Source organism: Streptomyces sp. DF42 (genome assembly GCF_058267695.1).
This window is the reverse complement of record NZ_CM177859.1, coordinates 5,359,191-5,474,533: the sequence shown is the minus strand read 5'-3', so window position 1 is coordinate 5,474,533 and position 115,343 is coordinate 5,359,191. Positions and strand designations below refer to the sequence as shown.

Sequence of the window (115,343 nt, the reverse complement as noted above, 5' to 3'; positions counted from 1 at the left end):
CGACGTGCTGCGGCCGACGATCTTCTTCCTGACCGACGGCGGTCCTACCGACCCGCAGTGGCGGAACTCCTTCCGCGCGCTGGTGGACAGGGACTGGCCACGCCACCCCCACGTGATCGCCTACGGCTTCGGCGGCGCGAAGCGCGACGTGCTCGAACAGGTGGCGACCAAGGCGCTGTTCATCGCCGACGGTTCGGACACCGAGTCGGCGTTGAGCGCGGCGATCACTGGTCTGCTCAACTCCCTGATCGCCTCATCGAAGACCGGTCAGATGCAGATCGCCACCGACGTCAAGGGCTTCGAGTACGTCCAGGTCGCCCAGGAATACGTGGACTGACGATGGAATTCGACCCACGTTCCACGGCATCCCGCGCACTACGCGCCTCCGTCGGACTGACCGCGCTGGCCGCAGCGCTGCTCGTCTGCGGCGCCGCGGTCGAGGTGACGGGCAATCTCGTCGGCTCCTCGGCGAATGGGAGCGGAAGCGGCTCGCACCCGGCGACGACTGTGCGGCCGACCCACACCCGCTCCAGCGTCTCCGAGGCGCCGTCGCCAGACCACTCGCCCCCGACATCACCAGCCCACCTGCCCAGACCCACGACCACTGCCACCGGTAGTTCGCTCAACGGGCGGTAGAGGTCAAAGCCGCGTCCAGTGGTGACCGCGTCGAGCAGGGCATGGAGCTCGGAGGCCGGGTCCTTGTCCGTACAGGCTCGCCCGGTTGTACACCTGGGGAGGGAAGGACGACAGCCATCAACGCGACGTCAGTCCTGTGACCGTCGGCCCGACGCCTCCTGGGAGCTGACCGTCGCCGATCACGTATCTACCTGTGAACTGATCATTTCCGCCCTGTCGGCCGGAGCCATAGCACGCAGGGCCCTCCTGATTGAGCTACTGCTCATTCCGGGAGAGCGGCCGACGAGTTCGAGCCTCTGAGCAGGATCGCTGATCCGGCGGCGGCACCGAACCCGGCCCGCGCCCTTGCATGCCGTGCCATCGAGCGCGCGGCACGAGCAGTTGACGTTTGCAGAGCACACACACTGCCCGGCATTTATGTCATGCAACCATCCAAATAGGGAATTCCGTCACCAATCACACGCGCTCGTACGGCAATTGGGACGGCAAACGGGCCCACGGCGGCCCAGAGCGGGAGGCGCACGTGGGAATACTGCACGCGATCCGGATGCAGAAGCTCGTCGCGGACGCCAGGCGCGCGCACGCGCAAGGGGACGACACCTTCGAAGCGTCCATCGACATCGACCCCCGGGGCATGGCCCGGGTCAGGAACCCCATGAAGAAGATTCGCAAGGAGATCGACCTGGTCGTGCGATCCGTCGAAGCCGTCGGCTGGGAGTGCGTGGGGGTCGGCCAGTTCATGTACTCGGTCAATATGGAGTTCGTCCGAGCGCACTGAAAAGGGTTCCCGAAACCGAGTGTGGGGCTGGGGGTTCCGTATGGGTGTGCTGTTCAGATGATTGCGGCCCTGCCGGGGCACGAGGGCCGGGCCTCCCAGTAGCACAGAGGGTGTCTACCCCACCGCTTACTCGGAGGCCCTGTTTGCCGCAGTTGTATCGGCCTGCTGGGGAACAGTCCATTTCGGACATGTGGGAGTGTGGCTGCTTCACCCGCACGTACGGCAACCCCGCGGGCAACCCGAGCGGCGGGCACTGGTATCCGACCGACATGACGGACGCGGAGTGGGCCACGGTCCGCGAAAGCGACAGGTCGTCCTCACCGAACGGCACACGCTCCTCCAGCTGTTGACCACCGGCAGCCGGTCGCCGACCGACAGGGCCTCGTCCCGCACTTCCTACCCCGGCGTCAGCGTGTCGCTCGCGGCCGGATCGAGCCGATCTCGGAGAGGCGCCCTTCGAGTCCCTCCGCAGGCAGGCCGCGGAACCGACGTGCCGCACCGTTGATTGCGGTGACGCGACCCTGCGCGCCGCAGCCGACCGCATCCTCCCGGAGGCCGTATCGCGCAGCCTCCGGGTTCTGCAACATACCTGCGATCTCCTACAGTTCAGGGCCGAGGGTGCCGCGCTTGAGCCTGCGGGCGAACAGGAAGGCGGCGTCGACTCCGATGCCGCCGTAGGTGCCGAACGCGGTCACCTCCTGCCCGAACTGGGCGGCGGCCCAGGTCTCGGCGATGCTCGCGGAGACCTCGCCGACCAGTCGGCGACCCGGTCAGTGCGCGTAGATCGGCACCCGCCCCGCACTCGGCGCGCCAGCCGCCGTCCATAATCCGGGGCGGGTGCGGAATTGCTCGCGTGCTCACACCCGTGATCAACGTCAGGACCGAGCCCGGAGTGACAGCAGTCAGGACCAGACATTCCCGCCGCTACCGAGCTTCGATGCACGTGCCACAAGCGCCCGATTTACAGCGGTTCCAAGGTCAAAGAAACAAGAGAACCCCAGGTCAGAGATTCGACCTGGGGTTGACATTGGAGCCGCCTTCGGGATTCGAACCCGAGACCTACGCATTACGAGGGCCTGCATGATCGTGACGGGTGGTGATTCGTGATCATGTCTGATCCAGTTTTGCCAGGTCAGAGACTTGCCGAGCTCGGCGACGTGATGCCCGGTCCAACGAGTGCTGGACCGTCCGCTCACGCAACGCTCACGCAGATCAGTCCCTAGTCCACCGCTGCAGCCATGAGATTGCCCGACGGTCACTCAACGTCGTCAGCCTCATCTTCAAGATCTTCCACCGCCGCAGCGACGCTCGACATGAAGATGTGATGCTTGTCGTCGTTCGCCAGATAGGTCACCAGGTTCTCGCGCAGCCGCTGCGTCCCCAGGTAGTAGTCCCGAAACGCCTTCGAGACCTCGTCTGCCGCTTCGCGGCTCGGAGGGACAGGGATACGAATTTCCCTATACCGTCGGCCGACATCTTCACGGTTGGTCTGCATGAAGACGACGCGATCCCACTGCCGGCGCACCGCCTTCAGCGTCATTGCCCACAAGAGATAGAAGTTATCGAAGGAGGCGGACTCTGAGGCCCGCAGCACCAATACCTCCTTGGTCAGCACGACCCTCTCTTGCCCCGGCATGATTACCGCAAAATCGCCGATATTCTTGCTGGTGCGAATCGGGGTGATCAGGTCATATTCTTCGAGCCCGGATTCACTCCCCTTCCAGAAACGCTCGGCAACCACATCCGGCACACGATTCGTCGGATTAATATTCACCTGCCCGGCGCGAATATCGGAGACTTTGATGTAAGGGACGTGCCCGGTTCGAAAGTCTGCTGACGGGCTTCCATGCCCATGCATCGAGACCAGCAGCCCCTCGTCAACCAATTCTCCGATAGAAGCGCTCGTGAAAGCTCCCATTTCTGGCGCATCCATAAGCGCGAAGAAGTCACGCACTGAACGTTCATCGAAATAGTTTGGAACGGCAATCAGCTGCTCAGTGAGCTCGCTCTTATCTACCCAACGACTCGTTTCCGTCGTACCGAACTCGTCCACCAGGGCAGTGACATCTGCGGCGATCTGGTCGTCGATTACGTCTGTTCGAGTTCCAGTATCAGCAGCAACGACGAATAGATCCTCGCCGTCCTTGTTGATACCTACAGTCGGGGCGTAAGAGACAAATACCTGACCTTCACGAAACCAAGCTGGCCTATGCACCATGGAAATCACTTCTTCTCAAAGACGTAGAAGTTGGTCTTTGCTCGACAGAACCCTTGAAACGCTTCCATGGGGATGTTGAGGACGCCCCGAAGAGTGAACCGATCACTCAGCCATTCTGGTAGCCATTTATATGTGGGCGAAAAGAAGTACGTTTCCGGCAGGATAATCCCGAGCCTGCCCCCCTTCATCAGGAGTCTGTGCGCGCGCTCAAGAAAGACGAGGCCAATTTCGAGATCCGCATACTCACCCGGCTTCCGATTGGCTGCGGCCGCGATACTGTAATTGTTGCGGCGCGCATCAACCTTGCTGACCTTCAGGTTCTTACCGAAAGGCGGGTTTGTGATCACCACAGTGAACGACCCGTCGCTGAGAGGCCGCTCAAGCTGAGGGTAGTCCTTTGCCCACCTGTCCTCCCTTATCGAATCGCCAATGTGCACATTGACAGATCCGTCGCCAAGACCCACCATAATCGCCCGGGTAAGCTTGACGTTAATGGAGTCTTTGTCAACTCCATAGACGTTCCGGTGCGCCCAAGTTCTCGCTGCAGCAGCAGAGTCGCCAGCGGGGATGCGATCGACCAACGAAAGGAACGCTTCGGTGAGAAACCCGCCCGTTCCACATGCTGGGTCGATGATCCTGTCTTCCAGGCGAATATCCATCATTTTGACGGCGGCAGCGATTACACGCTGAGGGGTGAAGTACTGCCCTTCCCCCGCCTTCAGGTTCGCCCGGCGAAACACCTGAAAAGCGGAAGAAATCGCTTCAGGACCCACATCATTCAGGTTCAAATTGGAAAGCTCATACACCGCTTCCTGAATGGTGTGATCATCCAGCTCGAGGGCGCCTTCCCGATGGTCAGCAAAAACTTCTGGTCGGAAATTCTTAAGAGCATCGAACTGTGCCCTCATCGCCTTACCTGTCGCAACTTCCCCTCCCTGAGAGAGCTGGAAAGCGACCGGCTTGCTGGGGTCATACGACGCGTTTGAATCTGACTCCAGCTTAAGTAGCAGGAGGTTGCAAAGTTCGTTGAGTTGCGCTTCTGAACGAGTTGATCGACTATCTCTCGCAACCACGACATCCAACAGCCGACTAAAGATTGACCGCAGCTGACCGTTCTTTGGCGTAACCAAGTCGCTGAACGTCAACGGCTTCTCGGAGGGGCGCGTAAACTCTTCTCCGGGCTGTGGCAGGCCACGGTTTCGGACACGCTGAAACCTGCCGTCGGCCAACTTATAGACCCTGACGTTATCGGAACCATTGGTCCAATAACCCATGCGCGCACGTGGCTCACGGCTGAGATAGATCTCGAGCTGCGAAATGCCAGCATCGATCGTAGGCTGCTTGAATTCACAGATGACCAGGAGGTGTTCCCAATCACCTGCATTCCGCACATCATCAAAAATGGCCAGATCGACAGGCCAACCAGCGAAGGACTTTCCGTCCTCTCGCTTCGCAGCGTCGTGGGGTGACTGCGGTACGCGCCATTCAGGCTTCCACTGCAGCTGGCCCGAATCCCAACCTGCCTCCATGAGGCTCTTGAGCACCGGCACCCGCACCTGCTGGTGCTCGGGGCCACTGGGAGTACGCGTAGAGTCATCCGTCACGGCACAACCTTAGCCGCTCGTCGCAAATCGCCGCCGCCCGCCGCGAGTACACCCCGGGGTGCGCAGGGCGCCGAGCAAGATCGTGTCAGGAGCTAGGGAACCTCGCGAGTGGTCGCTGCGAGCGCACGTGTGTCATTGGGTAGACACCACCCGACCCATCGAATGAAATAACAGACGGCCGAACCCCTAACTAGCAAGTTCGGCCGTCCAGAATGTCCTGAGACATCCCTCTCGTAGCGGGGACAGGATTTGAACCTGCGACCTCTGGGTTATGAGCCCAGCGAGCTACCGAGCTGCTCCACCCCGCGTCGGTGCCCCAACCATACGCCATGCTGGCACCGCCGTTGGTCCCCCTCTCGCGGGGGTCAGGTTCGTGCCAACCACAGCCCTGTTCAATCTTGGGGATGTAGCGCCGTCTCCTTGTGACCGTAGTGCCTGGCAGCGGCCCCGAGCACAGAGCTGACCGTCGCGCGTAGGGTGCAAGATGTGCAGCGCCTCCTGGTTCTCTTTGACCTCGACAACACACTCGTGGACCGGCGGGGAACGCTCGTCGACTGGGTCGCCGGCTTCACCACCCGCCATGGTCTGGAGGCCGAGGAACAGACGTACATTCTGAGCATCGTGGCTGAGCGAGCGTATCCGTCCACTTTTGACGCGATCCGCACCCGGTACCGACTGCCCATGTCAACTGCGGAGTTGTGGCACACGTACTGCACCGACTTTGCGGCATTGGTGTCGTGCCAGGCCGGAGTCCTCGACGGCTTGGACGAGCTGCGTACGGCCGGCTGGCGAGTGGGGGTGGCGACCAACGGTGCGGCGGATATCCAACGCGCCAAGCTGCGGGCCACCGGTATCTCCGAGCGCGTGGACGGCGTCTTCGTCTCCGAGGAGGCTGACGCGCGCAAGCCGCAGACCCGGCACTTCGCCCTGGCGGCGACCCGCTGCGGCACCGTGCTGGGCGACGGTGGCTGGATGGTCGGGGACAACCCGGTCAACGACATCGGCGGTGGACGCTCCGCAGGGCTGCGCACCATCTGGGTCGACAACGGCCGTTCCTGGCCGCCGGACGATCCTGGGCCGGACCATGTGGTGCCGCATGCACGCGCCGCCATCGACCTGCTGCTTTTGCACTCCGCCGACCGCACAAGGACCACGGCATGACGAGCACCGTTGGGCTGTTGCACCCCGGCAGCATGGGATCCGCCTTCGGCGCCCAGCTGCGCGCGAGCGGCCACATCGTGCTGTGGTGCCCCGACGGACGCAGCGACGCAACCCACCGCCGGGCCGAGCGCGTGGGCCTCGAAGCCGCGGCGCTGCCCGAGCTCGTCTCCCGCTCCGATGTGCTGCTCTCTCTATGCCCTCCCGCCGCAGCGGAGGAGACCGCCGGCCAGGTAGCCGAGCTCGGCATGTCCGAAGCGGGCACGATCTATGTCGACGCGAACGCCGTCTCGCCGTCGCGCGTGGTGAATATCGCAGACCGCCTGGCCCCGATGCGGGTCATCGATGCCGCGGTGGTCGGATCGCCTCCGATGGGCGGCAAGTCCCCGACGCTCTACCTTTCCGGCGCCGTCGAGCAGGCCGACCGGATCGCCGAACTTTTCGCCGGCACCGATGTGCGGACCCACATCCTGGGCGACAGCATCGGCAAAGCCTCCGCACTCAAGCTCGCGTACTCCAGCTACCAGAAGGTGTCCCGGGTGCTGGCTGCCGTGGCCTACGGGGCGGCGGACACGTACGGGGTCGCGGACGAACTGCTGGTGATCGCAGCCAAGCGCACCCGCAGCTACCTCGTGGAGACCGACTACATCCCCAAGACCGCTGCCCGCGCCTGGCGTTGGGGCCCAGAGCTTGAGGACGCGGCGGCCCTTCTCGCCGACGCCGGGCTGCCGGACTCCCTTATGCACGCGGCTGCCGCGACGCTTGCCCGGTGGGACGGGAACAGAGACGATCAGCTCGATATCGCTGAGGCCCTGGAAGCTCTGCGCCTTGAGCGGGACCCGGACAACCCGAGTTGAGCAGGTCGCATCCGCTGAGGCGCTGACGTCCTGGCGTCATGAGCGAGGTGGCGTGGTGCGGACGATGTCGTCGATCCTCTGTGCGGTTTCATGGGGTGCCGTGGCGTCCGTGTCCACGCGCAGTTCCCACTGGGCCCGTGGGTGAGCCGCAAGATCGGCCTGAGTGGCATCCCACGCGGCCAGCCGCGCGGCCGTGTCGGTGTCGCCCCGCTGGGGTGATCGTCGAGCGGTGGTCTCCTTGGAGCACCACAGCAGAACGCGTACCCAGCGCGCCGGGTACAGGGCGGTCACCCTCTCCATCCCCGCCATCTGGCCGAGGTGGACGACGGGGGTCTTGCCGCCCTCCATGGCCTGGTCGAGGCCGGGGCGGTCAACGACGTAGATGTTGCCGTACCGGTCGTTGCGGTAGATGACATCGCCGCGTGCCTCCAGGGCGCCCAGCTGCTCCGGTGCGCCCATCCGGTAGCCCTGGGTCTTCCCTGTCCCGATCTTCAGCCGGGTGAACGGTACGTACCGCGCGTCGAGTTTGGTGAGCGCCGCCGTGATCGTGTCCTTGCCCGCCGCCGGCGGCCCGTACAGCAGGATGCCCTGCCTCACTGGAACACCGTCCCGAAGACCTGGCGCACCTGGTCCGTGAGCGATATCGCGGAGCCGAGCCGGTTGTCGACAACCAAATGCGGCACGACGGGCCGCAGCTCAAGATCGATCCCGGCGGCGTACGTGTCCCAGTTCTGGAGTTTCCAGCTGTCCCGGGCAGCGGACCGGAAACTGATGTACTCGTGCATCGTGTCGAGGTCGCACTGAATCCAGACGACTGCGACGGTGACGCCACGGGCTTCGCAGCGGTTGATCAGGCGCCGCATCCACCGAGGGTCTGTGGTCTCGGCGATGAAGGGTGCGGAGAGGACGGTGCTGATCGCGCAGTCGACGTTCGCGTACGCGGTCTCCAACAGGCACTGGTACTCCAGCGGGCGGACCTTCTCCCGGTAGAGGTCGGTGTGCCGGTCGTTGGGCTCGCTGCCCATTTCAACAAGGAGGCGCTCGACGAGCGGGCGCGTGATCGGGTCCTTGTCGAGGACGGGCCATCCAGTGAGTTGCGAAACGAAGCGGGCGAACTCCGACTTCCCGCTGCCCGCATAGCCGCCGACCATCATCAGGGTCGGCCGGTTCGGATCACCGCCGGTGTGACGCCGCTTCCAGGCATCGAGGATTCGCTGCTGGACGCCCAGACCGTCGGCGTCCTCCGCGCTCGGCGCCAGCTGGTGCAACGCCCGTTCCACGGCCAGGACGTGGGCGCCGTTCTGCGGTTCGCTCGACGCGGTGAACTTGAGCTTCGTGGCCTCGTCGGGCAGAGCGTTACGGAAGCCGAGCTCGGGCTCGGTCGCGCGGTACAGAAGGCAGTACGCGCGACGATAGTGCGGTCCGGGGTAGACCTCTCCCTGCTCGTGCTGCCACAGCGTCTGAAAGTTGGCGGCTGGCACCGTGAGCCCCGCGGCCCGGGCCACCTCGCGCACCTGCTCGCCCGCGCCTTCGAGCGTCAGGCCGTGAGCTTCGCGTTGCTGTCTCAACTTGTCCGGACGCCACCCCGGGCGACTCTTACCCACCGCGCCTACCGCCTGCCCATCCCTGGTCATGATCCGGAGCCTAAGTCTGCCTGTCATGAACCCGTGTGTAAGCGGATGTTGAAAAGTCAGGTCGCCCGGCCATGAGCTGCTGATGAGCAGCTTCAGGAACGGCTTGTGATACTCCGCACAGCTCCGAGCCGCTGTCATGGTCACACCGACGCGGCGGTCGCTTACCCGCCTCGGTCTCCAGTATCCGTACGAGATCGGAGGGGCTTCACCATGCGCTATCGGCCGACGTGCACCGCCTTGCCGACGAGTCCGTCCGCGATCGCCTCGCACCCAGTGGGCGACGTACTCCTTGGCACGTCACTCCAGCGGAGTTCTGCTGCTCCGGCTCCACGCCCGACCGCAGTGATACTCGATCTATTCGGCACGCTCGTCGCAGCCCCGAGTGTGGTCGAGCGGAGGGCTGCCGCTGCCCAGTTCGCCGCGATACTGCGCGTATCCCCGGCGGTCGCCGAGTCGGTGCTGTCCGACAGTTGGCAGGCGAGGCACGACGGGCAGATGGCGTCCACCACCGAGGTGGCGGTTCACCTCGTCGCCCGCTGCGACGCCTCCGCGGCCTGTGTGAATGAGCTGGAAGTGCTCCTGACCCGGCTCGCCCATGTCCGTCTCCAGGCCGATGCCTCTCTCCTGCCGGCGCTGGAGCAGCTTCGGCGCGGTGGCACCAGGCTGGCCGTCCTCAGCGACGCGTCCCCGGACATCGCCGAAGCGTGGAGCGCAAGCGACCTCGCGCCACACTTCGACGCTGTCGTGTTCAGCTGCCGGGCGGGTGCGGTGAAGCCCGACCGTCTGCTCTTCCGCTCGGTCCTCCGAGCCCTCGGTGTCGCCCCGCAGCAGGCCCTCTACTGCGGCGACGGCGGCGGTGACGAGCTTGCCGGCTCAGAGCGGGCCGGCATGCGTGCTGTGCGCGTGGAACGTCGGGGCGGGCCGAGTGGCCTCGTGTTCGGCGAGACCGCTTGGTCCGGCAGGGCGATACCCGACGTGGAAACTCTCCCCACCTTGCTGGACAGATGGGGGCAGCGATGACCGGCCCGTACGCGTGGGCAGTTGAGAACGGAGTCCTCAGCCGACTCCCCGCTCCGGTCGCCATGTCCTCGGCACCCAACACGACGCTCATCGAGACACGCTTCACGGGATTGTGCGGAAGCGACGTCGCGAAGCTCAATCACCCTTGGCAAGGACAGTTGCCGGAACCGTGGTACCCCGGGCACGAGATCGTCGGTGTAGACACGGAGACGGGTGACTGGGTCGCAATCGACCCGCTGGTCTCCTGCCGCTCGTGCCACTACTGCGACCGCGGCCATGTCCACCTCTGCCCACGACTCCAGCGCATCGGGTGGGATCTTCCCGGAGGTCTCGCCGGTTGCGTACGGGCGCCCCGCGACAGCATCGTCCCGCTTCGCCACCTGCACGATCCCGCGCACGGAGTCCTCGCCGATCCGATGGCGGCGGCCCTGCACGGAGTCCGCTGCGGGCTACGTGTGCCCATGGGGCGGCTCGGCATCATCGGGGGCGGCGTCCTTGCGGTGTGTACGGCCATCTGCGCGGCGGAGGCGGGGTGGGACGTGCACATGCTGGTCAGGGAACCCTCGCGATCGCATCAACTGCGCTACGTCCTCGACCGGCACATCACTCTCCACTCCGCCGAGCTGCCGGCGTGCGACGCCGTCGTGGACGCCGCGTCTGGTCACAGCGACGCCCCCATACGCCAGGCGCTGAAGGCTGTTCGTGACGGGGGAACGGTTCTCGTCCAGAACGCCTACGCGCCCCGCGTCGTTCTCTCGGTCCCCCTGCGGGATGTCTTCCGTCGCTCGATCACCCTGCGCGGCTCCTTCTCGTACTGCCGCGCGGACGGCCATGACGACTTCCGAGACGCCATCGACGTCATCGCCAAGGGCGGCGACTGGGCCGCCCTCATGACCCGAGACCGATTTCCCCTCGGCGAACTGCCGCAGGGACTGGCGGCCCTGAACAACGAAGCCCGCCATCGCCCCTTCAAGGTCCTGCTCACATCCGACACGTGACGGAAGGAGCCCACGCCATGGCGGTCACAACGCCATTGCTGGCCCACAAGATCAACTCACCTGCCGACATTCCACCCCAGGACGTCCACGACGGGATCACGCGCATCCTCGCCTTACCGGAGGGCCACACGCGCGACGTGATGCTGGGAAGCGTCCTGACGGGACTGCTCCTGCGGGGGCCACGGTTGGAGGAGGTCGAGGCCGCTGTCCAGGCCGCGACATCCCTGGACCGAAGCAACTGGGACTTCCACCAGCCGCCGGAGGGCATGCGGTTCGTCGGCTACACGGGCAGCGGGAAGAAGACCTTCAAGACGATCAACCTCAGTACCGCCGCCGCGCTGGTGGCGGCCACCGGGGGAGCACACGTCGCCAAGCTCGGATCGCGCAGTGCGTCGTCGAAGACCGGGTCCCGCGACTTCATCGACCTCGTGGGCGCGACGAGCGACATGGTGCCGCACCAGGAGATGGTCGACATCACGGCGGAGACCGGCTTCGGGTTCTTCTCCATCGAGAACCGCGTGCCCGAGTTCGACCGTCGCTACGGCGGCAGGTTCCAGGCCGTGCACGCCCTCAGCCTGGCGTTCCCCGCCCTCCTCAGCCCGGTCACCTGTTCCGCCTACGTGTACGGCCTTTCGCACCCTGCGGTCGGCGCTTCCGCCCGGCTGCTCTCCAGACTCGGCCTGCCCGACGTGACGGTCATCAACTCCAGCCTTGGCAAGGCGGTCCAGGTCGACGAACTGATCCCCGGAAGCACCGTGCGAGCCTGCCGCATCAACGCCGGCGACGAGGACCTGACCTTCAACGACGAAGTACGCAAGGGCGCGTCCTCGATGCCGCAGGACCTGATGTCCGTCACCCAACACGAGGACCCTCGGGAGAACGTCGCCGCCGCGATACGCGTACTGGCAGGCCATGACCCCAGTCAGGCGCGGAACGCGGTCGCCCTCAACGCGGCTTTGCTCATGGTGATGTCCGAGGCGGTGCCCACCGTCCAATCCGGCATCGACACGGCACTCACGATCATCGACGCCGGCGCGGGTCTGGACACGCTGCAGCAGTTCGTACGCCTCACCGGCGGTGCCCCGGACAAGCTCCGCTCGCTCCTTCGGCACGTCACCCCGACAGCCCTCCTGGTCAGCCCTGGCAACAAGGAGAAGGCCCCATGCTGACGCACGACGAACTCGCGATCGTTCACCTGGTCCTCAACACCGACTGCAACGCCTGGGACCTGGCACCGACCAGCGCCTCACCGGGTGTGTGCCGGTTCTGCTACCGGGAGCGCAACCGGGTCAAGACGGACCCGGACACCGTCCGGAGGGTCATCGACCAGGTCCGCACCGAGTCCGAAGCCCACCGGGTCGTGTTCACCGGCGGCGACCCCGTGATGCCCTACGACAACCACCTGGAGGTCGCCCTCCGGCACGCACGGGAAGCCGGATTCGAAACCAATCTCCACACCAACGGGCTGCTCCTGAGCGACCGTTACGCGGGGGTGCGCGACCACGTGACCCTCTACTCCCTGGCCATCGACGGTCCGGAGGCGGACTCGGCCGACTGGTTCCGCGGGCAGGGCTACTTCGAACGGTTCCGGTCCAACGTCGAGTTCCTCGTCGCCGACCGGCGCCGACTCGCCTTCAACACGTTCACCACGGCCGCGTCCGTGCGGGAGCTGCCGCGGCTCGCGGAGTTCGTCACCGGCATCGCTGACCGCACGGAGGTCGAGTACTGGCTGATCTCCCAGTACAGGCCCATCGGCCGTGCCAGCGCGGGCAAGGCGGAGCTCTACGGCTTCGAGCGTGATGACTTCGTCCGGGCCGTGGACGGGGTGCGCGACGCCGTCGCCCCAGTGGAGATCTTCGCCCAGCCCACACGGGCGCCCGAGGACCCGTACCCGTTCCGCGTCTGGGTCCTGGCCGACGGAACGGTCACCGCGGACCTCGGCAGCGTCGCCGCACCTCGCAACGCCGTGATCGGGGACCTGCTGGCCGACGGCTTCGAGCCGCTGGTCCGCCGGGCCTTCGCCCTACGAGAGCAGCCTCAGTTGGAGGGGATCGCATGAAGTTCGACACCGCGTACTACGAGAGCGTCATCGACCAGCACCAGTACGAGCACCTTGGCCTCGGCACCATCGACTTCGCCCTCGCGGGGATGAGCCCCGGCGACCTGCACACGAAGTGGGTGTGCCACACCGGTGCGCGGGAGTTCGCGGACGCCGTCTCTGGGGGTCAGCCGGCGATCGTCACCACTGGCGTCGGACTCGGCGGCCCGCCGCACGCCGGCACCCTCTTCCAACTACTGCGCGCGGTCAAGCTCCAGCAGTGCGGACTCGACGTGCAGATCGTGCTCGGCGACCTCGACTCCTACAACGCGCGTCGCACGCCGCTGGACGCGGTGCGCCGCCTGGCCGACCAGTACGAGGAGTTCGCGCTTGGGCTCGGCTTCGACCCGGGGCGCGGTGTACTGCGTCGGCAGGAGGGCGAGACCGATGTCATGGCCACCGCGTTCCTGCTCTCGCGCCATCTGGACGACGACGACTTCCAGTGGGCTGAGGAGGACCTCGCCGGGCTCTACCGCAACCACGGCGTCTTCGACCACCTCAACTACGGCATGAAGCAGGCCACGTTGCTGATGGCCGCTGACTTCGTGCACTTGCTGCGCGAAGGACGGCACGTGCTGGTGTCCCTGGGCGTCGACGAGCACAAGTACGTCGCCCTCGCCCGGCGCGGCGCGGAACGCTGGGGTCTGCCCGCAGATCGGCTGGCCGGCATCTACACCAAGATGATCCCGGGCCTCGGGGGCCTGCCGAAGATGAGTAAGAGCATCCCCGGCTCCGGAATCGACGGCTCCATGCCCGCCGAGGACATCAGGGCCCTGCTGGCGGCGGACACCGACTCGGCACCCTCCGACGACGGGTCGGCCCTGCTCCAGATGTACGCGTGTCTACCCGAAGTCGGCCAGGCGGAGTACGACCGCGCCTCCGCCGCGCGACGCGCCGGAGACCGGGAGTGGCGTGTGATCCGCGAGGAGCTCGTCGAGCGGCTGATCACGCTGTTCTCCCGCTGGCCGAAGTAGCCGGCCCTCTCCGAGGGAGCGCCGAACCCGCGGCCGAAGCAGGCCGTGTGCCCTCTGGCGCACCACACACCCGAGCAAGCAAGGAGTCTGACTGTGCACGCGGACACCCCGACCACATCACAGCCCCTGACCGGCCCCGATGCCCCGCAGCCCCCGGCCCTCTCCGAGTCCTCGCAGCCGATAGGCGGCCCCGAGACCTTCTTCATTCGCCGCGCCTATCGCAGCCGGAGCGAGGTCGAGTACTTCCTTGACGAGGCGGACGACACCGTCACCTGGCAGCCCGACGTGTACCCCTACGCCGCCGAACGGGCCAAGGAGCTCGGCCGTGACGTCGTGATCGACATCGGCTGCGGACAGGCGGGCAAGCTGGCCTCGCTCGCCGCCGAGCACCCCGACTGGACCTTCGTCGGCGTGGACTTCGGGGACAACCTGCGCTGGTGCCACGACAACCACCCCTTCGGACACTGGGTGGAGGCGGACCTCGAATCGGCAGAACGGCTGCCGCTCGACCCGAACCTCGTTCGCCGGTCCGTGGTGATCTGCTCCGACGTGATCGAGCACCTGGTGGACCCGGCCCCGGCCCTGTCCCTCATCCTGGCCCTGCTGCGGGAGGGCAGCGCCGCTGCCGTCCTGTCCACACCGGCCCGTGAGTGCCGCAGCGGCTACGACACCCCTGGACCGCCGCGCAACCCCAGCCATGTGCGGGAGTGGGCAAGCGACGAATTCCAGGCGCTGCTGCGGGCCTCCGGATTCGAGATCCACTACGCGGGCCTCACCCGAAGCGACGACGCCTCCAACGGTCTGTCCGCCCAGCTCCTCCTCGTCGGCGTGGGAGGGACGGAGGTGGGAGAACAGTGACGGCGGTTCCCAGGTCCAGGGGCCTGCGTGTCGTTCACCTGCCGGCTCGTACCCCGTACGCGTGGAAGCTCCAGAGCCGTGACTTCTACATCCTGAACGGGACAGAGATTCCCACGGGCGAGACTGTGCCAGAGGCGGTCAGCGCCGCATGGCTCCTCGAACACGGCCCTCTCACGTGGCTCGACGTCCTGCACCTGCACCACATCGACTTCGAGGACATCGCCACCCTGGAGCGCCTGCTCGACGCGTGCCTGGGCTACGGGGTCAACGTGGTCTTCACCGCCCACGACACCCGGCCCATGGTCGGCAACGCCGAAGGCTTCATAGCGCGGCTGCGGCTGCTCCGGTCTGCCGAGGTCAGCTGGGTCTGTCTCACTGAGGGATCCGTCACGAAGCTGACGGAGGTCCTCGGCGAGCGGGTCCCTGCAACGGTCATCCCCCACGGATACGTCGCTGCCCCGGAGTCGCTGGCTGACCTGGAGCGCGAGGCGAGGGGCCCGGGGGCCAGGTACCTCATGTTCGGTGCCTCCCGGGCCAGCCGGGACCAGTTGTCCACCATGGCCAACTGGAGCCTGGGGATCACGGATCCCCACAGCACGCTTCACGTCCTCCTGCGCGCGTTCAGCCCTGCGGACTTCGCTGACGCCGGCCGCGCCCCGCTGCTCCTGGAGACGGCCCGGCACGATCCCCGTATCCGCCTCACCATGCGCCCGTATCCCACGGACGACGAAGTGGTCAGAGCCGGGCTGGCTTCGGACACCCTGCTGCTGCCGTACCTCTGGGGGAGTCACTCCGGGCAGCTGGAACTGGCCTTCGACCTGAACCTGCTTCCGGTCTGCTCCCTCACAGGGCACTTGCCCGAGCAGTACGAGCGGCACAAGGGATTCGTCGACGAGCCCGAATGGTTCGATTGGTCGCAGGGGCATCCCAACCTCTTCGGAGAGAAGTTCCTGACCGCGCTGGAGAAAGCGGCAGCACGGCTCGGTTCCAGGCCACGCTGCCTCGACCGCGAGTTCCTCGACTACAGGACCCAGGAACACAGGACGATCCTGGACGACTACGCCCGCGTGTACGGGGGTGACCGGTGAACGCCGCTCCGCGTATTTCGTGCGTGATTCTGTGCCACAACTACGGCCGATATCTCGACCAGGCCATAACAAGCTGCCTGAAACAGGAGCCCGGAAACTTCGTCCTTCACGAAATCATCGTCATCGACGACGGATCCAACGACGAAACTGAGGAGGTATGCCGTCGTCACGAAAAGAACGTCAAGGTCATCCGGAGGAGCCAGCAGGGTTTCGGCCAAACCCTAACCGACGCCTTTCTCCTCAGCACAGGCGACTGGGTGGCTCCGCTCGACGCCGATGACTGGTTCCACCCATCGAAGCTACGTACATGCGCCGAGGCGATGACGGGTGAAACGCTGTTCATCGAGCACTGGGAGAACGTCGTCGACTCCAACGGAAACCCCAAGCTGAAAGACCCGCACCCGGGCGGAAACACAAGCACGTTGGTGGTCCATCGCGAGGCTGCTCTCAGCCTCCTTCCGGTGAGCAACGAGATCTTCTTCCACGCGCTGCGGGAGGCTGGCCGCGGTGCCGTCCTCCAGGACCCGTTGACCTTCTATCGGGTCCACTCGCACAGCATGACCGACCGAAGTACGCCCGGCCTGTCGCAGGATTATCGAGCCGAGGTGTGTCTGGGACTCTCGGATCGGCTCCGCATGATGGATGGGAACCCTCCCACCTGGGCGACGACTCGCCAGCTCAGGAGAATCTCCCAGCATTTCCGCGTACTCGCTTCCGGGCACAGAGTGGAATCCGCCCTGCAGCGAAAGAAGCACCTCCGCGCCATGATCTTCCTTCCGGGGATGCTCATCGCCACGCTCCGAGCCCGAGACCCAATAGCCCCGTGGCTCCGCTCCCTCTCCAGTGCGATCGTGGGCCGGCCGCTGGTACAGCTCTCGACGGCCCAGGGAGAGCGGGCTGAACCGTGATCATTTCGGTGATGCGACGGGGATGGCGATGATAAAATCGCCGCTTCCAATCCCTACTGGTCAGGCCAGTTGTCCGACCCAGGAGCGTATAAGCGCCATGAGCCGTTTGAGCGAGTCTGTCACCCGTGTCATGCACATCCTCGATGGAGCGGACCTGGGCGCGGACTATACGGCCGCGCAGCTGCTCAGCGAGACAACGGCACGGCGCTCCCTGGACCTCTCCGACCTCTCCCCCGAGGAGCAGGCCGCACTGGTCGAGGGGCGTGCGAACCACCTGATCCCCTCGGCCGCGGTACTCGCCGGGAAGATCGAAGCCGCGCAGGCCGCCGGACGCCCGTTCGTCGTCAAGTACGGCATCGACCCGACCTCGCCCGACGTCCACCTGGGCCACGCGGTACCGATCATCATCGCCAGCCGATTCCAGCGGATGGGCCACCACGTCGTCTTCATCATCGGTGACGTGACGGCCAAGATCGGTGACCCGTCGGGACGGTCCTCGGATCGACCGCCCCTCACCGACGAGGACATCGCCCGCAACCTGAGCGGCTACCAGCAGCAGGTCACGCCGTTCATCGACTTCGAGCGTGCCGACCTGCGCTTCAACGGAGAGTGGCTGAACATGGTCACCCTGCCGGAGCTCGTCGGGGTTCTTGCCCGGGTACCGGTCTCCATGTCTCTCCAGCGCGAGGACTTCCGCACCCGGCTAGCCGATGGCCATGGGCTGTCCGTCGCCGAGTTCGTGTACTCCGTCGTCATGGCCTGGGACTCCGTGGCCATCGACGCCGATGTCGAACTCGGCGGTGTGGACCAGCTGCTGAACCTCCAGATGTGCCGCAAGGTCATGGAGATCTCGGAGCAGGACCCCGAGGTCGTCATCACCACCCCGCTCATCGAAGGCACCGACGGCACGGGCACCAAGATGAGCAAGAGCAAGGGCAACTACGTGGGCCTGACGGCGTCGCCTGATGACGTCTACGGCCGGCTGATGTCCATCCCCGACCACCTGACCGAGCCGTACCTCCAGTTGCTCACCGAGTGGACGGACGACGAGATCCGCGTGGTCACCAAGCGCCTGGAGGAGGGGACCGCGCACCCGATGGCGATCAAGCGCATCCTCGCCGGCGAGGTGGTGGCCGCCCTCCACGGCCTGGACGCTGCTGCCGCCGCTCGCGCGGAGTTTACGGCGCGCTTCTCCAAGCGCTCTTTCGCGGACACCCAGAACCTCCCCGTCATCTCCCTTAAGGACCACGGCGAGGACACACTCGGGGCGCTGATCAACCGCACGCTGGACTTTGCTCCCAGCATCTCCGCGGTGCGCCGCGTGGCTCAGCAGAAGGGCCTCCGTCTGATCCTTGAGGCGGACGGAGAGCAGGCACCTACGCCGCTCACCGAGGCGTCCGTGCAGCAGACGCTCGGTGAGGTCGTGAGCGAGGTTGGGGCACTCGAAGGTGCCGAGCTGTACCTCAAGGTCGGCCGTAAGGTCGCGCGCATCGACGTCTGAGATCAGGCGCGGCGCCGACTCACCAACGTGAGTCGGCGCCGTTCTGTTTGCGCTCGGTGCGACCCGCCAGCCGCGCGATCAGGCCACGGGGCAGGGGTTCTGACTCACTGCTGGGAACGCCGCACCGAACTCCACGACGCCTTCGATTCCCTGGCCTGCAGCCTCATCTGCTGGCGACGCCTCAGGAAAACCTGCTCGTGATCGTGTTACGAGCTCGTAGGGTGGGTTCATGCCGAAGCACGAACCGTTCATCATCGACGGAGTCACTTACGAGCGCGATTCAGCTCCGGGAGAGGGCGGATCAGCCGTGGTGTGGAAGGTCCGCCGTAAGCCCGACGGTCAGGTGCTCGCAGTCAAACGGATTAGGAAGGACCGCGACGCGGACTCCGCTCGCAACAAGCGTTTCAAGCAGGAGATCGAATACGGGCAGACATCGAGCCACCCGAATGTCGTGAGTATCCACGCGCGCTCAGAGGACGCGAACTCCTTCTACTACGTCATGGACTTCTACCCTATGACGCTGCGGAACGTGATCAACGACGAAACCGATGCTGACGTGCTTCTCGATTACGCACGTCAGCTCTGCGATGCGCTCGCGTACGTGCACGGCGACGGCATAGTGCATCGCGACATCAAACCTGAGAATGTCCTCGTCGACCCTGATGCGCGCCGGCTCGTCCTGGCCGACTTCGGCATCGCGCATTTCAAGGACTCCTCGCTCACGAATCGCGGGGACCTCTTAGTGAACCGGAACTACCTCGCTCCCGAGCAGATGGTGAGGAACAACGCCCTCGGTATCGGCAAGCCGGCGGACATCTTTGCGCTCGGCCTCGTCATAACCGAGATGTTCACGAAGCAGAACGCCCGAGGGCGACGACACGCGCTTGTGCGCGACCGCTACCCCTTCCTGGCCGACCTCGACCTGATCATTGAACAGATGCTGCTCCAAGATGAGGCGCAGCGGCTCCGCATCGACACCGTACGCGGCATGCTTCGGGTAACCCTTCAGCGGCTCGACTCGGCAATCGAAGAGATCTCCGATGATCTGCGCCCCAACGAAGCGTCCGCCGACAGCTCGTCCGTCGAGGTCGAGCGGATCCTCGGCCGTGCCGCCAGAGACGTGCTGTCGGCGAAGCATGTCTTCGAGCGGGTCGCCGACGGAGAGCTCGACCGATTCAACCTCAACTATCACTGCGAGGTTGCGTATCGGGTGAGCACGGAGCTGTTCAATACATGTGCTCAAGCCGTTGTATATGCCTCATGCAAGGCGAAGTTCGACTATGAGGGCGCCGGGCGGTGGGACGAGAACGACGACGCTCTCGTGTCGTCGGCCGCCAAGCCGGGACTCCAACGCGAGCTGGAGACGATTCTGGCTGATTTCCCCCTCCCTCAGTCTTCGCACTGGGACGGTCTGCCACGGCGGTCGGCTCATTTGTTCCGGTTCTGCAAGGACTACCACTGCGAAGAGCTGCTGACGAGCATCCGCGAATCTGTCTACGGTGATGGCAATGGCTCGTTGCGGGCGAATCTGATCAGCGCCCCGATCCTCTGGATTACCCGCTGGATGCGTACGAATCTGGACACCGACTACCTGGAGTTCGACAAAACAGTTCGCGAGGACATCGGTTTCGAGCGACACCTCTCGGTGCTCTGGGACGAGACGCTTCCGTTGGATTCGGCCCGAGAAGCGGTGGGAGTGGATCTGTTGACCGAGCCGCTCAACGCCGACGACGTCGCCGGCACACTGCAGGCGCTTGAAGCGAAGTGGGATGTCTCCGTGGGAGAGCTCGTAGACGGTGGGTACTCGGTCATGTTCCGGTCACGCAACACGTACCGCTGCTTCCACGACGAGGCGCTCGACCTCGCAGAACCGGGCTCAGTATTCGAAGCCGACGTCCTCAATCTGCTCCGCCCTGAGGTGGAGTTCGACGACCTCGTCGCACTCACATGGGATCGGGACTTCGACGTGGCCATCACGCTCGGGAAGGTCCTCGGCACCCGCACGCGCTAGTGTCCTGCGCCTGAAATGGCAGGTCTACGAGCTCGTAACACGATCATGAGCAGGTTCTCCTGAGGCGTCGCCAGCAGATGAGGCCGCAGGCCAGGGAGACGAAGGCGTCGTGGAGTTCGGTGCGGCGTTCCCAGCAGACGGCGAGGCGCTTGAAGTGGTGGAGCAGGACGAAGGTCTGCTCCACGACGTAGCGGAGCTTGCCCATGCCCTGAATGTTCGGGGCGCCCTTGCGGGAGATGACGGGCAGGATCCGGCGCTTGCGGAGCTGGTCGCGATTGGGATTGGAGTCGTAGCCCTTGTCGCCGAGCAGTGCCTCGGGACGCTTTCGAGGACGCCCGGGGCGGCCGGCGACGGGCGGGATACCGTCGACCAGGGCGAGGGTCTGGGTGACGTCGTTGACGTTGGCCGCGAGTGGCACAGGTAGAGAAAGTTCGCCGGGGGCAGACAGGAAAGATCCCGCAAGCATTGGTGTGCTGCTGCAAACCATGTCAACGTACAACGCCCCGACGAAATCCTTCCCCCCCGATCCCACGGAGGCGCCCCTGCACCCGCACCACCCCACCGATCCCTCCCGTCCCGACTCGCCGGACCCGGTGTACTGGGTCACCCCGCGCCATCTGGCGGGTGATGACGGGGCCCTCGCCGAACGGATCGGGGACACCATGGCTGGCCTCGGCTGGCGCATGTGGCCTACCTCCCGTCACACCCTGCTGTACGTCAGCCCAGATCAGCTGCGCGGCGCCGAATGGATCCTCGCGGCCTACCCGTTCGAACTGGGCGGTCTCCCGGTTGCCTGGCAGTTGAGCGCCCGCCCGGATGCCACCTCCGTGGTGCCGGCGTGGAACGCGTACTTCACGGCCGGCGTCCCGTACGAGGCGATCACCGATCTCCTTGTGGCGATCGACGCCCGCGAGGCGCCCGACCTCGGCTCCGAGGGGTCGGAGACGGTCCTCAACACCCTGAGTGCCCGAGGCTGGATCCGCGATGTGGACCGCCCCCGCACCACCGCCACGGACCCCGGCTTCTCCTGCAACGTCTCCTTGGAGATGCTGCCGCCGCTCATCCAGGACGCCGACCCGCGCCCCGACCTGGTGGGTTGGCAGGCATGGGCGGAACCCATCGTCAGCGCCCCCTATTTGTGGTGTGCCAGCTTCAGCACCAGCGTCCCCCATGAGCTGGTGGCGGCGTTCGTCGCCTCGCTCGCCTCACCGGTCCCCGTGCCCCGCCGGACCGTCCCTGCGAGCGCCGAAAGGCGGCTCACCGTGGTCCGCCGCAGCTAACGGCGCCCGCCCAGAGAAGCCGCTGTCGTAAGCGGCTCGTCGCCGATCTCCCGAGTGGTAGCAGGTCAGGCGAGGCGCGCCCCCGCGCCTGCCAGATGACAGAGAAGGAGAGAGCCTTGTTCTTGTTCCGACGCGCTCGCGAGGACCGCGCGTTCCGTGAAGCCCAGCGTGCGGGCCACGCGCTGCTCCTGCGGATGCAGGCCACGCAGCCGTGGCCCAACTTCCCCGAGCCGACCTCACAAGCCCCCACCGCAGGAGAAGGGGTTGTGCCCGACTTCCTGCCGCCGGAGCTGCGGGTGCCGTCGCGCCAGGAGGTGGCCGGGGTGATGATGCGCTGGCTGCAGCCGCTCGTCGTCGACGGCGAGGTCCGTACGTGCCCCGGGTGCGGCGCGTACCAGGACTGGATCGTCTTCTGCATGCGGGACGACCGATATGGCTGCGCTGCCGGGCGGGCCACGAGACGAAGGAGCCCGGCCTGGATGCGGTCTGGTTCAACCGCCACTCCGGTCCCGTCGACCAGTTCCACCCCACTCTCGAAGAGGGCCTGCGCCACCTCGGCCATTGACCTCCCGAAACCCCCACTCCCCTTCGCACCGCCGGCGCCCGGAGGGCCGGCCTGGTCAGACCGTCCGCTACGCAGGCCACAACAGGCCAAAAAGGGGTTTCCGATGCGCCTTCACGCCACGACCGTCCTCAGCCTCAGCGCCCTCGCTATCTTGGCCCTGGCGGGCTGTTCCGATGGCAGCGCCGCCGCTTCCGGTCCGATGTCCTCCCCGACCGTCCCGGTGCACCCGGACGGCGAGAGTGCCCCGGCGCTCGCCTCGCTGTCCTCGACCGCGCTGGCCAAACTCCTCTTGGACGAGAGCGACCTCGGCGGGGGCTACACCCGCACGCCACAGCGCCCCGCGGCGCACGACGATGTGGCTGTGGTGGGCTGCCCGGCCATGGAGAAACTCGGCGGCGAAACCGCGACCGGTACAAGCCTCGCCTTCCCCCGCAAGGCGAAGGCGTCCTTCACCTACGCCGGCGGCAGCAACTCCGAGCTGGCCGAGGAGCTGTACAGCGACACCGCGGCGAAGCTGTCCAAGGGCATTGTATTGGTAAGCCCGGCTATCGGAAGGTGCGGAATGGCTCGGTCCGGCGGGTCAGGTGCCGTGCGCTGCGGGCGGGGCGATCTGCGAGGTCAGGCGCTGGTCAGCGCTGCCGGCGCGTCGTCCGTCTCCCTGAGGGAGGCCGACAGGGCGCGGGCCTCGTGTTCGGTCATCCGGGGAGTCTCGTACGGCACGGCGTTGACCCAACGCTGAGTCAGCCGGGCGATCCGCTCGCCGTACCGCTCCGCGGTGATCAGGTCGCCGCGCGATCCGGCCTGCTCCGGCCCCACGTCGGCGTGGCTCTGGCTCATCAGGCCCAGCCATGAGCCCAGCCGGTTCACATCGTCGCGGGTGCCACCGCTCCAGTTGTTGCCCGGCATGTCGCCCACGCCGATCCACTGCATGCCCATCTGCGCGCCGAAGACCGCCAACTGCTCCAGGACCGCCAGTTTGTCGCCGCTCTGCGAGGCGGACATGGTGAACGCTCCGGCGAGCTTGTCCTTCCACGCCTGCGTGATGAACGGCGTGAACGCCGCCTCCATGAACGCCTTGAACACGGCAGACACACTGCCCATCAGCGTCGGGCTGCCGAAGACGATCGCATCGGAGCGCTCCAGCAGCGCCAGCACCTCCGCATCGTGCCAACGGCCCGCAGTGACGTCCTCGGGCCGGATCTCGACGAGATGCACTTGGGCACCCGGCACCAGCCGCGCCCCGTCCGCGAGGTGCTCGGCCAGCACCCGGGTGTGCCCGTGCACCGAGTGGTAGACCACCGTCACCGTGGCCATCAGCGCATCGTGCTCACGGACAACGTCATTGACTGCCATCTGCTCTTCACTACTTCCGGTCGTGGGGAAATCCCTGCTTGCCCACCCATCACACTCGGCGGACGGCACAGCATCAACGCCGAACTTCGGCACGCAGCGATCGGTCACACCGATCGATCGCGTTAGCCTGGTCCCGTGGACAGGATGGAACTGGAAGCATTTGTCGCGGTCGCCGAAGAGCTGCACTTCGGCCGTGCTGCCGTGCGCCTACACAGGGGGCAGCCCACCGTCAGCGACGCCGTCAGGCGCCTTGAGAGCGCCCTGGGCGGGCGGCTGTTCCACCGCACCAGCCGCCGGGTGTCACTGACTGATCTTGGCGTAGCGCTGCTGCCCGACGCCCACGCCACCCTGGCCCAGCTGCGCGGCTTCCAGCAGCGCGGACGCTCCCTGGCCGCCGGCGAGGGAACCCGCACCACTCTCGTCGTCGCTCACGCCGAATACACCGGCCACCAGCTGCTGTTGCGCTGCCTGCCGCAACTGCGGAGCCGTTTCCCCGACGTGACGATCGTGCCGGAGGCCATGCCGACCACAGCCCAGCTCACCGCCCTGCGGGCGGAGACGATCGGCCTTGGCATCGGCTGGGCGACCGGCGACGTCACCGGCGTACGCGCGAGGGTGCTGTCCACCGAGAGGTTCATGGCGCTCGTACCCGCGGCCCACCCCCTCGCCGGGCACGCCGAGTTGACCGCTTCCGAACTGTCAACCACCGACCTGCTCACCTGGCCCCACCAGATCAACAGCGGTCTCTGCGACCGCCTCCTGGACGCCTTCCACATCGGCGGAGCCGACCTGCGCATCATCAGAACCGCCGACAGCGTGCACGCCATCGCCGCTCATGTCGCCGCGGGAACGGGCATCGGTATCACCCTCGAGTCCGCACTCGACCACCAGCCACCCGGCCTGCGCATCATCCCCCTCACCGGCCCTTCGACCACCGCCGACCAGGTCGTCCTCACCTCCACCGAGCCGTCTGACACCGCCACGGCGCTGCGCGACCTGCTGCTGCACGCCTCGGCAGAGCCCTCCACCGATTACTGAGCGGCGTGGGTCAGCGGTGGGCGAGTTCCGCCGCGTAGGCGGCTCCGTAGCCCTGGTTGTCTCTTTGCCACTGGTCTGCGGTGGTCTGGTGGAAGCCGAGCAGGCGGCTGATGACGTAGGCGGGCAATTCCGCGGCGAGCTCCATCAGGGTGGAGCGACGGGCCACTCGGCAGCGGATCCCAAGGGCATTCAGGCGTGCGGCCAGGGAGTAGGGGGTCAGGGGCTGGCCGGGGTAGGCGCCGGGGAAGAGCCACGGGGCTTCGTCGAGTGGGACGGTGACCGCACGGCCTTGGCGGCGGCGAACGAGCCGACGGACGAAGTCGTCGAGGGGCGGCGGCAGGACGACCGGCTCGCTGCCGAGCAGGAGGGTCACCGTGTTGTCCCGGTCGGTGACCTGGTGGGTGGTGAGCTGGGTGATGCGGCTGGTGGGCTGGGCGAACAGCAGCAGGAGGAGGCCGGCGGCGCGGTCGACGAGGTCCAGAGTGTCGTCGTGGATGAGGCGGCGGACCAAGTGCCAGCGGTGATCCTGCGCGAGGATGTCCTGTCCGAAGTCGGAGGTGTAGGCGGGCGCTTCCAGCGGGCGGGTGTGTCCGCGTCGGCTGGTCCAGAGCAGGAAGCTGCGGATAAGCGTCCTGTTGTGAGCGCCCTCGGCCAGCCAGGCATCGAGATGGCCCTGGGTGCACTTGCCCAGCGTGCTGTCCTGTTGGTGCAGCCACTGCACAAAGCGCACCGCATTCTTGATCTCGTGCCGGACTCCGATCGCCTGGCCGTAGGTGACCGGCTTGCTGGCAGATCGTCGGCGCAGACGACGCAACGGTCCCCAAGTGACGTATGTCCGCAGGACCTTCCGCTCGTCGGGAGCCTCGACGCCGAGGAGGATCTTCGACAGCCACTGCTCGAGTTGGGCGAGCTGTTCGTCCCGGGGTGACAGAGCGCCGCCGGCTACCAGGGCGGCGCGCAGGTGCTGCACGGTCACGGTGGACTGGAGGGCATCCAAGGTGTCGTGGGTGATCGGTCCGCTTTGCTCGGCCAAGGTCGTGAGGATTGTGTGGCGGGCAGAGGCGGGACGCATCCACCGCAGCAGGGCGCGGGGCTGAGTTCGCAGCAGCGCGGTGAAGACCGGCTCGATCTCCGGCCGCATCCTGGGGCGGGATCCGGTCAGGACACTGCGCAGGTGCTCGCGGGCCACGCAGGCGATGCACCGGCCGCGCTCGTATGGCTGGTCCACGGTGCCGCACTCGGTGCAGGGCCTGCGGGCTGCGAGGTGTCTGCTCCAGCAGTGGCGGCACAGTGGTTCACCGTCCGACCTGCGGGTGGCGACGCGGCGTGGCTTGCCGCAGCGTGAGCACGGCACCGGCTTCTGTCCGCAGTGTCCGCACAGCGGACGGCCGTCTGGTGTACGGGAGTTGACGCGACGCGCGGCGCCACAGCCGACGCACATCTCGCGCGGCTTCGCCTTCTCCCAACAAGGCTCGCACAGGGGCGCCGGGCTTTTCGCGAAACGGCAGGGTGCCGTGCGGCCGCAGCCCGAGCAGACGGCTGGTGGCAGCTGGCGGCATCTGCCGCATAGGGCCCCGCGCTCCGTTCGTTCCACCATGATCCGCACGGCGCCGCATCGGGCGCACGCTCTGTGGTTGAAAGGGTCGGTGTGGCGGCAGCTCCGGCACAGAGGCGTGCCGTCGTGGGTTCGGCCGCCCACCGGCCGGGATTTGCCACACCGGGCACACGTCTGGGGGCGGGATGCGTGCCAGCATTCGATGCAGCAGCGCATCCCTTCACCGGGCACCTCGAGCCGCACGGTCCGGTGGCAGATCGGGCAGGCGGGGACGGTGACGTCGACGGCTCCGCGATCGACGAGTGCCTGGGCGAGGGCTGCCGTCTTGGGCGGGCCCAGGGCGCCCTTTCCCATCAGCAGGTCGGGCATGTCTTCCAAGGCCCACAGCAGACGGCGCTGGCCACTGCGACGGCGCTCGGCCGAGAGGACCGCGTCACGGATCGCCGAGCGGTCGAGCCCGACGGGCAGGGCCTCGATCAGCGTGACGAGCACCTCCAGCGGGTCCCGCCCGCCGTCGGGTGGATGGTAGCCGCAGCGCGGCCGGCCCTCGCGGTCGCGGCTGGCGAAGTCCTTGATGCCGCAGATGGCACAGGGGTTGGCGTGGTTGTGTCGGCGGCGCTGACAGCGGGTGCAGATCCGCAGCCCATCGCCCAGACAGGTCAAAGGGCGGTCCTTGTGGCAGTCCCCGCATCGCGGTAACTCCAGTCGTTCGGAGCCGTGTTCGCGTAAGGCGCGGATCAGCCGCTCGACGGTCCGGGGCCCTTCGGGCCGGCCGGAGGTCAGTAGAGCGGGATCGGCTTGCAGCACCCGTGCCAGGTCACGGCGTTGTGGCCGTTTGCCGATCGCCGCCACCAGCGCCGCCTCCACCTCGCCCGCGTCGAGTCCGGGCTCGACGCGCCGCACGGTCTCGACGATGACCGCTTCGGGCTCGGTGGCGTACCGCGGAAGTTCCCGACCGTCCATGGCAGTTTTCTACGCGCGTACGATCCGGGCCCGGCGCGGGCGGAAGTCGCCGACCCCGGGATCATCACCGGAAGGCCGACCGTCTCCCCCAGCTGCCGTTTTGCGGCGCCGCCCGGCGACGGGTGCGGGTTCGATCAGTTCGTCCATCGCGCAGCCCAGAATGTCCAGGAGCGCCATCAGCGTCTTCAGGCTGAGGCGTTCGGGTCGTTCCACCACCAGGCGGTAGGTCTGGCTGGGCGACAGGTCGATGCCCCGCTCGGCCAGCAGGGGACGCAGATCGGTGGTGGAGAACATTCCACGGGTGGCCATCACCTCCCGCAGATGCCAGCGGTAATCCAGCTTCGCCGTCACGTCATCTCCCTACTGGCCGCCCGCAAGGGCCCGGTCCAAGACTGTGCGCATCATCGTGTTCATGAAGTCCCCGCTGACCCCCGTGTAGATCGCGGTCGTAGAGGCATGGCGATGGCCCACCTGGCGTTGAACGAATGTCTCGTCCGCGCCGTCCTCAATCTGATGGGTTACATGGCTGTGCCGCAGACAGTGCGGCACCAGGACCTGATCCAGCCCCAGCGCATCACGGTAGTTGGCGAACCGCTCCTCGATCTCCCGGGCCTGCAGCCGGCCTCCCCGCTCGGTCAACCACAGCGCCTGACTCTCCCGCGAAGCCGCATACCGTGGACGCACGTTGGTCACGTAGTCCTCGACCGCCTCGACGGCCCAGGGCATGACGCTCAACACCATGCGCCGACGCGGTGGCGAGCCCTTGGTGCGCTTGCCGTAGCGGACCTGCAGCGAGCCGAACCGGCCCAGTTCCGGCGCCTTCGGACTGCGATAGAAATCGGTGACGTCCAGACGGGAGGTCTCCGTGCACCGCAGCCCCCACCCGTAGATCGCCTTGAACACCGTCGCGTCGCGATACGCCGCCAAGGCCCCCTTGCGGCCCAGCCGGATCGCCCGCTCCACCTGGTCGTCGGCGTGGTCGAGGAAGAGCTGGATCTCCTCACGCGTCATCGGGCGCCGGTTCGCGTCGGCCTCGTAATCGACCAGGTGCGCGGCGGTGGTGAGGTCGGCCCAGGGCGCGGTGTCGGTGTTGCCACCGGCCCGTTTCCCTGGGCCGCCTTCCCGCACCCGACGTGCATGTCTCCATGCATCGGGCGCTCCACATGCCTTGCCCACTGGTCAGCCCGCTGTGGCGAGGGCTGCCGGTCTCAGAGGCCACGGGGCGGGAATCGTGTTGCCGCGATAGCGGTAACGGACCACCGAGACGCTGGATGCGCCGGTGAACACCACCCCGTTGTGGGCGAATCGCCAGCCGCGATCGCAGAAGCGACGGCGCAGCTCGTTCATTCCCAGTCCACGGCGTCCTTGCCTGTACTTATGGCGGATCCATCTCATGATCCGTCCCCAGGCCAGGGAGTCGATCGTGTTGAACGCGCTCTTCGACGCCGCGTGCCGGAAATAGTTCGCCCACCCGCGCAGCAGTCGACCGAGACTGCCGAGCAGCTCGTCCAACTCCATGTGACGGGTCGACCTGAATGTCTTCGCCTTCACCTTGTCCTTGACCGATTGCACGGCCTTCCTGGACGGCATGGTGTAGACGAAGTGCTTCTGCGTTCCCCGCTTCCGCTTCCTACGGATGTGAAAACCGAGAAAATCGAAGCCCTCGTCGATATGGACCACACGGGTCTTCTCCGGCGACAGCCGCAGCCCCATCGGGGCCAGGACAGCCGCCACCTCCTCCCGCAGAGCCTCGGCATGGTGGTGTTCACCAGCCACCATGAGCACGAAGTCGTCCGCGAACCGGACGAGCTTCCACAGCCCCTGGCCGTTGCGTCTGCGCTTGGTGCGCTGCCACTGGCTTCCCATCTCCTGCTGCCACTGCCGGTCGAAATGTTCGTCCAGCACCGACAGAGCGATGTTCGCCAGCAATGGCGAGAGAATCCCGCCTTGAGGGGTGCCCGTCAGCGTCTCCTCCCGATCGCCCGAAGTCGTCATGACCCCGGACTTCAGGAACGCCTTCACCAGAGCACACACCCGCTTGTCGTTGATCCTCACTCGGAGCCGGTCCATCAAGCCCGTATGCGAGATTTCATCGAAACAGGCTTCGATGTCGGCCTCCAGCGTCCATTGGTAGTTCCTCGGTTTGGACGCCCAGTAATGGATCTCGGCAATAGCGTCGTGCGCACGCCGGTTCGGGCGGAACCCATACGAGCACGGCTTGAAATCCGTCTCGAAGATGGGTTCGAGCACCGCTTTCAGGGTCGCCTGGACCACTCGGTCCGCGACGGTGGGGATGCCCAACTTTCTGAGCTTCCCACTGGTCCCCTTCGGGATCATCACCTGCCGCACCTCAACCGGCCGGAACTGGCCCGCCTTCAGTGCCTCGCGGATATGGCCCAGGAAGTCCTCCACCCCGACCCAGGTCTCAATCCGGGCCACGGTGGCCCGGTCGATCCCTGGGGTCCGCGCCCCGGCGTTGGAGGCGACGCGTTCCCACGCGTGGACCAGGAACGCCGGGTCGTAGACGAGGTTGTACAGGTCACTGAAACGGCGGGAGGCATCAGCCCCCGCCCAGTGGTGCAGTTTGGTCTGCATCCTCCGTACCGCGAGTGCCGCCGAATCAGGATCCGGCCACACCACGGCGCCGGTGTTCACCAGCGCTTCTTCGGACATTGCTTTCCCTCCCTGGCTGACTTGCTGCCGCCCTTCCCCAAGTGGCCGGCTTTCCCGGCCTCGGAGTACTACGGCGGCTCCGCCCCGTCCGCGCCTTCGATCGGCATCGCACCTATCCCCACACCCGCCCCTCTGGCTGAGAGGGGTCCGGGGAACGTACGCGGACGGTTCCCACGTTCACTGCTGTCCGGTCGACGAGTTAGGCACCCGGCTCTGCCCCTGCGGTATCGCCGCGACTACGCCGTAGTCCTTCACCGCGGCCTCCTGCCCCAGACTGAAAAGACCCAGGCAAAGAGTTCCTCGCTCGCCTTAGGGAGCGAGTGCGCACCGCCACCCAGCCCATATCCGCCGGATTTGAGCTGGTTCCACGTCAAGAGGCGTAACAACACCGGTTCCTCGCGTATACCTTCTCGTCTCGCTCACCGCGCCCGGCCCATCCGGCAGTGCCGGGCCGACGCGACTTTGTCGAGGCTGCTCCCACCCTCACCGGCGATCCCCGGCTCAGGCTGCCTCCAGCTTCAGCCCGCCGCTACGACGGCGAACCGATGGGGCCTTCCACCTCCATCCGGACAAACAGCGCCTCGTGGCGCACTTCCACTCGTGACAGACCTGCACAGGATGAGTACCGAAACGGTCTTCGCACTCCTGCGGCCACTGGTAGTGCGGCGAGGTGATGTAGTCGCAGAACAGGCGCACCGCCGTCTGATAGCTGCGGATCGTGGACTCGGCTCTCTTCAACTCCGCGATCAGGTACGTCGTCCACTCATCGACATCCCCCGCCGACCAGCACCACGGATAGGCATCGGCGAACGCACCGAAGGCCCGGACCACACGCTGCCGGTCGGAGATCGTCCTGGATTGGAGCCGACGCCCGCCACGCTGCTGGCGCCCCCAGCCCTCCAACATCGCCTCAAACACGGCGTCTTCGGGGTGCAGCAACGCGACGCCGTGAAGCAGAACCAGCCGAGCCGAAGCATCACTCATTCCAGTCCGCACCATGTGCACCCCCGCTATCGAGTGCTCGAATCATGCATCAAATGCAAGTTGTCTCGCAAAGGGACAGGTCAAGGTCTCTTGGGAGCCAGCGAGTTGGAGGGCGCGACGCTGCACGTCACCAGGTCGCGACTCCGGAGATCATGCAGCAAATGCAATTGCCCGGGGTTGGGAGATCTTCGATGCGATGGTCTCCTGCCCCACGTACCAGGTGGTGTCGGGCAACACCGTCGTCACGGTGGGCACGCAGGTGACGCCCGCCCCCGATCTGGGCAACGAGCAGTGGAGCCAGCTGCTCACCTACTCGACCGGTGGGCAGCGCAGCGTCGTCAAGCAGACGGCGATCCGAATCGGCAACGTCCTTGTGCTCGTCTCGGGCGCGCCGGGACTTGTGGACGCCAACCTGGAGAAGGCGCTCGACAAGGCGCAGGCAGCCTTGTGACCTCCCTGTCGGCGTCGTTCGGCGTCGGCGCGCATGACTTTGTCGCCGTGTTCGCCGATTCCCTCAGTTCCAGTGCATCAGTGCTGCGCCTGGTGCTGTCGGAGGGCACATTCGACCGGCTCCTGGACGCTCCAGCAACTCCAGGGCCTCCCACGCAGTGAAGCCGGGCCTCCCAGTTGGGGGAGCCCGGCTTCGTGCTGCGGTGCCTTGTTCTGGCGTCTCCCAACGCGTCACCGCACGCAGCTGAGATCGAGATCAGCGCCGTCGTGCCTGTGACGGCTGCGGGGTTGGAGCGGCTGCTGCCGTGGGCTCTGGAGCGTCTGGGCGCTGTGCTGCGCTGTGGGCCCAGGCTGGGCTGTGGGCTTGTGCTGCGCGGGCTTGTGCGTTGGGTGCCGGCCTTTCGCTGAGGCGCTGTATGCGCCAGGTCAGGACTCGTGCGGGGCGGCGGGCGTCGTTCAGAGCGCGCTGGTCGGCGACCTGCTGGAGGAGCCGTTCCGGGTCGTGTCCGGCTGCTTCTGCCTCGGCGAGAGCGGTGGTGAGAGCCGCGAAAGCGGGGTCTTCGATGATCTGCTCCGCGTGCTCGGGCACGGCCTGGCGTAGGCGGCGGATCTGCCGTTCCACGGCCTGCTGGGGTGGCTGGCGCTGCGCGAGGGCGGCCAGGGGTGCGGCTGCGGTCTGGTCGTGAGCGGCCTGGAGGTGGAGCAGTGTCTGCTGGGCGGCGGCGACCTGCTGGTCGTGGTGGCGGAGCTGGTGCCAGCGGGCAGCGGCAAGGACCACGAGGATCGCCGCGTCCAGGAACATCGCCAGGACGGCGCCGTCCTTGGGGGCGGGCTCGCGGACCATCGCCCGTACAGCGCCGCGCAGGGCGCGGGCGTGGTGGTGTTCGGCCCGGATGCGGGAGCGGGTGGCACGCTCGAACGCGGTCGCCGCATCTCGGAGTTGGGGGCGCAGGGTCTGGGGTGCGAGGAGGGGGAGGGTGTCGAGGGCTTCGCCGAAGGCGGCGAGGTGGGCCTGGGAGGCTTCGTCGTCCGTCTGGTCGAGGTGGTGGGGGATGCGTTCGGCGGCGGCGGTGGCCTGGTGCCAGGGGTTGGGCCTGCGCCGGCCTGGCTTGTCAGCGGACTGTGGGTCGATGCTCTCCAGGCGCTTTTGGATCTTGGGGAAGGAGAGGTCCGGGGCGAGTTCGGAGCCGGAGAACCAGACGGGCTCGTGGTCGGCGGTGGTGGTGTCTTCGCTGGCGACCTTGTAGCCGCGTACGTCCCCCGAAGGAAAGTAGACGACCTCGACGAGCACGCCGTCGATGTGGCTGAGCAGGTGGACGAACTCCCCCACGCTGGAAGCGGCGGCCACGGCGGTGCGCACGGTGGCGCGCAGCCGTTCGCGGGCGGGCTTCTCCTGGCCGGCGCGGCGGGCCTTCTCCTGCTCGGCACGGGTGGTCCGCTTCGCAGCGGTGCGGTCACCGCGGACCACTTGGACCAGGCCGTATTCCTTCTCGATGGCGGCGAGTTCACGGTCGGCGGTGAGGTAGTCGTTCCAGTGCCGTGCGGTGCGCAGGTCCGCGCGGACCTTGGTGGCGGCGATGTGGATGTGGTCGGGAGCGTGGCGGACGGCGACCCAGCGGCAGCCGTCCGAATCGCCTTGCGGTGCTATACCGGTGGCCGCCACAACGCGGCGGGCGATGTCGGCCCACTCCTCGTCGCTGAGGATGCGGTCACTCTCGGCGGCGCGGATCGAGCAGTGCCACACGTGCTGTTCGGGAGCGCGGCCCAGCCGTCGGGCCTGCTTGACGTGCAGGTCCAGGTCGGCCACTAGGAGCTTCCTGGTGGCGTCGAAGTCGTCGGCTCGGCCGGGGTCGGGGGCGAAGCCGTCCCAGGAGGCGACCAGATGGGGGTCGATGTGGTCCTTGGCCTTCTTCGTGTCGAACAGGTAGCGGATCAATCCGGCGGTTTCCTTGCCGCTGCGGATCTTCGCGATCACCGGGCCGCCTTCTTGGCGACGGCCTGGTTCGCGGCTGTGGCGATGTGGCGGACGGTGGCGCCGACCGCGGTCAGGGTGCGTTCGCCCTGGGTCAGGACGGCGGTATCCCCAGGCTGTGGATGGCCGCCGGAGTTGAGCTTCTTGGCGATCTGGTTGATGTTGTGGCCGATCCTCGCGACCTCGCGGCGCAGGGCGGTCAGTTCGTCGATGTAGTCGTCGAGCGGGGTGCGCTGGCCGGGCAGGGCGAGGTCGCCCTGGACGTGGGCCATGACGACGGCGCCGACGTAGTGGGCGCCGGCGATGTTCAGCGACCGCGCCATGGCGAGGATCTCGGTCTTCTCTTCGACGCTGTAGCGGGCGTCGACACGCTCCTTGCGCTGGCCGTTCGGGTCAGGCTTTCGACGTCGGGCGACACGGTGCAGCGCGGCGGCTTCGGCGGCGCGCGGCAGCTGGGCGGCGACGGTGTCGGCGATCTGTTCCTCCTCGGGTGCCCCCTGGCGCCCGAGGTCCTCCGCCACCCCAGGGGCGGAGACTTCCCCGTTGCGGCCGTCCTTGGACGGTCCAGCGGGATACCTTGCTGGCGCACTGGTGGCTGTGGTGGTCGTCATCTCCTGCTGGTGCGACGGGGGTTCGTGGTGCCGGTTGTGCATGAGGTGTTTCTCCATGGGGTGTTGATGGCCAGTCAGTGACCGGTCGACCTCGTCCCATACCTGTCAGGGCGAGGGCGGGTGGAGCGGCGGTGTCGGGTTGACTCGTTGCGGTGCGGTCGCTCGTCCCCGCGGATTTGCGCGGGGACGAGCGATGCGAGTTGCGCCGGAGCGATGGGAGCGCGGGGGCTCAGGGAGCGCCAGCGGGAATCATGTCGAGGTCGTCCTGCCGCTGAGAGGTGGCCTCATCGAGTTCGGCTTGCAGGACGTCCTTGAGCTTTTCCGCGTCGGCCCTGCTGATCGGGAGGCCCTTGCCGCGGATCGTCGCTTCGATGTGGCGGCGCGAGGCACGGTCACCGCGTCCCAGTGGCGCGGTACGGGCAATCGCGAGGTACTCGTCGGACACAGCGCTGGGCTTCTGGTCTTCCGGCTCGGCGGAAGACGGCGGGGTTTCCGCCATAGTGGCGGCGCCCTGCGCCACCTCGGCAGAACCCCGAGCCACGTCGGCCTGACCGTCCGCCACGTCGAGACCGGCTGGCTCCGGGAGACCGTTGTGGCGTTCGGTGGCGTCGGGTGGGTCGGCGACGAGCTGGTGGATCTGCCGCATCAGGACGCCGAAGGCCAGCAGCGCGGCTGTCGGGGGAACCGCAGCGACCACGTAGTCGAGGAGAGGCACGGCGCCGGCGTTGCCCGTGCCGTTGACCCCGGCCACGTTGAGGGCGATGGAACCGATCGATCCGGTGGCGGTGAGGGCGATGGCCCAGCCGTCGGCGACCCGGCGCAGACCCGCGCGGAGCATGAGGAGTTCACCCGCGACGATGAAGGCGTCCAGGGTCGCGGGCCAGGCCCACTGACGGACCGGGGAGTTCTTGAGGCCGTGTTGTCCGGCGACCTCTGCGAGGTGCGCGTACGACAGCCAGAACCCGCCGGCGGTGAGCGCCACGATGACAACGCCCGCTGCGACGAGCGCGTACCGCTCAGCAGCCTGCTTACTCGTCATCGGCCGTCCTTCGCCAGGGCGATGGTCCCGGTGGGTGGGTGTGGAGAGGGTGGTCAAGCGAGGTTCTCCTGGGGTGGTGGCGTGGTCCGTCTTTGCCGTCCCGGCCGTTGCAAGCGCAGGTCAGGGCCGGTACGGCAGGAGGGTCGGTGTTCCGTCCTGACGGCGCCGGCACGTCCTGGGGCACGCACGGGCGGGCGGGTACTGCGGTTCGGTGGCCACGGACGGATCGCATCCGTCTTGCCGTCCCGGCCGCATGCGCGGTGACCTGCGGTGATACGGCGGTGACGTCCGGGACGGCACAAGACGGATGTGGGCAGCGTCCCGGCGGGCAACAACCTCGGTCATGATCGTGTTGCCGTCCTGGCCCCGGTTGCTGTCCTGCCTGCATGCCGTTTGACCTGCGGGATTACGGCAGGGACGGCAAGGACGGCAACCGGGGACTGGGCGGGTCTCAGCCCTCGCTGCGCGCGGGGCCGGTGTCGACCGGGTGGACGGTCGGGCAGTAGCGCCGCCACGCGTCGAGGAACTTGTTGCGCGTGTAGCCCTTGCGCTGGGTGCCGTCGGCGAGGCGGACGTTGCCGGGCCTGATGTCGAAGGCGCGCAGCAGCGAGCCGAGCTCACGCGGGCCCAGCCCCTTGCGACCCCACTCCGCCCACGGGCCTTCCAGGTCCTGGCGCAGGTAGTGCAGGAGTTCGTCCGTGGAGAGGCTGTCGACCTCCCGCTGGGCTACGAAGACCCGACGGATGTCGGCCAGGATCCGCGCAGAGCTGGGGTGGTCCTCCTCGGCCTCCGCTTCGGCCATCACCATCTGCGCGCACGCCGCGCGGGCGAGGCGTGGCCAGGGCCCGGCGGCCAGGTCGGCGACGATCACCAGGGGCTCCCAGGTATCGGCGGCGCGGTCCTCCACCGGCATTACCGGTTCCATGTCAGCGGCCTCGTCCAGCAGCGGCCGCGTCCATGCGGCGATGCGGTCGCGCAGGTCGTGCAGGGCCGGGGTGTCACGGCGGGAGCGGAAGGGCTTGACGCTCTCGCCCTCCGCCCGGCGGCGCATCCGGATCACCACCGACCGGTCCATGATCGTGTCGGGCAGGTCGCCGATCCCGGCCAGGGCGGCCATGGCGAAGGTGGCGAACCGGTGCGGGGTGTGGTCGTTGCCGACAACGCGGGTGACGTACCGGTTGCGCTGGTGGCCTGCGTTGAGCAGACCACGCATCTCCTCGTTCTTCTCCGCCTGCTTCGGCGTGCCGAAAATGGTGTCGGCCTCGTCCACCAGCAGGGTGGGCGGTTCGTCGGTGATGGAGCGGAAGACGGCCGCGGGCGTGGTGTTGATGGTGAGCATCGGCTCGTGGACCGTCTCGGTGAGCACGTCCAGGAGCCGTGACTTGCCGCACCGCTTCGCCGGCCCGACCACCGCCAGGCGCGGGGCGTGCTGCCACGCGGGCTGCAGGTGCGTCGCCGCCACCCACAGCGTGACCGCGTCCAGCGCCCGCTGGGACGGCAGGATCACGAACTGGGCTACCTGGGAACGCAGTTCGTCCAGCAGCTCGGAGCCGTACGTCGGCTCCGCGTCCGGCACCGCCTCCTCGGCGGGCTGATTTACCGCAACCGTATCCGGCGCCCCGCCGTCGGCCATACCGCTTTGCCGGGTGCGGAATAGGGCTCGGGTGTCGTAGGTTGCACAGGGCAGCTCCTTATCCGGTGAGTCGGGCATGCAGGCCCGACTCACGCAGGTCGTTCGTTGGAATGCGGGCAGTGGAGTGTGCGGAGCCTCCGGCGTTGGCGCGCCGGGGGCTTTCTCGCTCCCTGGGCCGGGGCGAGGGAACACGGACAGTACGTCCACGCCCCGACACAGTCCAGCGTTTCTGTGTCAGCTCAGCGCAGAAGCGTCTGCTATGGGCTCGGGTCGTCATGCGGCCAGGCCGAGCAGGTTCAACAGGTCGGCGGTCACAACGCGGTACGCCTTGCCCAGCCGCAGGACCTTGCACGGGTACTGGCCCCGCTTGGCCAGCTCGTAACCCTTGCTCCGACCCAACCCCAACGCCCGGTTGCCGGTGTCCAGGTCAACAGCAGCGGGAAGCTCCAGCAGCTCCTCTCGGCTCATACCCTTCGCCCGGCCAGCGGGTTCGTTCTCACGCATACGCGCTCCATCCATGACTGAGCCCTCGGCGAACACGACGATCGCGCTCGTCTCCAGGTCACGGAATCAACGCTAGGCAAGTTAATGTGTCTTCATGACACAACGCCGTTCCGACCATGGATACGAGGAAGACACCGAGGCCAACGACCTCGAATGGGAGGACCACGTCATGGCCACCGTGGCCGGCGAGGTCCGCAGACGACGGAGGGAACTGCGGTGGAGCGCACAGGATCTCGCCGACAGGTGCGAGGAGATCGGCTACCCGATCCCGCGCAACGTGATCGCCAACATGGAGTCCGGCCGCCGCGCTGTCCTCCCCCTGGTCGAGGTCATGGTCCTCGCGAAGGCCCTGCGCATGTCCCCGATCAGCCTGATCTACCCCGTCGGCTACGTCGACGACATCCGCCAACTCCCCTACCAGGACCCGCAACCGGCCTGGGACGCCCTGCAGTGGTTCACCGGCAACTCTCCGGCTGAAGACGCCACCGATCACATGCTCGACCACTTCCTCGCCCACGACCTCGAACTCCGCTCGGCCCTGGCCGCCGTGGAGAGCGAGGACTACGAACGCTGGAAGGTAAAGACCGCCCCCAACCGCGTCCAACGGGAAGCAGCCGAGCGCGCCTTGGCCCGCTACGCCGACCAGGCCGCCAACGCCAAGCACGAACTACGCCGCCACCGCGACGCCATCCGCGAAGCCAGCGGCACCCCACCCCACCTGCCCTCGCCGCTCGCCGACGTCGACCCGCCACCCGATACCGACCCCACCGAGGAGAACGACCTTTGAAGGGTTCCACCCACCGCCGCTGCTACTGCCGCGACCCCCACACCGGTAAGCCGCTCGGTAAGCAGTGCCCGAAGCTCTCCAGCCGCAAGCACGGCTCGTACTCCATACGCCAGGAGCTCCCGCCCCGCGAAGACGGCACCCGCCGCTCCTTCAGCCGCGCCGGCTACGACTCCCTCAAGGCCGCCCAGGCCGACCTCGACCACATACGCGCCCTGCTCGGCCTCGCCGACACCGACGATCCCGAGGGCATGGCGCTGATCGCCGCCATGCTGGAGGAGGTCGGCGACGAGAAGTCGCCGCTGCCGGATGTCGAGGAGACCCGCCGGCGCCTGAAGTCCGGTCAGGACCTGATCGGTCGCCTGACCGTCGGCGAGTGGCTCGACCGTTGGCTCGACGGCAAGCGCATCCGCAAGTCGGGACTCAGCCGCTACGAGACCGATATCCGGTTCCACTTGAAGCCTCGGATCGGCCACCACCGTCTCGATCGGCTGCGCGTGAGCCATCTCAGCGACATGTTCACGGCCATCTCCGACGCCAATGCCGAGATCCTGGAGCAGAACGCCCAGCGCCGTGCCGCGGTCGAGGAGTTGGCCACCGTGCCGTGGAAGGGCCTGGACAACCGCGCCCGCCGCAAGGTGATGAAGACGGCGATCGATGCCATGCCGCCGTTCCGGCGTGTGACCGGTCCGGCTACCCGGCTGCATATCAAGGCCACGCTGCGGTCTGCGTTGAACGACGCGATCGGCCAGCAGATCCTCACCTTCAACCCGGCCGCCCACGTCGAGCTCGACCCCGTGCGCAAGCCGAAGGCTCTGGTGTGGACGGACGCGCGGGTCGCCAGGTGGGAGCAGAGGGGTGAGAAGCCCTCCCCTGTGATGGTCTGGACGCCCGAACAGACCGGCGCGTTCCTCGACTTCCTCGCGGAGGACCGGCTGTACGCGATGTGGCACCTGATCGCCTTCCGCGGTCTGCGGCGGGGCGAGGCATGCGCGCAGCCCTGGTCGGAAACCAACCTCGATGACCACTCCCTGACCGTCTCCGCCCAACTCGTCCAGGACGGGTGGGAGGTCGAGACCTCCGAGCCCAAGACGGACAGTGGCTTCCGCGTGGTCGCCCTCGACGACGACACCGTCAACGTCCTGAAGCGGCACCGCGAACAACAGGACGCGGACCGCGAGGAGTGGGGAACGGCCTGGGTCGAGACCGGCATGGTCTTCACCCAGGAAGACGGCTCCTGGCTCCACCCCGGGAAGGTGACCGACCTCTTCGAGCGGCTCGTCGCCGCCTCCGGACTCCCGCCGATCCGGCTGCACGACCTCCGGCACGGGGCGGCCACGCTCATGCTCGCCGCCGGCATCGACGTGAAGATCGTGTCGGACACCCTCGGGCACAGCGACACCCGCATTACGCGGGACATCTACCAGAGCGTCCTGCCGCAGGTCGGCAAGAACGCGGCCGAGGCCACCGCCAAGCTGGTCCCGCTTCAGCGGAAGACCGAGGCGGAGGAGGCCGCCCGCAAGGCCGCCAAGAAGGCCAAGGACAAGGCGAAAGCCGAGGCCAGTGCCAAGAAGAAGAGCAAGCGGAAGAAGCCCAGGAAGTAGGGCCCGGACCGCTCCGCTCACGCATCGCTCACGCAAGCCATCTCGCGGTACCCCGGCCGTGTGACGCGTCATGCCCCGAGCAGCAGAAAACCCCAGGTCAGCGGCTATCTGTCCTGGGGTTTTTCGGAGCCGCCTTCGGGATTCGAACCCGAGACCTACGCATTACGAGTGCGTTGCTCTGGCCATCTGAGCTAAGGCGGCGAGCCGTCCGCACTATGGTGCGATCAGCGACGTCGGTAAGTCTACACAGTTTCGAGGGGTGCTTCGTACCGGCCCCGGAGCGGGGTGCTCCGAGACCGGACGGGACCCCCCGCACCCCCTATGAGCAGCGCTTTCCCTTGGTCGGAGGCGTCCCGCGGAGCAGGTACGCGTCGATCGTGGAGTCGATGCAGGTGCTGCCGCGGCCGTAGGCGGTGTGGCCGTCGCCCTCGTAGGTGAGGAGGCGGGCGGAGGAGAGCTGACGGGACAGGGACTGGGCCCAGCGGTACGGGGTCGCCGGGTCGCGGGTGGTGCCGACCACGACGATGGGCGCGGCGCCCTCCGCCTCGATGCGGTGCGGTGCGCCCGTGGGCTTCACCGGCCAGTACGCGCAGTTCAGGGAGGCCCACGCGAGGCCCTCACCGAAGACCGGGGATGCCTCCTCGAAGGACGGGAGCGCCTTCTCCACCTGGCCGGGGCCGGAGAAGGCGCCCGGGAGGTCGAGGCAGTTGACGGCGGCGTTGGCGGACATCAGGTTCGAGTAGCGGCCGTCGGCGTCGCGCTCGTAGTAGCTGTCGGAGAGGACGAGCAGGCCGGCGCCGTCGTTCTCCTTCATCGCCGACGTCAGCGCCTCGCGCAGCTGCGCCCACGCGCCCTCGTCGTACATCGCCGCGATCACGCCGGTGGTGGCGAGGGCCTCGCCGAGCTTGCGGCCGTCGGCGTCACCGGTGGGCACGGGGTGCGCGTCCAGCTTCTTGAAGAAGGCGCTGAGGTTTTCGCCGACCTGGGCCGGCGTGGTGCCCTTGCGGCCGAGCGGGCAGTCCGTCTGCTGCACGCAGTCCTTGGCGAAGGACTGGAACGCCGTCTCGAATCCCGCCGTCTGGTCCAGGTTCATGCGGCGCGCGGTCAGCGAGGGGTCCATCGCGCCGTCCAGCACCAGCCGGCCCACCCGGTGGGGGAACAGTCCGGCGTACGTCGCCCCGAGGAACGTCCCGTACGACGCCCCCACATACGTCAGTTTCGAGTCCCCGAGCGCCGCTCGCAGGATGTCCATGTCGCGAGCCGCCTCGACGGTGGAGACATGCCGCAGCAGCTTCGCCGAGTGCTTCCCGCAGCTCTCCGCGAACTTCTCGTACGCGCCGACGAGTTGGCCCGCCTCCTTTCGGTTGTCGGGCGTGGCGTCCGTCTGTGTGTACGTGTCCATCTGCCGGCCGTTGAGACATTCCACGGGCTCGCTGCGGGCGACGCCGCGCGGATCGATCGCGACCATGTCGTAACGGGCGCGGACCTTCGCCGGGTAGCTGACAGCGGCGTACTGCTGCAGGTACCCGATCGCCGAGCCTCCCGGCCCGCCCGGGTTCACCAGCAGCGAACCGAGCGGCTTGCCCTTGCCCGTCGCCTTCTTGCGGGCGACGGCGAGCCGCATGTCCCCGTCGCCCGGCCTGCCGTAGTCGAGCGGCGCCTTCATCGTGGCGCACTGGAAACCGGGGACTCCGCAGGTGCGCCAGCTCAGCTTCTGCCCGTAGTACGACGAGAGGGTGGACGGCGTCGACTGCGGCAGGGCGGCCAGGGCGGCGTCCGCCGCGTTGCCGCTGGTGCTCGCCGTGCCTCCGGAGGAACAGGCGGAGACGAGCAGCGCGGCCGCGGCGAGGAGGGTGGCGGCGGTTCGGGGCCGGCAGGGACGGGAGCTGCGCCAGATGTACATCTCGCGAGCGTAACTCTCCGCAGTCATGTGAATGCCTTCCGTGCCCACCGTGGCCCGTACGAATGACACCGTCAACTTCCCGTTGATCACTGGACAGAGCTGGACGGAGCGGGGCCCCGTGCGCCCGTCAGCCCGCTCTCAGGGCCATGGCCATCGCCTCCACCGCGAGCAGCGGGGAGACATTGCGGTCGAGGGCGTCGCTGCAGGCGGCGATCGCCTCGATGCGGCGGAGGGTGGACTCGGGAGAGGTCTCGCGGGCGAGGCGCTCCAGGGCGTCCTCGGCGTCCACGTTGGCGATCGCTACCCGGGAGCCGAGCTGGAGGGCGAGGATGTCACGGTAGAAACCGGTGAGGTCGGTCAGGGCGAGATCGAGGCTGTCGCGCTGCGTACGCGTTCTGCGGCGCTTCTGCTTGTCCTCCAGGTCCTTCATCACGCCCGCCGTACCGCGCGGCATCCGGCCGCCCTGGGACGCACCCATGGCCGCCTTCAGCTCCTCGGTCTCCTTGCCGTCCCGTTCCTCGGCGAGTTGCTTGGCGTCCTCGGCGGCCGCGTCGACGAGTTCCTGGGCGGCCCTGAGCGCGCCGCCGATCTCCGCGACCCGCAGCGGCAGCTTCAGCACGGCGGCGCGGCGCTCGCGGGCGGCCGGGTCGGTGGCCAGGCGGCGGGCCCGGTCTACGTGCCCCTGCGTGGCGCGCGCAGCCATGGCGGCGACGGGCGGTTCGATGCCCTCCCGCCGTACGAGCATGTCGGCGACGGCATCCACCGAGGGCGTCAGCAGGCTGAGGTGGCGGCAGCGGGAGCGGATGGTGGGCAGCACGTCCTCGACGGAGGGCGCGCAGAGCATCCAGACCGTGCGCGGCGCGGGCTCCTCGACTGCCTTCAGCACGGCGTTGGCCGATTTCTCGTTCAGCCGCTCGGCGTCCTCGACGAGGATGACCTGCCAGCGGCCGTTCGCCGGTGACGTGAACGACTTGCGGACGGTGTCACGCATGTCGTCGGCGAGGATCTGTGCGCCGACGGCGGCGACGGTGGTGACGTCCGCGTGCGTGCCCACGAGGGCGGTGTGGCAGCCGTCGCAGAACCCGCAGCCGGGGGTCCCGCCGAGCGCGCGGTCGGGGCTGACGCACTGCAGCGCGGCGGCGAACGCCCGCGCCGTCCGGGTCCGCCCGGCGCCCGGCGGCCCCGTGAACAACCACGCGTGCGTCATTTTCGACGCCTCGGGCGGCGGCGCGCCGGTGGCGGCCGCGGTGACCAGCGCGTCGGCGTCCCGGGCAGCGGCGTTGAGCTGCTCGGCCACCTTCTCCTGGCCGACGAGGTCGTCCCAGACGGTCATGAACTCACCCCGCCCCTTCGTCATGTCTCACGTTGCGGGATCCATTGTGCGGGGTGGCACTGACAACGACGGTCGGGCGACCGGCCTCGGCCTCGGCGCCCTGAGCCCCGGTGCTCTCTGCCCCGAGGCCCTCGGCCCTGGTGGCCTCAGCCGCGACGCCCGCGGCCCCGGCGCCCCCGGCCCGCATCGTCGTCGTCCTCGCGCGGGCCGAGCAGTTCGTCCGCCAGCGTCGGCAGATCGTCCAGCGGAGTTTCCTCGGCCCAGTCGGAGCGCGCCCGTCGCCGGGGCTCTCCCTCGGCACTGACCTGCGGCATCTCGCGCGTACGGTCCTCGCCCCCGTCCGGCCGTGCCGCCTGCTGCTCGTCCCGGAAGAACCCCGGCGGAACCCGATGCGCGGGATCGTCGCCGCGCACGGGAGGCAGCACGGCGGTCTCGTCCGCGGACGCGGAAGGCACCGGTGGCAGCACGGCCGTCTCGTCGGCCGCACCCGGCACGACCGGCGGCAGTACCGCTGTCTCGTCCGCCGCACCCGGCCTCACCGGGGGCAGCACAGCCGTCTCGTCCGCGGCCCCCGCGGGTGCCGGCGGCTGCGGCAGCTGCGCCGTCACCTCGGACTCGGACTCGCCGACCGGACGGTCGCTTCGCGCTCCGCGCTGCCGCTCATCCCGCACCGGGCGCAGTACCGCGGTCTCCTCCACCGGCCCGCCCGAGGCGTTGGTCGGCGTCACCACAGGCGTCGGCACGGTGGACGCCTCCGGCGGAGCCGCGGGCGCCGTCGGCTGCCTGGGCCCCGCGTCCGCGGCGGCCGCGGCCTGCTCGGCGAGCCGCCTGGCCTCCTCGGCCCGCAGCAGCGCCTCCTCGGCCTTGCGCTGCTTCTCCAGGCGCAGTGCCTCGGCCTCGGCATGCAGCCGGGCCTCCTCCTCGGCCTGCTTGCGCCGCCGCTCCTCCTCGACCTTGCGTCGGGCTTCCTCCTCGGCGCGTGCCTTCTCCTCCGCGAGGAGTCGTGCCTGCTCCTCCTCGGCACGGCGGCGCGCTTCCTCGGCCCGCAGCCGGGCCTCCTCCGCCTGCCGCTCGGCCTCGCGCCGCTGCGCTTCCTCCAGCTCGCGCCGCTTGCGCTCCTCCTCCTCGGCGCGCAGCCGCTCGAGCTGTTCCTGGCGCTCGCGCTCCAGACGCTCTTCCTCGGCCTTCCGCGCGGCCTCTTCCTCTGCCTTGCGCCGGGCCTCCTCCTCGGCCTTCTTCCGCGCCTCCTCCTGGGCCTTCACCTCGGCCTCGGACAGCGGCAGCATCTGGTCGAGCCGGTGCCGTACGACGGTGGTGACGGCCTCGGCCTCCTGGCCGGCGTCCACGACGAGGTACCGCCCGGGGTCGGCCGCGGCCAGCGTGAGGAAACCGGACCGCACGCGCGCGTGGAACTCGGCCGGCTCCGACTCCAGCCGGTCCGGCGCCTCCGTGAACCGCTCGCGCGCGATCTCCGGCGACACGTCGAGCAGCACGGTCAGATGTGGTACGAGGCCGTTCGTCGCCCAACGGTTGATGCGGGCGATCTCGGTCGGGGACAGATCGCGGCCCGCCCCCTGGTAAGCCACCGAGGAGTCGATGTAACGGTCGGAGACGACCACGGCGCCCCGCTCCAGTGCGGGCCTGACCACCGTGTCGACGTGTTCCGCGCGGTCCGCCGCGTACAGCAGCGCCTCCGCGCGGTGGGACAGCCCCGCGCTCGACACGTCCAGCAGGATCGACCGCAGCCGCTTGCCCACCGGCGTCGCGCCCGGCTCGCGCGTCAGCACGACCTCGTGGCCCTTGGCCCGGATCCACTCGGCGAGCGCCTCGGCCTGCGTGGACTTGCCGGCCCCGTCGCCGCCCTCCAGGGCGATGAAGAAACCGGCGGTCGTGGGCGTCTCGACCGGGTCGTCGCCGCCCAGCAGCGCGTCCCGCAGATCGTGCCGCAGCGGCACTCCCGAGCGGTCGTCGACCTTGGCCAGGACCAGCGCGGCCACGGGCAGCAGCAGCGCGCCGACCAGCATCAGCGTGAACGCGGCGCCGCCGTGCGTGAACACGAACTTGCCGTTCTCCAGCCGGTGCGGGCCGATCCCCGCCGCCACCACGGGCGCGATCACCGCGCCGAGCGCGACACAGACCCGTACGACCGCGTGCAGGTGCTCCGTGGTGCGCGCCCGGCGGTAGTCCTCGGCCTCCTGGTCCAGCAGTGTGTGCCCGGTGTTGGCGGCCACGCCCGCACCGATGCCGGCCAGCGCGACGATCAGCAGGACCGTGGTGACGTCCGGGACGAGGCCGGCCGCCAGCAGCGCGACGCCGGTGAAGGCGATCGCCAGCGCGAGCAGCCTGCGGCGCGAGAGGGCGGGCAGCACGGAGGGTGCCGTACGGATGCCGACGACGACTCCGCCCGTCAGCGCGAGGACCAGCAGCCCGAACATCACAGGGCCGCCGCCCAGGTCCTTGGCGTGCAGCACGCAGACGGCGACGGCCGCGGAGATCGCACCCGCGACGGCGGCGCAGGCGAGCACCAGCAGCGGAATGGCCCCCGTACGGCCCTTGTCCACGCCCGTGCCCGTCTTGGGGCGGCGCAGCCCCTCCAGCGGCGAACGCGCGCGCGGGGTGCGCGTGTCGGGCAGCTCCAGGAACGTCACCACGGACAGGGACGCGGCGAACAGTCCGGCCGCCACGTACGAGGCGAGCGCCGCCTGGTGCTGCCCGAACCAGTCGATCCCGGCGCCCAACAGGTTGTTGAGCAGCCCCGCGACGACAAGGGTGGCCGCCGCGAGAGGGACCGCCACGAAGGACGTGCGCAGCGACAGGCGGCGCAGGGCGTCCATGTGGTCCGGCAGCGGCCGCACCGTCGCGCCCTCCAGGGGCGGCGCGGGCAGCAGCGCGGGCGCCGCGCTCTCGCGGCACACCGTCCAGAAGCGCTCGGCGACTCCGGTCACGAAGGCGGTCACCAGGAGGACGGCCAGCGCGTCGTCGGGCGTCCAGTCGATCCACAGGGGGGCGACGATCAGCGCGAGGACCCTCACGGCGTCGGCGCCGACCATGGTCCAGCGGCGGTCGAGCGGCCCCTCCTGCGAGGTGAGCGAGGTCAGGGGGCCGAGCAGGACGGCTCCGAAGAGCAGCGTCGCCAGGATGCGTACCCCGAAAACGGTCGCCACTGCGAACGCCACGCCGCGGTAGCCACCGCCGAACGAGCCCTCGCCGATCGCCGCTTGAAGGGCGAGAAGCACCAGCACAAGAAGGGCGAGGGTGTCGCCGACCGATCCCACGAGCTGTGCGCTCCACAACCGCCTCAGCTGCGGCCGGCGCAGCAGGGCGCGGACTGCCCGCTCGCGGGAGTCAGCGACAAGGGCGTCGTCGGGGGCCGGGTGGTGGGCCGTTGGTTGCTCGGCTCGCGTCATGCTTTCAGCCTATCGGGACCGACTGACAGCCTGCGGCGCGCGTCCGAACGTGCGCGCGCCCCGACACCAAAGCGATATCGGGGCGTTCGTTTTGCGAAGTCTCCGTGACGGAAGACGCCGCCTCGGCTCAGTGGCCTCGGCCCGGTCGTCCGCCCCGGTTCACTTGTCCGTCTCGGCTCACTCGTCCGACGCCGTCTTCGAAGCAGTCGCCTTCTTCGCGGCGGTCTTCTTGGCGGTCGTCTTCTTCGCGGCCGTCGTGGTCTTCTTCGCCGCCGTCTTCTTGGCGGCCGTCGCCTTCTTGGCCGGAGCCTTCTTCGCGGGGGCCTTCTTCGCCGTCTTCTTGGCGGGCGCCTTCGCGCGCTTCTCCGCGAGCAGCTCGAAGCCGCGCTCCGGGGTGATCTCCTCGACGCTGTCGCCGGAGCGCAGGGTCGCGTTGGTCTCCCCGTCGGTGACGTACGGCCCGAAGCGACCGTCCTTGACGACGACCGGCTTCTCGCTGACCGGGTCCACGCCCAGCTCCTTCAGCGGCGGCTTGGCGGCCGCGCGGCCGCGCTGCTTGGGCTGGGAGTAGATCTCCAGGGCCTCTTCGAGGGTGATCGTGAAGAGCTGGTCCTCGGTCTGCAGCGAGCGCGAGTCCGTGCCCTTCTTCAGGTACGGGCCGTAGCGGCCGTTCTGCGCGGTGATCTCCTGGCCCTCGGCGTCTGCGCCGACGACCCGCGGCAGCGACATCAGCTTGAGCGCGTCCTGAAGCGTCACCGTGTCCAGGGACATCGACTTGAACAGCGAAGCCGTACGCGGCTTGACGGCGTTCTTGCCGGTCTTCGGGGTGCCCTCGGGGAGCACCTCGGTGACGTACGGGCCGTAGCGGCCGTCCCGGGCGATGATCTGGTGCCCCGACACCGGGTCGGCACCGAGCTCGAAGTCGCCGCTCGGCTTGGCGAGCAGTTCCTCGGCGAGTTCGACGGTCAGCTCGTCCGGGGCCAGGTCCTCGGGCACGTCCGCCCGCTGGTGGTTCTCGGAGTCCTTCTCGCCGCGCTCGATGTACGGGCCGTAGCGCCCGACCCTGAGCACGATGCCGCTGCCCACCGGGAACGACGACACCTCACGGGCGTCGATCGCGCCCAGGTCGGTCACCAGCTCCTTGAGGCCACCGAGGTGGTCCCCGTCGCCGTTGCCCGCCTCGGCCGCGTTGCCGTTGTTGGTGCCCTCGCCGAAGTAGAACCGCTTCAGCCACGGCACTGCCTGTGCCTCGCCGCGTGCGATGCGGTCGAGGTCGTCCTCCATCTTGGCGGTGAAGTCGTAGTCGACGAGCCGCCCGAAGTGCTTCTCCAGGAGGTTGACCACGGCGAAGGACAGGAAGGACGGGACGAGTGCCGTGCCCTTCTTGAAGACATAGCCGCGGTCGAGGATGGTGCCGATGATCGAGGCGTACGTCGACGGGCGGCCGATCTCGCGCTCTTCGAGCTCCTTGACCAGGCTGGCCTCGGTGTAGCGGGCCGGAGGCTTGGTGGCGTGCCCGTCGACCGTGATCTCCTCGGCCGACAGCGAATCGCCCTCGCCCACCTGGGGCAGCCGGCGCTCGCGGTCGTCCAGCTCGGCGTTCGGGTCGTCGGCACCCTCGACGTACGCCTTCAGGAAGCCGTGGAAGGTAATCGTCTTGCCGGAGGCGCTGAACTCGACGTCGCGGCCGTCGGCGGCTGTGCCACCGATCTTCACCGTGACCGAGTTTCCGGTCGCGTCCTTCATCTGGGAGGCGACGGTCCGCTTCCAGATCAGCTCGTACAGCCTGAACTGGTCGCCGGTCAGACCGGTCTCGGCGGGCGTGCGGAAACGATCACCCGAGGGGCGGATCGCCTCGTGCGCCTCCTGCGCGTTCTTGACCTTCCCGGCGTACGTGCGCGGCTGGGGCGGCAGGTAGTCGGCCCCGTACAGCTGCGTCACCTGGGCGCGGGCGGCGGTCACGGCGGTGTCGCTCAGCGTCGTGGAGTCCGTACGCATGTAGGTGATGTAGCCGTTCTCGTACAGCTTCTGCGCGACCTGCATGGTGGCCTTCGCGCCGAAGCCGAGCTTGCGGCTGGCCTCCTGCTGCAGCGTCGTCGTACGGAACGGGGCGTACGGCGAGCGGCGGTACGGCTTCGACTCGACGGAGCGGACGGAGAACCGCGTCTGCTCCAGGGCGGCGGCCAGTGCGCGGGCGTTCGCCTCGTCGACGTGGAGGGTGTTCGCGCTCTTCAGCTGTCCCAGGGAGTCGAAGTCGCGGCCCTGGGCGACGCGCCTGCCGTCGACGGTCTGCAGGCGGGCGACCAGCGACGACGGGTCCGACGCATCTCCCGCGCGGCCGGTCGCGAAGGTGCCCGTCAGGTCCCAGTACTCGGCGGAACGGAACGCGATGCGCTCGCGCTCCCGCTCGACCACGAGCCGGGTGGCGACGGACTGGACACGGCCGGCCGACAGGCGCGGCATGACCTTCTTCCACAGGACCGGCGAGACCTCGTAGCCGTAGAGGCGGTCGAGGATGCGGCGGGTCTCCTGGGCGTCGACCATGCGCTTGTTGAGGTCGCGCGGGTTGGCGACGGCCTCCCGGATCGCGTCCTTGGTGATCTCGTGGAACACCATGCGCTTGACCGGGACCTTGGGCTTGAGCACCTCCAGGAGGTGCCATGCGATGGCTTCGCCCTCGCGGTCCTCATCGGTGGCGAGGAAGAGCTCGTCGGAGTCCTTCAGCAGATCCTTGAGCTTCTTGACCTGGGCCCGCTTGTCGGCGTTGACCACGTAGATGGGCTGGAAGTCGTGCTCGACGTCCACGCCGAGGCGGCGGACCTCGCCGGTGTACTTCTCGGGCACCTCCGCGGCGCCGTTGGGAAGGTCTCGGATGTGCCCGACGCTCGCCTCGACGATGTATCCGGGGCCGAGGTAGCCCTTGATCGTCTTCGCCTTGGCGGGCGACTCGACGATGACGAGTCGGCGGCCGCCGTGTGCGGTCTCGCTGGTCGGGGACAACTTCGCTCTTCTCTCCGGTCGAGGCTGGGGCCTCCCCAGGATCTTCGTCCCGGGGTCGGGTCATGGTGACGCTGCGGAGTGTGACGGTACATCCCGCCCCCGTGTCAAACGGGAAAAGCCCGCAACGGCCACTCGAACGGTAACCCGACTACCGCCATTCCTGCCGCCCGGAGTGCCCACCGGCCTTTTCGAACCTGTCCGGAGGATCACCTCTCAATTAACCGAGCCGCAGCTCCGGGGCCGCTTTCAGACCCTTGTGAAGCACCAGGTTCCGAGGCCGAGCGCGATCACCGAGGCAAGGCTCGCGAGGGTCGCCGATGCGACGGGGTTCACACCGAGGGCGACGGGCCGGCCGTGCCGTACCCGGGCCACGATCCACACCAGCAGCGCCCCTCCGAACAGGCCGAACACCCCTCCGGCGAAGATCGCCGATCCGCTCTCCATGGCTTGCCGTGCCCCTTTTCTCCCCTTCGCGGGTGCCCAGTCCAGGGAGACTGACACGCGCGGACGGCGCACAGGCGAACCCGGGGTGAACGCGGAGCCGCCAGGCCCGTGGAGTCACCCGTCCCCGGCCCTCACCGCGGCCCGGCTCAGACCGAACCGGGCACGGGTATCTTTCCGGTCGTCTTCTTGTTGTCCGTCCGGCTCACCGTGCACACCGCCTTGCTGAAACCGTGGTCCCAGTCGCTCCGGTCGGCCACCCAGCCGTACACGACGCGCTCGGGCCCCGGCGCCCAGGTCGACTCGAATTTGTTGCCGCACAGCTTGTTCGCGTTGTCGATGCCCTTCTTGTAGCTCATTTTGTCGGGGGCCTGAACGGCCCCTATGACCTGCTCGGTGTGGGGCTTGGCACAGTCGGTGAGCGGCGCCTTGTAACCGTCGTCGACTTCCTTGTAGTCCCAGCAGTCACCGACACTCATCTGACCGACCCACAAATTCGAGCCCTCGTCCCGGAATCGGCCCACCTCGCCGCCTATCGCGGCATGCCGTCCGAGTACGAGACATGCCGTACCGCTGTCGGCCGCGGCGAACCCGTCCTCGGTCGGCAGGACGGCGTAGCCCTCCGCGTCCGGCAGCGCGTCGACGACCGTCTTGGTCTGGTCTCCGCAGCGCTTCGCACCCTGGGCACGCGCGTCGGCGTAGTCGGTGGCCGTGTCGACCGACACGACCTGGCCGTCGGGCCAGTCGTCCGCGCAGTCCACCACGCCCAGATTCGGCGCCGACCTGAACGGCGTCCCCGACCAGACCGCCTTCACACAGTCCCCGGTCTCCAGCGGCCGGCTGAGTCCGACCACGCCGCCGTAGGGCAACGCGGGCCCTGTCGGTGACGGCGGCCGCCGTGACGCGCTCGCCGAGGGCGACTTCCTGGTGGCCGCGCTGTTCTTGCCCCCCTCGTGGCCCCGACCGGTCAGCGAGACGACCCCCCAGGTGCCACCGGCGATGACGAGGAGGGCGCCCACGACCAGCGCGACGATCGCCAGCCGCTTCTTCCCGGCGGACCCCGCCCGCGGCGGAGGAGGCAGCGCCGGACCGCCCGTACCGGGCGCGGTCGGAGCGCTCCAGTAGCCGCCCGGGGTACCGGTGGCGTACATGGGTCCCGCGGCCGGGGGTGCCGCGCCGCCACCCGCATACGGCGGCGGGGTGCCCGGTTCGCCGTACGACGGTGTACCGCCGCCTCCCGCGTACGGGGACTGCGCGCCACCGCCCGCACAGGGCGAGCCCGGTCCTTGCGCGTACGGGTTGGCCGGGTCGGCAGGATGCTGCGGGGTGGGCTGCCGCCACACGTCGTACGGCGGCGCGCCGGGCGCCCCTCCCGGCGTGGCCGGACCGGCGGCGCGGGCTCCCGGGATCTCGGGGCCGCCCGCCGGGGTGTGCGGTGTCTGCCGGGTGTGGGGAGCCGGTGGCGCGCCGGGTGTCTGCGGGGTGCCCGACGCCTGACCGCCGCTCCAGCCGGCGTACGGTGCGCCCGCGACGTATCCGGGAGGGGGTCCACCGACGTACCCGGGAGGCACACCGCCGTCCAACGCGGGCGGCGCGCTCCCGACGTGCCCGGGAGGCGGGCCCTCCGCCACTCGACCACGGGAGACCCCCGCACCACCGGGCGCCAGGCCTGCTCCTCCCGGCGTGCCACCGGCGCCCGCGCCCTCCGGCTGCCCGCCGCGCCCCTCGGCGGACGCCGCCACCGCGCCGAACCCCTCGGGCGGCCCGAAGCCTCCCGGTGGCGAGCCGAAACTCCCCGCCACCGCTCCCCCGCCCCACCCGGCCGGCGAGGCAGCCTGCATCACCCGCTCCAGCCCGCGCACGACCGTCTCCGGTGAGGACCTGCGCACCGGGTCCTTGACCAGCAACCCCTGCAGTACGGGAGCCAGTTCGCCCGCGCGGGCCGCCGGTGCCGGCTCCTCGCCGAGGAGCGCGGTCAAGGTGGCGTAGTCGCCGTGCCGGTCGAAGGGGCCGCGGCCCTCGACGGCGGCGTACAGCGTGGCGCCCAGGGAGAACAGGTCCGCGGCGGGCGTGGGCGGTTCGCCACGGGCGCGCTCGGGGGCGAGATAGCCGGGCGTGCCGAGGATGCCGGCGGTGGCGGTGAGCCGCGGCTCGCGCGACTCCGGCATGAGCGCGATGCCGTAGTCGGTGAGCAGCACGCGCGCGTAGGGGTCGCCCGAAGCATCCGACGCCAGAAGGATGTTGGCCGGTTTCACATCCCTGTGCAGGATGCCGATGCGGTGTCCGGCGGTGAGCGCGTCGAGGACACCGAGCCCGATGCGGGCCACCTGGGCGGGCGGCAGCGGACCCGAACGCCGCACGACCGCCTGGAGGTCGACCGCGTCCGGCACGTACTCGATGACGATCCAGGGCAACCCCTCGTGCACCACCACGTCGTGCACCGTCGCCACATGCGGATGTCCGCGCAGGCGGGCCGCGTGCCGGGCCTCGCTGCGGGCGCGCGCGATGCGCTGGGCGGGCTCACTCGCGTCCATCGGCACGTCCGGAAGCGCGATCTCCTTCATCGCGACCTCGCAGGCCAACTCCTCGTCGTACGCGAGCCATACGCGGCCCATGCCGCCCGCGCCGAGCGTCCGCAGCAGCCGGTACCGCCCGTTGATGACCCTGCCTTCGCCGTGGTCCGGCGTCTCCCCCGTCATCGTGCCTCCCCCGAGACAGCGCGCCTCCCCCGAGGACGCGTGGAACCTGTCTCTCGAAGGTAGCTTCGCACCTGCCACCGACAGGAGCCCTTTTCGGGATCAATTACGCCAGATCAGGCACAGGGGCATCAGGGGCGCGTGCCCCAGCCGTGACGCGCGCCGCCGGGAGCGGACGGGCCCCATCGGAGGTGGACGGGCGCCCACCGGAAGCAGACAGACGCCTACCGGAGGCGGACGCGAGGACGGCGCTCTCGTGCCGCCCGCGTCGGGGCTCTCAGGCCGGCTCGATGAACCCCTGCTCCACCAGCAGCCTGATCTGCGCCGGTGTGCGGTCGCGCAGCAACACCGGGTCTTCGCCCACCAGTTGGGCGATCGCGTCCAGGATGCGGCCCGCGCTCAGCGAACCGTCGCAGACGCCGGCGAAACCCGCGCCGACCGTGTCCACCTTGGTGGCCCGCCGCATGCCGCGGTGCTGGCGCAGCACGACGTGCTCCGGGTCCTCGGCGCCGGGCAGCCCGACCTGCTCCTGGACGACCTCGTCGGCGAGCCTGAAGTGCGCCTCCAGCAGCGCCGCGTCGTCGTGCGTCCGCAGGTAGTCGAGACGGCCGAAGTGCGCCCGCACAGTGTCGCCCAGCGGCTGCTCGACCGGGTGCGGCCACTCCTCCACGGTGATCGAGGGCACCGCGGCACCCGTCCTGCGCAGGGTGATCCAGCCGAACCCGACGGCCCTCACCTTGCGTGCCTCGAACTCGTCCAGCCACGCGTCGTACCGCGCCTGGTACTCGGCCGGGTCCCCGCGGTGGTCGCCGGCGTCCCTGAGCCACAGCTCGGCGTACTGCGTGACGTCCTGCACCTCGCGCTGCACGATCCAGGCGTCGCACCCGCGCGGCACCCACGACCGGAGCCTGTCCTGCCAGTCCTCCCCCTCCACGTGCTGCCAGTTCGCGAGGAACTGCGCGAACCCGCCCTCGTTCAGCAGCTCCCCCGCCCCTTGAACGATCGAGCGGCACAGATCGTCCCCGCCCATCCCGCCGTCGCGGTACGTCAGTCGCGCGCCCGGCGAGATCACGAAGGGCGGGTTCGACACGATCAGGTCGTACTTCTCGTCCTCGCGCACCGGCTCGAAGAGGGAGCCCTCGCGAAGGTCGGCCGCCGGGGCGCCGGACAGGGCCAGCGTCAGCCCGGTGATGTGCAACGCGCGCGGGTTGAGATCCGTCGCCGTCACGCGCGTGGCGTGCTGCGCGGCGTGCAGTGCCTGGATGCCGGAGCCGGTGCCGAGGTCGAGGGCGGCGGAGACGGGCCCGCGGACGGTGATGCCCGCGAGGGTCGTGGACGCGCCACCGACGCCGAGGACCACGCCCTCCTCACGGCTGCCGATCCCGCCGGCCCCGCCGACCGCGCACCCCAGGTCGGACACGATGAACCAGTCCTCGCCGCCGGGCCCGCCGTAGGGCCGTACATCCACGGTCGCGGCGACGTCGCCCTCGGAGGCCCCGCCGGCCCGCACCAGCCAGCCGCTCTCCAGACACGCGTCGACCGGCAGGACGCCCGCCACGCGCGCGTGCGGCACCGGCTGCTGCAACAGGAACAGCCGTACGAGCACCTCCAGCGGCGTGTCTCCGCGGGTCGCCCTGAGCGCGGGCACGGTCTCGCTGCGGGCCAGTGCCGCGTACGCGGGGGCGCCGAGCAGTTCGAGCAGCCCGTCGGCGGTGAAGGACGCCCCGAGCAGGGCGTCCCGCAGCCGGGCGGTGACACCGGTACGGCCGGAGGCGGGAGTGGCGGGCAGGGCAGGCAGGCTGGAGGTACTCACACCCCCATTGTGGCGGGGACGGGGGGTCCGCTGCAGCTCCGGCTCAGCTCGCCGTCGCGCCGGACGACGCCGGGGCGGACGCCGTCTTACAGCTGTCCTGCTTGGCCATCGCCTTGCCGACGTCGCCCTCTTCGAGGTTCTTCAGGGCGTCATTGCCGCTCGTGCTCAGCTTGTCCAGCGAGGTCGCGATGTCCTTGAGGCCGTCGGCGAACTTCGCCTGGTCCTTGGTGTCGAGCTTGTCGACCTGCGTCTTCAGCGAGGCGTACGAGGCGGCGATGTCGTTGAGCTCCTTGACCGCGTCCGTCTTCTTCTTCTCGCCGTTGTCGACATTGGGCGCGCCTGCCCTCTGCACCGCGGCACCGATCGACTTGTAGGCGTCGGACATGTCCTGGAAGGCCTGCGCATCGGTCTTGCGGACCTCTTCCGGCGTGCTGTTGTCCGAGGTCTCCTTCTGGATCGCGGCGTTGGCGGCCTCGATCTTCTTGGCCTGCGGCTGCACCGCGTCGCAGACCTGCTTGGCCCAGGCGTCCAGCTTGTCGTTGCCGTTGTCGCTGCTGCATCCCGACAGCGCCAGTACCAGTACCGCACCGCCGGACAGTGCGGCCGTGAGCTTCTTGTTCACCGGATTGGTCCCTTCCATGGCTCTCGGCCCCGGAACATACACGCCAACCGGGCGACCACCGCATTCGGAAGGTCCGCTAAGAGACCTTTTAGGGCCATTTGCACCAGGCGAGAGAAGCCTCACGATGAGGATGTGACCGCACGACGCGGGCGGGCGACGCGTCAATACGCGCCGCCCGCCCGCCTCTTGAGCCGAGCCTTGTAAGACCGCCTACGAAACCACCGCGGGATCCGCCGACTTGGCCACCCGATCGGCGTTGCCTTCGTCGCCCACGGTGATTCCTCGCCGCTTGGAGACGTACACCGCCCCGGCGATGACGAGCAGCGCGAGGACCGCGATCGTGATCCGCACCCCGAGGTTCTTGTCGTCGCCGTAGCTGAACTTGATGATCGCGGGCGCGATGAGCAGCGACACCAGGTTCATCACCTTCAGCAGTGGGTTGATCGCGGGACCGGCGGTGTCCTTGAAGGGGTCACCGACCGTGTCGCCGATCACCGTGGCGGCGTGGGCCTCACTGCCCTTGCCTCCGTGATGACCGTCCTCGACCAGCTTCTTCGCGTTGTCCCAGGCACCACCGGAGTTGGCGAGGAACACCGCCATCAGCGTGCCCGTGCCGATCGCGCCGGCCAGGAACGCGCCGAGTGCGCCGACACCGAGCGTGAACCCGATGGCGATGGGCGCCATGACCGCCAGCAGACCCGGCGTCGTGAGCTCCCGCAGCGCGTCCTTGGTACAGATGTCGACGACGCGCCCGTACTCGGGTTTCTCGGTGTAGTTCATGATCCCGGGGTGCTCGCGGAACTGCCGCCGCACCTCGTAGACCACGGCACCCGCCGACCGCGACACCGCGTTGATCGCCAGCCCCGAGAAGAGGAAGACGACCGCCGCGCCCGCGATGAGGCCGACGAGGTTGTTGGGCTGCGAGATGTCCATCATCAGGTTCATCGGCGCGCCCGCTCCGGAGAGCTTCTCGCCGACGTCCTGCGCACCGGTCGTGATCGCGTCGCGGTACGACCCGAAGAGCGCCGACGCCGCGAGGACGGCGGTGGCGATGGCGATGCCCTTCGTGATCGCCTTGGTGGTGTTGCCGACCGCGTCCAGGTTGGTGAGCACCTGCGCGCCCGCCCCCTCGACGTCGCCGGACATCTCGGCGATGCCCTGCGCGTTGTCGGAGACCGGCCCGAAGGTGTCCATCGCGACGATCACGCCGACCGTGGTGAGCAGGCCGGTGCCGGCCAGCGCCACCGCGAACAGCGCGAGCATGATCGACGTGCCGCCGAGCAGGAACGCCCCGTAGACACCGAGGCCGATCAGCAGCGCGGTGTAGACCGCGGACTCCAGACCGACCGAGATACCGGCGAGGACGACGGTGGCCGGGCCGGTCAGCGAGGTCTTGCCGATGTCCATGACGGGACGCCGGTTGGTCTCGGTGAAGTAGCCGGTCAGCTGCTGGATGACGGCGGCCAGCAGGATGCCGATCGCCACCGCGACGACCGCGAGAATCCGCGGGTCGCCGTCCTTGGCCTTGATGGCGGCATCGGTGACGCCGTCGAGGTCCGAGTACTTCGCGGGCAGATAGATGAAGACGGCCGCCGCGACCAGCACGAGCGAGATCACCGCGGAGATGAAGAATCCACGGTTGATCGCGGACATGCCACTGCGGTCGGACCGCCGCGGAGCGACCGCGAAGATGCCGACCATGGCGGTGAGCACGCCGATCGCGGGCACGAGCAGCGGGAAGGCCAGTCCGGCGTCGCCGAAGGCCGCCTTGCCGAGGATCAGCGCGGCGACCAGGGTCACGGCGTACGACTCGAAGAGGTCGGCCGCCATGCCCGCGCAGTCGCCGACGTTGTCGCCCACGTTGTCGGCGATGGTCGCGGCATTGCGCGGGTCGTCCTCCGGAATGCCCTGCTCGACCTTGCCGACCAGGTCGGCGCCGACGTCGGCGGCCTTGGTGAAGATTCCGCCGCCGACACGCATGAACATCGCGATCAGGGCGGCCCCGAGGCCGAAGCCTTCGAGCACTTTCGGTGCGTCGGCCGCGTACACCAGCACCACACAGGAGGCGCCCAGCAGACCGAGCCCCACCGTGAACATGCCGACGACGCCGCCCGTGCGGAAAGCGATCTTCATGGCTTTGTGCGAAACGGCGGTGAGATCCTTTTCAGGCTCACCCTCCGAGGGAGTCGCTTCCCGGGCCGCCGCGGCGACACGGACATTACTGCGCACGGCGAGCCACATGCCGATATAGCCGGTGGCCGCCGAGAACGCCGCACCGATCAAAAAGAAGATCGATCGTCCGGCACGCTGATTCCAGTCGTCCGCGGGCAGCAGCATGAGCAGGAAGAACACGACCACTGCGAACACGCCGAGCGTGCGCAGCTGCCGGGCCAGATAGGCGTTCGCACCTTCCTGGACCGCTGCCGCGATCTCCTTCATGCTGTCGGTGCCCTCGCCCGCCGCGAGCACCTGGCGCACCAGGATGCCTGCGACCACGAGCGCGGCCAGTGCGACGACCCCGATGACCATCACGATGATCCGGTTGTCGTCCGTGAGTACTGCCGCTGCGAGGGTTGTGGGGTGATCCAACTGATGAGGGGTAGAAAGCCCCGCCATTCGTCCTCCTTGACGCTTGGGCTGAGCTCAAGATGTGGACGGATTCTAGGTACCCCGCACCTGATCAAAACAGAGCACGGTAAACGGAATTAGCCTTCACATGCTCTTCAGCAAATGATCGACGTCACGCCACAGAACCCGAAGGAGGTAACGCCTCAAAGGCATTGACGCTGTATTGATGCTTGATCAAATTATGAAGCATTGATCGTGAATTCATTCACGAATTCGCGGGAACGTCCGGAAAAACACCAAGGGGCCCTGCTCAGCAGGGCCCCGGGATGTCGTACGAGGGTGCGGTCAGGTGAGCACCGCGGTGGGTGGCGTGGTCGGCCAGGTCATACGGATCTGCCCGCCGTGCTCCCCTGCGGTGACCTCGACGTCGTCGACGAGCCCACTGATGACGGCGAGGCCCATCTCGTCCTCCTCGGTCTCGATGTCCTCGCCCGCCGAGCCCGGCGCCCTGTCTCCGGGAGCCGAACGGGGTGCCTCGTCACCGACCTCGATGGAGAACTGCTTCTCCTCCTCGACCAGCTGCACCTTCACCGGCGCCGTGATGCCGGCGCTCTGGTGCAGTCCGACGGCACGGGTACAGGCCTCGCCGACGGCGAGCCTCACCTCGTCGAGAACGGCCTCGTCCACTCCGGCCCTGCGCGCCACCGCCGCCGCCACCAGCCGGGCGGTCCTGACGTGCTCGGGCAGCGCGCTGAAGCGGAGTTCAACGGTGGCCATGCATCCCCCTCTGAACTACGGGCGTGCTGTCGGGGGACCGGGCCGCCGAAAGCCCCGGACCCCCACATGGAACTTCTTCCGTCCCGGGAGCGGTCATGTCCCGCTCCCCGGGGCGGTGATCAGTCGGTGGCCGCCACCGCTTCCTCGACCGAGGTGTGGATCGGGAACACCTTGGTGAGGCCGGTGATACGGAAGATCTTCAGAATGCGCTCCTGGTTGCAGACCAGGCGCAGCGAGCCCTCATGGGCACGCACCCGCTTCAGGCCGCCGACCAGCACGCCGAGCCCGGTGGAGTCGAGGAAGTCCACGCCCTCCATGTCGACGACGAGGTGGAAACTCCCGTCGTTCACCAGCTCGACCAACTGCTCGCGCAGCTTGGGCGCGGTATATACGTCGATTTCTCCACCGACCTCGACGACCGTACGATCGCCGACGGTACGGGTCGACAGGGACAGGTCCACGGATCCTCCAGCACCTTGCTAATCGAGCGGTCGTCCCTCGGGACACCTCGGCAGAGCCCCCGGAACGGTTCGCCAGCCGCGATGGCATTCAATCACTTACGGCAGGCGTGCACGACGCCTTGGTCCCATTGTCCGTCACGCCAGTGACACACTCGGTGCCGATGGCCAAGAATCACCGAACCGATCGATCCCCGGCGGGCCCTGCTTCCCGGCCCGAACCGGGCACGATCCTGGGCCGGCTCGCCTCCGGGCCGAGCCGGGCTTCGCGCATCACTCATACGGAGCACTTGCCCCCGCGTGAGGGTCGCCATGCCGTGTGGCCTGACCGGATTCGTTCGGAAGTCGTCGCCGCGGTGCAGGCCGCGGGTGTCGAGCATCCCTGGACCCACCAGGCGCGCGCCGCGGAGCACGCCCTGGACGGCGAATCGGTGATCGTCGCCACGGGCACGGCATCCGGCAAGTCCCTGGCCTACCTGGTTCCGGTCTTCTCGAAGCTCCTGGACGGCTCCGAGGCCCCGAACGGCCGCGGCGCCACCGCTCTCTACCTGGCGCCCACGAAAGCTCTTGCGGCCGATCAGTGCCGTTCTGTGAAGGAACTTTCACAATCTCTGGGAAATGCCGTCCGCCCTGCGGTGTACGACGGGGACACTCCGTTCGAGGAGCGCGAGTGGATCCGCCAGTACGCCAACTACGTCCTGACCAACCCGGACATGCTGCACCGCGGCATACTCCCGTCCCACTCCCGCTGGTCCTCCTTCCTGAAGTCGCTGAAGTACGTCGTCATCGACGAGTGCCACACCTACCGCGGCGTCTTCGGCTCCCATGTCGCCCAGGTGCTGCGCCGTCTGCGCCGCCTGTGCGCGCGCTACGGCGCCTCCCCGGTCTTCCTGCTGGCCTCGGCCACCGCCGCCGAGCCCTCGGTCGCCGCCCGTCGCCTGACCGGCCTCCCGGTGGTCGAGGTCGCCGACGACGCCTCCCCGCGCGGTGAACTGGTCTTCGCCCTCTGGGAGCCCCCGCTCACCGAGCTGCAGGGCGAGAAGGGCGCTCCCGTCCGACGTACCGCCACCGCCGAGACGGCCGACCTGCTGACCGACCTCACCGTGCAGGGAGTCCGGTCGGTCGCCTTCGTGCGCTCCCGGCGTGGCGCCGAGCTGATCTCGGTGATCGCCCAGGAGCGCCTCGCCGAGGTCGACCGCTCCCTCGCCCGGCGCGTCGCCGCCTACCGCGGCGGCTACCTTCCCGAGGAGCGCCGCGCCCTCGAACAGGCCCTGCACTCCGGGGAACTCCTCGGGCTCGCCGCGACCACCGCCCTCGAACTCGGCATCGACATCTCCGGGTTGGACGCCGTGGTGATCGCCGGGTATCCGGGCACACGTGCGTCCCTGTGGCAGCAGGCGGGCCGCGCCGGACGCTCCGGGCAGGGCGCGCTGGCCGTCCTGGTCGCCCGTGACGACCCCCTGGACACCTTCCTGGTCCACCACCCCGAGGCCCTGTTCGACCAACCCGTGGAGTCCACGGTCCTCGACCCCGACAACCCGTACGTCCTGGCCCCGCACCTGTGCGCGGCCGCCGCGGAACTGCCCTTGACGGACGAGGACCTGGACCTGTTCGGCCCCGCCTGTGAGGAGCTGCTCCCCCAGCTGGAGGCCGCGAAGCTGCTGCGCCGCCGGACGAAGGCCTGGCACTGGACGCGCCGGGAGCGGGCCGCCGACCTGACCGACATCCGCGGCGGGGGCGGCCGGCCGGTGCAGATCGTCGAGTCCGGCACGGGCCGCCTGCTCGGCACGGTCGACGCGGGCGCCGCGCACACGACCGTCCACGAGGGCGCGGTCCACCTCCACCAGGGCCGTACGTACGTCGTGCGCTCCCTGGACCTGGAGGACTCGGTGGCCCTGGTCGAGCAGGCGAACCCCTCGTACTCGACGGTCGCCCGCGACACGACGTCCATCTCCGTCCTGGAGACCGACACCGAGATCCCCTGGGGCGACGGCCGCCTGTGCTACGGCTCCGTCGAGGTCACCAACCAGGTGGTCTCCTTTCTGCGTCGTCGGCTCATCACGGGTGAAGTTCTCGGCGAGACAAAGCTCGACCTCCCTCCTCGTACGCTGCGCACCCGCGCGGTGTGGTGGACGGTCACCGAGGACCAGCTGGACGAGGCCCGGATCAATCCGGAGATCCTCGGCGGTGCCCTGCACGCCGCCGAGCACGCCTCGATCGGCATGCTGCCCCTCTTCGCGACCTGCGACCGCTGGGACATCGGCGGGGTGTCGGTCCCGCTGCACCCCGACACCCTCCTGCCGACGGTCTTCGTCTACGACGGCCACCCGGGCGGCGCGGGATTCGCCGAGCGCGCCTTCCACACCGCCCGCGCCTGGCTCACCGCCACCCGCCAGGCCATCGCCTCCTGCGAGTGCGAGGCCGGCTGCCCGTCCTGCATCCAGTCCCCCAAGTGCGGCAACGGCAACGATCCGCTGCACAAGAGAGGCGCGGTGCGACTGCTCACGGTGCTGCTGCGGGGTGCCCCGGAGGAGAAGGCAGGGGCAGAGCCTGTGGCGGGGACTCCGGAGGAACAGACCCGGGTGGAGCCTGTGGCGGAGGTACCGGCTCCGGCCCCGCAGGCCCCGCCCGTGCCCTGACCTCCGCCGCGAACGGGCCCCGTCCCGACGCCGCCGTCACGTCCGAGATCTCGCCGACGACCGCGCACCGCACCAGCCGCGCGCTCTGTGCCCGGGCGACCCGGTCGGCCCGGGCACAGGCACCCGCAGCCCCGTCCGCCCAGTGATCGGCCGCGGCCAGCGCCGCGAGGTCCGCACCGCCGGCCGCACGGTGCCGGACCACGACGGCCTGCCCCAGGGCGAGCACGACGCCGAACACCACGCACAGCACGGCGATCGCACCGACGCTCCAGACGGTGGCGGAACCACGGTCACCGTCCCTGCCGGGAGCCCACCGGCGCCCCGAGAACCCGGCTGTGGACCCGGCTGTCACGGCCCCGCCCCCACTGTCTCCTCTGTGGCAGCCACGGCCTGCTCCCGTACTTCGAAGGGCAGGCCGTGAAGGGCAGGGGGCTTCGCCGCAACGACCACTCGGACCTGGTCCCCCTCCCGGTCGACCGTGACTTCCGCACCGCGCGGGGCAGCCTCGCGGGTCACCGCGACCACCGAGTCGGCCGGGTCCTGGCGGGCCGCCGCACGCGCACCCGTCCGCGCCGCGTCCACGCACTGGATCTCCGCGGCCACGGCCAGCAGCCCCCACACCAGCGCCATCGCGAACATCACCAGCACCGGCAGCACCACGGCCGACTCCGCCGTGACGAACCCCCTGTCCGCGCCCTTCTCGCATCCGCTCTCACATCCGCGCATCGAGCGCCTGCTTCACGATGCCCTGCAGCTCCGCGCTGACCTGCCCGCTCGTCACCACCTTGTAGAGGACCACCGCGAACGCCACCGCCGCCACGATCCCCATCGCGTACTCCGAGGTGACCATCCCCGCGTCCCTCTGCGCCGCGCGCGCCCCGCACACCAGGGCACGCAGCCGCGCCCGTACCGCCTTGCACATCTCAACCCCCGTAAGGCTCAGTCCTGTTGACCACTCGCGTCGACGTCGGCTCCTTGCCGCGCGACCTCCACTGCCTACTGCTCGGGCACCCACCTGGCGCCGTCCGTCCGCACCACTCCCGTCATCCACCACCTCCTCCCAGCACCCCGCCCGCGAGCCCGATCACCACAGGCAGAACGCCGACCGCGATGAACGCGGGCAGGAAACACAGGCCCACCGGTGCGGTGACCATGACGGCCGCCCGCCGAGCCCGTGCCGTCGCGGCGCGGGCCCAGTCGGCGCGGACGTCCGCCGCGAGGCGCGCGACCGGTGTGGCGGCGGGCAGCCCGGACACGTCGGCCCGTTCCAGCAGCCGCGCCAGAGGTCCTGCGCCCGGTAGTGCGGCGAGCCTTTGCCAGGCCTCGGCCGGTTCGCCGCCCAGCCGCACCTCTGCCGCGCCGCGCGCCAGCGCGTCTCCGACGGGGCCGCCCAGCGCCTCGCCGACGGCCCGCGCCGCGACGACGGGCCCCGCACCGGCGGCGATGCAGGCGGCCACCAGGTCGGCGGAGAGCGGGAGTTGACGGGCCGTCTCGTTCGCATCGTCGATCTCCGCGCCGCCCGCCGCCGCTTGCCGCGCACGCCACCGCCACAGCCCGCCCGCGACGGCCAGCCCCACCAGGACACCGGCGAGGCCGCCGACCAGAACCACCCCGGCGCACACCACCCCGGCGGCAGGCAGCCATCGGCGCGCGGCTTCCCGCACCTCGAAGCGCGACCCGGCCCGCGTCACCTCGACCCCTGCCACAAGCCCGGCCAGCCGCTTGATCACCCTCCGCTCACGCCGTACCGCCTCCAGCCGGCGCAGCAGCCACCCGAGGACGAGCAACGCCCCCACGGTCACCCCCAGCCTGTGGACAACTTCCGCACTCACGCCGCCTCCGCTCCCCGCACGATCCGCATCGCCCACCACATCCCCAGGCCGTCCAAGAACCCGCCGGCCAACAGGCAGCCGAGTCCGGCTCCGGTGTGCAGCAGCACGTGCAGCGGGTGGGCCCCGAGGGCCGTGCCGAGGGCAAGTCCCAGCGCCGGCAGCCCCGCGAGCATCACCGCCGTGGACCGCGCCCCCGCCAACTGGGCGCGCAGATCGGCGCGTTGATCCCGCTCCGCGCGCAACGCCCCTTCGAGCCGATCGAGTCCGGCCGCGAGGCCCGCACCCTGGTCCACGGCCACCCGCCAGCACGCCGCGAGGCCCAGCAGTCCCTCGGCGCCCGGTTGGCGTGCCGCCACCTCCAGCGCGCCCGGTACATCGCCGCCGAACCGCGCCGCCGCCAGCACCACGGCCTGCCCGCTCCCGAGCCCACCGGAATCCCGCGCGGTACGCAGCAGCGCCTCTCCGGGTTGCCGCCCGGCGCGCACCTCCCCGGTGAGCGCCCCGCACAGCGCGATCACCGCTTCCCCGCGGCTCTCCCGGGCCCGCCGGGCCTCCCCGGCCAGCCGGACTCTCCGCAGCAGGGGCACCCCGGCCGCCCCCGCGACGACCGGCAGCACCGACGCACCCAGCACCGCCAGCACCACGCCGGCGAGCAGCGCCCACCACTCGGCCCGCAGCCGCCCGCGGATGCGCCCCAGCTCCCCGGCCACATCCCGCCAGGACGGCGGCCCGGTGCCCACCAGCCCGCCTCCCGCGAGCAACAGCTGGGCCCGGCGCGCTCCGGAGTGCCACCCGCCCATCAGCAGGGCCGCCGCACCGGCACACGCCACGGCCGCCCCCGTCGCCGTCTCACCCATCCCGATCTCCATCTCCGTCACCGCTCCCTCTCGCTCCCCATCCCGCTCCTGGTCCCGCTACTGCTTCTCGCTCTGAAGCAGCCCCCGCAGCCGCTCCCATCCCCGCTCGTACGCGAAGGCCTCCGCGCCCCACCGCAGCGCCGGCACCGTCCGCACCAGCCCCGACGGATCCCGCTCCAGGACGTGCACCTCGGCGATCCGCCGCCGCCCGGTCCGGTCCCGCACGAGATGTAGGACCACCGACAGCGCCGCCGCCAACTGGCTGTGCAGCGCGGCCCGGTCGAGCCCGGCCGCCGTACCGAGCGCCTCCAGCCGGGCCGGTACATCGGCGGCCGCATTGGCGTGCACGGTGCCGCAGCCCCCCTCGTGGCCGGTGTTCAACGCGGCCAGCAGATGCACCACTTCGGGCCCGCGCACCTCGCCCACGACCAGCCGGTCGGGCCGCATCCGCAGCGCCTGCCGCACGAGGTCCTGCAGCGTGACGAGTCCGGCGCCCTCCTGGTTGGCAGGTCTGGTCTCGAGGCGGACGACGTGCGGATGGTCCGGGCGCAGCTCCGCCGAGTCCTCGGCGAGCACGATCCGCTCGCCGCGTCCGACCAGTCCCAGCAACGCGCTCAACAACGTCGTCTTGCCGCTGCCCGTCCCACCGCTGATGAGAAACGACAGCCGCGCGTCCAGCAGCGCGCGCAGCAGGCGGTCCCCGCCCGGCGGCACCGTGCCCGCCGCGACCAGTTCGTCGAGGGTGAACGCCCGGGGCCGCACGACGCGCAGCGACAGACATGTGCAGGCCACGGCCACCGGGGGCAGTACCGCATGAAGTCGCGTCCCGTCGGGCAGCCGGGCGTCGGCCCACGGCCGGGCGTCGTCGAGGCGCCGTCCGGCCACCGCGGCCAGGCGCTGCGCGAGACGTCGTACGGCACCGGCGTCCGGGAAGGAGACCGAGGTCAGCTCCAGTCCGCCGCCCCGGTCCACCCAGACCCGGTCCGGGGCCGTCACCAGCACGTCGGTGACCGACGGATCGGCGAGCAGAGGTTCCAGTGGACCGCTGCCGACCAGTTCGGACCGCAACTGCTCGGCCGCGCCGAGGACTTCGGCGTCCCCCAGGACCCGCCCCTGCTCCCGCAACGCCTGCGCGACGCGCGCGGGTGTCGGCTCGGCCCCGCTCTCGACGAGCCACTGCCGTACGCCGTCCAGAAGCCCCTGTGACGGGCCCGGACCGGCCGTCGCCACGGCCGCGCTGCCGCCCGACCTCCACGGCGCCTGCGAAGCGCCCGGACCGCCGCTCATGCGTCGCCCGTTTCGACCAGCGCCCGCTCCCAGAACTCCTTGCAGAAGCGCGCCAGGGGCCCGCGGCCGCCGGCGGCGGGCGGTGCCTTGCCCTCCCCCGGGCGCAGCAGCCCCGTCTCCACGGGCAGTTCGCCGGCCAGCGGCAGTCCGAGCAGCCGGGCCACCTCACGGTCGTCGAGCCCGGGTGCGTACGGACCCCGTACCGCGACCCTCAGGTCGCGCAGGACCATGCCGACGGCGGACGCCACCCGCCCGGCCGCGGCCACGGCGCGCAGTTCGCCGGGGACCACCAGGAGTCCGACGTCGAGCTGGGCAAGGGCCTCGGCGACCCCGTCGTCGACGCGGCGCGGCAGGTCGACGACCACGGTGCCGCCGCGTCGCCGGGCCGCGGCGAGCACCGCCCGTACGGCCTGAGCCGGGACGGCGATGCGGTCACCGCGGTCCCAGCTGAGCACCCGCAGGGAGTGGAGCTGCGGCAGCGACTCCTCCAGGGCGCTGCCGCCGACCCGCCCGCGGGAGGCGGCGAAGGCGGGCCAGCGGAGTCCCTCGGCGCTCTCGCCGCCGAGCAGTACATCCAGTCCGCCGCCCAGTGGATCGGCGTCCACGAGCAGGGTGCGCAGTCCCTCGCGCGCCGAGGTGACGGCGAGGGCGCACGCGAGTGTGGATGCTCCGGCCCCGCCGCGGCCCCCGATGACGCCCACGGTGAGGGCGGGCCGGCCGACGCCCTCGGCCACGTCCGCGATCCGGTCGACCAGCCACTGTTCGCCGTCGGGCAGCATCAGCACGTGATCGGCGCCGATCTCGACGGCCCGGCGCCAGACCCCGGAGTCGTCCTGGTCACGGCCGACCAGCACCACCCCTCGTCTGCGTGCGGCCCCGCGCACGCGGCGTGCCGCGTCGTCGCCGACCAGGACGAGCGGTGCGGCCTCCCAACCGCCCGCACGCTGCGGAACCGAGTGGTGGACCTCGGGCGTCGCCCCCGCCGCGGCGCACAGCCGCAGCAGGTCGTCGAGCAGCTCGACGTCCTCCGTGACGATCAGTGGCCCGGCCTGCCGCCCCGAGGCGGCGGGCGGTGGTTCGTGTGTGACGGCTCCGGTCACGGTTTCCATCCCCCATCGCTGCATCTGTCGCGCAGCTCCTGCGGCCACGCGATTCCCAAACGTGTGAAGAACCGGCAAGCGGTCTCCATATGAACGGCCGATACGAACCGGCCAAACCCGCCCGACAAACCGGATCCGGTCATGAACTCGGCGTGAGCGGGACGCGTTTGAATCACGGTGCAGCGATCCCGGAAATCGTGTGGATCTTGATCGATAGCTGTGGACAAGTCGGCGGTTGTGAATATCGCCATCACCCATGCCGGTGACGCCCTCGACGAGCTTGGCGCGACTCCCTCAGAGCAGCCCGACGACTACACACGGTGACGGATCGCGGGCATGCGGAAGAGGCGGCCGCAGCCGCCTCGCAACGGCCGTACAGCCGCATGAAAAGAGGAAAAACCCACCCGGACATGCGACGACCCCCACCGGGGGGGAGAGTGGGGGTCGCCTTCACGGCCGACTCGGGGGGGGAGGAGCCGGACCGCGTTAGCACGGTCGCGAACGATCCGTGACTTCCATGGTGTACCCGAGAGCCTTCTCAGGCAAACCCACGCGCCACACCTTACGCCGAATGGGCTGCACCTATGCTCGGGGTCGTGGAAAACCACTCCTTGCCCCGCACCGCCGCCTTCTTTGACCTGGACAAGACGGTCATTGCGAAGTCGAGCACGCTCACGTTCAGCAAGTCGTTCTACCAAGGCGGGCTGATCAACCGCCGCGCCGCCTTGCGTACCGCATATGCCCAGTTCGTCTTCCTCGTCGGCGGCATGGACCACGACCAGATGGAGCGGACGCGCAAGTACCTCTCGCAGCTCGTCCGCGGCTGGAACGTCCAGCAGGTCAAGGAGATCGTCGCCGAGACCCTGCACGACCTGATCGACCCGATCATCTACGACGAGGCCGCCTCCCTCATCGAGGAGCACCACACCGCCGGCCGCGACGTCGTCATCGTGTCGACGTCGGGCGCCGAGGTGGTGGAGCCGATCGGCGAGCTGCTCGGCGCGGACCGCGTGGTGGCGACGCGCATGGTCGTCGGCGAGGACGGCTGCTTCACCGGCGAGGTGGCGTACTACGCGTACGGCCCGACGAAGGCGGAGGCAGTCAAGGAGCTGGCCCGGTCCGAGGGGTACGACCTCGACCGCTGCTACGCCTACAGCGACTCGGCGACCGACCTGCCGATGCTGCAGGAGGTCGGTCATCCGCACGCCGTGAACCCGGACCGCACGCTGCGCCGCGAGGCACTCGCGCGCGGGTGGCCGATTCTCGATTTCCACCGGCCGGTCCGGCTCAAGCAGCGGATCCCGACATTCTCCGTACCGCCCCGTCCGGCACTCGTCGCGGCCGCCGCAATAGGCGCCGCGGCCGCCACCGCGGGTCTGGTCTGGTACGCGAGCCGACGACGGTCGGCGGTCGCCTGAACTGCCGGTTCACCGACTGCCAGACCTCGTTCGACATACCGACGACCGTTTGCAACCTATTTGAGACTAAAAGTAAAGAAGCACAGCCGGGGGTTCCGCTTGCTTCGGTCCTGGAGTACAAAGGGGTTAACGGCCCGCGAGACCAAGGACATCCGAAAGGATCACCTTAATAACGCATTTGGCCCACGGACCGAGCATGGACATCGAGCACCCACGCGACGTCGACCCGTCGATTACGGGCCAGCCGCACCAGGTGACGGGCAAGGTTCCCGGCCTGATGGGCAATACATCGAGGACGCTTGGTAACCCGGTGAACATGCCAGCGGCGGTACGAATCCTCGTACCGCCGCAACCCTTTTCCCCGGTTTCTCACGCCGCCCCACGCTGCAGCGCCTCGCACACGGCCGTCGACTCGCGCGCGCCCAGCTCCACCGCCCTGCCGCAGTGGGCGATCCAGGCGGACATGCCCTCCGGAGTACCGGAGACATATCCGTCCAGCGCCGCCAGATAGGCCGCGCGCCCCAGCTCGGCGTGGCCGACCTCGGCGGCGCACACGGACTTCGGGTCGAGGCCGCTGCCCACCAGGACGATGCGTTCGGCGGTGCGGGCGACGAGGCCGTTGCGGGACGTGAAGGGGCGCAGCGCGAGGAGTTCGCCGTGGACGACGGCGGCCATCACGAGGGCGGGCGCGGAGCTGCCGGTGATGACCAGCTCGGACAGGCCCTCCAACCGGCCGTGCACCTCGTCGGCGTCCGGCAGCGGCAGTTCGATGAGCGGCTCGTCGACCGGCTCGCCCGTCTGTCGCGGCCGTCCCACCTCGTCCCCGTTGCCCGCCGCGGCCACCAGGTGCAGGCGCGCCAGCACCCTCAGCGGCGACTGCCGCCAGATGGAGAGCAGTTGGCCCGCCTCGGCGGTCAGCCTCAGGGCCGCACCCACCACGCGCGCGTCGTCGTCACCGCTGAAGTCGGTGCGCCGGCGCACCTCTTCGAGGGCCCAGTCGGCACCGGACAAGGCCGCGGACCCGCGGGCACCACGAAGCGCCGCCTCAGAGGTGATCTCGTTGCTGCGGCGCCGCATGACCCGGTGTCCGTAGACCCGGTCCACGGCCTTGCGCATGGACTCCACGGACTCGGTCACACCGGGCAGCGAACCCAGGGCCGCGAGCGGATCGGCGGACGCGCCTGTCGTACTCATGAGTACGACCCTAGCCACCTCGGGCGCGTGCCCCACGTTTGAGTGGTCTTCTTCACTCCGCCTGTCACCTACAGCTATCTCCCGACTACCCTTGGTGAACATGAAAATTGCTTTCGTCGGGAAGGGCGGCAGCGGCAAGACGACCGTGTCCTCCCTGTTCATCCGCCATCTCGCGGCCACCGGTGCGCCGGTCGTCGCGGTCGACGCGGACATCAACCAGCATCTGGGGGCCGCGCTCGGCCTGGACGAGGCGGAGGCCGCCGCGCTGCCCGCGATGGGCGACCGGCTGTCACTGATCAAGAACCACCTGCGCGGCTCGAATCCGCGCATCGCCTCCGCCGAGACGATGATCAAGACGACCCCGCCCGGCGAGGGCTCGCGGCTGCTGCGGGTGTGCGAGGACAACCCGGTCTACGAGGCCTGCGCCCGGCCGGTGGAACTCGACGGCGACGCCGTCCGTTTGATGGTCACCGGCCCCTTCACCGACGCCGACCTGGGGGTCGCCTGCTACCACTCCAAGACGGGAGCGGTGGAGCTGTGCCTGAACCACCTGGTGGACGGGCGCGGGGAGTACGTCGTGGTGGACATGACGGCGGGCTCCGACTCCTTCGCCTCCGGCATGTTCACCCGCTTCGACATCACCTTCCTCGTCGCCGAGCCGACGCGGAAGGGCGTCTCCGTCTATCGCCAGTACAAGGAGTACGCCCGTGACTTCGGCGTCGTGCTCAAGGTCGTCGGGAACAAGGTGCAGGGCCAGGACGACCTCGACTTCCTCCGCGCCGAGGTCGGGGACGACCTGCTCGTGACCGTCGGGCACTCGGACTGGGTGCGCGCCATGGAGAAGGGCCGCCCGCCCCGGTTCGAGCTCCTGGAGGACGCCAACCGCCGCGCCCTGCGCACCCTTGAGGTCGCCGTGGACGCGACGTACGAGCTGCGCGACCGGGAGCGCTACATGCGCCAGATGGTGCACTTCCACCTGAAGAACGCGGACTCGTGGGGCAACGCGCGCACCGGGGCCGACCTGGCGGCGCAGGTCGACCCCGGGTTCGTGCTCGGTGAGAGCGTCACCGCCTCCCTGTGACCGTCACTGCTTGACCGCCTGTGCCCCCGGCGCACCCTTCGGGGCCGGGGCGGGGCGGCCGGTCAGCAAGGAAGTCCAGCCCTGCTTCGGGGCCTCGCCGACGTTCAGGGCGCGCAGCTTCGCCAGGGTCTGCGGGTCCTGGGCGTCCAGCCAGTCGGCGAGCTGGTGGAAGGACACGCAACGCACCTCGGGCTTGTTGCAGACGTTCTCGACGACCTCGTCGATGGCCCGCATGTAGGTGCCGCCGTTCCAGGACTCGAAGTGGTTGCCGATGATCAGCGGCGCGCGGTTGCCCTCGTAGGCCCGGCGGAAGCCCTTGAGCAGGCCGTCGCGCATCTGGTCGCCCCAGTAGTCGTACTTGTCGGGGTCGCCCTGGGTCTGGGTGCCGGACTGGTTGACCATGAAGTTGTAGTCCATGGTGAGCTGCTCGTAGGAGTGCCCGGGGAAGGGCACGAGCTGCATGGACAGGTCCCAGAGGCCTTCCTTCTTCTTCGGCCAGAGCTGTTCGTTGACCCCGCTGGTGTCGTAGCGGAAGCCCATCTGGCTCGCGGCCCGCATGAAGTTCTTCTGGCCTTCGAGGCAGGGTGTCCGCGCGCCGATGAGCTCCTTGTCGTAGTCGAAGGGCAGTGGAGCCGCCTTCTTCATGTCGGCGTTGGTCTTCCAGCTCTTCACGAACTGCTTGGCCTGATCGATCTCGCTCTTCCACTCGTCGACCGACCACTCGCCGACTCCACCGTTCTTGCCGCAGAAGTGGCCGTTGAAGTGGGTGCCGACCTCATTCCCCTCCAGCCAGGCCAGGCGTAGCTGCTTGACGGTGTCGGCGATGCCCTTCTCGTCGTTGAAGCCGATGTCGGAGCGGCCCGGCGAGTGCTGCGGGGGCTTGTAGAGGTCACGCTTCTCCTGCGGCAGCATGTACACGCCGCTGAGGAAGTACGTCATCGTCGCGTGGTTGGCCTTGGAGAGCTTGCGGAAGTGGGAGAACAGCTTCTGGCTGTCCTCGCCCGCGCCGTCCCAGGAGAAGACGACGAACTGCGGTGGCTTCTGGCCGGGTCGCAGACGCTCGGGTCTCGGCAGGTGCGGCTGCGCTCCGGTGTACGCGGTGGAGCCGTCGCCGATCAGCCGGACCGCGCTTCCCGGCGCCTGGACCGGCACGGCTTTCGGCGGACCGGGAGAACCTGCCTTGGGACCGTTGGATCCGGTCGCGCAGCCGGCGACCGATGCGGCACAGGCCACGGCGATCACTGCGCCCGCGGCGATCCTGTGGGTGGCGGCCATGTTCCGCTCACCTTCTTCCTTCTCTCAGGCCAACGCCGATGAGGGCGTTTTCTGGTGGTATGCCGGGCAAGCCCGACAGCGCCGCCAAGGTCGCATGGGGCCGAGAAGGAATTAGTACGACAAGCCGATGAAATGACCGCTTCACTCATTGGAGTGAGTGATTGCCCCATTTGCCAGGAAAGTCCATGCCTGGCCTTTACTCTGAATTACGATTCGTTTACCGAGTGTTGATTTATCCCGCCGCTGCACGCCGTGACCCACGGCCGCGACCCGCCCCCGTCCATCGACGGGACGACCTGATCCGCGACCGCGCTGCCCCGGAGGAGACGGGAAACATGTCAGCTTGTGCCCCCACCCGCACCACCAACTCCACTCGAACCAAGAGCATCCACCAGCCCCACAGTCCATCCCCGGCCCCGCACCGCCGCTTCCGTATCGCGGGAGCCGATGTCTCGGCCTCGATCGCGGTTTTCCTGATCGCCCTGCCTCTGTCCCTGGGCATCGCCCTCGCCACCGGCGCCCCGCTCCAGGCCGGCCTGGTCGCCGCCGCGGTCGGCGGGCTGGTCGCCGGGCGGATCGGCGGCTGTCCACTCCAGGTCAGCGGGCCCGCCGCGGGCCTCACGGTCGTCACCGCCGACCTCATCCACCACTACGGATGGCGTACGACCTGTGCCATCACGGTCCTCGCCGGCCTCGCCCAACTGGGCCTCGGCTGCCTGCGCGTGGCGCGGACCGCGCTCGCCGTCAGCCCCGCCATCGTGCACGGCATGCTCGCCGGCATCGGCGTCACCATCGCCGTAGCCCAGCTGCACATCGTCCTCGGCGGCACCCCGCAGAGTTCCGTCCTCGACAACCTCCGGGCGCTGCCCGCGCAGTGGGCGAACCTGCATCCCGCCGCGGTGACCGTCAGCGTGCTGACCCTGACCCTGCTGCTGCTCTGGCCGCGGATCCCGGGCCGGGCGGGGCGCCTGCTGCGGAAGATCCCGGCCGCGCTGGTCGCCGTGGCCGGCTCCACCGCGGCCGCCTCGCTCGCCGGGCTGAGCATGGCCAAGGTCGACCTGCCGTCCTGGAGCAGCCATGCCCTGGCCGGTCTTCCCGACGGCCCGGTGCTCGGCCTGATCGCGGCGGTGCTCACCACCACACTGGTGTGCAGCGTGCAGTCGCTGCTCGGTGCGGTCGCCGTGGACAAGCTGGCCGCCGCGCGCCCCGGACTGACCGCCCGCGTCGGCCGCGCCCACCTGGACCGCGAACTGCTCGGGCAGGGCGCCGCCAACATCGTCTCCGGGGCGCTCGGCGGGCTGCCGGTCGCCGGAGTGGCCGTGAGAAGTTCGGCGAATGTGAACGCCGGCGCGGTGAGCCGGAACTCCACGATGCTGCACGGCGTTCTGGTAGTAGTCGCCGCGCTGCTGATGGTTCCGATCCTGGAGTTCATCCCGCTCGCCTCACTCGCCGCCCTGGTGATGGCCGTCGGTATCCAGATGGTGTCCCTGCACCACATCCGCACGGTGACCCGCCACCGGGAAGTGCTGGTGTACACCGTCACCACACTCGGCGTGGTGGTCCTCGGCGTCCTGGAGGGCGTGACCCTCGGGATCGCCGTGGCCGTCGCCGTCGCCATGCAGCGCCTCGCCCGCACCCGCATCACGCACGAAGAACACGAAGAAAGGGAAGGAGTCCATCATGTACGTGTCCGGGGCCAGCTGACGTTCCTCGCGGTGCCGCGGCTCAGCCGGGCCCTGCATCTGGTACCCCAAGGTGCCCATGCCGTGGTGGAGTTGGATGGGTCCTTCATGGACCACGCGGCATACGAGTCACTGCAGGACTGGCAGAACACGCACACGGCACAGGGCGGCTCCGTCGAGCTGACCGGCCGCAGACCCGGTACCCGCAGCAGCGAGCCCATGCCGCTCGCCGAGGGGCACGGCGAGTCCTCCGTCGGCTGCCTCTGCCGTCCCTGGACGCCCTGGCGCAACCACCAGTGCCAACCCTCACGGTCCGCGGCACCCGCTGACCACACCGGCGCTCCGAGCGAGCCGAGTGGTTCGAGCGAGCCGAGTGGGCCGAGCGGCCCCACCGGACAGAGCCGTCGGAGCGGTCGGGACAGCCGGAGCGGGCATCAACTCGCGCGCGGCATCAGTGCGTTCCAGCGCAACACCGCACCGCTCGTGCGGGGTGAGCTGGCGCGTCTGGCCAGGGAGGGGCAGCGTCCGTCCCAGCTCTTCCTCACCTGCGCCGACTCACGGCTCGTCACGTCGATGATCACCTCCAGTGGTCCCGGCGATCTGTTCGTGGTGCGCAACGTGGGCAACCTCGTTCCCCTGCCGGGCGAGGAGAGCGGCGACGACTCGGTGGCGGCGGCGATCGAGTACGCCGTGGATGTGCTGAAGGTGCGGTCCATCACCGTGTGCGGGCACTCCGGGTGCGGGGCCATGCAGGCGCTGCTCACCGCCGAACCGGGCGGCCCGCCGACGCCGCTCAAGCGGTGGCTTCGGCACGGGCTGCCCAGCCTGGAGCGCATGACCGACGACGGCCGGCCGTGGGCACGGCTCGCGGACCGGGCGCCGGCCGACGCGGTCGAGCAGCTCTGTCTGACCAACGTGGTCCAGCAGTTGGAGCACCTGCACACCCACGAGTCGGTGTCCCGAGCCCTGCGGGAGGGTGCGCTGGAGCTGCACGGCATGTACTTCCACGTGGGCGAGGCGCAGGCGTATCTGCTGACGGGGGCGGCCGGTGACGAGGTGTTCGACCACGTGGAGGCGGCCGGCCTGTCCGCCTGACCGGTATCGGTCCGCCTCGGGTGTGCGGCCGGATCGAGGCGGGCCGCGCCTCCGGGGTGCGTCCGGGAGCGGGCCGCGCCGGCTCGCCTGCGCCACTAAAGTCGTGGCAGGGTCCGCGGGGCGTCGGTGCACAGGGATGTGAGAGGCGTTACAAGTGCTGAACTCCGCCCCGTCGGCGTCCGTGGGTACGGATGACGCCGGGCGCCGCACCACCGCGCCGACAGGTCTAAACCAATTTGCCGTCGGCCCTTGTCACCGGCCCCCCGGGTCTGATGAGCTGTGGCCTGGGACACAACGGACACCCTGAGAAAGGGAGATGTCGTGAGCAACGAAAGCCTGGCCAACCTCTTGAAGGAGGAGCGACGCTTCGCGCCGCCGGCTGACCTCGCCGCGGGCGCCAACGTCACGGCGGAGGCGTACGAGCAGGCCAAGGCTGACAGGCTCGGCTTCTGGGCCGAGCAGGCACGTCGGCTGACCTGGGCCAAGGAGCCGACCGAGACGCTTGACTGGTCGAACCCGCCGTTCGCCAAGTGGTTCAAGGACGGCGCGCTCAACGTCGCGTACAACTGCGTGGACCGCCATGTCGAGGCGGGCAACGGCGACCGCGTCGCCATCCACTTCGAGGGCGAGCCCGGCGACAGCCGGGCGATCACCTATGCCGAGCTCAAGGACGAGGTGTCGAAAGCCGCGGGCGCCCTGCTGGAGCTGGGTGTTCAGGCAGGCGACCGGGTCGCCGTCTACATGCCGATGATCCCGGAGACGGCGGTCGCGATGCTGGCCTGCGCCCGGATCGGCGCCGCGCACTCCGTGGTCTTCGGCGGCTTCTCGGCCGACGCCCTCGCCACGCGCATCCAGGACGCCGACGCCAAGGTCGTCATCACCACCGACGGCGGCTACCGGCGCGGCAAGCCGTCCGCGCTGAAGCCTGCCGTCGACGACGCCGTCGCGCGCGTGGACAACGTGAACCACGTCCTCGTCGTACGCCGTACCGGTCAGGAGGTCGCCTGGACCGAGGGCCGCGACGTGTGGTGGCACGAGATCGTCGAGCGGCAGTCGGCCGAGCACACGCCCGAGGCGTTCGACGCCGAGCACCCGCTGTTCATCCTGTACACGTCCGGTACGACGGGTAAGCCGAAGGGCATCCTGCACACCTCCGGCGGCTACCTCACGCAGACCGCGTACACGCACCACGCCGTCTTCGACCTCAAGCCGGAGACGGACGTCTACTGGTGCACGGCCGACGTCGGCTGGGTCACCGGGCACTCGTACATCGTCTACGGGCCGCTGGCCAACGGCGCGACCCAGGTGATGTACGAGGGCACGCCGGACACCCCGCACCAGGGCCGCTTCTGGGAGATCGTGCAGAAGTACGGGGTGACGATCCTGTACACGGCGCCCACCGCCATCCGTACGTTCATGAAGTGGGGCGACGACATCCCCGCGAAGTTCGATCTCAGCAGCCTGCGGGTGCTGGGTTCCGTGGGTGAGCCGATCAACCCCGAGGCGTGGATCTGGTACCGCAAGCACATCGGCGCCGACCGGACGCCGATCGTCGACACCTGGTGGCAGACCGAGACCGGCGCGATGATGATCTCGCCGCTGCCGGGCGTCACCGAGACCAAGCCCGGTTCCGCGCAGACCCCGCTGCCCGGCATCTCCGCGACCGTCGTCGACGACGAGGCGAGCGAGGTGGCCAACGGCGGCGGTGGCTATCTGGTCCTCACCGAGCCGTGGCCGTCCATGCTGCGCACCATCTGGGGCGACGACCAGCGCTTCCTCGACACGTACTGGTCGCGCTTCGAGGGCAAGTACTTCGCCGGTGACGGGGCGAAGAAGGACGACGACGGGGACATCTGGCTCCTCGGGCGCGTCGACGACGTGATGCTCGTGTCCGGGCACAACATCTCGACGACGGAGGTGGAGTCGGCGCTGGTGTCCCACCCCTCGGTCGCCGAGGCGGCCGTCGTCGGCGCCGCGGACGAGACGACGGGCCAGGCGATCGTCGCCTTCGTGATCCTGCGCGGCACGGCGAACGCCGAGGACGAGAACCTCATCGCCGACCTGCGAGGCCACGTCGGCAGCACGCTCGGCCCGATCGCCAAGCCGAAGCGGGTCCTTCCGGTCGCCGAGCTGCCCAAGACTCGCTCCGGCAAGATCATGCGGCGCCTGCTGCGGGACGTCGCCGAGAACCGCCAGCTCGGTGACGTGACCACGCTGACGGACTCGACGGTGATGGACCTGATCCAGACGAAGCTGCCGGCGGCGCCGAGCGAGGACTGAGACCCCGCGAAGTCCCCGTCCTGACAGGGGCGTCCGGCGCGAAGAGCGCAGGGCGCCCCTTTTAGGTAAACTAAACAAAACAACGTGACCCTCAAGGTGTGCCGGGAAGTCTGGTCGGCAAGCAGTGCAGCCCTGCCCACCGACCGGAGGTCTCCCCGTGAGCGCGCCCCGCACGACCGCCCCCCGCAAGGTTCTCGGACGCCTGTCCCTGCCCGAGCGGACCTTCGTCGCGGACGCGCTGCGCACCGAGACCGTCGGCGGTGTGCTGCTCCTCCTCGCCACGATCGCGGCACTGGTCTGGGCGAACACACCCGCGCTGCACGACAGCTACGAGAGCGTCAGTCACTTCCACTTCGGACCTCGGGCCCTCGGCCTGCACCTGTCGGTCGCGCACTGGGCCGCCGACGGACTCCTCGCCGTCTTCTTCTTCGTCGCCGGCATCGAGCTCAAGCGCGAACTGGTCGCCGGTGACCTGCGGGAGCCCAGGGCGGCCGCACTGCCGGTGGTCGCCGCGCTGTGCGGCATGGCCGTACCGGCGCTCGTCTACACCCTCACCAACATCACCGGCAGCGGCTCGCTCCAGGGCTGGGCGGTGCCCACCGCCACCGACATCGCGTTCGCCCTCGCGGTCCTCGCGGTCATCGGTACGTCCCTGCCCAGCGCCCTGCGCGCCTTCCTGCTCACCCTCGCCGTCGTCGACGACCTCTTCGCGATCCTGATCATCGCGGTCTTCTTCACCGGCTCCATCGACTTCGCCGCGCTGGGCGGCGCCGTCGTGGGCCTGGTGCTCTTCTGGCTGCTGCTGCGCAAGGGCGTTCGCGGGTGGTACGTGTACGTCCCGCTCGCGCTCGTGATCTGGGCGCTGATGTACAACAGCGGGATCCACGCCACCATCGCGGGCGTGGCCATGGGCCTGATGCTGCGCTGCCACCGCCAGGAGGGCGAGCGGCACTCCCCCGGCGAGCATGTCGAGCACCTTCTGCGGCCCCTGTCGGCAGGCCTCGCCGTACCGCTGTTCGCGCTGTTCAGCGCCGGTGTCGCGGTGTCCGGCGGCGCGCTCGGGGATGTGTTCACCAAGCCGGAGACACTGGGCGTCGTCCTCGGGCTCGTCGTCGGCAAGACGCTCGGGATCTTCGGCGGTACCTGGCTGACGGCCCGTTTCACCCGGGCGTCGCTGAGCGAGGACCTCGCGTGGGCGGACGTGTTCGCGGTGGCGGCCCTGGCCGGCATCGGCTTCACCGTGTCGCTGCTGATCGGCGAGCTCGCCTTCGCCGGGGACGCCGTACTGACGGACGAGGCCAAGGCCGCCGTACTCACGGGCTCCCTCCTCGCGGCGACGCTGGCCACGGTGCTGCTGAAGGTACGCAACGCCAAGTACCGCCGCCTGTGCGAGGCCGAGGAGCGCGACGAGGACCTGGACGGCATCCCGGACATCTACGAGGAGGACGACCCGGCGTACCACCTGCGGATGGCAGCCATCCACGAGAACAAGGCCGCCGAGCACCGCCGGATCGCCGAAGAGAAGGCCGCCGAGCGACGCGCGCTTGCCGAAGTACCGGGCGGGGCAGGCGAGGACAACGGCCGTCCGGCATGATCTGACGGGACGGTACAAAAGGACCGTCCGAAAGCCGCAAGGCAGAAGAGGGAGACCGCGATGAGCGCACCCGACGGCAGCCCGGTCGGCGCCGAACGCAGCATCGGCCAGCTGTTCGCCTCCGCGACGACCGAGATGTCGGCGCTCGTGCACGACGAGATCGCGCTGGCCAAGGCGCAGCTCAAGCAGGACGTCAAGCGCGGCGCGACGAGCGGAGGCGCGTTCTCGGTTGCCGCGGCCATCCTGCTGTTCTCCCTGCCGATGCTGAACTTCGCGCTGGCGTACGGCATCCGGACCTGGAGCCACTGGAATCTCGCGATCTGCTTCCTGCTGTCGTTCGCGGCGAACGTGCTGGTCGCGGTCGTCCTGGCGCTGATCGGCGTGGTCTTCGCGAAGAAGGCAAAGAAGAGCCAGGGCCCGCAGAAGGTGGCCGCGTCGATGAAGGAGAGCGCGGGCGTGCTGCAGAAGGCCAAGCCGCACCCGCGGCCCGAGCCCAGGGCGATCGAGGACCGGGCCCCCGAGGCCATCGAGGCTGTGGCACGCTCGTCCTCATGACGGGCTCCTCCCTCCCTTCGGGGCAATCACCTTCCACGCCACCCACTTCGGTCGTACGACCGGACGCCCTCCCCGACGGGACGAAGCTGACGCATCGTGACGTGGCCGCCAACGGCGCGCGCTTCCACATCGCCGAGGTCGGCGACGGGCCGCTGGTGCTGCTGCTGCACGGTTTCCCGCAGTTCTGGTGGACCTGGCGGCACCAGCTGACCGCGCTGGCCGAGGCGGGCTTCCGGGCCGTCGCCATGGACCTGCGCGGCGTCGGCGGCAGCGACCGCACCCCGCGCGGCTACGACCCCGCGGGCCTCGCTCTCGACATCACCGGCGTGATCCGCTCCCTGGGCGAGCCGGACGCCGCGCTGGTCGGCCACGACCTGGGCGGATACCTGGCGTGGACGGCGGCCGTGATGCGCCCCAAGCTGGTGCGGCGGCTCGCGGTGGAGTCCATGCCGCATCCCCGGCGCTGGCGCTCGGCGATGCTCTCGGACGTCAAGCAGACCCGGGCGGGCTCCTACATCTGGGGATTCCAGCGCCCCTGGATCCCTGAGCGGCAGCTGAACGCGGACGACAGCGCGCTCGTCGCCGAGCTGATCCGGGAGTGGTCCGGACCGAACCCGCCGGACGACGAGGCGGTGGAGACGTACCGCCGCGCGATGTCCATCCCGTCGACCGCGCACTGCTCGATCGAGCCGTACCGCTGGATGGTCCGCTCCATCGCCCGCCCGGACGGCATCCAGTTCAACCGCCGCATGAAGCGCCCCCTCCGGGTCCCGACCCTCCATCTCCACGGCTCGCTCGACCCCGTGATGCGCACGCGCAGCGCCGCCGGATCCGGCGAGTACGTCGAAGCCCCGTACCGCTGGCGGCTGTTCGACGGGCTGGGGCACTTCCCGCACGAGGAGGACCCGGTCGCCTTCTCGACGGAGCTGGTCAACTGGCTCAAGGATCCCGAACCGGACCGCTGAGACACCGCCGCACCGAGCCCTGCCGGGGCCCGGGGGTTGCCCCCGGGACAACACAGCCCGCACGAAGAGGCCCCGGTCGCTTTCTCCATAGAACTGGTCAATTTGGCTGAAAGATCCCGAGCCCGATCGGTGACCGAGCCGGTGCGCCCGGTATCCGGATCGGAACACGTGTCCTACGAACGGCCAATTGCCTGGCGCATAGGCCAATTGGGGGCCCACGAGGCGGTTATCGACCTTGGGGCGGGGGCACACGTCGGGGTATGGGCTGGACGCACGACTACAGTGACGTAGCACGCACTCGCCGCTCGGGCAGTGGCCTGAGTTCCCACCAGCGAGGCGGTGCACCGCAAATGGCGGATACGGACCCAAGGGTGGGCATTCCGCGCATTCTGCGCCGCCGGGCCCGCTGGGTCACGGTACGCCTGCGTCACCCCCGAGGCTGACGCCCTTCTCACTCACGCGAAGACTCCTCGCGAAGCATCAGAGGGCACAGCTGTCGCTGTCCACCTGCTGGTTCGCGGTACGCCCCTTGGTGACGTCCTCCTGGATCTCGTCCGCGGTGAGGGCGTACCCCGTCTCGGCGTCGTCGAGGGACTTCGCGAAGACCACGCCGTACACATGGCCTTCGGGCGTGAGCAGTGGGCCGCCGGAGTTGCCCTGGCGGACGGTCGTGTACAGCGAGTAGACGTCTCGGCGGACGGTGCCGCGATGGTAGATGTCCGGGCCGTTGGCCGGGAGACGGCCACGCACGCGTGCGGCTCGGACGTCGTACGAGCCGTTCTCCGGGAAGCCGGCGATGATCGCGCTGTCGCCGCTCCTGGCGTCCGTGCTGGTGAACTTCAGGGCGGGCGCCTTGAGATCGGGCACGTCGAGGACGGCGATGTCGCGGTGCCAGTCGTAGAGGACGACCGTCGCGTCGTACTTCCTGCCCTCGCCGCCTATCTGCACGGTGGGCTCGTCGACGCCTCCGACGACATGCGCGTTGGTCATGACGCGGCGGTCGCCGAAGACGAAGCCGCTGCCCTCCAGGACCTTGCCGCAGCTCTGGGCGGTGCCCATGACCTTGACGACGGAGCGCTTCGCGCTCGTGGCCACGGGGCTGTTCGCGAGGGCCGGGTCGGGGGGCCGGACGTCGGTGATCGGCTCGTTCGAGAACGGGCTGAAGACCTGCGGGAAGCCGTTCTGCGCGAGGACGGAGGAGAAGTCGGCGAACCAGGTGTCGGCCCGGTTGGGCAGGGCCCGGGAGACACCGAGGAGCACCTTGGAGCCGCGGACCTCCTTGCCGAGGGTCGGCAGTGTGGTGCCCGCGAGGGCGGAACCGATCAGCCACGCCACCAGGAGCATCGCGACAACGTTGACCAGGGCGCCGCCGGTCGCGTCCAGGGCGCGGGCCGGGGACCAGGTGATGTAGCGGCGCAGCTTGTTGCCCAGGTGAGTGGTGAGGGCCTGGCCGACGGAGGCGCAGACGATGACGACCACGACCGCGACCACGGCGGCGGTCGTGCTCACCTCCGCGTTTTCGGTGAGCGCGTCCCAGATGACGGGCAGGGTGTAGACGGCCACGAGACCGCCGCCGAGAAAGCCGATCACCGACAGGATGCCGACGACGAAACCCTGGCGGTAGCCCACGATCGCGAACCACACGGCGGCGACCAGCAACAGGATGTCCAGCACGTTCACCGGTTCGAGCCTCGCCTCATCACTTCGCGGTCACCTCAGGTCGGCCGGGGGCCGGCGCACCGCACAGCGGTGATCGGATACGGCGTCCCCCGAAAAGACACAGCACGGCAGACACCCTGTCATGACCGCCAGTCGAGCGGGACCTGGTTCTCCCGGTCCCAGGGCCGCTCCCAGCCCGCGTAATGGAGCAGGCGGTCGATGATCCCGCCCGTGAAGCCCCAGACCAGGGCCGATTCGACCAGAAATGCCGGACCTCGGTGGCCGCTGGGGTGGACGGTGGTGGCCCGGTTGCCCGGGTCCGTGAGATCCGCCACGGGGACGGTGAAGACCCGTGCCGTCTCGTTCGGATCGACGACCCCGACCGGGCTCGGCTCGTGCCACCAGCCCAGCACCGGGGTCACGACGAAGCCGCTGACCGGGATGTACAGCTTGGGCAGGACGCCGAAGAGCTGGACGCCCGACGGGTCGAGCCCTGTCTCCTCCTCGGCCTCCCGCAGCGCGGCTCTGAGCGGCCCGTCGCCCTTCGGGTCGCCGTCCTCCGGGTCGAGGGCGCCGCCCGGGAAGGAGGGCTGCCCGGCGTGTGACCTGAGTGAACTCGCGCGCTCCATGAGCAGCAACTCGGGGCCGCGCTCCCCCTCGCCGAAGAGGATGAGTACGGCGGACTGCCGCCCCGCCCCGTCCTCCGGCGGGAGGAAGCGGCTCAGCTGCAGCGGCTGCACGGTCTCCACGGCCCGCACCACCGGGCCGAGCCACTCGGGCAGGCCCTCCTTGCTGATCGTCACCGACCCGCCCTGCGTATCACTAGCGCGCGTCATCGCACCCCCGTCCTGCCGAGTCCAACGCCCCGAAGCCCCTCGATCGTTCCTGAGCCGACGCGGACCGCGCGGCCCGGCGGCTCGCCCGTCATCCGGCCCCCAGTGGCGGCGCCGGCCTGCCGCCCGCGTCCAGGTAGGACTGCGGAGGCTTGAGGCGCTGGCCGGGGAGGCCGCCCTTCTCGTACTTGAGCAGCTTCTTCGCCTTCTCGGGATCCGTCTCGCCCTCGCCGTACGCCGGGCAGAGCGGGGCGATGGGGCAGGCGCCGCAGGCGGGCTTGCGGGCGTGGCAGATGCGGCGGCCATGGAAGATCACGTGGTGCGAGAGCATCGTCCAGTCGCTCTTGGGGAAGAGCGCACCGACGGCGGCCTCGATCTTGTCCGGGTCGCTCTCCTCGGTCCACTGCCAGCGCCGCACCAGCCGCTGGAAGTGCGTGTCCACGGTGATGCCGGGGCGGCCGAACGCGTTCCCCAGCACCACGAAGGCGGTCTTGCGACCCACGCCCGGCAGTTTCACCAGGTCCTCGAGACGGCCGGGAACCTCCCCGCCGAACTGCTCCACCAGCGCCTTCGACAGCCCCATGACGGACTTGGTCTTGGCCCGGAAGAAGCCGGTCGGGCGCAGGATCTCCTCGACCTCCTCGGGGTTGGCGGCGGCCAGGTCCTCCGGGGTGGGGTACTTGGCGAAGAGCCCCGGCGTCGTCTGGTTGACCCTGAGGTCGGTGGTCTGGGCGGACAGGACCGTGGCGACCACGAGCTGGAAGGGGTTGTCGAAATCCAGCTCCGGGTGGGCGTACGGATACACCTGGGCGAGCTCGCGGTCGATGCGGCGGGCGCGGCGGACCAGCGCGGTGCGCGACTCGCCCTTCAGCGGCTTGGCCACGGCCTTCGCGGGAGGAACGTCCTTGACCGCGGCGGTCGCCTTCTTGGGCACTACGGTCGCCTTCTTGGGCGCGGCTGTCGCCTTCTTGGGCGCGGCTGTCGCCTTTTTGACGGCCGCGGACTTTTTCACGGCGGAGGCTGCCTTTTTCGCGGCAGTCTCCTTTGCCACGGCCTTCTTCACCGGAGCGCTTTTCGTCGCTTTTGCCGGTTTCTTTCCGCCACCGGAGTTCTGTTCGCCCACAGCGGAATCACGACGTACAACCACCCGCCCAGCCCCCTTGGCCTGTGCTCTCACCGGCGTTTTGGACACCCGGCCAGCCTAAAGCCCGGCACTGACATCCGCCCCGGACCCGGAAGATCGGCCCCCAATTGGACCCCTGCCGCTTACCTCGGGACAGGTGTGCGGCATCCTTGTGACAGATCACACTGTTTGGACCGTCCGGCAAAATGGGGAACACGGTCCCCTGGTACCAAGGGGGAGCAAGATCCCCTGAGCAGGTCGACAAGGAGAGTACTCGTGGACGACGTTCTGCGGCGCAACCCGCTCTTCGCGGCGCTCGACGACGAGCAGGCCGCGGAGCTTCGCGCCTCCATGAGCGAGGTGACCCTCGCGCGCGGCGACGCGCTCTTCCACGAGGGCGACCCCGGTGACCGGCTCTACGTCGTCACCGAGGGCAAGGTGAAGCTCCACCGCACGTCCCCCGACGGCCGCGAGAACATGCTCGCCGTCGTCGGCCCCAGCGAGCTGATCGGCGAGCTGTCGCTCTTCGACCCGGGCCCGCGGACCGCCACGGCCACCGCGCTGACCGAGGTCAAGCTCCTCGGCCTCGGCCACGGCGACCTTCAGCCCTGGCTGAACGTGCGGCCCGAGGTGGCCGGCGCCCTGCTGCGCGCCGTCGCCCGGCGCCTGCGCAAGACCAACGACCAGATGTCCGACCTGGTCTTCTCGGACGTCCCCGGCCGTGTCGCCCGCGCCCTGCTGGACCTCTCCCGCCGCTTCGGCGTGCAGTCCGAGGAGGGCATCCACGTCGTCCACGACCTGACGCAGGAGGAGCTGGCCCAACTGGTCGGCGCCTCGCGCGAGACGGTCAACAAGGCGCTGGCCGACTTCGCGCAGCGCGGATGGCTGCGCCTGGAGGCGCGGGCCGTGATCCTGCTGGACATCGAGCGGCTGGCCAAGCGGTCCCGCTGACGCCGCGTCCGAACCGTGGTCCGGGGCAAAGCCTCCGGACCCCCGTTCGGCCCGAACGGCCTCGTCCGCAAACGCCGGACGAGCCTGGTGTAGTGACCCCATGTCGGAGAACGCGACCCCCAAGGGCCTTGATTCCCAGGGCTACATCGAGCGCGAGGGCTCCCTCGGCCTCGTCCCGCGCGCGTTCCGCCCGGTGGTGGCCGCCGCCCGGGACCGGCTGCTCGGGGTGTTCGGGGCGCGGCTGCACAGCGCGTACCTCTACGGGTCGATTCCGCGGGGCCACGCACGCGTGGGACGCAGCGACCTGGACTTGCTGGTCGCGCTGCGGGAGGAGCCGTCCGAGGGGGACCGGGAGGCCGTGCGGGCGCTCGGTGAGGCCGTCGACAAGGAGTTCGCGCAGATCGACGGGGTCGGCACGCTGCTGTACGGCCGGGCGCGGCTGCTGAGCGAGGCGGAGACGCACGACCTGGGCTGGTTCGTCGCCTGTCTGTGCACGCCGTTGCTCGGTGAGGACCTCGCCGAGTACCTGCCCCGCTATCGCCCCGACTCCCTGCTCGCCCGCGAGACCAACGGGGACCTGGCCCTGCTGCTGCCCCGCTGGCGGCAGCGGATCGCGGCCGGCGACGACACGGAGGAGGCACGGCGGCCCCTCGTACGGTTCATGTCCCGGCATCTCGTCCGCACCGCGTTCACACTCGTCATGCCCCGCTGGAACGGCTGGACCAGCGACCTGGCGGAGATGGCCGAGGTCTTCGGCGCCTACTACCCGCAGCGGGCCGAGCAACTGCGCGCGGCGGCCGTCCTCGGACGCGAGCCGAACGGCGATCCCGCCGTGCTGCGGTCGTACGTCGACGACCTGGGCCCATGGCTCGCCGACGAGTACGCGCGCGTGCACGGCGTGAAGGCCCCCAGGCCGGACTGAGCCCGGGCCGGGGAGAGCCCGGCCCGGGCCCCGCCCTTCCCCCTCACGGACTGCCTAGATGAGCCCGTGCTCCTCCAGGTAGTCCAGCTGTGCCCGTACCGACAGTTCGGCCGCCGGCCACAGGGAGCGGTCCACGTCCGCGTACACGCGGGCGACGACTTCGGACGGGCTGCCGTGGCCGTCCTCGACGGCCGTCTCGACCTGGGCGAGGCGGTGGGCACGGTGGGCGAGATAGAACTCGACGGCTCCCTGGGCGTCCTCCAGGACCGGGCCATGGCCCGGCAGCACGGTGTGGACGCCGTCGTCGACCGTCAGCGACCGCAGCCGCCGCAGCGAGTCGAGGTAGTCGCCCAGGCGGCCGTCGGGGTGCGCCACGACCGTCGTACCGCGGCCCAGCACGGTGTCGCCGGTCAGGACGGCCTGGTCTGCCGGGAGGTGGAAGCACAGGGAGTCCGAGGTGTGGCCGGGCGTCGGTACGACCCTCAGCTCCAGGCCGCCGACCGCGATCACGTCCCCCGCGGCCAGCCCCTCGTCGCCCAGCCGCAGTGCCGGATCCAGGGCGCGTACCTTCGTGCCGGTCAGCCCGGCGAAGCGTACGGCGCCCTCCGCGTGGTCCGGGTGGCCGTGGGTCAGCAGGGTGAGCGCGACGCGCCGGCCGGCCTTCTCGGCCGTGTCCACGACGTTGCGCAGGTGTCCTTCGTCCAGCGGGCCGGGGTCGACGACGACGGCCAGGTCCGATCCGGGTTCGGCGAGGATCCAGGTGTTGGTGCCGTCGAGGGTCATCGCCGAGGCGTTGGGCGCCAGGACGTTGACGGCGCGGGAGGTGGCGGGGCCGGTGAGGACCCCGCCCCGCGGCTGGCCGGGAAGGGCTGCTGCGTCCGTCATGCCGAGGCTCCACCGGTCGGAAGGTCGGTCGGGATGTGCTTCGTGAACTCGTCGTGGCCCGGCCAGGACAGCAGGATCTCGCCGTCCAGCAGCCGGGCCTGCGCGAGGACGGGGGTGAGATCGCGTTCGGGGGCTGCGGCGAGCGCGTCGGCGGCCGTGGCCCACGGGGCGAGCTGGCGCAGGGTCGCGATGGTGGGCGGCATCATCGTCAGCTCGCCCTTGTCGTACGAGGCCGCCGCGTCCCCGGGCCGGATCCACACCGTGCGGTCCGCCTCCGTGGAGGCGTTGCGGGTGCGCTGGCCGTGCGGGAGGGCAGCCACGAAGAACCAGGTGTCGTAGCGCCGGGGTTCGAACTCCGGGGTGATCCAGCGGGTCCAGGCGCCCAGCAGGTCCGAGCGCAGGACGAGGCCGCGGCGGTCCAGGAACTCGGCGAAGGAGACGTCGCGGGCGACCAGGGCCGCACGGTCCGCCTCCCAGTCCTCGCCCGTGGTGTCGCCGACCACGGAGCCGGCGGCCGGCCCGGCCAGCAGGACCCCCGCCTCCTCGTACGTCTCACGGACGGCCGCGCAGACGATCGCCTGGGCCTCCCGCTCGTCGACGCCGAGCCGCTCGGCCCACCACGCGCGCGTGGGGCCCGCCCAGCGGACGTGATGCTCGTCGTCGCGGGGGTCCACGCCCCCGCCCGGATACGCGTACGCGCCTCCGGCGAAGGCCATGGAGGCGCGTCTGCGCAGCATGTGCACGACGGGGCCGAGGTCGGTGTCCTTCAGGAGCATGACGGTCGCGGCGCGCTTGGGGACGACCGGGGTGAGGCTGCCGTCCGCGAGTGCGCGGATGCGTTCCGGCCAGTCCTGCGGGAACCACTGCCCATTCGCCATGGGCGGAGGCTATCCCGTGGTGCGCGAATGTTCGAGAGGCCCCGAGGTCAGAGCGGTGGCTACGGTACGAGCTCGACCTGGATCTCGACCTCGACCGGTGCGTCCAGCGGCAGCACCGCCACGCCGACCGCGCTGCGCGCGTGCACGCCCTTGTCGCCGAGGACCTCACCGAGCAGTTCGCTGGCGCCGTTCACCACACCGGGCTGGCCGGTGAAGTCCGACGCCGAGGCGACGAAGCCGACGACCTTCACCACGCGCGCGATGCGGTCCAGGTCGCCGGTCACGGACTTGACGGCGGCCAGGGCGTTCAGGGCGCAGGTGCGGGCCAGCTCCTTGGCCTCCTCGGGCGTGACCTCCGCGCCGACCTTGCCGGTGACGGGCAGCTTGCCCTCCACCATCGGAAGCTGGCCGGCCGTGTAGACGTACACGCCGGACTGCACGGCCGGCTGGTACGCGGCCAGCGGCGGTACGACCTCGGGCAGGGTCAGGCCGAGCTCGGCCAGCTTCGCCTCGACGGCACCCATTACGGCTTCTCCCGCTTCAGGTAGGCCACCAGCTGCTCGGGGTTGTTCGGCCCGGGCACGACCTGGACGAGCTCCCAGCCGTCCTCGCCCCAGGTGTCCAGAATCTGCTTCGTGGCGTGTACGAGCAGCGGCACAGTCGCGTATTCCCACTTGGTCATGTGGCCGACTCTAGCCGCTGCCCACCCGCCTCCCGCGGTCGCGTTGTCCACAGGCTGTCGCGTGGTTGGCACACAGACTCGTTAGGCTCGAAGACGTGAGCAGGCTCCAGGTCGTAAGCGGCAAGGGCGGGACCGGAAAGACGACGGTCGCCGCCGCCCTCGCGCTGGCCCTCGCGACCGAGGGGAAGCGGACGCTTCTCGTCGAGGTCGAGGGCCGCCAGGGCATCGCGCAGCTCTTCGAAACGGAAGCGCTGCCTTATGAGGAGCGAAAGATCGCCGTCGCTCCCGGGGGCGGGGAGGTGTACGCCCTCGCCATCGACCCCGAACTGGCCCTTCTGGACTACCTCCAGATGTTCTACAAGCTGGGGGGCGCGGGAAGAGCCCTGAAGAAACTCGGTGCGATCGACTTCGCCACCACCGTCGCACCCGGTCTCAGGGACGTACTTCTGACCGGCAAGGCCTGCGAGGCGGTGCGCAGGAAGGACAAGAGCGGACGGTTCGCGTACGACTACGTCGTGATGGACGCGCCGCCCACGGGCCGCATCACGCGCTTCCTGAACGTGAACGACGAGGTGGCGGGCCTCGCCAAGATCGGCCCGATACACAATCAGGCGCAGGCCGTGATGCGGGTGCTGAAGTCCAAGGAGACGGCCGTGCACCTGGTCACGCTCCTTGAGGAGATGCCCGTCCAGGAGACCGCGGACGGGATCGCCGAACTGCGCGCCGCCAAGCTGCCGGTGGGCCGGATCATGGTGAACATGGTGCGGCCGGAGGTGTTGGACGGGACGGATCTGGAACTCGTACGGAGCGTGCCGCGTTCATCTGTGGCAAGGGCACTGTCGGCGGCGGGGCTCGGCGGCGCGCGACGAGGTGGGAACGCCGAGAAGCTGGTGGCCCCCCTCCTGCAGCAGGCCGAGGAGTACGCCGAGCGCTATGCGCTGGAGCACGAACAGCGGGCCGTGCTCGCCGAGCTGGGCCTGCCTCTGCACGAACTGCCGCTGCTCGCCGAGGGCATGGACCTGGCGGGGCTGTACGAGCTGGCCACCGAGCTGCGGAAGCAGGGGATGTCATGAGTCCGGACCCGGCCACCGCCCAGGAGAGCACCCGTCACCGCCTCTCCCACACGCGTGTGCTCGACGTCGACCCGCTGCTGGACGACCCGAAGACGCGGATCGTGGTGTGCTGCGGCTCGGGCGGCGTCGGCAAGACCACCACCGCCGCGGCGCTGGGCCTCAGGGCCGCCGAGCGGGGGCGCAAGGTGGTCGTGCTGACCATCGACCCGGCGCGCAGGCTCGCCCAGTCCATGGGCATCGACTCGCTCGACAACACCCCGCGCCGGGTGAAGGGCGTCGACGGCGACGGCGAACTGCACGCCATGATGCTCGACATGAAGCGCACCTTCGACGAGATCGTCGAGGCGCACGCGGACCGCGAGCGGGCCGCCGTGATCCTGAACAACCCCTTCTACCAGTCGCTCTCCGCGGGCTTCGCCGGCACGCAGGAGTACATGGCGATGGAGAAGCTGGGTCAGCTGCGCGCGCGCAACGAATGGGACCTGATCGTCGTGGACACACCGCCGTCCCGATCGGCTCTCGACTTCCTCGACGCACCCAAGCGGCTGGGCTCGTTCCTGGACGGCCGGCTGATCCGGCTGCTCACCGCCCCGGCCAAGCTCGGCGGACGAGCCGGCATGAAGTTCCTGAACGTCGGGATGTCGATGATGACGGGCACGCTCGGCAAGCTGCTGGGCGGTCAACTGCTCAAGGACGTCCAGACGTTCGTCGCCGCGATGGACACGACGTTCGGCGGGTTTCGCACGCGCGCGGACGCCACGTACAAGCTGCTGCAGGCGCCCGGGACGGCGTTCCTGGTGGTGGCCGCGCCGGAGCGGGACGCGCTGCGCGAGGCCGCGTACTTCGTTCAGCGGCTGGCCGCGGAGGACATGCCGCTCGCCGGTCTGGTGCTCAACCGGGTCCACGGCAGCGGCGCCGTCCGGCTGTCGGCCGAGCGTGCGCTCGCCGCCGCGGAAAATCTTGTGGAGCCCCGCATTGTCGATCAGGACGGTGGGAAAGCTGGACTTCGTAACTCTCCCGACACGTACGGCAGTTCAGAATCCTCCGAGTCGTCCCCCGCATCCGCGCCCGTCGAGTCTCCCGCGTCCGAGCCCGGCTCCCCCGGTCCGGATCAGGAGGACCAGGACGACGGACAGAGCATCGACCGGCTCACGGCAGGCCTGTTGAGGCTGCACGCCGAGCGGATGCAGCTGCTCTCCCGCGAGCAGCGCACGCGCGACCGTTTCACCGCGCTCCACCCCGAGGTGGCGGTGGCCGAAGTGGCCGCGCTGCCCGGCGATGTGCATGACCTCACGGGGCTGCGGGACATCGGGGACCGGCTCGCGGCCAATCGGCCGGAGCTGCCCGAGACGCGCGTCTGAGGGTTGCCCCTGACGGGGTGGTGCCCTCAGCTCACCGCCGCGTAGTGCTCGTACACCTCGTCGTCGTCGAGCGGCAGGATGCCCACACCGCGCTCGTACTCCACACGAGCCGTCTCGAGCAGTCGGCGCCAGGAGGTGACGGTGGGTCGCCTGCGCAGCAGTGCGCGGCGCTCCCGCTCCGTCATGCCTCCCCACACGCCGAACTCGACGCGGTTGTCGAGCGCATCAGCCAGGCATTCGGTGCGTACCGGGCATCCGGTGCACACCGCCTTGGCCCTGTTCTGCGCTGCTCCCTGAACAAACAGTTCATCCGGATCGGTAGTGCGGCAGGCGGCCTGCGCACTCCAGTCGGTTACCCAGCCCATACCGGCGCCGTCCTCTCCCGAATCGAGGCTCCCCCACGGCGGCAGCGGCATATTCACCGCCGCCAGTTGAGGACGTTACGGAAGGTGGGCACAGCGCAACACCCCCTTCGGGCCCAATCTTGAATGGCCCGAACGGACTATGCGTAAGCGGCAGATCACCCGGGGGAGTGAGCTGGCGACATGCGTGATTTTCCCGGCAAACCGGGACAGTTCTGTTGAGTCACAACGGACGCCGGATGACACACAAGGCGAATTCGGACACGTCCCCACCAAAAAAAGTTGGGGAACCTCCGGAACGATTCGGGGTCGCCGGACGTATTGATACGTAGCCCTACTGCTGTGACAGTTGAGAGCAGCTTAGGCCAAGGCATTGACGTGTGTCCGGCGAATGAGAACGTAGGCTGCCCCCATGCCAAAGAAGCGCTCGGGCGGTGGCCTGTCGCCAACGCAGCAGGCCGCGAAGTTCCTCGGTGTCAGTGTGCTCGCGGGAGCAGTGCTGGCCGGCATCGCGCTGCCCGCCTTCGGCGCGCTGGGACTCGCGGCCAAGGGTTCCGTGGAGAGTTTCGACGAACTCCCCACCAACCTCAAGACGCCGCCCCTGAGCCAGCGCACCACGATCCTCGACGCCGACGGCGGCCAGATCGCCACGGTCTACTCGCGCGACCGCACGGTGGTCGGCCTCAAGGACATGTCGCCGTACATGCAGAAGGCGATCGTCGCGATCGAGGACTCGCGCTACTACCAGCACGGCGCGGTCGACCTGAAGGGCATCCTGCGCGCGCTGAACAAGAACGTGCAGAGCAGCGGGGTCGCCCAGGGCGCCTCCACGCTCACGCAGCAGCTCGTGAAGAACGTCGCCATCGAGGAGGCCGGCGACGACCCGACGAAGGTCGCGCAGGCCACGCAGCAGACACTCGGCCGCAAGATCAAGGAGCTGAAGTACGCGATTCAGCTCGAGGAAGAGCTCGGCAAGAAGAAGATCCTCGAGAACTACCTGAACATCACGTTCTTCGGCGAGCAGGCCTACGGCGTCGAGGCCGCCGCCCAGCGCTACTTCTCCAAGCACGCCAAGGACCTCAACGTCCAGGAGTCGGCGCTGCTCGCGGGCATCGTGCAGTCGCCGAGCCGCTACGACCCGGTCAACGACGAGGCGGAGGCCACCAAGCGCCGCAACGTCGTGCTGCAGCGCATGGCCGACATGGGTGACATCTCGCAGACGGAGGCCGACAAGGCCAAGGAGGCGCCGCTCGGCCTGAAGCCCAGCAAGCCGAAGAACGGCTGCATCACCGCGGTCAAGGGCGCCGGCTTCTTCTGCGACTACGTGCGCGAGGTGTTCCTCACCGACCCGATGTTCGGCAAGACCAAGGAGACCCGGGCCAAGCTCTGGAACCAGGGCGGTCTGACGATCCGTACGACGCTCGACCCGCAGTCCCAGTCGTCCGTCCAGGCGTCCATCAAGGACCACGTCTACAAGACCGACGACGTGGCCACCGCCGCCACCATCGTCCAGCCCGGCACCGGCAAGATCCTCGCCATGGGCCAGTCCCGCCCGTACGGCTTCGGCAAGCACGAGACGCAGATCAACCTGTCCGTGAACCAGAGCATGGGCGGCGGCGCGGGCTACCAGCCCGGTTCGACGTTCAAGCCGATCGTGGCCGCGGCCGCCATAGAGGGCGGCACGCCCGCGACGCAGTCGTACTCGTCGCCGTACGAGATGGACTACCCGGCCCCGGTCTCGGCCTGTGACGGCAGGACCTGGGACGAGAAGGGCGTCAAGCTCACCAACGAGAACGCGTCGGAGCACGGCCCGTACGCGATGAAGGAAGCGACCGCCAAGTCGGTCAACACCTACTACGTGCAGCTGATCAGTGCCATCGGCATCTGCCCGGTGACGCAGATGGCGCAGAAGATGGGCGTCGAGCGGGCCGACGGCAAGAAGATCCAGCAGGCGCCCTCCATCGCGCTCGGCACCCAGGAGATGTCCCCGCTGACGATGGCGAACGCGTACGCGACCTTCGCCTCCCGCGGCATGTACTGCACGCCGGTCGCCATCGAGTCGATCACCCAGACCGTCGGCAGCCAGAAGAAGTCGCTCGAGGTGCCCAAGTCGACCTGCTCGCGGGCGATGTCGGAGAAGACCGCCGACACCGTGAGCACCCTGCTCAAGGGCGTGGTCGAGGACGGTACGGGCCAGCAGGCGGGCCTCGACAGCCGCCCGAGCGCCGGCAAGACGGGTACGACGGACAACCGCTACGCGGCCTGGTTCGTCGGCTACACCCCGAACATGGCGGGTGCGGTCTGGGTCGGCGACCCGGCCCACAAGCGCCAGATGAAGAACATCAGCATCGGCGGCGTCCTGAACGAGAAGGTGTACGGCGGTCAGGTCCCCGGACCGATCTGGCGGGACATGATGGACGGCGCCCTGGACGGCAAGCCGGTGCAGGAGTTCAACCTCGTCGACATCCCCGACCCCGACAAGGGCAAGGGCAAGGGCCACGACGACGGGCACAACGGCGACAACGGCGGAACCGGCAACGGCGGCCTGACCGACGGTGGCACGGGCGGCGGCACCTTCCCGACCCCCACCTTCTCCATCCCGGACAACCTGTTCCAGGGCCAGGACGGCGGCAACGGGAACGGGAACGGGGGACGGCGCGGCTGACGAGCGGGAGGGACCCCGGGCCCCCCGGGGGAGGCGGCGCGCCTCACGCGTCACAGCCCCCACCGCCCACGTCCCCCGACCCACGCAGCCTGAGCACACCGACGGCCCCCTGCTCGTCGTACGCGGACTACTTCCGTACGACGATCAGGGGCCGCTCTCGTCTCTCGCCCCGCTCAGCCCGCCAGCAGCCTCTTCACCACCGCGGCGACGCGGCCGCCCTCGGCCAGGCCCGCGACCTTGGGGTTCACGATCTTCATGACGGCGCCCATGGCACGCGGACCCTCGGCACCGGCCGCCTTCGCCTCCCCCACGGCCTGGGCGACGATCTGCTCCAGCTCCTCGTCACTGAGCTGCTTGGGCAGGTAACCGGCGAGCACCTCGCCCTCCGCCTTCTCCCGCTCGGCCGACTCGGCACGACCACCCTGGGCGAAGGCCTCGGCGGCCTCCCGGCGCTTCTTCGCCTCCTTGGTGATCACCTTCTGCACCTCGTCGTCGGAGAGCTCGCGCTTCTCCTTGCCCGCGACCTCCTCCTTGGTGATCGCGGTGAGCGTCAGCCGGAGCGTCGAGGAGCGGAGCTCGTCGCGCTCCTTGATCGCGGCGTTGAGGTCTTCCTGCAGCTTCGACTTGAGCGTGGTGGTCATGGGTTTGATTGTCGCAGGTGCCGACCGCCCGATGCCCGTTCATTTAAAGGGCGGTAGGGCTCGGGGCACCTTCCGGGTCTGACACGATGGAGGTATGCGCGCTCGATACGGAGTACCTCTGGGGATCGCGGCGGCCGGCGCCGCCGGTGTGGTGTACGCGGCGGGTTTCGAGGTCCGCTCCTTCCGCCTGCGACGGGTCACGGTCCCCGTCCTGCCCACCGGAATGCACCCACTGCGCATCCTCCAGGTCTCCGACATCCACATGGTCGGCGGACAGCGCAAGAAGCAGCGCTGGCTGCGCTCGCTGGCCGGCCTGCGCCCCGACTTCGTGATCAACACGGGCGACAACCTGTCCGACCCGGAGGGCGTGCCGGAGGTCCTGGACGCGCTGGGCCCGCTGATGGAGTTCCCGGGCGCATACGTCTTCGGGTCCAACGACTACTACGGCCCCAAGCTCCGCAACCCCGCCCGCTACCTGCTGGAGAAGGCCCAGGGCCGGCACGGTCTGAACGGCAACCCACCGGCGGCCGGCGTCATCCACAACCCGTGGGAGGACCTGCGGGACGGTTTCGACGCGTCGGGCTGGCTGAACCTGACGAACACGCGCGGCACGCTCAAGGTCGAGGGCGTCTCGGTGGAGCTGACGGGCCTGGACGATCCGCACATCAAGCGGGACCGCTACACGCAGGTGGCGGGCGGCCCGTCCGACGCCGCGGACTTCTCGATGGGCGTCGTCCACGCCCCCTACCTGCGCGTACTGGACTCCTTCACGGCGGACGCGTACCCCCTGGTCCTGGCGGGCCACACACACGGCGGCCAGCTCTGCATCCCGTTCTACGGCGCCCTGGTCACCAACTGCGACCTGGACGCGGAGCGCGTGAAGGGCCTGTCCCGGCACACGGCGGAGGGGCGTACGTCATACCTCCACGTGTCGGCGGGCTGCGGAACGAACCGCTACACACCCGTACGGTTCGCCTGCCCGCCGGAGGCGACACTGCTGACGCTGGTGAGCCGGGAGGAGGCGCGGTGAGGTGGCGGGGGACGGTGGCGACTCCAGGGTGACGGGCGCGGCTCCGGTGTGACGGAAGGGCCGTAACCCGCACGGCCCGCCCACATGGCCCGATATGTTCATATTGCCTAGCTTGAGGGCATGACCGCCCCCATACCCAGGGACATCCCGGACCTCCCCGCCCTGCCCGGCGTGCCCACGCTGCTGCCCTCCTTCGTCCCCGCCTCCGCGGTGGTGACCCCTGTACGCCACCCCCTCACCGCCGTGTACCGCCTGCTGGTCGCCCTGATGGCAGCGGCGGGCGTCACGATCGACCTGCTCATCGGCAGCCCCGTCCGAGTGCTGAGCTACTTCACGATCCAGAGCAACATCCTTCTGGCCCTGGTCTTCGCGCTCTCGGCCCGCCGCGCCTGGTCGGCCCGCCGTCCGCTCCCCTCCGCCCTGGTGGGTGCGACGCTCCTCTACATCTCCATCACCGGGCTGGTGTACCACCTGCTCCTGGCAGGCGCCTCGAGTCCGTTCTCCATGACGAGCAACGCGGCGCCCCCGGCCGGCTGGCAGTGGATCAGCAACCAGATCCTGCACACGGCGGTCCCGATCGCGGCGCTGCTGGACTGGCTGTTCCTGACGCCCCCCGGCCGTCTGCACCTCCGCCAGGCGGCGACGTGGCTGCTCTACCCCCTGGCCTATCTGCTGCTCTCCTTCGCCCGAGGCGAGCTGATCCTGCCCGGCACACCGGGCCGCTACCTCTACCCGTTCCTGGACGTCGACCTGCACAGCTACAAGAACGTCCTCGCCAACGCCCTCCTCCTCGGCCTCGGCTTCTACGCCCTCGCCGTCCTCATGGTGGGCCTCGACCACGCCCGCCCGAACCCCGTCCGCCACCGCGGGAAAACCGGATTTCGTCTCCAGCCACCGGTGGGCTAAAGTAAACGACGTCGCCGCGACGAGCAGGACCAGCAGCGACAATCGGGGTGTAGCGCAGCTTGGCAGCGCGCTTCGTTCGGGACGAAGAGGTCGTGGGTTCAAATCCCGCCACCCCGACAGCTAAATCGCAGGTCAGGCCCCGTACTGAGAGATCAGTACGGGGCCTGATTTGCGTTTCAACCCTGTTTTGGGAGCCATTTGGGAGCCAACTGGGTGTGATCTTCGGGAGTCGGCTCCCAGGTTGGCTCCCGAGCAGTGGCCTTCCGCCGCCGCCTAACGCGATGTACGCCTCGCGCCCCGAGTGAGTCACTGCACGGCTTGTGCCGAGCAGACCTGAGGCGGTACGACGATCGCTATGCACCCTTGGTCTCCGTTAAATGACCGGCAGCTCGCACTCCTCACCCGCATCGGGGGCGGAACCGACCCCGTCACTTCTGACAGCCCCGAGCTCGCCGTCACGGCTCGTGCGCTCAGGGACCGGGGCTTGGTGACCATGCCCAGGAAGAAGGGGAGGTGGCAGGCGGAGATCACTGACGCGGGTCGCTTCTATCTGGAGCACGGTCACCATCCCGACCGTCCGGAACTGGCTCCACGCAAGCCTCGCGCAGCGGCGTCTGAAGCCGAGACGCCGGTTGCCGCTGGCCCTCGGCAGGATGCCGATCCTCCGACGGAGACGAAGCCCGTATCGAAGCGTGCCGTGCAACCTCCGCGCCCGTCGCCGGCGGCTGTCGGGCCGGCGCTCATCGCGCAGGTGCAGAAGGCCGGACGATTCCTTCGGATTCCGGACCCTAGTGCCGAGGAACGGGCTCGGTATCGCGGGGCATTCGACGCGGCGCGGCAGTGCGCTCCGGACGGGTACCACCTGAAGTACAGCGGGCGGGCGAAGGGAGACTTCTTCCTCGGTCTGCTCCGGGTGACTGGTGAGGACGACACCGAGTGGAACCGGATCCGCCTGGCGCGCAGCCGTGTGATCACCGATGTCGAGGACGTGCTCGCCGCGGTTACCAAGGACCACAGTGCTTTCGAGATCTCCGAAGAGGTCCTGCCGAGGGTGCTCGCGCTGATCCGGCTCCTCGCCGATCAGGCACTCGCGCGGTACGGCGAGATTGCAGTGTCTAAGACGGTGTCCTATGTGGTGAGGCGGACCAGGCGCTTGTAGCAGCACAGGGCTGCGGCAAGGCCGAGAAAGGCCAGGTAGTTGCGTGGATGGCGCTCGTAGCGGGGACTGAGTCTGCGATAGCCGGACAGCCACGAGATCGTCCGCTCGATCACCCACCTGCGGCGGCCCAAGCGTTCGCTGGACTCGACGCCTTTGCGGGCGATGCGCACGCCGATGCGCTTGCCGCGTAACCATTTCCGCAGGTGAGGGATGTCATACGCCTTGTCGGCATGCAGGCGCTGAGGCTTGAAGTAGCGGCCGTTGTGCGGGTCGTGTCTCGTTTGGTGACCCTCGACCATGGGCTTCAGGCCTTCGCTGTCGTGGACGTTGGCGGCGGAAACGCCGACGACCAGGGGCAGTCCGTTCGCGTCCGACAGGACGTGCATCTTGGAACCCGGCTTGCCCCGGTCCACGGGGCTCGGACCTGTGTGTTCGCCCCCTTTTTAGCCCTGACATGGGCGGAGTCGAGGACCACGCGCGAGACGTCGATGAGGCCGGCGTCATCGAGTCGGTGCAGAACCGCTTCATGCAGCCGGCCCCAGACGCCGGCCCGCGACCAGATCAGGAACCGGCGGTGCGCGGTCGACTTCGATATCCCGAAACACGGCGGCAGAGCCCGCCAGGCACAGCCGCTGACCAGCACGTAGATGATCGCCGCGAACAGCGTCTCATCAGGCGTGTCCTGCGTTCCACCGCCCTGCGGCCGCAGCTTCGACGGTGGAATCAGCGGCCTCGCGATCTCCCACAGCCCATCCGGAACAATCCAACTCCATGTACCCCGCCCCATAAACAGCCCAACGAGCAATCACCACATAGGACACCGTCTAAGAAGCGCAGGCAGCCGAGGCCGCTGCTCACTGTCCACGGCAGGACGTACGAGGTCGGCTTCCGTGAGCGGCAGAAGCAGGTCCGGTACGTCCCCAAGCAGCCGGGCCGACGCACGTACGACTGGCAGCGGGTTACGCCGACCCACAAGTCCGAGCCGTCCGGCGAACTGGAGCTGCTGGTCAGCGAGAACTCGGGCTACAGCTACAGCTACGGCTGGAAGAAGGAATGGGCCGATACGGCGAAGAAGCCGTTGGAGGAGCAGATCGCCTCAATCTTCCGGGCGTTGAAGGCACGCGCGGAGGAGCAGGAGCAGGCCCGGCTGGAGCGGGAGGCGGAGCAGCGGCGTCTGCGAGAGGAGCGGGAACGGCAGGAGGCCGAGCGTCGGCGGCTGGCAGCTGGCGGCGGAGCAGGAGGAGCGCGAGCGGCGCGAGTGGGAAGCCGCGGTAAGTGCGGCTTCGGTCAAGGCTGTTCACGCGGTACGGGCCGAGCACTTCGGCACGGCCCTTGACCAGTGGCGGGCCGCGGGTGAGATCCGGGCGTTCTGTGCCGTGCTGGATGAAGTCGCCGCCGCGTCGGAAGACGTCCTCGAAGTCGAGAGGCTGCGTGAGTGGTCGGCTTGGGGAAACGCGGAGGCAGATCAACTCGACCCCACCACGAACGGCCAGGGCCTGGCCACCCGCGACTTCCACGCGGAGCCGACGAAGAAGCAGCTGCGGCCGTTCCTCGACGGGTGGCACCCGGACCGGCCGGAGAAGGAGAAGACTCCGGCGCAGCCGGCGCGTCCCAAGCCGGAGCCGGACCCATGGCGCGGCGTCATCGACGCACGTCAGGATCAAGGGTGGCGATATGGACGCCAAGGTCGCGCTCAATGGTGGAGGCGATGACACCGTGACCTCGATCGCGTAGGGCCTTGACCGCTTTCTCGACGAGTTCTCCGAGCCGGATGACCTCGGCGCGCAGGGCTACCAACTCGTCGTAGCGGTCGGCCTTGTCTTCGCCGCACCAGGCCCGGACGGTTCGCAGGACGGCCGCCTCCGCGTCCAGCTTCCGGTCGTCCCGTCGGCTGTAGGAGTACCAGGAGGACTGGGCACGCTCCTGCTCGATGCGCTGCTGCTTTCGGTCCACCTCCGGAAGGATCTCGTCGGCGAGGCGGCCGGCGACCTGGCGGGCGACGCGCTCGGTGATGGGCCACCCGGCCAGGCACATGCCGTGGCGGTTCTCGTAGATCATGGCGTCGCCGCGGAGTTCAGCTGCGTCCAGGCCGATGAGCGGTGCCGTCTCATCGAGGCGGCTCAGCTCCAGGACCCCGGCGTCGGCCACCGTTCGGCGCAGGCGGAGCCTGTTCTTCGGACGGACGAAGCCGAGGATCATGCGGGCGGCCTCGAACTCCGTACTGCCCCGGACCTCCCTCGACGTCTCGGCCAGCGCCAGCTCCGCCGTGTCATCCGCTCTGAAGGAGTCAACGTCATTCCACGAGGCCATCAGGCAGCTGGGGCTCACCCACTCCTGCAGGCCAGCTTCATCACCATCCAGGAACCGCACATGAATGTTCCCTGATCTTCCAGAACCGCGGACCCGGACAATCTCGACCTGGCGCACGGCGCCACCCAGTTCCTTTGGCGTGGCCCGATACGCCCAGCGTTCCCCGGTCTCCATACATCCATTGAGCCAGGTCGACGGCACCGCCACGTACCAATCAACAGATCCGAGGTATGTCTGATTTTTATCGTCCCCTCGGCAGCAAACCGGGTCTTCGAACTTGAGCGGTGTGCCTTTCGGGGTGAGCTGACTGGCAGTCACTGCACGTGATGGGTAGGACTGTTGATGGCCCTGGACGCAGGACGCCCGTGGTCCTGGGTGATCATTTCTGTTCTCTACGCAGAATGATCGTCTGGGAGCCACGGGCTTGGTCAACGATACGACGTTGCTGCTGGACCTCGACGGCGTGTCCGTCATGCGGGTCGAGCGGCTTCAGTGTGGTGGGCGCCGGGTCCACCTGGCCACGGCGGACGCCTCGGCCCGGGCCTGCCCGGTCTGCGGGGTCTTCGCCTCCCGCGTGAAGGGCTGGGCGGCCACCCGGCCACGTGATCTGCCCTACGGGGAGAGCGGGCTGGAGTTCGTCTGGCACAAGCGCCGCTGGTGGTGCCGCGAGACGGCCTGTCCACGGCGGTCGTTCACCGAGCAGATCGAGCAGATACCGGCCGGAGCCCGGATCACCGGGCGACTGCGGGCCGCGTCCGGGCGGCGCGTGAGGGATGCCGGATGCACGGTCATCCAGGCGGCCCGTGATCTGCAGCTGTCCTGGCCGACCGTGATGAACGCCTTCCGCGCCGCTGCCCGCGAGGTCGTCGAGGCTCCGCTGCCCGAGGTCGAGGTGCTGGGCATCGATGAGACCAGGCGCGGCAAGCCCCGCTGGGAACAGGACCCGGACACCGGGAAGTGGAAGATGACCAGGGACCGCTGGCACACCGGGTTCGTCGACGCCCTCGGGTGCGGCGGACTGCTCGGGCAGGTCGAGGGCCGCACCGTCGCCGACGTGCTGGCCTGGCTTTCCACCACGCCCCTGACCTGGAGGAAGGCCATCCGATACGTCGCCATCGACATGTCGGCCATCTACCGGTCCGCGATCCGCACCGGCCTGCCCGAGGCCACTGTCGTGGTCGATCACTTTCATGTGGTGCAGCTCGCGAACAAGATGCTCTCCCTGGTCCGGCGCCGCACGACCGCCGAGATCCGCGGCCGGCGCGGACGCGCCAGTGACCCCGAGTGGAAAGCCCGACGCCGCCTGCTCCGCAACCGCGAAGACCTCAACCACGAGCAGTTCGAGCGCATGTGGAACCCGCTGCTGGACGAAGGGAAGATCGGACAGACGCTGCTGACGGCGTGGATCGCCAAGGAAAGCCTGCGCACCCTCCTCGCCCTCGCCCGCACCGACGCGAGCCGGAACCAAGTGGGCCATGCCCGCTGGAAGTTCCTCACCTGGTGCGCGGACGCCGACATCCCCGAAGTCCGCACCCTTGCGGCCACCGTCGACCGCTGGTGGCCCGAGATCGAGACGTTCATCGACACCGGACACAGCAACGCCAAGAGCGAAGGCATCAACCGCGTGATCAAGCTCGTCGCCCGCCACGCGTTCGGCTTCCGCAACGCCGACAGCCAGCGACTACGGACACGTTGCGTCTCCACGCGGCGAGCCCGCGGGCACCCCCGCACCGCTTAACTTCGAAGACCCAGTAAACCACTCCAGTTCCGATGTAGGCACTGATGTGCCCCGGGTCTGATAGAGCCGGGCCTCGCCTACGCCGCGTCAGCGGCCTCATCCGCTATCTGAAGCAGCCGGGCCAGCTCCTCCCGCCCACGCCTGATCAAATCGAACGCCACCGCCGGGTCCGTGTCCGGCGGCAGAGGCGTATCGGTGAGGACATCCATAAAGGTGTACCGGCCGAGCAACCACCGCTGCAGTGCCCGCCAGTCGGCACCCCGGTCAAGCGGTAGGTCGTCCGCCCACGGCAATGCCTCGTACCGGGTGCCATCGATGCCATTGGCGTGGAGTAGCCCAGACCGGCGCACGAGACAGGGGAAGCAGACTCCGCAGTTGGCGATGGGAGGGCCGCCGCTTCGGCGGGTTGGTGGCTTGCCGCAGCTCAGCGTGGACTCCAGGTCGGATGGAGTGAGGCCCGCATCGCCTCCGGCCTTGCACACCTCGCCTTTCGTCAGCTGGGCCAGGGGATTGACCACCTGCACCGCGCTCTCCGTGTCACTCACGGCAGTCAACAAGGCGTTCATGCTGCCCAGCGTCCGCGGGTGCACGGAGCGCGTGGAGCAAGCGGCCGAACGCGCGGCTGTCAGGGGCGGATTGAGGGCGAGCTGGCCGTTCTCGGGGATGTGGACGGTACTCACGCCGTGCGCAGTGGCGGCGCGAATCGCGCCTGCCGCGTACAGCAGGCCACGTGTGCGGGAGGAGGTCTCCAGCCGTGACCCCGAGCCGTCGCCTGCCGGGGTCTGGCTCATCGGTAACAGCAGGACCGGCCGTGCTCCGCCCAGTCGTTCGACGGCCTTGTACACCCGCTGCTGGAGACGCAGCAGGCCGATCTCGCGGAACATCACGAGCAGCAGCGGTCGGGGGTCGTCGGCGCGCGCACGGGTGGCGGCCCAGCTGAGGGAATCCAGTCCGCCGGAGAACAGCGCGACTTCCGCGGCACGCGAGTCGTCGGGCGAGACCATCGCCTCCTCAACGTAGTGACCGGTGAGGGGGCGGAAGTCCACATTCCAGAGGTCCCCGGTGAGGACTTGAAGGAGTTCGGTGAGGTGGGTACAGACCGCTGCGCTTGCCCACCGCTCGTATTCCGTGACGGGTACCGCGAGGCTGATGCGGCGGGTCCACCTGTCCCGTACTCCGGTCCGGCGTACGTACTTGTCGGCGATGAACGCAGCCCTGGCGACGCGGAACAGATCCTCGGCCCAGTCGGGGACAGGACCGGGCAGATGGTGCCGGCCAGTGATGCGGCGCTCGTTTTCCTGGAACGCTTCCTCGCCGATCTCCGTCCAGCGGTCGCCACGAGGTCGGTCGCCCTGGGGGCCGCGCCACCACAGGAAGTCGTCGGAATCAGTCACGCCGCAGCTCCCTCCTCTCCGGTGATCTCCTCAGTGATCAGGCCAAGCACCTTTCCGACCGCCCGCGGTACGAACAGCTCGGCGATCTTGGGCAGTGCAGCCGCCGGATCCTGCACAGCGCCCACCACCGACTGCCCGGTTTCCACAGCCTGCGCAAGGTCCGTCGCTTCGGCGGACTCCGCGCAGGGATTCGGCACCAGGTCCACTACCTTCTCCGCGACCCAGTCGGCGATCCTGCCTTCCGGATCCGTCGCGATGAGCACCGGGACCGCCAGATTGACGTGCTCGGCGACAACGGACCTGAGGAACTCCCCCACCACGTCGGCGAAGAACACCTGGTAGAGGTCGCACAGGATGTCCCAAGTGAAGCCGCCGCCGGCGCCTCCGCCCATGGCGTCGTCCAGCTCGGGATGTCTGCTCCGGACATCGCGGACCGCCGCGGCCATCCCCCGGCGCACCGCGGCGTCGGCGAGCGTGCCGCCGTCCCCTCCGACCTCCGACACTAGACGCGCAATGAGCGCGTCCTCCGATTCCGCGCCCTCTGTGGCCAGCGCTCCCAGAGACCCGGCGAGCCGTTCACCGGCCGCACAGGCCGTGTCGTACAACCCGAAGGCCGATCGATCGGCACGGAGCGTCTCGTGCAGGGCGCTCAGGTGGTCCGCCGCAATCTCCTCCAGCCGCTGATCCGCTTCGCGCGAGTCATCCCGCCAGCGTGCCAGCCGCCTCCCAGCGGAGCTCCACCGATCGCCGTTCGGCCCCTTCCATCGCGTGGATGTCCCCACATCGCCCCCAACGATGGTGCTCCAACCTGCACTTCGTCCATGGCATCAGACCGGACGATCCCCAGGTAGGGCAGGACTCGGCCAGGGCCCCACGGACCAACCAGGTGCTGAAACAGTCAGGGGTATCACTTCCCGTGACGTCTACACCTAGAAGCGTGACCAGTCGTAGCGCTGAGTCACAGACACTGCGCAAGTCCCCCTTCAGGGCGGGTGACGGGCTGGCAAGATTGCCCCCTTGCGTCATAAGCCCTGTTATTCATGCCCTCTGGAGAGGGGCTCACTGACGGCGTATCAAATCAGCAACCTCCGACTGCCTGCACCAGACGACGTCAGTTACCTGAAGGCCGCTTGCGGTCTGAGTCCGGTCGCAAGTTGTCATCCGGCACAGGGGCAGCCGGCGTACGGGGTGGCCACGCCAGCATGGTTTCCGCAGTCGTGCACGAGAACCCGGTGCAGCGGAGGGTGAAGCCCATGGCCAAGCTCACGGAGGAGCAGAAGCGGCAACGAGCTGCCAAGCGTGCTCTGCGCTCGGCCCTCGACGCCGAAGCGGACGACCGGCGGCGCCGCGAGCAGGATGAGCGGTGGAAGCGAGAAGGTACGCGCCTCAGCTGGGCGGAGTACATGGCCGGGGAGCCGTGCGGGGCTGCGGAGAGCCCATGCAAGACGGGCTGGGGGACTGGTATCCCCTCATGAAGTTGTCCGAGTCGGATAAGCGTGAGTACGAGGAAGCCGACCGGAGATTCCGCGAGCGGCACTCCGACTGCCGGGGTGGCCGGTGGAGCATCAGCGGTTCTCGGGTGACGCATTGCGGCTTCTGTTGCCCACCACCGCCGATGGGGCCGCAGCAAATGGAGAAGCTCGCCAAGCTGTTCGCTTCCTGGCCCTCACGGGAGGAACGCAGGAAGGACCTCGATAGTTGGGATCTAACTCTCCGTTGCGACCACGTGGTGCCCTACATTCAGCATCGCGAGAACACCTACGTTTCCACGCGTGTCGTCGACTGCCCAGAATGCGAAGAGCGCCGCGGAGTAGTGAGTAGCGAGCGGATAGGGCCCGCGTACCGCGATGACGGGACCATCCGTGAGCGCGCGGCGGCCGACCGAGAGCGGCTCGCCCGAGAACTGGCAGCCGCCGAGGCGAAGCTGACCCGTCAGCAGAAGAACGCGGCAGCAACCCAACGGCGCATCGCCGAGCTCCAGGAAGAGCTCGGCAGTGAGCCCTGATGAGACGAAGCGCAGTCTGCAACACCGGGTCGTGTCTCGGCCTCTCTTGCCATGTATCGAGGCGTCAGGACTCAGCGGCCGAATCACGCCCCGGCCAGTGCTTCGGCGGGGCAACGGCCGGGTCCGTGATCTGGAGTCGCTTCTGCCGGGTTGGGTCGATCGACGTCAGGGCGACGAGGCGCTGGCCGTCGGCTGCTTCGAGTTCGGACAGGGCGTGGGGAAGGGCCGCGCAGACGGTGGCGATCGCCGTGCCCAGACCCACCAGGCCACCGTGTTTGTTGTTCTGGCGGTACTCGATGCGATGCAAGCCCGACTGTGCGATGGCCGCCACTTCGAGTGGCCGGCTGAGCTGCTTGGTGTCGTTGGTGATGACGAGCTCGAAGCCGTCGGCCTTGGCCTTGGCGTACAGCTCGATGTCCTTCGTACCCGTCCAGCCCTTGAGCTCGTGGACGTGGACGACTTCATGCGCCTTCAGCAGGATGCGCACGATCTCGGCCATCGGGCGGGGCACATTCTCATCGAGCAGCAGTTTCAAGCGACGGCCTGCCGGGGCTCATTGCTGCCGTAGCTGTCGACGTACTCGCTGAAGTCGGCCGCATCGCGGGCGGCCTCGGCTGTCACGCCTGGGTAGAACTCAGCGATCTGGTCCGGTGGGACGCCGTCCCTCACGAGGGCTGCGACATCTGACGCGGGGATCCTGGTGCCTTGGATGACCGGTTCGCCGCCTCGGACCGACTCGTCGACGGCGACGTGCTCACGGGGGGTGAGCAAGGCGGGAATGCTGCGGCCGTCCTTGTAGAAGGGAGCGAGAACATCCACCATCTGGTGGATGACCACGTTGCCACCCTTGATCAGGTCCACGGCGTGGTCGGGCTCGGCCAGGTAGATGGTGTCCGGGCCCGCGACGAGTTTGTACGAGGAGAGGTGCTCCCACTCGCCAAGGTCTTCCCGGAGCGTATTCAGCGCACGGCGGATCTTCTGCAACGAAGCCTCTTCGCGCAGCTGCACACAGATTCGGAGTGCGACAACGTCGCGGAACGAGTAGAGGATCGGCCGCTCGCTGGAGATCTCGGGCACGAGCACGGCGCCCTTAGGCCCGGCGGCTCGGCGCCAGTGGGACAGCTGGCGCAGCGTCGCGCCCGAAAGAGCCGCGGCGAGTTTGGGTTCGTACGACACCGCGCGCGCCTCCTTCCGCCCCTGCCGATACGGGCCTGAACGTACCCCATTCTCCTGGAAGCCACGCGGCGCAGAAGCCGAGGGACCCATTCAGGGGGCCCGGCACACGTCCGTGGCATTTTCGGCCACTCACCGGCGGCACCCGGCTGCGCCGCGTAACCTCACGGACATGGGGGCATCAGCATCCGGTGCAGGTCAGGACGCCGACGAGGAGGCGCGGCGGCGGCTGGACGCGTACACATACCTCAGCGCGCCCGAGCGGCTGGAGCACGTCGCGATCATGCGGGTTTTCTGCGGAACGCTGCTGGCGGATCTTGCCGTCCCGGACATCATGGCGAAGCTGCGTCACAGCAGTGGTTCCGCCGCGGGGCTCGACGCCGACACCCTCACGGTCCGGCTGGAACAGCTGGTGCAGTGGGGAAACCTGCTGCGCAGCAGCCATACGGTGAAGGCGTCCACCATCAGCGAGTACCAGCGTTCCCGCTCGCGCTACCAGCTGTCGAAACTGGGCGAACGCATCCAGCGGGACGCCGATGGGGTCCTGGCCGAGGCCGACGCCGCCCGCGAGGTGAGCAACGAACTGCTGGCCCTGGTCGAGCGCGGGCTGCGGGAGCTGGCCGGCCTCGTGACCGCGCCGGGCGGCATCGAGCCGCAGGACGGACTGGAGCGGATCAGCACGCTGTTCGTGCAGTTCACCGAGTTCGCGGACTCCATACGCGACTTCTACGCCTATCTCGGCCAGGTGCTGTCCCGCTACGACCTGGACAGCGCCGAGTACCAGGGTTTCAAGGAGCTGCTCCTGGACTACGTCGAGGCGATCACGGAGGACGTGGCGTTCCGCGCGCCCCGGATCTCGGCCGCGCTGGACACCCTGTGGCCCCACATCCCGGCTCTGCTGGATCGGCTGGACGCCCACGCCCAGGGGCTCACCAGGCTGACGGCGCAGGGCGAAGGACGCCTGGAGGTCCGGGTACAGCGCAGCCGGGGCCGCGAGATCGCGGACTGGGAGGGCCTGCGCGGCTGGTTCAGGGACACCGATGGTCAGGGCAGTCAGGTCGATCAACTGCGGGACGCAACGCTGCGCGCGTTGCAGTCGCTGCTCGCCAACGCCAAGCGGATGCTGCGGTCGGCCACCGGGGAGATGTCCCGGCGTAAGGATCTGCTGCGGCTGGCCCGCTGGTTCGAGGAAGCGGCGCCGCAGGACGCGCACGACATCGCCGTAGCCGCTTTCGGTCTGTACGGCGCCCGCCATCTGGGCATACCCCCGGCCACCGACGAGGTGGTGCCCGCATACACGAGCTGGTGGACCGGTCCGGTGGTCGAGGTGCCGGTGGCCCTGCGGGAGAGGGGCAGCCGTGCCCAGCGGGGCCGGCCCTCCGCGGTGGAGGACCACTCCGCACAGAAGGAGCGGCTGCGGGAGGCCGCCCGGCAGCGGGCGGCGGCTAGGACAGCGGCGGCGGACGAACTACGCAGCGCGTCGGGTCGGTTCGCCGACGTACGACTCACCTCGGCGGCGCTCGGGCTGCTCTTGGAACTGCTGGCCACAGCACTTGGAAACGCTCAGCTCAGGAGACTCGCCGATACGGACCGGGAGGGGCCTACGGGCTTCGGCCTCGACTCAGCGCGCAGCGAGGACGCCGAATTGGGCATCCGGCTCACCGTGTTCCGGACAGCGGGCGCGCGAACGGTGCTGTACTCGGCCGACGGTGACCTGCTGCTGGACGACCTGGAGCTGGACATCAGCCGTATCGCCGACGCGGTCGACGGTGAATGCGTTGTCGACGGCGAGGCCGAGATGAGCGTGTCATGACCCTTCCCTCGACGCACGACGTGGCCTTGGCCGCCGAACGCCGGACCGCCGCCCGGCTGTTGCTCGCCCACCCTCTGGTCGCATCGGATGGCCCTCACGCCGACCTCTTCCCACTGATCCGCAGGCACGCCGACTGGCTGGGCAAACGGTTCCAGCAGGTGCTCGGCTACCGCCTGCTGGTCGACAGTTCCTTCGCCCGGCTGTTCAAGGCGGGACTGGGAGCGGGATCGGGTCACCGGCTGGAACGCTCCACCGGCACACCCTTCACCCCGCACACGTACGCCTGTCTCGCGCTGGCCCTGTCTGTTCTGGTGACCGCGCCCGAGCAGATGCTGTTGTCGCACCTGGTCGCCGACATCAGGGCCGCTGCCGCCGACGCGGGGATCGAGCTGGAGGAGACGGGCCGGGCGGCCGGGAAGCGGACCTTGGTAGCGGCTCTGCGCCGGCTCGTCGAGTGGGGTGTCCTTGTCGAGACAGAAGGCCAGGTGGCCGCGATCGCACAAGAGGCGGGCGGGGAGGCCCTGATCACGGTGGACCGGGAACTGGCACGCGTGGTTGTCGCCGGCCCGCTCGCACAGGCCCGGGACGGCGCCGACCTGGTGCGGCGGGCAGCGGACCCGGGGTTCAGCGGGCCGCGCACCTACGTGCGCCGGATGCTCGTAGAGACACCTGTTGTCCACCTCGACGAGCTGACTGACGCCGAGCGCGACTGGCTGCGCACCCGGCAGCGCCGGGAAGCCCAGGCTTTCTCCGAACTCCTGGGTCTGGAGATGGAGATCCGCGCCGAGGGCGTGGCCCTGGTGGACCCCGAGGAGGAGCTGACGGATCTGCACCTGCCGGGCACCGGGACCGTCGCACAGGCCGCGCTGCTGTTGGTGGAACGGCTCGTGGAACGGCTTCGGCCGCAGGAACCGGGGCATCCGGCGACCGGCGGGAGGCTCGTCATCGGGGTGGCCGTCCCGGACGGCCTGGTGGACGAGGTGCTCGCCGAGCTCATCGCCGAGTACGGGCAGCGCAGCAACTGGCAGCGCGGCTACCTGGAGGACCTTTCCTCCCTGCGGGAGGCCGTGCTGGACCTGCTGGTCCGCATGCGGCTGATGGCCCGCGCCGGGCGGCTGCGCGCCGAGGGAGAAGGGCTGCCGGAGGGGTACGTCGAGGAGGCGCCGGAAGGACGCACGGTGACCGATGTCCACGGCGCACGGCCCGGCGGCGAGGGCTGGGCGTTGCTGGCCGCGGCGGCGCGCTACGCCACCCTCGTGACAGTGCGACCCGCTGCCAAAGCTCGCCAAGGAACCGATGTGCAAGAGGAGTTGCCGCTATGACCACCGACGCGCGTGGCCTCGTACCGCTGCCGCGTTCCGGCGCTGCGACAACCGCCGCCCCCGCGACGACCACCGGCACCCGCTTCCGACTGCACCGGGCAGGCATCCAGAACGTCTGGCAGTACGACGCCCAGGAGTTCTCCTTCGGCGAAGGACGGCTGCTCCTGCGCGGCAAGAACGGCGCAGGCAAGTCCAAGGCCCTGGAGATGCTGCTCCCGTATCTTCTGGACGGCGACTCCCGAGCGCTGGACGCGACCGGCACCGGCCGCACCACGCTCCTCTGGCTGATGCTGGACGGGTTCGAGCAGACCAATCGTCTCGGGTATCTGTGGGTGGAGTTCCAGGGCACGGCCGACGACGGCGGCCACCGTTTCCTGACGCTCGGTGTCGCCATCCGTGCCTCGAAGTCGACGCAGAAGGCGCTGCCGACGTTCTTCGTCACTCCGCTACGGGTCGGTGAGAATCTGCACCTGGTCGAAGGCGGAAAGCCGCTGCCGGTGGACCGGCTCAAGGAGCTCGTCGGCTCCGACAACACGACCGAGCGTGCCGTCCTGCACCGCTCCCGGGTGGCCCGGGACCTGTTCGGCATCACCGACGCGACGCGCTACCGCAACCTCACCCAGCTCCTCCACCGGCTGCGGCGCCCCACGGTCGGGGACCGCATCGAGCACGGGGGCCTGGCCTCCTTGCTGAGCGAGACCCTGCCGGGGCTTGACGAGGACGTGGTCGAGAAGGTGGCACGCAACCTGCACGACCTCGACGCCGTACGGGACGAACTCGGCCGCCTGGAGCGCACCGACACGGCACTGCGCACGTTCCTCACCAGTTACCGCGGCTACCTGGCCGGAGTCCTGCGTACCTCCGCGCAGCGAGTCAGTCACGAGCTGGGTGTCCTCGCGCAGCGGCGCCGGGCGGCCGGAGACGCCGCACAGCGGACGAGCGACCTGCGGACGCAGGAGGAGGAGTCGGAGGGCCGGCTGGAGACCCTGCGCGAGGAGGAACAGGCCGCCCGGACCGACCTGGCCGCCCTGCACGCCAGTCACGCCTACCGCAGCCTGCGCGAACTGTCCGAACGCCGCGGCACGGTGGAGGCGCTGCACACCGCCGCCGAGGCCGCCTTCACCACCCTGCACAACGCACACGACGCGGAGGAGAGTACTGCGGAGCGGCTGGCCGAAGGGATCGAACACCTGGGGAGTCGGCTGGCCGAGCTGGGAACCGAGCACCGTGAGCTGCTGACGCAGGCGGAGAAAGCCGGGCTCCCCACCGGTCATCTCGGTGAGGCGGTGGCTCTGTCACGCACCATCCTGTCCCACTCCACCGAGACGGAGTTGACGACTCCAAACGGGGGGACGTGTACCGTACGGCACCGGTCGGCAGCCCGCGCGGACACAGCCACCACGCGGGAAGGACTGCGGTCCTGGCAGAACCAGTTGGAGGACGCCGAGGCGGTCGCCAAGAACCGGGCCCGGATGGTCCAGGAAGTGACCCGCCTCATCTCGCGGGCGGATACAGCCCGCGCCAGAGCGGCTCAGACCGATGCCGAGCGGGAACGGCTGGAGGGCGAGGCGGAAGAGGCCGCCGGCCGTCTCGACGTCAGCCGCCAGAACGTGGCCGCGGAGAGCAGCGTCTATGCGGGCAGTGTCGCCGAGTGGACAGCGCGCACGCGGACCGTGCTGGGGCCTGACTGCCCACCGCTGGACGCCGTCCACGCCACGGTCGGCCACGAGTCCTCCGCCGACGCGCCGTTCGCAGACCGCACGCTGCCGCCCGACATCGACAGTCAGGCGTGGCGAACCGCTCAGGCCGCACTCGAACCGTACGGCGAGGAACTCACCGGACGCCGGGACGCACTGGCGCTCAGCGTCGGCCGGCTCGATGAGGAACTCGACCGCCTGACGGAGCAGAAGCGGGACTGGGAGCAACGTACCGACCCTGAGCCGTCGGCCCCGCACCATCGCGTCGCCGAGAGGACGTCGGGCAGCGGAGCCCCCTTCTACCGGCTCGTGGACTTCGCGGACGACCTGGCACCGGCCGACCGGGCCGGTCTCGAAGGGGCGCTGGAAGCGAGCGGAATCCTGGACGCGTGGGTCGGCGCGGACGGCGTCCTTCTCGACCCCCGCACCCGGGACACCCTCCTCCAGCCCGGCCCTGCTCTATCCGACGGACCGACTCTCGCTTCGGCCCTGCGCCCGGCCCCTGAACCGGGGTGCGGTGTGACGTCCGAGCGCGTGGAGGGTCTGCTGGCCGCTATCGCGCTCACACCGGCAGCACAGACCGCCACAAACAACGCGGTGTACTACGACGGAAGTTGGCGTCTGGGCGTGCTCAGCGGCCGTCACGACAAGGGTGACACCGAGTACGTGGGGGCCGCCGTACGCGCCGAGACCCGGCGGCGCATCCTCGCCGAGCTGGAGGAGCGGATCGCGCTGACGGGACAGCGGCTGGCTGAAGTCCGCAAGGAGCTCGCCGTATCCGATGCCATGCGTCGGGCTCTCACACTCGCGGAACGGGACTTCCCCCGGGCGCAAGATCTCGCGACCGCATGGAGCAGGGCCGAATCAGCCGACAAGACCCTGCGTGACCTGACCGTCAAAGCGACCCGGGCGGCACGGCAGGCCGAGGAAGCCCGCGCTCTCGCGGTGTCGGCGCGCGCCGAGGCGGACGCCACCGCGACCGCCCACGACCTGCCCGGCGCCCCTGACGCATTGGACCGCGTACGCACCGCACTGGCTGCCCTGCTCAGCGGTGTGGGACATCTACGCAGGGCAGTCGGCGGCACGGGCGAGCGGCTCGGCGCGAATCAGACGGATGCCGAACGGTACGAGCGTGCCCGTGAGGATCGCCTGGCCGCGGAGGAGAGCTACCGGGTCCATCTCACCGGGCTGCGCACCGCTGAGCAGGACCTGCGGACCCGCGAGGAGGCCATCGGGTCGTCCGAGGAGGAAATCCTCACCCGCGAGCAAGAGACCCAGCAACGCATTGCGAGCGCCGTCCGCGCCTTGCCTGGGGCACAACGAGACCGCGACGACCTCCACGACCTGCGCGTGCGAGCGGAAGAGGACGAGAAGCGCCTGCGCGGGACTCTGGCAGACCAGGAGACGACGGTCATCGACACCGGCAGCGCTCTTCGCGGTGCTCTGGGCCGACCGGAGGTGGTGCTCGGCGCCGAGCTTGATCGGTCCTCGCTGCCCGAGTACGTGTCGGATGATCAGGGCGCGGACGTCCGTAGTCGTGTGCGAGCGCTGCGGGCCCTCGCCGACGCCGTGGAACAGGCTCTCGGGCATCCAAGGGGCGAGGTGTCGGACAGCGCCCTGCTCATCCGGCACACCGCGCTGCGAGACCAACTGGCTGGCGGATACGACGCACAGCTGGAGGAACGCGACGGGATCAAAGTGTGCCGCCTGGTCGACGACCACGGGTCTCATGACGTCGCGGCCGTGGGCAAGCGGATCGCAGTCCAGGCCGCGGAAGCCCGGGGACGGCTCACCGAACGCGAACGCGAGGTCTTCCAGCGGTTCCTGACCGGCGAGCTGGGCGACCATCTCTCGACACAGGTCATCACCGCGGCGAACCTGGTCGCGGCTCTCAACGACACCCTGCGGACCGTGCGCACCTCCCACGGTCTCGGCGTCGAGCTGCTGTGGAAGCTGGACGAAGACGTGGACGCTGACGTCCGGGCAGCCGTGGATCTGCTGCGCAGTCCGTCGAGCCTCCGGACGCGCGAGGAAACCGAGCAGCTCCGCGAAGTCCTGCAACGCCGGATCGAGGACGCCCGACTGGCCGATCCTTCAGCCGGTTACGCCGCCCATCTGCGGACCGCGCTGGATTACCGCGACTGGTTCCGCTTCCACACCTTCGTGGTCGAGGACGCAGCTCCGGGCCGCCGTAGGAAATTGACCGGCCGGACCGGTCTCAGCCAGGGCGAACAGCGAGTCCTTTCCTACCTCGTGCTCTTCGCCGCAGCCGCCGCCCAGTTCACCAGCCTCGCCGAGTCGGCACCGCACGTACCACGCCTGATCCTCCTGGATGACGCCTTCGCCAAGGTCGACGAACCCACCCACGGCCGGCTGGGCCGTATCCTCGTCGACCTCGATCTCGACTTCGTCCTCACCAGCGAGCGGCTCATGGGCAACTGGCCCGAGGTCCCGTCCCTGCACATCTATGAGTGCCTCCGTGATCCCCATGTCCGAGGCGTGGCTACCCTGCACTACACCTGGAACGGCCGCCACCGGCGTCTGGTGTCCGTGTGAGCGCACTGCCCTCCGCGACACGCGCATGGCTGACGGGCCCCGGGCTCACCCGGCTCTGGGAGAGCGTCCGCAAACGCCTGGAGAGCAACGGCGTACAGGCCACCGGCTCCCTCCGGCTCACCGCGATGAACCCCCAAGAACGCAACGACCTGTCGCTCCTCCTGGGCAAACCCCTCACCGGTGCCGCCGTGACGGTGCGGCTCGACGTGCTCGACGCACGACTTCGGGCCTCGGCCGCCGGACTCGGCCTCAGGCAGACCCTGGAGGAACTCGGCCCGCCCCTCACCGACCGTCGTGCCACCCGCGCGGACGCGACGGCACGGCGGGAACAGGTGTGGTCGTCTCTCGCTTCGTCACTGGACGCCTCCCTGCTCGCCGATCAGGAATGGCCCCGGCAGTGGTACGACCTGTTGCGCCGGGCCGGCGTTCCGAGAGGGGTGACGCCTGAAGCTGCGGTATGGACACTCCAGCAGGCGGTCCAAGTCCTTACCGCTCTCCTCGGACCCGAGCGGGGCAGTGCAAGAGGCCGAGGTGAACTCGCCGCAATGGCGACCGGCTCCGCGCACGGCCTGGACGACGGCACCTGGCTCGCACGCCTCGTCCAACGCGGTGTCGCCCTCGCCCAAGGCACCGAGTTCCCCGACGACGCAGCCGGTCGACGCGCTCTGTGGCGGCTGGTCTCCGTCACTCCGGACGAGGTCTCCAGCACGGTGTTGACGTACGGCCTGCGACCCGACGGCGAGGGCTGGCGGGAGCGCGCCCTGCGGGAGCGGGCCGAGCATCACGCCGAAGCCCACGTCACACCACGCGACCTGCATGACCTTCGGCTGCAACTGCCCGCCGGAACGCTCATCTATATCTGTGAGAATCCGCGCGTGGTGGAAGCCGCGGCAGACGCGGCCTGCGTCCGGCCCCTCGTGTGCACGTCCGGCAGCGCCGCCACGGTGGTCTTCACGCTTCTCGACGCCCTCGCCGCCACAGGCTGTCGCTTCACTTACCACGGCGACTTCGACTGGCCAGGGATCGCTCTGGCCAACCGGGTCATCCGCCGCTACGACGCCGTGCCGTGGCGTATGGGCACCGCGGATTACGAACATCTGGCAGCTCGCAGCCAGGCTGAGGGCATCCCTCAGTTGGCGCTCGACGGCCATCCGGTCAGCGCGGACTGGGACCCGGATCTCGCCCCTGCAATGACCGCCCTCGGCGTCGCGCTCCATGAGGAGGCCACTCTCGACCTTCTGGTGGACGACCTGTCACGCCGGGCGTAGGGACCACAGCGCTCCGGGTGCGACGGAGCCAGGAGGGGGAGCTTGATGAGCTGGCGCCCGTTAGCGCGGGTCTGGTCCGGAGCGACCGCACTGACTCAAATCTGAAGTGGCCGGTGAGAGGAGTGCTCACTGATTCTGCTGATCCTGATCGAGGTTCCAGTTTGTTCTGGATCTCGGGCAACCGCAGCCGTGACAGCTAGTAATTTGAGGTGACACCCCATAGTTGGCTTCCGGCGCCGCTCGGTGGCCCACCTCCCTGAGGAGCCGATGTGGCCGACGAAGCGTTCAGCATCGACAAGAGACCCCTGCGCGATCTGTTGCAGCAGGTCGAGGTCGGCAAGGCCCAACTCCCCGAGTTCCAGCGAGGCTGGGTGTGGCCCTACCCGAACATCGCGAGCCTCCTGGCGTCGATCTCGCTGAGCTACCCCGTCGGCACTGTCATGTTGCTCAAGGCCGGCGGTGACGTCCGGTTCAAGTACAGACCGATCGAAGGAGCCACTCCGGCTGGCGAGCCCGAGCCGGACACCCTCGTGCTCGACGGGCAGCAGCGACTGACGTCGCTGTTCCAGTCCCTGAAGCTGAAGGGTCCGGTGGTCACCCAGGACTTGCGCAAGCAGCAGGTTTCGGGCTGGTTCTACGTGGACATGGTCCAGGCTCTCGACGAGAACGGCGACCGCGAGGACGCCATCCGCTTCCTGCCCGAATCACGCAAGGTACTCAACTTCCGGGGCCAGGTCGTCGAGGACTACTCGACTCCCGAGCGCGAGTACGAGGCACATCTCTTCCCGCTCCATGCAGTCTTCGACGGCGGAGACTGGGGCGACGAATTCACTGACTACTGGGAGGGCGACAAGGTCAAGCGCAAGCTGTGGCGCGAGTTCAGCAAGGAATTCGTCCGCCCCTTCGACCTCTACCATGTCCCGGTCATCGAGCTGGGGCAGGCGACTCCGCGCCAAGCCGTGTGCCAGGTGTTCGAGAAGGTCAACACCGGCGGTGTCACCCTGACCGTCTTCGAACTCCTGACCGCCACCTACGCGGCGGACGAATTCGATCTGCGCAACCACTGGGAGCAGGAATGCCGGGCTGCCTGGAAGGCACCTGAGTACCGCATTCTGCGCGAGGTCTCCAACACCGACTTCCTCCAGGCAGTCACCCTGCTGGCGACGGCCGAGCGGCGCAGGCACGAGGCTGAACGGGGTACGGAGGAGGAGCGGTTGCCGCGCATCGGCTGCAAGCGCAAGGACATGCTCGCCCTCTCGTTGGAGGACTACGTACGCTTCGCGCCATCCGTCATCGCCGGATTCAAGACGGCGGCGAAATTCCTGCACCGGCAGTTCCTCTTCGATACGAAGTTCCTGCCTTACGGAACCCAGTTGATACCTCTCGCTGCGATCCTGGCCCTGGCGGGAGATGCCGCACAGAGCGCTGGAGCCCAGAACAAGCTCGCCCGCTGGTACTGGTGCGGTGTGTTCGGTGAGCTCTACGGCGGCTCGACCGAGACCCGTTTCAGCCAGGACCTGCCAGACGTCGTCGACTGGATCCGCGGCGATGCGGCCGAGCCCCGCACCGTCACCGCGGCACAGTTCGCCCCCGGACGACTGCTGACCCTCCGTACCCGCAACAGCGCTGCCTACAAGGGGATTTACGCGCTGCTGCTGAAGGCAGGCGCCGTGGACTGGCGCACTGGGGAGAAGGCCGAGGTGACCGGGTACTTCG

The 115,343-nt window shown here is 69.1% G+C and carries 95 protein-coding genes, 3 tRNA genes and 1 pseudogene (2 of these 99 cut by a window edge); 46 read left to right on the top strand and 53 right to left on the bottom strand.

From position 1 onward, the window contains the following. The 3 genes from ACYUED_RS25030 to ACYUED_RS25020 all read left to right on the top strand — a co-directional run. Nucleotides 1-337: the 3' portion of a vWA domain-containing protein gene (locus ACYUED_RS25030; protein ID WP_491285226.1), read on the top strand. 314 nt of this gene lie to the left of the window's left edge; only the last 337 of its 651 coding nucleotides appear in the window; the start codon falls outside the window, past its left edge; its stop codon occupies nucleotides 335-337. A 2-nt stretch (nucleotides 338-339) separates the two neighbouring features. Then, nucleotides 340-636: a hypothetical protein gene (locus ACYUED_RS25025; protein ID WP_491285224.1), complete on the top strand. Its 297-nt coding sequence runs from the start codon at nucleotides 340-342 to the stop codon at nucleotides 634-636. Nucleotides 637-1,159: 523 nt separating this feature from the next. Beyond that, on the top strand, nucleotides 1,160-1,414 hold the full coding sequence (locus ACYUED_RS25020) for a hypothetical protein (RefSeq protein WP_491285222.1): 255 nt from the start codon (nucleotides 1,160-1,162) through the stop codon (nucleotides 1,412-1,414). A gap of 1,255 nt (nucleotides 1,415-2,669) precedes the next feature. On the opposite strand, the gene ACYUED_RS25015 is transcribed toward ACYUED_RS25020, so the two are convergent. The 3 genes from ACYUED_RS25015 to ACYUED_RS25005 form a co-directional block, all read right to left on the bottom strand. Beyond that, on the bottom strand, nucleotides 2,670-3,641 hold the full coding sequence (locus ACYUED_RS25015; RefSeq protein WP_491285220.1) for a restriction endonuclease subunit S domain-containing protein: 972 nt from the start codon (nucleotides 3,639-3,641) through the stop codon (nucleotides 2,670-2,672). Next, nucleotides 3,638-5,176, bottom strand: a complete 1,539-nt coding sequence (locus ACYUED_RS25010; protein WP_491285218.1) for an HsdM family class I SAM-dependent methyltransferase — start codon at nucleotides 5,174-5,176, stop codon at nucleotides 3,638-3,640. Before ACYUED_RS25010 ends, ACYUED_RS25015 begins: the two co-directional genes overlap by 4 nt. Before the next feature lie 294 nt (nucleotides 5,177-5,470). Continuing rightward, a tRNA-Met gene (locus tag ACYUED_RS25005) sits at nucleotides 5,471-5,544 on the bottom strand. Nucleotides 5,545-5,722: 178 nt separating this feature from the next. On the opposite strand from ACYUED_RS25005, the gene ACYUED_RS25000 reads away from it, so the two are divergent. Together ACYUED_RS25000 and ACYUED_RS24995 are read left to right on the top strand one after the other, a co-directional pair. Then, a complete protein-coding gene (locus ACYUED_RS25000; protein WP_491285216.1) occupies nucleotides 5,723-6,397 on the top strand; it encodes an HAD family hydrolase in 675 nt (224 codons plus the stop codon). Continuing rightward, the gene (locus ACYUED_RS24995; protein ID WP_491285214.1) at nucleotides 6,394-7,251 is read left to right on the top strand and encodes an NAD(P)-dependent oxidoreductase; all 858 of its coding nucleotides are present in this window, start codon (nucleotides 6,394-6,396) and stop codon (nucleotides 7,249-7,251) included. Before ACYUED_RS25000 ends, ACYUED_RS24995 begins: the two co-directional genes overlap by 4 nt. Nucleotides 7,252-7,287: 36 nt before the next feature. Here ACYUED_RS24995 and ACYUED_RS24990 read toward each other — a convergent pair whose 3' ends face one another. Further along, on the bottom strand, nucleotides 7,288-7,848 hold the full coding sequence (locus ACYUED_RS24990) for a phosphotransferase-like protein (RefSeq protein ID WP_491285212.1): 561 nt from the start codon (nucleotides 7,846-7,848) through the stop codon (nucleotides 7,288-7,290). Then, a complete protein-coding gene (locus ACYUED_RS24985; protein ID WP_266682839.1) occupies nucleotides 7,845-8,885 on the bottom strand; it encodes an AAA family ATPase in 1,041 nt (346 codons plus the stop codon). Before ACYUED_RS24985 ends, ACYUED_RS24990 begins: the two co-directional genes overlap by 4 nt. Nucleotides 8,886-9,227: 342 nt before the next feature. On the opposite strand from ACYUED_RS24985, the gene ACYUED_RS24980 reads away from it, so the two are divergent. The 10 genes from ACYUED_RS24980 (at nucleotide 9,228) to ACYUED_RS24935 (ending at nucleotide 20,341) form a co-directional block, all read left to right on the top strand. Next, nucleotides 9,228-9,905: an HAD family hydrolase gene (locus ACYUED_RS24980; protein WP_491285210.1), complete on the top strand. Its 678-nt coding sequence runs from the start codon at nucleotides 9,228-9,230 to the stop codon at nucleotides 9,903-9,905. Next, entirely contained in the window at nucleotides 9,890-10,903 is a 1,014-nt protein-coding gene (locus tag ACYUED_RS24975; protein ID WP_491285208.1) for a zinc-dependent alcohol dehydrogenase, read from the top strand. The genes ACYUED_RS24980 and ACYUED_RS24975 overlap by 16 nt, the downstream gene beginning before the upstream one ends. A 17-nt stretch (nucleotides 10,904-10,920) precedes the next feature. Beyond that, nucleotides 10,921-12,072 (top strand): hypothetical protein, encoded by a 1,152-nt coding sequence (locus ACYUED_RS24970; protein WP_491285206.1) that lies wholly within the window; start codon nucleotides 10,921-10,923, stop codon nucleotides 12,070-12,072. Then, nucleotides 12,066-12,962 carry a radical SAM protein gene (locus tag ACYUED_RS24965; protein WP_152170686.1) on the top strand — a complete coding sequence of 299 codons (897 nt, stop codon included), beginning with the start codon at nucleotides 12,066-12,068 and terminating at the stop codon, nucleotides 12,960-12,962. Before ACYUED_RS24970 ends, ACYUED_RS24965 begins: the two co-directional genes overlap by 7 nt. Further along, the gene (locus tag ACYUED_RS24960; protein ID WP_491285203.1) at nucleotides 12,959-13,975 is read left to right on the top strand and encodes a nucleotidyl transferase family protein; all 1,017 of its coding nucleotides are present in this window, start codon (nucleotides 12,959-12,961) and stop codon (nucleotides 13,973-13,975) included. Before ACYUED_RS24965 ends, ACYUED_RS24960 begins: the two co-directional genes overlap by 4 nt. A 93-nt stretch (nucleotides 13,976-14,068) precedes the next feature. Then, nucleotides 14,069-14,833 (top strand): class I SAM-dependent methyltransferase, encoded by a 765-nt coding sequence (locus ACYUED_RS24955; RefSeq protein WP_491285202.1) that lies wholly within the window; start codon nucleotides 14,069-14,071, stop codon nucleotides 14,831-14,833. A 125-nt stretch (nucleotides 14,834-14,958) separates the two neighbouring features. Further along, nucleotides 14,959-15,921, top strand: a complete 963-nt coding sequence (locus ACYUED_RS24950; protein ID WP_491285199.1) for a hypothetical protein — start codon at nucleotides 14,959-14,961, stop codon at nucleotides 15,919-15,921. Next, nucleotides 15,918-16,829, top strand: a complete 912-nt coding sequence (locus ACYUED_RS24945; RefSeq protein ID WP_491285196.1) for a glycosyltransferase — start codon at nucleotides 15,918-15,920, stop codon at nucleotides 16,827-16,829. The genes ACYUED_RS24950 and ACYUED_RS24945 overlap by 4 nt, the downstream gene beginning before the upstream one ends. A gap of 97 nt (nucleotides 16,830-16,926) precedes the next feature. Continuing rightward, nucleotides 16,927-18,330: a tyrosine--tRNA ligase gene (gene tyrS, locus ACYUED_RS24940; protein ID WP_491285195.1), complete on the top strand. Its 1,404-nt coding sequence runs from the start codon at nucleotides 16,927-16,929 to the stop codon at nucleotides 18,328-18,330. A 229-nt stretch (nucleotides 18,331-18,559) separates the two neighbouring features. Then, complete coding sequence (locus tag ACYUED_RS24935) at nucleotides 18,560-20,341, top strand: serine/threonine-protein kinase (protein WP_491285193.1); 1,782 nt, start codon at nucleotides 18,560-18,562, stop codon at nucleotides 20,339-20,341. Between the two features lie 43 nt (nucleotides 20,342-20,384). Here ACYUED_RS24935 and ACYUED_RS24930 read toward each other — a convergent pair whose 3' ends face one another. Then, nucleotides 20,385-20,759, bottom strand: coding sequence for a transposase (locus ACYUED_RS24930; RefSeq protein WP_491285191.1), 375 nt, complete (start codon nucleotides 20,757-20,759; stop codon nucleotides 20,385-20,387). A gap of 67 nt (nucleotides 20,760-20,826) precedes the next feature. Here ACYUED_RS24930 and ACYUED_RS24925 point away from each other — a divergent pair, with 67 nt between their 5' ends. Then, a complete protein-coding gene (locus tag ACYUED_RS24925; protein WP_491285189.1) occupies nucleotides 20,827-21,621 on the top strand; it encodes an SPDY domain-containing protein in 795 nt (264 codons plus the stop codon). 1,183 nt (nucleotides 21,622-22,804) lie between these two features. On the opposite strand, the gene ACYUED_RS24920 is transcribed toward ACYUED_RS24925, so the two are convergent. Further along, on the bottom strand, nucleotides 22,805-23,632 hold the full coding sequence (locus ACYUED_RS24920) for a flavodoxin family protein (protein WP_491285187.1): 828 nt from the start codon (nucleotides 23,630-23,632) through the stop codon (nucleotides 22,805-22,807). A gap of 51 nt (nucleotides 23,633-23,683) precedes the next feature. Here ACYUED_RS24920 and ACYUED_RS24915 point away from each other — a divergent pair, with 51 nt between their 5' ends. Beyond that, nucleotides 23,684-24,577 (top strand): LysR family transcriptional regulator, encoded by an 894-nt coding sequence (locus tag ACYUED_RS24915; RefSeq protein WP_405826565.1) that lies wholly within the window; start codon nucleotides 23,684-23,686, stop codon nucleotides 24,575-24,577. Nucleotides 24,578-24,587: 10 nt separating this feature from the next. Here the strand turns inward: ACYUED_RS24915 and ACYUED_RS24910 are convergent, their stop codons facing one another. The 5 genes from ACYUED_RS24910 to ACYUED_RS24890 form a co-directional block, all read right to left on the bottom strand. Further along, the gene (locus ACYUED_RS24910; protein ID WP_491285185.1) at nucleotides 24,588-27,095 is read right to left on the bottom strand and encodes a hypothetical protein; all 2,508 of its coding nucleotides are present in this window, start codon (nucleotides 27,093-27,095) and stop codon (nucleotides 24,588-24,590) included. Between the two features lie 9 nt (nucleotides 27,096-27,104). Continuing rightward, entirely contained in the window at nucleotides 27,105-27,446 is a 342-nt protein-coding gene (locus tag ACYUED_RS24905; RefSeq protein WP_491285183.1) for a helix-turn-helix domain-containing protein, read from the bottom strand. Nucleotides 27,447-27,455: 9 nt separating this feature from the next. Continuing rightward, entirely contained in the window at nucleotides 27,456-28,223 is a 768-nt protein-coding gene (locus ACYUED_RS24900) for a tyrosine-type recombinase/integrase (RefSeq protein WP_491285181.1), read from the bottom strand. A gap of 51 nt (nucleotides 28,224-28,274) precedes the next feature. Continuing rightward, nucleotides 28,275-29,768 carry a group II intron reverse transcriptase/maturase gene (gene ltrA / locus ACYUED_RS24895; protein WP_491285179.1) on the bottom strand — a complete coding sequence of 498 codons (1,494 nt, stop codon included), beginning with the start codon at nucleotides 29,766-29,768 and terminating at the stop codon, nucleotides 28,275-28,277. A 501-nt stretch (nucleotides 29,769-30,269) separates the two neighbouring features. Then, nucleotides 30,270-30,752, bottom strand: coding sequence for a hypothetical protein (locus ACYUED_RS24890; protein ID WP_491285177.1), 483 nt, complete (start codon nucleotides 30,750-30,752; stop codon nucleotides 30,270-30,272). 196 nt (nucleotides 30,753-30,948) lie between these two features. Between ACYUED_RS24890 and ACYUED_RS24885 the strand changes: the two genes are divergently transcribed. Continuing rightward, a complete protein-coding gene (locus tag ACYUED_RS24885) occupies nucleotides 30,949-31,203 on the top strand; it encodes a hypothetical protein (RefSeq protein ID WP_491285175.1) in 255 nt (84 codons plus the stop codon). A gap of 255 nt (nucleotides 31,204-31,458) precedes the next feature. Here ACYUED_RS24885 and ACYUED_RS24880 read toward each other — a convergent pair whose 3' ends face one another. The 5 genes from ACYUED_RS24880 to ACYUED_RS24860 form a co-directional block, all read right to left on the bottom strand. Further along, a complete protein-coding gene (locus ACYUED_RS24880) occupies nucleotides 31,459-33,177 on the bottom strand; it encodes a relaxase/mobilization nuclease domain-containing protein (protein WP_491285172.1) in 1,719 nt (572 codons plus the stop codon). After that, nucleotides 33,174-33,827, bottom strand: a complete 654-nt coding sequence (mobC, locus tag ACYUED_RS24875; RefSeq protein ID WP_491294416.1) for a plasmid mobilization relaxosome protein MobC — start codon at nucleotides 33,825-33,827, stop codon at nucleotides 33,174-33,176. The genes ACYUED_RS24880 and mobC overlap by 4 nt, the downstream gene beginning before the upstream one ends. A 187-nt stretch (nucleotides 33,828-34,014) precedes the next feature. Next, nucleotides 34,015-34,824, bottom strand: coding sequence for a DUF2637 domain-containing protein (locus ACYUED_RS24870; protein ID WP_491285170.1), 810 nt, complete (start codon nucleotides 34,822-34,824; stop codon nucleotides 34,015-34,017). Between the two features lie 451 nt (nucleotides 34,825-35,275). Further along, on the bottom strand, nucleotides 35,276-36,457 hold the full coding sequence (locus ACYUED_RS24865; protein WP_491285168.1) for a DUF3631 domain-containing protein: 1,182 nt from the start codon (nucleotides 36,455-36,457) through the stop codon (nucleotides 35,276-35,278). 273 nt (nucleotides 36,458-36,730) lie between these two features. Next, entirely contained in the window at nucleotides 36,731-36,961 is a 231-nt protein-coding gene (locus ACYUED_RS24860) for a hypothetical protein (RefSeq protein ID WP_232649448.1), read from the bottom strand. Between the two features lie 94 nt (nucleotides 36,962-37,055). On the opposite strand from ACYUED_RS24860, the gene ACYUED_RS24855 reads away from it, so the two are divergent. Further along, on the top strand, nucleotides 37,056-37,748 hold the full coding sequence (locus tag ACYUED_RS24855; RefSeq protein WP_491285166.1) for a transcriptional regulator: 693 nt from the start codon (nucleotides 37,056-37,058) through the stop codon (nucleotides 37,746-37,748). Beyond that, nucleotides 37,745-39,349 carry a tyrosine-type recombinase/integrase gene (locus tag ACYUED_RS24850; RefSeq protein ID WP_491285165.1) on the top strand — a complete coding sequence of 535 codons (1,605 nt, stop codon included), beginning with the start codon at nucleotides 37,745-37,747 and terminating at the stop codon, nucleotides 39,347-39,349. The genes ACYUED_RS24855 and ACYUED_RS24850 overlap by 4 nt, the downstream gene beginning before the upstream one ends. Nucleotides 39,350-39,476: 127 nt before the next feature. Here ACYUED_RS24850 and ACYUED_RS24845 read toward each other — a convergent pair. From ACYUED_RS24845 to bldG, 12 genes are all read right to left on the bottom strand, one after another. Further along, nucleotides 39,477-39,550 (bottom strand) — tRNA-Thr (locus ACYUED_RS24845). Nucleotides 39,551-39,668: 118 nt separating this feature from the next. Further along, the gene (locus ACYUED_RS24840) at nucleotides 39,669-41,252 is read right to left on the bottom strand and encodes an alpha/beta hydrolase (protein ID WP_491285163.1); all 1,584 of its coding nucleotides are present in this window, start codon (nucleotides 41,250-41,252) and stop codon (nucleotides 39,669-39,671) included. 127 nt (nucleotides 41,253-41,379) lie between these two features. Continuing rightward, nucleotides 41,380-42,585, bottom strand: a complete 1,206-nt coding sequence (locus ACYUED_RS24835; RefSeq protein ID WP_491285161.1) for a DNA polymerase III subunit delta' — start codon at nucleotides 42,583-42,585, stop codon at nucleotides 41,380-41,382. A gap of 146 nt (nucleotides 42,586-42,731) precedes the next feature. After that, the gene (gene tmk / locus ACYUED_RS24830) at nucleotides 42,732-45,992 is read right to left on the bottom strand and encodes a dTMP kinase (RefSeq protein WP_491285159.1); all 3,261 of its coding nucleotides are present in this window, start codon (nucleotides 45,990-45,992) and stop codon (nucleotides 42,732-42,734) included. Nucleotides 45,993-46,169: 177 nt separating this feature from the next. Continuing rightward, the gene (gene topA / locus ACYUED_RS24825) at nucleotides 46,170-48,992 is read right to left on the bottom strand and encodes a type I DNA topoisomerase (RefSeq protein ID WP_491285157.1); all 2,823 of its coding nucleotides are present in this window, start codon (nucleotides 48,990-48,992) and stop codon (nucleotides 46,170-46,172) included. A gap of 246 nt (nucleotides 48,993-49,238) precedes the next feature. Next, nucleotides 49,239-49,436, bottom strand: coding sequence for a hypothetical protein (locus ACYUED_RS24820; RefSeq protein ID WP_491285155.1), 198 nt, complete (start codon nucleotides 49,434-49,436; stop codon nucleotides 49,239-49,241). Between the two features lie 146 nt (nucleotides 49,437-49,582). Further along, the gene (locus tag ACYUED_RS24815; protein WP_491285153.1) at nucleotides 49,583-52,132 is read right to left on the bottom strand and encodes a serine/threonine-protein kinase; all 2,550 of its coding nucleotides are present in this window, start codon (nucleotides 52,130-52,132) and stop codon (nucleotides 49,583-49,585) included. Between the two features lie 274 nt (nucleotides 52,133-52,406). Then, the gene (locus ACYUED_RS24810; protein WP_491285152.1) at nucleotides 52,407-53,942 is read right to left on the bottom strand and encodes a DUF7059 domain-containing protein; all 1,536 of its coding nucleotides are present in this window, start codon (nucleotides 53,940-53,942) and stop codon (nucleotides 52,407-52,409) included. Nucleotides 53,943-53,985: 43 nt separating this feature from the next. Beyond that, the gene (locus ACYUED_RS24805) at nucleotides 53,986-54,582 is read right to left on the bottom strand and encodes a small secreted protein (RefSeq protein WP_491285150.1); all 597 of its coding nucleotides are present in this window, start codon (nucleotides 54,580-54,582) and stop codon (nucleotides 53,986-53,988) included. A 192-nt stretch (nucleotides 54,583-54,774) separates the two neighbouring features. Then, nucleotides 54,775-57,180, bottom strand: coding sequence for a sodium-translocating pyrophosphatase (locus ACYUED_RS24800; protein ID WP_491285148.1), 2,406 nt, complete (start codon nucleotides 57,178-57,180; stop codon nucleotides 54,775-54,777). 297 nt (nucleotides 57,181-57,477) lie between these two features. Beyond that, entirely contained in the window at nucleotides 57,478-57,909 is a 432-nt protein-coding gene (locus ACYUED_RS24795; protein WP_266682808.1) for an ATP-binding protein, read from the bottom strand. Between the two features lie 119 nt (nucleotides 57,910-58,028). Beyond that, nucleotides 58,029-58,370, bottom strand: coding sequence for an anti-sigma factor antagonist BldG (gene bldG, locus ACYUED_RS24790; RefSeq protein ID WP_003975386.1), 342 nt, complete (start codon nucleotides 58,368-58,370; stop codon nucleotides 58,029-58,031). A 161-nt stretch (nucleotides 58,371-58,531) separates the two neighbouring features. Here bldG and ACYUED_RS24785 point away from each other — a divergent pair, with 161 nt between their 5' ends. Beyond that, nucleotides 58,532-61,006: a DEAD/DEAH box helicase gene (locus ACYUED_RS24785; RefSeq protein ID WP_491285136.1), complete on the top strand. Its 2,475-nt coding sequence runs from the start codon at nucleotides 58,532-58,534 to the stop codon at nucleotides 61,004-61,006. Here ACYUED_RS24785 and ACYUED_RS24780 read toward each other — a convergent pair. The 7 genes and pseudogenes from ACYUED_RS24780 to ssd form a co-directional block, all read right to left on the bottom strand. Further along, nucleotides 60,945-61,358, bottom strand: a pseudogene (locus tag ACYUED_RS24780) (Rv3654c family TadE-like protein); the annotation flags it as partial. The gene ACYUED_RS24785 and the pseudogene ACYUED_RS24780 overlap by 62 nt on opposite strands. Next, complete coding sequence (locus ACYUED_RS24775) at nucleotides 61,355-61,732, bottom strand: TadE family type IV pilus minor pilin (protein WP_491285131.1); 378 nt, start codon at nucleotides 61,730-61,732, stop codon at nucleotides 61,355-61,357. The gene ACYUED_RS24775 and the pseudogene ACYUED_RS24780, both read right to left, overlap by 4 nt. Further along, the gene (locus ACYUED_RS24770; protein WP_491285128.1) at nucleotides 61,719-61,928 is read right to left on the bottom strand and encodes a DUF4244 domain-containing protein; all 210 of its coding nucleotides are present in this window, start codon (nucleotides 61,926-61,928) and stop codon (nucleotides 61,719-61,721) included. Before ACYUED_RS24770 ends, ACYUED_RS24775 begins: the two co-directional genes overlap by 14 nt. Nucleotides 61,929-62,049: 121 nt before the next feature. Then, nucleotides 62,050-62,838 (bottom strand): type II secretion system F family protein, encoded by a 789-nt coding sequence (locus ACYUED_RS24765; RefSeq protein ID WP_491285127.1) that lies wholly within the window; start codon nucleotides 62,836-62,838, stop codon nucleotides 62,050-62,052. Then, complete coding sequence (locus ACYUED_RS24760; RefSeq protein ID WP_491294414.1) at nucleotides 62,835-63,707, bottom strand: type II secretion system F family protein; 873 nt, start codon at nucleotides 63,705-63,707, stop codon at nucleotides 62,835-62,837. The genes ACYUED_RS24765 and ACYUED_RS24760 overlap by 4 nt, the downstream gene beginning before the upstream one ends. A gap of 45 nt (nucleotides 63,708-63,752) precedes the next feature. Beyond that, nucleotides 63,753-64,982 (bottom strand): TadA family conjugal transfer-associated ATPase, encoded by a 1,230-nt coding sequence (locus ACYUED_RS24755; protein WP_491285125.1) that lies wholly within the window; start codon nucleotides 64,980-64,982, stop codon nucleotides 63,753-63,755. After that, the gene (ssd, locus tag ACYUED_RS24750; RefSeq protein WP_491285123.1) at nucleotides 64,979-66,091 is read right to left on the bottom strand and encodes a septum site-determining protein Ssd; all 1,113 of its coding nucleotides are present in this window, start codon (nucleotides 66,089-66,091) and stop codon (nucleotides 64,979-64,981) included. Before ssd ends, ACYUED_RS24755 begins: the two co-directional genes overlap by 4 nt. Nucleotides 66,092-66,666: 575 nt before the next feature. Between ssd and ACYUED_RS24745 the strand changes: the two genes are divergently transcribed. Further along, on the top strand, nucleotides 66,667-67,500 hold the full coding sequence (locus ACYUED_RS24745; protein ID WP_491285119.1) for an HAD family hydrolase: 834 nt from the start codon (nucleotides 66,667-66,669) through the stop codon (nucleotides 67,498-67,500). Nucleotides 67,501-67,869: 369 nt separating this feature from the next. Here the strand turns inward: ACYUED_RS24745 and ACYUED_RS24740 are convergent, their stop codons facing one another. Beyond that, on the bottom strand, nucleotides 67,870-68,694 hold the full coding sequence (locus ACYUED_RS24740; RefSeq protein WP_491285117.1) for a Fic family protein: 825 nt from the start codon (nucleotides 68,692-68,694) through the stop codon (nucleotides 67,870-67,872). Nucleotides 68,695-68,794: 100 nt separating this feature from the next. Between ACYUED_RS24740 and ACYUED_RS24735 the strand changes: the two genes are divergently transcribed. Beyond that, nucleotides 68,795-69,775, top strand: coding sequence for an ATP-binding protein (locus ACYUED_RS24735; protein WP_491285114.1), 981 nt, complete (start codon nucleotides 68,795-68,797; stop codon nucleotides 69,773-69,775). Between the two features lie 3 nt (nucleotides 69,776-69,778). Here ACYUED_RS24735 and ACYUED_RS24730 read toward each other — a convergent pair whose 3' ends face one another. Next, nucleotides 69,779-71,050, bottom strand: coding sequence for a polysaccharide deacetylase family protein (locus ACYUED_RS24730; protein WP_491285112.1), 1,272 nt, complete (start codon nucleotides 71,048-71,050; stop codon nucleotides 69,779-69,781). A gap of 335 nt (nucleotides 71,051-71,385) precedes the next feature. Between ACYUED_RS24730 and ACYUED_RS24725 the strand changes: the two genes are divergently transcribed. The 6 genes from ACYUED_RS24725 to ACYUED_RS24700 all read left to right on the top strand — a co-directional run bounded on the left by ACYUED_RS24725 (nucleotide 71,386) and on the right by ACYUED_RS24700 (nucleotide 79,664). Continuing rightward, entirely contained in the window at nucleotides 71,386-73,827 is a 2,442-nt protein-coding gene (locus ACYUED_RS24725; RefSeq protein ID WP_491285109.1) for a SulP family inorganic anion transporter, read from the top strand. 279 nt (nucleotides 73,828-74,106) lie between these two features. After that, the gene (gene acs, locus ACYUED_RS24720) at nucleotides 74,107-76,107 is read left to right on the top strand and encodes an acetate--CoA ligase (protein WP_491285107.1); all 2,001 of its coding nucleotides are present in this window, start codon (nucleotides 74,107-74,109) and stop codon (nucleotides 76,105-76,107) included. A gap of 157 nt (nucleotides 76,108-76,264) precedes the next feature. Then, the gene (gene nhaA / locus ACYUED_RS24715) at nucleotides 76,265-77,701 is read left to right on the top strand and encodes a Na+/H+ antiporter NhaA (protein ID WP_491285105.1); all 1,437 of its coding nucleotides are present in this window, start codon (nucleotides 76,265-76,267) and stop codon (nucleotides 77,699-77,701) included. Nucleotides 77,702-77,761: 60 nt separating this feature from the next. Then, nucleotides 77,762-78,256, top strand: a complete 495-nt coding sequence (locus tag ACYUED_RS24710) for a phage holin family protein (RefSeq protein ID WP_266518790.1) — start codon at nucleotides 77,762-77,764, stop codon at nucleotides 78,254-78,256. Next, nucleotides 78,253-79,221, top strand: coding sequence for an alpha/beta fold hydrolase (locus ACYUED_RS24705; RefSeq protein WP_491285102.1), 969 nt, complete (start codon nucleotides 78,253-78,255; stop codon nucleotides 79,219-79,221). The genes ACYUED_RS24710 and ACYUED_RS24705 overlap by 4 nt, the downstream gene beginning before the upstream one ends. Before the next feature lie 260 nt (nucleotides 79,222-79,481). After that, complete coding sequence (locus ACYUED_RS24700; protein ID WP_491285101.1) at nucleotides 79,482-79,664, top strand: hypothetical protein; 183 nt, start codon at nucleotides 79,482-79,484, stop codon at nucleotides 79,662-79,664. Between the two features lie 37 nt (nucleotides 79,665-79,701). On the opposite strand, the gene ACYUED_RS24695 is transcribed toward ACYUED_RS24700, so the two are convergent. The 3 genes from ACYUED_RS24695 to nth form a co-directional block, all read right to left on the bottom strand. Then, nucleotides 79,702-80,901, bottom strand: coding sequence for a MarP family serine protease (locus ACYUED_RS24695; protein WP_491285099.1), 1,200 nt, complete (start codon nucleotides 80,899-80,901; stop codon nucleotides 79,702-79,704). A 119-nt stretch (nucleotides 80,902-81,020) separates the two neighbouring features. Further along, nucleotides 81,021-81,716: an NUDIX hydrolase gene (locus tag ACYUED_RS24690; RefSeq protein ID WP_491285097.1), complete on the bottom strand. Its 696-nt coding sequence runs from the start codon at nucleotides 81,714-81,716 to the stop codon at nucleotides 81,021-81,023. An 88-nt stretch (nucleotides 81,717-81,804) separates the two neighbouring features. Beyond that, on the bottom strand, nucleotides 81,805-82,776 hold the full coding sequence (gene nth, locus ACYUED_RS24685; protein ID WP_491285095.1) for an endonuclease III: 972 nt from the start codon (nucleotides 82,774-82,776) through the stop codon (nucleotides 81,805-81,807). Between the two features lie 336 nt (nucleotides 82,777-83,112). Between nth and ACYUED_RS24680 the strand changes: the two genes are divergently transcribed. Together ACYUED_RS24680 and ACYUED_RS24675 are read left to right on the top strand one after the other, a co-directional pair. After that, nucleotides 83,113-83,787, top strand: a complete 675-nt coding sequence (locus ACYUED_RS24680; protein WP_266518778.1) for a Crp/Fnr family transcriptional regulator — start codon at nucleotides 83,113-83,115, stop codon at nucleotides 83,785-83,787. A gap of 100 nt (nucleotides 83,788-83,887) precedes the next feature. Continuing rightward, the gene (locus ACYUED_RS24675; RefSeq protein ID WP_491285091.1) at nucleotides 83,888-84,709 is read left to right on the top strand and encodes a nucleotidyltransferase; all 822 of its coding nucleotides are present in this window, start codon (nucleotides 83,888-83,890) and stop codon (nucleotides 84,707-84,709) included. 54 nt (nucleotides 84,710-84,763) lie between these two features. On the opposite strand, the gene ACYUED_RS24670 is transcribed toward ACYUED_RS24675, so the two are convergent. The 4 genes from ACYUED_RS24670 to sp36 are packed head-to-tail and all read right to left on the bottom strand — an operon-like array spanning nucleotide 84,764 to nucleotide 87,154. Then, nucleotides 84,764-85,594: an MBL fold metallo-hydrolase gene (locus tag ACYUED_RS24670; protein WP_491285089.1), complete on the bottom strand. Its 831-nt coding sequence runs from the start codon at nucleotides 85,592-85,594 to the stop codon at nucleotides 84,764-84,766. Then, entirely contained in the window at nucleotides 85,591-86,472 is an 882-nt protein-coding gene (locus ACYUED_RS24665) for an NUDIX hydrolase (RefSeq protein WP_491285087.1), read from the bottom strand. The genes ACYUED_RS24670 and ACYUED_RS24665 overlap by 4 nt, the downstream gene beginning before the upstream one ends. A 59-nt stretch (nucleotides 86,473-86,531) precedes the next feature. Next, nucleotides 86,532-86,996, bottom strand: coding sequence for a RidA family protein (locus ACYUED_RS24660; protein WP_491285085.1), 465 nt, complete (start codon nucleotides 86,994-86,996; stop codon nucleotides 86,532-86,534). Next, entirely contained in the window at nucleotides 86,996-87,154 is a 159-nt protein-coding gene (gene sp36, locus ACYUED_RS24655) for a Sp36 family protein (RefSeq protein ID WP_019992579.1), read from the bottom strand. The genes ACYUED_RS24660 and sp36 overlap by 1 nt, the downstream gene beginning before the upstream one ends. 95 nt (nucleotides 87,155-87,249) lie before the next feature. On the opposite strand from sp36, the gene bagA reads away from it, so the two are divergent. Then, nucleotides 87,250-88,227: an ATPase BagA gene (gene bagA, locus ACYUED_RS24650; protein WP_491285080.1), complete on the top strand. Its 978-nt coding sequence runs from the start codon at nucleotides 87,250-87,252 to the stop codon at nucleotides 88,225-88,227. Beyond that, on the top strand, nucleotides 88,224-89,588 hold the full coding sequence (bagB, locus tag ACYUED_RS24645) for an ATPase BagB (protein ID WP_491285078.1): 1,365 nt from the start codon (nucleotides 88,224-88,226) through the stop codon (nucleotides 89,586-89,588). Before bagA ends, bagB begins: the two co-directional genes overlap by 4 nt. A gap of 26 nt (nucleotides 89,589-89,614) precedes the next feature. Here bagB and wblA read toward each other — a convergent pair whose 3' ends face one another. Further along, entirely contained in the window at nucleotides 89,615-89,953 is a 339-nt protein-coding gene (wblA, locus tag ACYUED_RS24640) for a transcriptional regulator WblA (RefSeq protein ID WP_266520506.1), read from the bottom strand. A 409-nt stretch (nucleotides 89,954-90,362) separates the two neighbouring features. Between wblA and ACYUED_RS24635 the strand changes: the two genes are divergently transcribed. Next, on the top strand, nucleotides 90,363-92,615 hold the full coding sequence (locus ACYUED_RS24635) for a transglycosylase domain-containing protein (protein WP_491285075.1): 2,253 nt from the start codon (nucleotides 90,363-90,365) through the stop codon (nucleotides 92,613-92,615). A gap of 173 nt (nucleotides 92,616-92,788) precedes the next feature. Here ACYUED_RS24635 and ACYUED_RS24630 read toward each other — a convergent pair whose 3' ends face one another. Continuing rightward, complete coding sequence (locus ACYUED_RS24630) at nucleotides 92,789-93,256, bottom strand: GatB/YqeY domain-containing protein (RefSeq protein ID WP_266518762.1); 468 nt, start codon at nucleotides 93,254-93,256, stop codon at nucleotides 92,789-92,791. A gap of 94 nt (nucleotides 93,257-93,350) precedes the next feature. Here ACYUED_RS24630 and ACYUED_RS24625 point away from each other — a divergent pair, with 94 nt between their 5' ends. The 4 genes from ACYUED_RS24625 to ACYUED_RS24610 all read left to right on the top strand — a co-directional run bounded on the left by ACYUED_RS24625 (nucleotide 93,351) and on the right by ACYUED_RS24610 (nucleotide 96,351). After that, nucleotides 93,351-94,286 (top strand): metallophosphoesterase, encoded by a 936-nt coding sequence (locus tag ACYUED_RS24625; RefSeq protein ID WP_491285072.1) that lies wholly within the window; start codon nucleotides 93,351-93,353, stop codon nucleotides 94,284-94,286. 120 nt (nucleotides 94,287-94,406) lie between these two features. Next, complete coding sequence (locus ACYUED_RS24620) at nucleotides 94,407-95,192, top strand: Pr6Pr family membrane protein (protein WP_491285068.1); 786 nt, start codon at nucleotides 94,407-94,409, stop codon at nucleotides 95,190-95,192. A 43-nt stretch (nucleotides 95,193-95,235) separates the two neighbouring features. After that, nucleotides 95,236-95,309 (top strand) — tRNA-Pro (locus ACYUED_RS24615). Nucleotides 95,310-95,676: 367 nt separating this feature from the next. After that, nucleotides 95,677-96,351 (top strand): hypothetical protein, encoded by a 675-nt coding sequence (locus tag ACYUED_RS24610; RefSeq protein ID WP_491285066.1) that lies wholly within the window; start codon nucleotides 95,677-95,679, stop codon nucleotides 96,349-96,351. Here ACYUED_RS24610 and ACYUED_RS24605 read toward each other — a convergent pair. Continuing rightward, a protein-coding gene (locus ACYUED_RS24605) for an IS5 family transposase (protein ID WP_491294413.1) occupies nucleotides 96,321-97,138 on the bottom strand; the annotation gives its coding sequence in 2 pieces (ribosomal slippage) (nucleotides 96,321-96,796 and nucleotides 96,796-97,138; 819 coding nt in all). The genes ACYUED_RS24610 and ACYUED_RS24605 overlap by 31 nt on opposite strands. 854 nt (nucleotides 97,139-97,992) lie before the next feature. Continuing rightward, nucleotides 97,993-98,835: a PE-PGRS family protein gene (locus tag ACYUED_RS24600; RefSeq protein ID WP_491294411.1), complete on the bottom strand. Its 843-nt coding sequence runs from the start codon at nucleotides 98,833-98,835 to the stop codon at nucleotides 97,993-97,995. A gap of 250 nt (nucleotides 98,836-99,085) precedes the next feature. Here ACYUED_RS24600 and ACYUED_RS24595 point away from each other — a divergent pair, with 250 nt between their 5' ends. Continuing rightward, a complete protein-coding gene (locus tag ACYUED_RS24595) occupies nucleotides 99,086-100,399 on the top strand; it encodes an ISL3 family transposase (RefSeq protein WP_491285064.1) in 1,314 nt (437 codons plus the stop codon). A 77-nt stretch (nucleotides 100,400-100,476) separates the two neighbouring features. On the opposite strand, the gene ACYUED_RS24590 is transcribed toward ACYUED_RS24595, so the two are convergent. Together ACYUED_RS24590 and ACYUED_RS24585 are read right to left on the bottom strand one after the other, a co-directional pair. Further along, the gene (locus ACYUED_RS24590) at nucleotides 100,477-101,793 is read right to left on the bottom strand and encodes a 7-cyano-7-deazaguanine synthase (RefSeq protein ID WP_491285062.1); all 1,317 of its coding nucleotides are present in this window, start codon (nucleotides 101,791-101,793) and stop codon (nucleotides 100,477-100,479) included. After that, nucleotides 101,790-102,575 carry a hypothetical protein gene (locus ACYUED_RS24585; RefSeq protein ID WP_491285060.1) on the bottom strand — a complete coding sequence of 262 codons (786 nt, stop codon included), beginning with the start codon at nucleotides 102,573-102,575 and terminating at the stop codon, nucleotides 101,790-101,792. The genes ACYUED_RS24590 and ACYUED_RS24585 overlap by 4 nt, the downstream gene beginning before the upstream one ends. Before the next feature lie 420 nt (nucleotides 102,576-102,995). Between ACYUED_RS24585 and ACYUED_RS24580 the strand changes: the two genes are divergently transcribed. Beyond that, the gene (locus ACYUED_RS24580; RefSeq protein WP_491285058.1) at nucleotides 102,996-103,268 is read left to right on the top strand and encodes a hypothetical protein; all 273 of its coding nucleotides are present in this window, start codon (nucleotides 102,996-102,998) and stop codon (nucleotides 103,266-103,268) included. Between the two features lie 155 nt (nucleotides 103,269-103,423). Then, the gene (locus ACYUED_RS24575; RefSeq protein WP_491285056.1) at nucleotides 103,424-103,798 is read left to right on the top strand and encodes a hypothetical protein; all 375 of its coding nucleotides are present in this window, start codon (nucleotides 103,424-103,426) and stop codon (nucleotides 103,796-103,798) included. Between the two features lie 64 nt (nucleotides 103,799-103,862). Here the strand turns inward: ACYUED_RS24575 and ACYUED_RS24570 are convergent, their stop codons facing one another. Then, nucleotides 103,863-104,333 carry a DUF5615 family PIN-like protein gene (locus ACYUED_RS24570; RefSeq protein WP_491285054.1) on the bottom strand — a complete coding sequence of 157 codons (471 nt, stop codon included), beginning with the start codon at nucleotides 104,331-104,333 and terminating at the stop codon, nucleotides 103,863-103,865. After that, nucleotides 104,330-104,974 (bottom strand): DUF433 domain-containing protein, encoded by a 645-nt coding sequence (locus tag ACYUED_RS24565; protein WP_491285052.1) that lies wholly within the window; start codon nucleotides 104,972-104,974, stop codon nucleotides 104,330-104,332. The genes ACYUED_RS24570 and ACYUED_RS24565 overlap by 4 nt, the downstream gene beginning before the upstream one ends. Nucleotides 104,975-105,143: 169 nt before the next feature. Between ACYUED_RS24565 and ACYUED_RS24560 the strand changes: the two genes are divergently transcribed. From ACYUED_RS24560 to ACYUED_RS24540, 5 genes are all read left to right on the top strand, one after another. Beyond that, on the top strand, nucleotides 105,144-106,784 hold the full coding sequence (locus ACYUED_RS24560) for a TIGR02677 family protein (protein WP_491285050.1): 1,641 nt from the start codon (nucleotides 105,144-105,146) through the stop codon (nucleotides 106,782-106,784). Then, nucleotides 106,781-108,106 (top strand): TIGR02678 family protein, encoded by a 1,326-nt coding sequence (locus ACYUED_RS24555; RefSeq protein WP_491285047.1) that lies wholly within the window; start codon nucleotides 106,781-106,783, stop codon nucleotides 108,104-108,106. Before ACYUED_RS24560 ends, ACYUED_RS24555 begins: the two co-directional genes overlap by 4 nt. Further along, complete coding sequence (locus tag ACYUED_RS24550; RefSeq protein ID WP_491285045.1) at nucleotides 108,103-112,359, top strand: TIGR02680 family protein; 4,257 nt, start codon at nucleotides 108,103-108,105, stop codon at nucleotides 112,357-112,359. The genes ACYUED_RS24555 and ACYUED_RS24550 overlap by 4 nt, the downstream gene beginning before the upstream one ends. Then, the gene (locus ACYUED_RS24545) at nucleotides 112,356-113,627 is read left to right on the top strand and encodes a TIGR02679 family protein (RefSeq protein ID WP_491285043.1); all 1,272 of its coding nucleotides are present in this window, start codon (nucleotides 112,356-112,358) and stop codon (nucleotides 113,625-113,627) included. Before ACYUED_RS24550 ends, ACYUED_RS24545 begins: the two co-directional genes overlap by 4 nt. A gap of 269 nt (nucleotides 113,628-113,896) precedes the next feature. Continuing rightward, a protein-coding gene (locus ACYUED_RS24540; RefSeq protein ID WP_491285041.1) for a GmrSD restriction endonuclease domain-containing protein crosses the window boundary here: on the top strand, nucleotides 113,897-115,343 show its 5' portion. Its footprint extends 392 nt past the window's final position; the window shows 1,447 of its 1,839 coding nt (coding positions 1-1,447); the start codon lies at nucleotides 113,897-113,899; its stop codon lies beyond the right edge, outside the window.

What these genes read in the sequence shown, in the direction of transcription:
- ACYUED_RS24705 (WP_491285102.1), top strand. Translation starts at nt 78,253, where the DNA reads ATGACGGGCTCCTCCCTCCCTTCGGGGCAATCACCTTCCACGCCACCC.
- ACYUED_RS24580 (WP_491285058.1), top strand. Translation starts at nt 102,996, where the DNA reads ATGGTTTCCGCAGTCGTGCACGAGAACCCGGTGCAGCGGAGGGTGAAG.
- ACYUED_RS24745 (WP_491285119.1), top strand. Translation starts at nt 66,667, where the DNA reads ATGCTCGGGGTCGTGGAAAACCACTCCTTGCCCCGCACCGCCGCCTTC.
- bagB (WP_491285078.1), top strand. Translation starts at nt 88,224, where the DNA reads ATGAGTCCGGACCCGGCCACCGCCCAGGAGAGCACCCGTCACCGCCTC.
- ACYUED_RS24835 (WP_491285161.1), bottom strand. Translation starts at nt 42,585, where the DNA reads ATGACCGTCTGGGACGACCTCGTCGGCCAGGAGAAGGTGGCCGAGCAG.
- ACYUED_RS24840 (WP_491285163.1), bottom strand. Translation starts at nt 41,252, where the DNA reads ATGTACATCTGGCGCAGCTCCCGTCCCTGCCGGCCCCGAACCGCCGCC.
- sp36 (WP_019992579.1), bottom strand. Translation starts at nt 87,154, where the DNA reads ATGACCAAGTGGGAATACGCGACTGTGCCGCTGCTCGTACACGCCACG.
- ACYUED_RS24805 (WP_491285150.1), bottom strand. Translation starts at nt 54,582, where the DNA reads ATGGAAGGGACCAATCCGGTGAACAAGAAGCTCACGGCCGCACTGTCC.
- ACYUED_RS24740 (WP_491285117.1), bottom strand. Translation starts at nt 68,694, where the DNA reads ATGAGTACGACAGGCGCGTCCGCCGATCCGCTCGCGGCCCTGGGTTCG.
- ACYUED_RS24630 (WP_266518762.1), bottom strand. Translation starts at nt 93,256, where the DNA reads ATGACCACCACGCTCAAGTCGAAGCTGCAGGAAGACCTCAACGCCGCG.
- ACYUED_RS24675 (WP_491285091.1), top strand. Translation starts at nt 83,888, where the DNA reads ATGTCGGAGAACGCGACCCCCAAGGGCCTTGATTCCCAGGGCTACATC.
- ACYUED_RS24660 (WP_491285085.1), bottom strand. Translation starts at nt 86,996, where the DNA reads ATGGGTGCCGTCGAGGCGAAGCTGGCCGAGCTCGGCCTGACCCTGCCC.
- ACYUED_RS24670 (WP_491285089.1), bottom strand. Translation starts at nt 85,594, where the DNA reads ATGACGGACGCAGCAGCCCTTCCCGGCCAGCCGCGGGGCGGGGTCCTC.
- ACYUED_RS24755 (WP_491285125.1), bottom strand. Translation starts at nt 64,982, where the DNA reads ATGAGCGGCGGTCCGGGCGCTTCGCAGGCGCCGTGGAGGTCGGGCGGC.
- ACYUED_RS24550 (WP_491285045.1), top strand. Translation starts at nt 108,103, where the DNA reads ATGACCACCGACGCGCGTGGCCTCGTACCGCTGCCGCGTTCCGGCGCT.
- ACYUED_RS24735 (WP_491285114.1), top strand. Translation starts at nt 68,795, where the DNA reads ATGAAAATTGCTTTCGTCGGGAAGGGCGGCAGCGGCAAGACGACCGTG.
- ACYUED_RS24575 (WP_491285056.1), top strand. Translation starts at nt 103,424, where the DNA reads ATGGAGAAGCTCGCCAAGCTGTTCGCTTCCTGGCCCTCACGGGAGGAA.
- ACYUED_RS24760 (WP_491294414.1), bottom strand. Translation starts at nt 63,707, where the DNA reads ATGGAGATCGGGATGGGTGAGACGGCGACGGGGGCGGCCGTGGCGTGT.
- ACYUED_RS25025 (WP_491285224.1), top strand. Translation starts at nt 340, where the DNA reads ATGGAATTCGACCCACGTTCCACGGCATCCCGCGCACTACGCGCCTCC.
- ACYUED_RS24775 (WP_491285131.1), bottom strand. Translation starts at nt 61,732, where the DNA reads ATGCGCGGATGTGAGAGCGGATGCGAGAAGGGCGCGGACAGGGGGTTC.
- ACYUED_RS24970 (WP_491285206.1), top strand. Translation starts at nt 10,921, where the DNA reads ATGGCGGTCACAACGCCATTGCTGGCCCACAAGATCAACTCACCTGCC.
- ACYUED_RS24600 (WP_491294411.1), bottom strand. Translation starts at nt 98,835, where the DNA reads ATGGAGACCGGGGAACGCTGGGCGTATCGGGCCACGCCAAAGGAACTG.
- ACYUED_RS24730 (WP_491285112.1), bottom strand. Translation starts at nt 71,050, where the DNA reads ATGGCCGCCACCCACAGGATCGCCGCGGGCGCAGTGATCGCCGTGGCC.
- ACYUED_RS24555 (WP_491285047.1), top strand. Translation starts at nt 106,781, where the DNA reads ATGACCCTTCCCTCGACGCACGACGTGGCCTTGGCCGCCGAACGCCGG.
- wblA (WP_266520506.1), bottom strand. Translation starts at nt 89,953, where the DNA reads ATGGGCTGGGTAACCGACTGGAGTGCGCAGGCCGCCTGCCGCACTACC.
- ACYUED_RS24770 (WP_491285128.1), bottom strand. Translation starts at nt 61,928, where the DNA reads ATGTGCAAGGCGGTACGGGCGCGGCTGCGTGCCCTGGTGTGCGGGGCG.
- ACYUED_RS24865 (WP_491285168.1), bottom strand. Translation starts at nt 36,457, where the DNA reads ATGGCCGACGGCGGGGCGCCGGATACGGTTGCGGTAAATCAGCCCGCC.
- ACYUED_RS24785 (WP_491285136.1), top strand. Translation starts at nt 58,532, where the DNA reads ATGGCCAAGAATCACCGAACCGATCGATCCCCGGCGGGCCCTGCTTCC.
- ACYUED_RS24935 (WP_491285193.1), top strand. Translation starts at nt 18,560, where the DNA reads ATGCCGAAGCACGAACCGTTCATCATCGACGGAGTCACTTACGAGCGC.
- ACYUED_RS24625 (WP_491285072.1), top strand. Translation starts at nt 93,351, where the DNA reads ATGCGCGCTCGATACGGAGTACCTCTGGGGATCGCGGCGGCCGGCGCC.
- ACYUED_RS24960 (WP_491285203.1), top strand. Translation starts at nt 12,959, where the DNA reads ATGAAGTTCGACACCGCGTACTACGAGAGCGTCATCGACCAGCACCAG.
- ltrA (WP_491285179.1), bottom strand. Translation starts at nt 29,768, where the DNA reads ATGTCCGAAGAAGCGCTGGTGAACACCGGCGCCGTGGTGTGGCCGGAT.
- ACYUED_RS24620 (WP_491285068.1), top strand. Translation starts at nt 94,407, where the DNA reads ATGACCGCCCCCATACCCAGGGACATCCCGGACCTCCCCGCCCTGCCC.
- ACYUED_RS24820 (WP_491285155.1), bottom strand. Translation starts at nt 49,436, where the DNA reads ATGGAGAGCGGATCGGCGATCTTCGCCGGAGGGGTGTTCGGCCTGTTC.
- tmk (WP_491285159.1), bottom strand. Translation starts at nt 45,992, where the DNA reads ATGACGCGAGCCGAGCAACCAACGGCCCACCACCCGGCCCCCGACGAC.
- mobC (WP_491294416.1), bottom strand. Translation starts at nt 33,827, where the DNA reads ATGCACAACCGGCACCACGAACCCCCGTCGCACCAGCAGGAGATGACG.
- ACYUED_RS24965 (WP_152170686.1), top strand. Translation starts at nt 12,066, where the DNA reads ATGCTGACGCACGACGAACTCGCGATCGTTCACCTGGTCCTCAACACC.
- ACYUED_RS24635 (WP_491285075.1), top strand. Translation starts at nt 90,363, where the DNA reads ATGCCAAAGAAGCGCTCGGGCGGTGGCCTGTCGCCAACGCAGCAGGCC.
- ACYUED_RS24795 (WP_266682808.1), bottom strand. Translation starts at nt 57,909, where the DNA reads ATGGCCACCGTTGAACTCCGCTTCAGCGCGCTGCCCGAGCACGTCAGG.
- ACYUED_RS24560 (WP_491285050.1), top strand. Translation starts at nt 105,144, where the DNA reads ATGGGGGCATCAGCATCCGGTGCAGGTCAGGACGCCGACGAGGAGGCG.
- ACYUED_RS24665 (WP_491285087.1), bottom strand. Translation starts at nt 86,472, where the DNA reads ATGGCGAATGGGCAGTGGTTCCCGCAGGACTGGCCGGAACGCATCCGC.
- ACYUED_RS24910 (WP_491285185.1), bottom strand. Translation starts at nt 27,095, where the DNA reads ATGGACGGTCGGGAACTTCCGCGGTACGCCACCGAGCCCGAAGCGGTC.
- ACYUED_RS24690 (WP_491285097.1), bottom strand. Translation starts at nt 81,716, where the DNA reads ATGACGCGCGCTAGTGATACGCAGGGCGGGTCGGTGACGATCAGCAAG.
- ACYUED_RS24710 (WP_266518790.1), top strand. Translation starts at nt 77,762, where the DNA reads ATGAGCGCACCCGACGGCAGCCCGGTCGGCGCCGAACGCAGCATCGGC.
- ACYUED_RS24890 (WP_491285177.1), bottom strand. Translation starts at nt 30,752, where the DNA reads ATGAGTGATGCTTCGGCTCGGCTGGTTCTGCTTCACGGCGTCGCGTTG.
- ACYUED_RS24995 (WP_491285214.1), top strand. Translation starts at nt 6,394, where the DNA reads ATGACGAGCACCGTTGGGCTGTTGCACCCCGGCAGCATGGGATCCGCC.
- ACYUED_RS24925 (WP_491285189.1), top strand. Translation starts at nt 20,827, where the DNA reads ATGTCAACGTACAACGCCCCGACGAAATCCTTCCCCCCCGATCCCACG.
- ACYUED_RS24700 (WP_491285101.1), top strand. Translation starts at nt 79,482, where the DNA reads ATGGGCTGGACGCACGACTACAGTGACGTAGCACGCACTCGCCGCTCG.
- ACYUED_RS24860 (WP_232649448.1), bottom strand. Translation starts at nt 36,961, where the DNA reads ATGCGTGAGAACGAACCCGCTGGCCGGGCGAAGGGTATGAGCCGAGAG.
- ssd (WP_491285123.1), bottom strand. Translation starts at nt 66,091, where the DNA reads ATGGAAACCGTGACCGGAGCCGTCACACACGAACCACCGCCCGCCGCC.
- ACYUED_RS24975 (WP_491285208.1), top strand. Translation starts at nt 9,890, where the DNA reads ATGGGGGCAGCGATGACCGGCCCGTACGCGTGGGCAGTTGAGAACGGA.
- ACYUED_RS24725 (WP_491285109.1), top strand. Translation starts at nt 71,386, where the DNA reads ATGTCAGCTTGTGCCCCCACCCGCACCACCAACTCCACTCGAACCAAG.
- ACYUED_RS24985 (WP_266682839.1), bottom strand. Translation starts at nt 8,885, where the DNA reads ATGACCAGGGATGGGCAGGCGGTAGGCGCGGTGGGTAAGAGTCGCCCG.
- ACYUED_RS24815 (WP_491285153.1), bottom strand. Translation starts at nt 52,132, where the DNA reads ATGACGGGGGAGACGCCGGACCACGGCGAAGGCAGGGTCATCAACGGG.
- ACYUED_RS24800 (WP_491285148.1), bottom strand. Translation starts at nt 57,180, where the DNA reads ATGGCGGGGCTTTCTACCCCTCATCAGTTGGATCACCCCACAACCCTC.
- ACYUED_RS24915 (WP_405826565.1), top strand. Translation starts at nt 23,684, where the DNA reads ATGGAACTGGAAGCATTTGTCGCGGTCGCCGAAGAGCTGCACTTCGGC.
- ACYUED_RS24870 (WP_491285170.1), bottom strand. Translation starts at nt 34,824, where the DNA reads ATGACGAGTAAGCAGGCTGCTGAGCGGTACGCGCTCGTCGCAGCGGGC.
- ACYUED_RS24885 (WP_491285175.1), top strand. Translation starts at nt 30,949, where the DNA reads ATGGTCTCCTGCCCCACGTACCAGGTGGTGTCGGGCAACACCGTCGTC.
- tyrS (WP_491285195.1), top strand. Translation starts at nt 16,927, where the DNA reads ATGAGCCGTTTGAGCGAGTCTGTCACCCGTGTCATGCACATCCTCGAT.
- ACYUED_RS24855 (WP_491285166.1), top strand. Translation starts at nt 37,056, where the DNA reads ATGACACAACGCCGTTCCGACCATGGATACGAGGAAGACACCGAGGCC.